The sequence below is a fragment of the Streptococcus mitis B6 genome (genome assembly GCF_000027165.1).
In the GTDB taxonomy this organism is placed as follows: domain Bacteria; phylum Bacillota; class Bacilli; order Lactobacillales; family Streptococcaceae; genus Streptococcus; species Streptococcus mitis_AR.
This window is the reverse complement of sequence record NC_013853.1, coordinates 688,075-803,417: the sequence shown is the minus strand read 5'-3', so window position 1 is coordinate 803,417 and position 115,343 is coordinate 688,075. Positions and strand designations below refer to the sequence as shown.

At 39.3% G+C, this 115,343-nt stretch carries 109 protein-coding genes, 7 pseudogenes and 1 other annotated feature (2 of these 117 only partly in view); of the genes and pseudogenes, 18 read left to right on the top strand and 98 right to left on the bottom strand.

Features of this window, described 5'->3' with window-relative positions; all coding sequences use genetic code 11:
* From SMI_RS04290 to SMI_RS04235, 13 genes and pseudogenes are all read right to left on the bottom strand, one after another.
* Nucleotides 1-1,099 carry the start of a M1 family metallopeptidase gene (locus SMI_RS04290; RefSeq protein WP_001149096.1) on the bottom strand. Its footprint begins 1,448 nt before the window's first position, so 1,099 of the gene's 2,547 nt are visible here — the first part of the coding sequence; the start codon lies at nt 1,097-1,099; its stop codon lies beyond the left edge, outside the window.
* 121 nt (nt 1,100-1,220) lie between these two features.
* Nucleotides 1,221-1,651, bottom strand: a pseudogene (locus tag SMI_RS04285) (ASCH domain-containing protein).
* A pseudogene (locus tag SMI_RS10755) lies at nt 1,593-1,796 on the bottom strand (PEP-utilizing enzyme, TIM barrel domain protein); the annotation flags it as partial. The pseudogenes SMI_RS10755 and SMI_RS04285, both read right to left, overlap by 59 nt.
* Before the next feature lie 12 nt (nt 1,797-1,808).
* Entirely contained in the window at nt 1,809-2,366 is a 558-nt protein-coding gene (locus SMI_RS04280; protein ID WP_001003835.1) for a CYTH domain-containing protein, read from the bottom strand.
* A 90-nt stretch (nt 2,367-2,456) separates the two neighbouring features.
* Nucleotides 2,457-3,185, bottom strand: a complete 729-nt coding sequence (locus SMI_RS04275) for a GNAT family N-acetyltransferase (RefSeq protein WP_012972495.1) — start codon at nt 3,183-3,185, stop codon at nt 2,457-2,459.
* Nucleotides 3,186-3,192: 7 nt separating this feature from the next.
* On the bottom strand, nt 3,193-3,672 hold the full coding sequence (locus SMI_RS04270; RefSeq protein WP_000403604.1) for an NUDIX hydrolase: 480 nt from the start codon (nt 3,670-3,672) through the stop codon (nt 3,193-3,195).
* A 10-nt stretch (nt 3,673-3,682) separates the two neighbouring features.
* Complete coding sequence (locus tag SMI_RS04265; RefSeq protein WP_000198457.1) at nt 3,683-4,381, bottom strand: 3-oxoacyl-ACP reductase; 699 nt, start codon at nt 4,379-4,381, stop codon at nt 3,683-3,685.
* Nucleotides 4,374-4,610 (bottom strand): DUF2829 domain-containing protein, encoded by a 237-nt coding sequence (locus SMI_RS04260; RefSeq protein WP_000141913.1) that lies wholly within the window; start codon nt 4,608-4,610, stop codon nt 4,374-4,376. The genes SMI_RS04265 and SMI_RS04260 overlap by 8 nt, the downstream gene beginning before the upstream one ends.
* Before the next feature lie 99 nt (nt 4,611-4,709).
* Nucleotides 4,710-5,636: an aldo/keto reductase gene (locus SMI_RS04255; RefSeq protein ID WP_001269437.1), complete on the bottom strand. Its 927-nt coding sequence runs from the start codon at nt 5,634-5,636 to the stop codon at nt 4,710-4,712.
* 149 nt (nt 5,637-5,785) lie between these two features.
* A complete protein-coding gene (metG, locus tag SMI_RS04250; RefSeq protein WP_001291361.1) occupies nt 5,786-7,783 on the bottom strand; it encodes a methionine--tRNA ligase in 1,998 nt (665 codons plus the stop codon).
* A gap of 123 nt (nt 7,784-7,906) precedes the next feature.
* Nucleotides 7,907-9,166: an ABC transporter permease gene (locus SMI_RS04245; RefSeq protein WP_001180390.1), complete on the bottom strand. Its 1,260-nt coding sequence runs from the start codon at nt 9,164-9,166 to the stop codon at nt 7,907-7,909.
* A gap of 1 nt (nt 9,167) precedes the next feature.
* Entirely contained in the window at nt 9,168-9,869 is a 702-nt protein-coding gene (locus SMI_RS04240) for an ABC transporter ATP-binding protein (protein ID WP_000811475.1), read from the bottom strand.
* Nucleotides 9,853-11,061, bottom strand: a complete 1,209-nt coding sequence (locus SMI_RS04235; protein WP_164925553.1) for an efflux RND transporter periplasmic adaptor subunit — start codon at nt 11,059-11,061, stop codon at nt 9,853-9,855. Before SMI_RS04235 ends, SMI_RS04240 begins: the two co-directional genes overlap by 17 nt.
* Nucleotides 11,062-11,347: 286 nt before the next feature.
* On the opposite strand from SMI_RS04235, the gene gor reads away from it, so the two are divergent.
* Nucleotides 11,348-12,694, top strand: coding sequence for a glutathione-disulfide reductase (gene gor, locus SMI_RS04230; RefSeq protein WP_001209599.1), 1,347 nt, complete (start codon nt 11,348-11,350; stop codon nt 12,692-12,694).
* Nucleotides 12,695-12,859: 165 nt separating this feature from the next.
* Here the strand turns inward: gor and SMI_RS04225 are convergent, their stop codons facing one another.
* The 4 genes from SMI_RS04225 to SMI_RS10990 form a co-directional block, all read right to left on the bottom strand.
* Nucleotides 12,860-13,360 (bottom strand): hypothetical protein, encoded by a 501-nt coding sequence (locus tag SMI_RS04225; RefSeq protein ID WP_000721120.1) that lies wholly within the window; start codon nt 13,358-13,360, stop codon nt 12,860-12,862.
* Nucleotides 13,357-13,980: an ATP-binding cassette domain-containing protein gene (locus SMI_RS04220; protein WP_000151028.1), complete on the bottom strand. Its 624-nt coding sequence runs from the start codon at nt 13,978-13,980 to the stop codon at nt 13,357-13,359. Before SMI_RS04220 ends, SMI_RS04225 begins: the two co-directional genes overlap by 4 nt.
* Entirely contained in the window at nt 13,977-15,959 is a 1,983-nt protein-coding gene (locus SMI_RS04215) for an ABC transporter permease (RefSeq protein WP_000768914.1), read from the bottom strand. Before SMI_RS04215 ends, SMI_RS04220 begins: the two co-directional genes overlap by 4 nt.
* Nucleotides 15,960-16,025: 66 nt before the next feature.
* Nucleotides 16,026-16,352, bottom strand: a complete 327-nt coding sequence (locus SMI_RS10990) for a hypothetical protein (protein WP_164925552.1) — start codon at nt 16,350-16,352, stop codon at nt 16,026-16,028.
* A 440-nt stretch (nt 16,353-16,792) separates the two neighbouring features.
* Between SMI_RS10990 and SMI_RS04205 the strand changes: the two genes are divergently transcribed.
* Nucleotides 16,793-17,329, top strand: coding sequence for a biotin transporter BioY (locus SMI_RS04205; RefSeq protein WP_000709051.1), 537 nt, complete (start codon nt 16,793-16,795; stop codon nt 17,327-17,329).
* 53 nt (nt 17,330-17,382) lie between these two features.
* Here SMI_RS04205 and SMI_RS04200 read toward each other — a convergent pair.
* A pseudogene (locus SMI_RS04200) lies at nt 17,383-17,597 on the bottom strand (YdbC family protein).
* Between the two features lie 97 nt (nt 17,598-17,694).
* On the opposite strand from SMI_RS04200, the gene SMI_RS04195 reads away from it, so the two are divergent.
* Nucleotides 17,695-18,015, top strand: a complete 321-nt coding sequence (locus SMI_RS04195; RefSeq protein WP_001269557.1) for a hypothetical protein — start codon at nt 17,695-17,697, stop codon at nt 18,013-18,015.
* Between the two features lie 30 nt (nt 18,016-18,045).
* On the opposite strand, the gene SMI_RS04190 is transcribed toward SMI_RS04195, so the two are convergent.
* From SMI_RS04190 to rpsP, 7 genes are all read right to left on the bottom strand, one after another.
* The gene (locus SMI_RS04190; protein WP_001196039.1) at nt 18,046-18,384 is read right to left on the bottom strand and encodes an ATP cone domain-containing protein; all 339 of its coding nucleotides are present in this window, start codon (nt 18,382-18,384) and stop codon (nt 18,046-18,048) included.
* Nucleotides 18,385-18,395: 11 nt separating this feature from the next.
* The gene (trmD, locus tag SMI_RS04185) at nt 18,396-19,115 is read right to left on the bottom strand and encodes a tRNA (guanosine(37)-N1)-methyltransferase TrmD (RefSeq protein ID WP_000686918.1); all 720 of its coding nucleotides are present in this window, start codon (nt 19,113-19,115) and stop codon (nt 18,396-18,398) included.
* Nucleotides 19,105-19,623: a ribosome maturation factor RimM gene (gene rimM / locus SMI_RS04180; protein WP_001105905.1), complete on the bottom strand. Its 519-nt coding sequence runs from the start codon at nt 19,621-19,623 to the stop codon at nt 19,105-19,107. Before rimM ends, trmD begins: the two co-directional genes overlap by 11 nt.
* Before the next feature lie 30 nt (nt 19,624-19,653).
* Complete coding sequence (locus SMI_RS04175) at nt 19,654-20,442, bottom strand: alpha/beta fold hydrolase (RefSeq protein ID WP_000821027.1); 789 nt, start codon at nt 20,440-20,442, stop codon at nt 19,654-19,656.
* Between the two features lie 97 nt (nt 20,443-20,539).
* The gene (locus tag SMI_RS04170) at nt 20,540-20,872 is read right to left on the bottom strand and encodes a MazG nucleotide pyrophosphohydrolase domain-containing protein (protein WP_012972493.1); all 333 of its coding nucleotides are present in this window, start codon (nt 20,870-20,872) and stop codon (nt 20,540-20,542) included.
* Nucleotides 20,873-20,916: 44 nt separating this feature from the next.
* Complete coding sequence (gene kphA / locus SMI_RS04165; RefSeq protein ID WP_000379628.1) at nt 20,917-21,156, bottom strand: RNA-binding protein KphA; 240 nt, start codon at nt 21,154-21,156, stop codon at nt 20,917-20,919.
* Nucleotides 21,157-21,175: 19 nt separating this feature from the next.
* Nucleotides 21,176-21,448 (bottom strand): 30S ribosomal protein S16, encoded by a 273-nt coding sequence (rpsP, locus tag SMI_RS04160; protein WP_000268760.1) that lies wholly within the window; start codon nt 21,446-21,448, stop codon nt 21,176-21,178.
* A 692-nt stretch (nt 21,449-22,140) separates the two neighbouring features.
* Between rpsP and SMI_RS04155 the strand changes: the two genes are divergently transcribed.
* From SMI_RS04155 to SMI_RS04140, 4 genes are all read left to right on the top strand, one after another.
* Nucleotides 22,141-22,737: a hypothetical protein gene (locus SMI_RS04155; RefSeq protein ID WP_000749552.1), complete on the top strand. Its 597-nt coding sequence runs from the start codon at nt 22,141-22,143 to the stop codon at nt 22,735-22,737.
* 2 nt (nt 22,738-22,739) lie between these two features.
* On the top strand, nt 22,740-22,964 hold the full coding sequence (locus tag SMI_RS04150; RefSeq protein ID WP_001041098.1) for a helix-turn-helix transcriptional regulator: 225 nt from the start codon (nt 22,740-22,742) through the stop codon (nt 22,962-22,964).
* A gap of 276 nt (nt 22,965-23,240) precedes the next feature.
* Entirely contained in the window at nt 23,241-23,450 is a 210-nt protein-coding gene (locus SMI_RS10620; protein WP_012972492.1) for a hypothetical protein, read from the top strand.
* Between the two features lie 108 nt (nt 23,451-23,558).
* Nucleotides 23,559-24,383 carry a peptidylprolyl isomerase gene (locus SMI_RS04140; protein WP_000731912.1) on the top strand — a complete coding sequence of 275 codons (825 nt, stop codon included), beginning with the start codon at nt 23,559-23,561 and terminating at the stop codon, nt 24,381-24,383.
* Nucleotides 24,384-24,522: 139 nt separating this feature from the next.
* On the opposite strand, the gene SMI_RS04135 is transcribed toward SMI_RS04140, so the two are convergent.
* From SMI_RS04135 to SMI_RS04100, 8 genes are all read right to left on the bottom strand, one after another.
* Complete coding sequence (locus SMI_RS04135) at nt 24,523-26,064, bottom strand: ABC-F family ATP-binding cassette domain-containing protein (protein WP_000025381.1); 1,542 nt, start codon at nt 26,062-26,064, stop codon at nt 24,523-24,525.
* Nucleotides 26,065-26,180: 116 nt separating this feature from the next.
* Nucleotides 26,181-26,654, bottom strand: coding sequence for a VanZ family protein (locus SMI_RS04130; protein WP_000976722.1), 474 nt, complete (start codon nt 26,652-26,654; stop codon nt 26,181-26,183).
* On the bottom strand, nt 26,654-27,739 hold the full coding sequence (rlmN, locus tag SMI_RS04125) for a 23S rRNA (adenine(2503)-C(2))-methyltransferase RlmN (protein ID WP_000804758.1): 1,086 nt from the start codon (nt 27,737-27,739) through the stop codon (nt 26,654-26,656). The genes SMI_RS04130 and rlmN overlap by 1 nt, the downstream gene beginning before the upstream one ends.
* Nucleotides 27,740-27,759: 20 nt before the next feature.
* On the bottom strand, nt 27,760-28,290 hold the full coding sequence (locus SMI_RS04120; RefSeq protein ID WP_001224356.1) for a YutD family protein: 531 nt from the start codon (nt 28,288-28,290) through the stop codon (nt 27,760-27,762).
* A gap of 172 nt (nt 28,291-28,462) precedes the next feature.
* Nucleotides 28,463-29,068, bottom strand: a complete 606-nt coding sequence (sodA, locus tag SMI_RS04115; protein ID WP_000974750.1) for a superoxide dismutase SodA — start codon at nt 29,066-29,068, stop codon at nt 28,463-28,465.
* Between the two features lie 84 nt (nt 29,069-29,152).
* Nucleotides 29,153-29,362, bottom strand: a complete 210-nt coding sequence (locus tag SMI_RS10750; RefSeq protein WP_231840217.1) for a hypothetical protein — start codon at nt 29,360-29,362, stop codon at nt 29,153-29,155.
* Nucleotides 29,363-29,441: 79 nt separating this feature from the next.
* Nucleotides 29,442-30,479 carry a DNA polymerase III subunit delta gene (holA, locus tag SMI_RS04105; RefSeq protein ID WP_000879636.1) on the bottom strand — a complete coding sequence of 346 codons (1,038 nt, stop codon included), beginning with the start codon at nt 30,477-30,479 and terminating at the stop codon, nt 29,442-29,444.
* 32 nt (nt 30,480-30,511) lie between these two features.
* Nucleotides 30,512-31,447 (bottom strand): dihydroorotate oxidase, encoded by a 936-nt coding sequence (locus SMI_RS04100; protein ID WP_000255183.1) that lies wholly within the window; start codon nt 31,445-31,447, stop codon nt 30,512-30,514.
* A gap of 229 nt (nt 31,448-31,676) precedes the next feature.
* Between SMI_RS04100 and gdhA the strand changes: the two genes are divergently transcribed.
* From gdhA to tnpA (SMI_RS04085), 3 genes and pseudogenes are all read left to right on the top strand, one after another.
* Entirely contained in the window at nt 31,677-33,023 is a 1,347-nt protein-coding gene (gene gdhA, locus SMI_RS04095; RefSeq protein WP_000199548.1) for an NADP-specific glutamate dehydrogenase, read from the top strand.
* A 224-nt stretch (nt 33,024-33,247) separates the two neighbouring features.
* The gene (gene tnpA / locus SMI_RS04090) at nt 33,248-33,712 is read left to right on the top strand and encodes an IS200/IS605 family transposase (protein WP_000057440.1); all 465 of its coding nucleotides are present in this window, start codon (nt 33,248-33,250) and stop codon (nt 33,710-33,712) included.
* Between the two features lie 309 nt (nt 33,713-34,021).
* A pseudogene (gene tnpA, locus SMI_RS04085) lies at nt 34,022-34,536 on the top strand (IS200/IS605 family transposase).
* A 260-nt stretch (nt 34,537-34,796) separates the two neighbouring features.
* On the opposite strand, the gene SMI_RS04080 reads toward tnpA (SMI_RS04085), so the two are convergent.
* From SMI_RS04080 to rplJ, 27 genes and pseudogenes are all read right to left on the bottom strand, one after another.
* A complete protein-coding gene (locus tag SMI_RS04080) occupies nt 34,797-37,736 on the bottom strand; it encodes a YSIRK signal domain/LPXTG anchor domain surface protein (protein ID WP_012972489.1) in 2,940 nt (979 codons plus the stop codon).
* Nucleotides 37,737-38,304: 568 nt separating this feature from the next.
* Nucleotides 38,305-38,819 (bottom strand): annotated as a pseudogene (tnpA, locus tag SMI_RS04075) (IS200/IS605 family transposase).
* Nucleotides 38,820-39,045: 226 nt separating this feature from the next.
* Nucleotides 39,046-39,657 (bottom strand): V-type ATP synthase subunit D, encoded by a 612-nt coding sequence (locus tag SMI_RS04070; protein WP_000251932.1) that lies wholly within the window; start codon nt 39,655-39,657, stop codon nt 39,046-39,048.
* Between the two features lie 22 nt (nt 39,658-39,679).
* Nucleotides 39,680-41,065, bottom strand: coding sequence for a V-type ATP synthase subunit B (locus tag SMI_RS04065; protein ID WP_000111248.1), 1,386 nt, complete (start codon nt 41,063-41,065; stop codon nt 39,680-39,682).
* Complete coding sequence (locus tag SMI_RS04060) at nt 41,066-42,841, bottom strand: V-type ATP synthase subunit A (protein ID WP_000191783.1); 1,776 nt, start codon at nt 42,839-42,841, stop codon at nt 41,066-41,068. It abuts the gene before it with no gap.
* A 62-nt stretch (nt 42,842-42,903) separates the two neighbouring features.
* Nucleotides 42,904-43,224, bottom strand: a complete 321-nt coding sequence (locus SMI_RS04055) for a V-type ATP synthase subunit F (protein ID WP_000387939.1) — start codon at nt 43,222-43,224, stop codon at nt 42,904-42,906.
* Nucleotides 43,214-44,221 carry a V-type ATPase subunit gene (locus SMI_RS04050; protein ID WP_000380540.1) on the bottom strand — a complete coding sequence of 336 codons (1,008 nt, stop codon included), beginning with the start codon at nt 44,219-44,221 and terminating at the stop codon, nt 43,214-43,216. The genes SMI_RS04055 and SMI_RS04050 overlap by 11 nt, the downstream gene beginning before the upstream one ends.
* Nucleotides 44,222-44,285: 64 nt before the next feature.
* Entirely contained in the window at nt 44,286-44,867 is a 582-nt protein-coding gene (locus SMI_RS04045) for a hypothetical protein (protein WP_000067167.1), read from the bottom strand.
* A gap of 33 nt (nt 44,868-44,900) precedes the next feature.
* A complete protein-coding gene (locus SMI_RS04040) occupies nt 44,901-45,377 on the bottom strand; it encodes a V-type ATP synthase subunit K (RefSeq protein WP_000400486.1) in 477 nt (158 codons plus the stop codon).
* Between the two features lie 15 nt (nt 45,378-45,392).
* Nucleotides 45,393-47,384, bottom strand: a complete 1,992-nt coding sequence (locus SMI_RS04035; RefSeq protein ID WP_001018349.1) for a V-type ATP synthase subunit I — start codon at nt 47,382-47,384, stop codon at nt 45,393-45,395.
* Nucleotides 47,374-47,697, bottom strand: a complete 324-nt coding sequence (locus tag SMI_RS04030) for a hypothetical protein (RefSeq protein WP_000185368.1) — start codon at nt 47,695-47,697, stop codon at nt 47,374-47,376. Before SMI_RS04030 ends, SMI_RS04035 begins: the two co-directional genes overlap by 11 nt.
* A 24-nt stretch (nt 47,698-47,721) precedes the next feature.
* Complete coding sequence (locus SMI_RS04025; protein WP_000691258.1) at nt 47,722-48,612, bottom strand: ROK family protein; 891 nt, start codon at nt 48,610-48,612, stop codon at nt 47,722-47,724.
* 156 nt (nt 48,613-48,768) lie between these two features.
* Nucleotides 48,769-49,878: a Gfo/Idh/MocA family protein gene (locus SMI_RS04020; RefSeq protein ID WP_000248712.1), complete on the bottom strand. Its 1,110-nt coding sequence runs from the start codon at nt 49,876-49,878 to the stop codon at nt 48,769-48,771.
* A 188-nt stretch (nt 49,879-50,066) separates the two neighbouring features.
* Nucleotides 50,067-50,525, bottom strand: coding sequence for a YhcH/YjgK/YiaL family protein (locus SMI_RS04015; protein WP_000587141.1), 459 nt, complete (start codon nt 50,523-50,525; stop codon nt 50,067-50,069).
* A 25-nt stretch (nt 50,526-50,550) separates the two neighbouring features.
* Nucleotides 50,551-52,092: a sodium:solute symporter gene (locus SMI_RS04010; RefSeq protein WP_000537364.1), complete on the bottom strand. Its 1,542-nt coding sequence runs from the start codon at nt 52,090-52,092 to the stop codon at nt 50,551-50,553.
* Nucleotides 52,093-52,119: 27 nt separating this feature from the next.
* Nucleotides 52,120-53,037, bottom strand: a complete 918-nt coding sequence (locus SMI_RS04005; protein WP_000654136.1) for an N-acetylneuraminate lyase — start codon at nt 53,035-53,037, stop codon at nt 52,120-52,122.
* A gap of 24 nt (nt 53,038-53,061) precedes the next feature.
* Entirely contained in the window at nt 53,062-53,763 is a 702-nt protein-coding gene (locus SMI_RS04000) for an N-acetylmannosamine-6-phosphate 2-epimerase (RefSeq protein WP_000078474.1), read from the bottom strand.
* A gap of 4 nt (nt 53,764-53,767) precedes the next feature.
* Entirely contained in the window at nt 53,768-54,577 is an 810-nt protein-coding gene (locus tag SMI_RS03995; RefSeq protein WP_012972486.1) for a MurR/RpiR family transcriptional regulator, read from the bottom strand.
* Nucleotides 54,578-54,976: 399 nt separating this feature from the next.
* On the bottom strand, nt 54,977-55,564 hold the full coding sequence (locus tag SMI_RS03990; RefSeq protein WP_000821307.1) for a CPBP family intramembrane glutamic endopeptidase: 588 nt from the start codon (nt 55,562-55,564) through the stop codon (nt 54,977-54,979).
* 2 nt (nt 55,565-55,566) lie between these two features.
* Entirely contained in the window at nt 55,567-55,800 is a 234-nt protein-coding gene (locus SMI_RS03985; protein WP_000840768.1) for a hypothetical protein, read from the bottom strand.
* A gap of 12 nt (nt 55,801-55,812) precedes the next feature.
* Nucleotides 55,813-56,193 (bottom strand): hypothetical protein, encoded by a 381-nt coding sequence (locus tag SMI_RS03980; RefSeq protein WP_000566536.1) that lies wholly within the window; start codon nt 56,191-56,193, stop codon nt 55,813-55,815.
* Nucleotides 56,186-56,635 (bottom strand): hypothetical protein, encoded by a 450-nt coding sequence (locus tag SMI_RS03975; RefSeq protein ID WP_000645877.1) that lies wholly within the window; start codon nt 56,633-56,635, stop codon nt 56,186-56,188. The genes SMI_RS03980 and SMI_RS03975 overlap by 8 nt, the downstream gene beginning before the upstream one ends.
* A complete protein-coding gene (gene dcm, locus SMI_RS03970; RefSeq protein WP_001210977.1) occupies nt 56,619-57,977 on the bottom strand; it encodes a DNA (cytosine-5-)-methyltransferase in 1,359 nt (452 codons plus the stop codon). The genes SMI_RS03975 and dcm overlap by 17 nt, the downstream gene beginning before the upstream one ends.
* A gap of 97 nt (nt 57,978-58,074) precedes the next feature.
* A complete protein-coding gene (locus tag SMI_RS03965; protein ID WP_000822763.1) occupies nt 58,075-58,854 on the bottom strand; it encodes a replication initiator protein A in 780 nt (259 codons plus the stop codon).
* On the bottom strand, nt 58,851-59,024 hold the full coding sequence (locus SMI_RS10555) for a hypothetical protein (RefSeq protein WP_000159599.1): 174 nt from the start codon (nt 59,022-59,024) through the stop codon (nt 58,851-58,853). Before SMI_RS10555 ends, SMI_RS03965 begins: the two co-directional genes overlap by 4 nt.
* A gap of 201 nt (nt 59,025-59,225) precedes the next feature.
* Complete coding sequence (rplL, locus tag SMI_RS03960; RefSeq protein ID WP_001196965.1) at nt 59,226-59,594, bottom strand: 50S ribosomal protein L7/L12; 369 nt, start codon at nt 59,592-59,594, stop codon at nt 59,226-59,228.
* 72 nt (nt 59,595-59,666) lie between these two features.
* Nucleotides 59,667-60,167, bottom strand: a complete 501-nt coding sequence (gene rplJ / locus SMI_RS03955; RefSeq protein ID WP_001287282.1) for a 50S ribosomal protein L10 — start codon at nt 60,165-60,167, stop codon at nt 59,667-59,669.
* A 38-nt stretch (nt 60,168-60,205) separates the two neighbouring features.
* Nucleotides 60,206-60,341, bottom strand: a sequence feature (ribosomal protein L10 leader region).
* Between the two features lie 165 nt (nt 60,342-60,506).
* Here rplJ and SMI_RS03950 point away from each other — a divergent pair.
* The 4 genes from SMI_RS03950 (at nt 60,507) to SMI_RS03935 (ending at nt 66,341) form a co-directional block, all read left to right on the top strand.
* Entirely contained in the window at nt 60,507-61,673 is a 1,167-nt protein-coding gene (locus tag SMI_RS03950; protein WP_000163003.1) for an IS30-like element ISSmi1 family transposase, read from the top strand.
* A gap of 389 nt (nt 61,674-62,062) precedes the next feature.
* Complete coding sequence (locus tag SMI_RS03945; protein ID WP_000163003.1) at nt 62,063-63,229, top strand: IS30-like element ISSmi1 family transposase; 1,167 nt, start codon at nt 62,063-62,065, stop codon at nt 63,227-63,229.
* Nucleotides 63,230-63,618: 389 nt separating this feature from the next.
* Complete coding sequence (locus SMI_RS03940; RefSeq protein ID WP_000163003.1) at nt 63,619-64,785, top strand: IS30-like element ISSmi1 family transposase; 1,167 nt, start codon at nt 63,619-63,621, stop codon at nt 64,783-64,785.
* 389 nt (nt 64,786-65,174) lie between these two features.
* Nucleotides 65,175-66,341, top strand: a complete 1,167-nt coding sequence (locus SMI_RS03935) for an IS30-like element ISSmi1 family transposase (RefSeq protein WP_000163003.1) — start codon at nt 65,175-65,177, stop codon at nt 66,339-66,341.
* A gap of 318 nt (nt 66,342-66,659) precedes the next feature.
* Here SMI_RS03935 and SMI_RS03930 read toward each other — a convergent pair.
* The 25 genes and pseudogenes from SMI_RS03930 to SMI_RS03810 form a co-directional block, all read right to left on the bottom strand.
* Nucleotides 66,660-67,897, bottom strand: a pseudogene (locus tag SMI_RS03930) (TRZ/ATZ family protein).
* A 101-nt stretch (nt 67,898-67,998) separates the two neighbouring features.
* Entirely contained in the window at nt 67,999-69,747 is a 1,749-nt protein-coding gene (locus SMI_RS03925) for an ABC transporter ATP-binding protein (RefSeq protein ID WP_001254278.1), read from the bottom strand.
* A 1-nt stretch (nt 69,748) separates the two neighbouring features.
* Complete coding sequence (locus SMI_RS03920) at nt 69,749-71,473, bottom strand: ABC transporter ATP-binding protein (RefSeq protein WP_000681739.1); 1,725 nt, start codon at nt 71,471-71,473, stop codon at nt 69,749-69,751.
* A gap of 60 nt (nt 71,474-71,533) precedes the next feature.
* The gene (gene msrB / locus SMI_RS03915) at nt 71,534-72,472 is read right to left on the bottom strand and encodes a peptide-methionine (R)-S-oxide reductase MsrB (RefSeq protein ID WP_000818187.1); all 939 of its coding nucleotides are present in this window, start codon (nt 72,470-72,472) and stop codon (nt 71,534-71,536) included.
* A 213-nt stretch (nt 72,473-72,685) separates the two neighbouring features.
* Complete coding sequence (gene thrB, locus SMI_RS03910) at nt 72,686-73,555, bottom strand: homoserine kinase (RefSeq protein ID WP_000692421.1); 870 nt, start codon at nt 73,553-73,555, stop codon at nt 72,686-72,688.
* A 1-nt stretch (nt 73,556) separates the two neighbouring features.
* Nucleotides 73,557-74,843 carry a homoserine dehydrogenase gene (locus tag SMI_RS03905; protein WP_000216350.1) on the bottom strand — a complete coding sequence of 429 codons (1,287 nt, stop codon included), beginning with the start codon at nt 74,841-74,843 and terminating at the stop codon, nt 73,557-73,559.
* A 150-nt stretch (nt 74,844-74,993) separates the two neighbouring features.
* Nucleotides 74,994-75,731: an adaptor protein MecA gene (gene mecA / locus SMI_RS03900; protein WP_000782679.1), complete on the bottom strand. Its 738-nt coding sequence runs from the start codon at nt 75,729-75,731 to the stop codon at nt 74,994-74,996.
* 305 nt (nt 75,732-76,036) lie between these two features.
* Complete coding sequence (locus tag SMI_RS03895) at nt 76,037-77,071, bottom strand: hypothetical protein (protein ID WP_000461488.1); 1,035 nt, start codon at nt 77,069-77,071, stop codon at nt 76,037-76,039.
* Nucleotides 77,064-78,533: an O-antigen polysaccharide polymerase Wzy family protein gene (locus SMI_RS03890; RefSeq protein ID WP_000565077.1), complete on the bottom strand. Its 1,470-nt coding sequence runs from the start codon at nt 78,531-78,533 to the stop codon at nt 77,064-77,066. Before SMI_RS03890 ends, SMI_RS03895 begins: the two co-directional genes overlap by 8 nt.
* Nucleotides 78,534-78,548: 15 nt before the next feature.
* Nucleotides 78,549-79,535: a glycosyltransferase family 2 protein gene (locus tag SMI_RS03885; RefSeq protein WP_000446968.1), complete on the bottom strand. Its 987-nt coding sequence runs from the start codon at nt 79,533-79,535 to the stop codon at nt 78,549-78,551.
* Between the two features lies 1 nt (nt 79,536).
* On the bottom strand, nt 79,537-80,640 hold the full coding sequence (locus SMI_RS03880; protein ID WP_000225909.1) for a glycosyltransferase: 1,104 nt from the start codon (nt 80,638-80,640) through the stop codon (nt 79,537-79,539).
* On the bottom strand, nt 80,630-81,475 hold the full coding sequence (locus tag SMI_RS03875) for a LicD family protein (RefSeq protein ID WP_001062005.1): 846 nt from the start codon (nt 81,473-81,475) through the stop codon (nt 80,630-80,632). The genes SMI_RS03880 and SMI_RS03875 overlap by 11 nt, the downstream gene beginning before the upstream one ends.
* Before the next feature lie 125 nt (nt 81,476-81,600).
* Nucleotides 81,601-82,911: an LCP family protein gene (locus SMI_RS03870; protein ID WP_000032335.1), complete on the bottom strand. Its 1,311-nt coding sequence runs from the start codon at nt 82,909-82,911 to the stop codon at nt 81,601-81,603.
* Nucleotides 82,908-83,756 carry a prephenate dehydratase gene (pheA, locus tag SMI_RS03865; RefSeq protein ID WP_000686443.1) on the bottom strand — a complete coding sequence of 283 codons (849 nt, stop codon included), beginning with the start codon at nt 83,754-83,756 and terminating at the stop codon, nt 82,908-82,910. Before pheA ends, SMI_RS03870 begins: the two co-directional genes overlap by 4 nt.
* Nucleotides 83,753-84,229, bottom strand: a complete 477-nt coding sequence (locus tag SMI_RS03860) for a shikimate kinase (RefSeq protein WP_001151370.1) — start codon at nt 84,227-84,229, stop codon at nt 83,753-83,755. The genes pheA and SMI_RS03860 overlap by 4 nt, the downstream gene beginning before the upstream one ends.
* Nucleotides 84,222-85,505 (bottom strand): 3-phosphoshikimate 1-carboxyvinyltransferase, encoded by a 1,284-nt coding sequence (aroA, locus tag SMI_RS03855; protein ID WP_000769891.1) that lies wholly within the window; start codon nt 85,503-85,505, stop codon nt 84,222-84,224. The genes SMI_RS03860 and aroA overlap by 8 nt, the downstream gene beginning before the upstream one ends.
* A gap of 121 nt (nt 85,506-85,626) precedes the next feature.
* Nucleotides 85,627-86,769 (bottom strand): TPM domain-containing protein, encoded by a 1,143-nt coding sequence (locus SMI_RS03850; RefSeq protein ID WP_000734773.1) that lies wholly within the window; start codon nt 86,767-86,769, stop codon nt 85,627-85,629.
* 18 nt (nt 86,770-86,787) lie between these two features.
* Nucleotides 86,788-87,162, bottom strand: a complete 375-nt coding sequence (locus SMI_RS03845) for a LemA family protein (RefSeq protein ID WP_231840216.1) — start codon at nt 87,160-87,162, stop codon at nt 86,788-86,790.
* 583 nt (nt 87,163-87,745) lie between these two features.
* The gene (locus SMI_RS03840) at nt 87,746-88,084 is read right to left on the bottom strand and encodes a YlbF/YmcA family competence regulator (RefSeq protein WP_000065979.1); all 339 of its coding nucleotides are present in this window, start codon (nt 88,082-88,084) and stop codon (nt 87,746-87,748) included.
* 10 nt (nt 88,085-88,094) lie between these two features.
* Nucleotides 88,095-89,198, bottom strand: coding sequence for a prephenate dehydrogenase (locus tag SMI_RS03835; protein ID WP_001140860.1), 1,104 nt, complete (start codon nt 89,196-89,198; stop codon nt 88,095-88,097).
* 9 nt (nt 89,199-89,207) lie between these two features.
* Entirely contained in the window at nt 89,208-90,374 is a 1,167-nt protein-coding gene (aroC, locus tag SMI_RS03830; RefSeq protein ID WP_001269854.1) for a chorismate synthase, read from the bottom strand.
* 9 nt (nt 90,375-90,383) lie between these two features.
* On the bottom strand, nt 90,384-91,451 hold the full coding sequence (gene aroB / locus SMI_RS03825) for a 3-dehydroquinate synthase (RefSeq protein ID WP_000702179.1): 1,068 nt from the start codon (nt 91,449-91,451) through the stop codon (nt 90,384-90,386).
* A gap of 18 nt (nt 91,452-91,469) precedes the next feature.
* Complete coding sequence (locus SMI_RS03820) at nt 91,470-92,324, bottom strand: shikimate dehydrogenase (RefSeq protein ID WP_000762502.1); 855 nt, start codon at nt 92,322-92,324, stop codon at nt 91,470-91,472.
* A complete protein-coding gene (aroD, locus tag SMI_RS03815; protein ID WP_000767783.1) occupies nt 92,314-92,991 on the bottom strand; it encodes a type I 3-dehydroquinate dehydratase in 678 nt (225 codons plus the stop codon). Before aroD ends, SMI_RS03820 begins: the two co-directional genes overlap by 11 nt.
* The gene (locus SMI_RS03810; RefSeq protein ID WP_164925515.1) at nt 92,988-94,151 is read right to left on the bottom strand and encodes a class I SAM-dependent rRNA methyltransferase; all 1,164 of its coding nucleotides are present in this window, start codon (nt 94,149-94,151) and stop codon (nt 92,988-92,990) included. Before SMI_RS03810 ends, aroD begins: the two co-directional genes overlap by 4 nt.
* Before the next feature lie 149 nt (nt 94,152-94,300).
* Here SMI_RS03810 and SMI_RS03805 point away from each other — a divergent pair, with 149 nt between their 5' ends.
* Nucleotides 94,301-96,418: an LTA synthase family protein gene (locus SMI_RS03805; protein WP_164925551.1), complete on the top strand. Its 2,118-nt coding sequence runs from the start codon at nt 94,301-94,303 to the stop codon at nt 96,416-96,418.
* A gap of 576 nt (nt 96,419-96,994) precedes the next feature.
* Here the strand turns inward: SMI_RS03805 and SMI_RS03800 are convergent.
* Nucleotides 96,995-98,629 carry a hypothetical protein gene (locus SMI_RS03800; RefSeq protein WP_001237547.1) on the bottom strand — a complete coding sequence of 545 codons (1,635 nt, stop codon included), beginning with the start codon at nt 98,627-98,629 and terminating at the stop codon, nt 96,995-96,997.
* Entirely contained in the window at nt 98,610-99,359 is a 750-nt protein-coding gene (locus tag SMI_RS03795; RefSeq protein WP_000569179.1) for an ABC transporter ATP-binding protein, read from the bottom strand. The genes SMI_RS03800 and SMI_RS03795 overlap by 20 nt, the downstream gene beginning before the upstream one ends.
* Before the next feature lie 177 nt (nt 99,360-99,536).
* On the opposite strand from SMI_RS03795, the gene SMI_RS03790 reads away from it, so the two are divergent.
* On the top strand, nt 99,537-100,991 hold the full coding sequence (locus SMI_RS03790; RefSeq protein WP_001181049.1) for an alpha-amylase: 1,455 nt from the start codon (nt 99,537-99,539) through the stop codon (nt 100,989-100,991).
* A gap of 241 nt (nt 100,992-101,232) precedes the next feature.
* Here SMI_RS03790 and alaS read toward each other — a convergent pair whose 3' ends face one another.
* Both alaS and SMI_RS03780 read right to left on the bottom strand, forming a co-directional pair.
* On the bottom strand, nt 101,233-103,851 hold the full coding sequence (alaS, locus tag SMI_RS03785; RefSeq protein ID WP_000811741.1) for an alanine--tRNA ligase: 2,619 nt from the start codon (nt 103,849-103,851) through the stop codon (nt 101,233-101,235).
* A 21-nt stretch (nt 103,852-103,872) separates the two neighbouring features.
* Entirely contained in the window at nt 103,873-104,358 is a 486-nt protein-coding gene (locus SMI_RS03780) for an LURP-one-related/scramblase family protein (protein WP_000847065.1), read from the bottom strand.
* A 371-nt stretch (nt 104,359-104,729) separates the two neighbouring features.
* Here SMI_RS03780 and SMI_RS03775 point away from each other — a divergent pair, with 371 nt between their 5' ends.
* Nucleotides 104,730-105,896, top strand: coding sequence for an IS30-like element ISSmi1 family transposase (locus SMI_RS03775; RefSeq protein WP_000163010.1), 1,167 nt, complete (start codon nt 104,730-104,732; stop codon nt 105,894-105,896).
* A gap of 290 nt (nt 105,897-106,186) precedes the next feature.
* Here SMI_RS03775 and SMI_RS10985 read toward each other — a convergent pair.
* The 8 genes and pseudogenes from SMI_RS10985 to budA all read right to left on the bottom strand — a co-directional run bounded on the left by SMI_RS10985 (nt 106,187) and on the right by budA (nt 113,042).
* Nucleotides 106,187-106,438: pseudogene (locus SMI_RS10985) on the bottom strand (hypothetical protein).
* Nucleotides 106,439-106,590: 152 nt separating this feature from the next.
* Nucleotides 106,591-107,661: an ABC transporter substrate-binding protein gene (locus SMI_RS03770; RefSeq protein ID WP_000737955.1), complete on the bottom strand. Its 1,071-nt coding sequence runs from the start codon at nt 107,659-107,661 to the stop codon at nt 106,591-106,593.
* Complete coding sequence (locus tag SMI_RS03765) at nt 107,658-108,431, bottom strand: ABC transporter permease (protein WP_000712742.1); 774 nt, start codon at nt 108,429-108,431, stop codon at nt 107,658-107,660. The genes SMI_RS03770 and SMI_RS03765 overlap by 4 nt, the downstream gene beginning before the upstream one ends.
* Nucleotides 108,428-109,234: an ABC transporter permease gene (locus SMI_RS03760; RefSeq protein ID WP_000753801.1), complete on the bottom strand. Its 807-nt coding sequence runs from the start codon at nt 109,232-109,234 to the stop codon at nt 108,428-108,430. The genes SMI_RS03765 and SMI_RS03760 overlap by 4 nt, the downstream gene beginning before the upstream one ends.
* On the bottom strand, nt 109,215-110,372 hold the full coding sequence (locus SMI_RS03755; protein ID WP_000742924.1) for an ABC transporter ATP-binding protein: 1,158 nt from the start codon (nt 110,370-110,372) through the stop codon (nt 109,215-109,217). Before SMI_RS03755 ends, SMI_RS03760 begins: the two co-directional genes overlap by 20 nt.
* Before the next feature lie 158 nt (nt 110,373-110,530).
* Nucleotides 110,531-111,436, bottom strand: coding sequence for a UDP-N-acetylmuramate dehydrogenase (murB, locus tag SMI_RS03750; protein ID WP_000111588.1), 906 nt, complete (start codon nt 111,434-111,436; stop codon nt 110,531-110,533).
* A 112-nt stretch (nt 111,437-111,548) separates the two neighbouring features.
* Nucleotides 111,549-112,301 carry a YhfC family intramembrane metalloprotease gene (locus SMI_RS03745; protein WP_000152243.1) on the bottom strand — a complete coding sequence of 251 codons (753 nt, stop codon included), beginning with the start codon at nt 112,299-112,301 and terminating at the stop codon, nt 111,549-111,551.
* A gap of 9 nt (nt 112,302-112,310) precedes the next feature.
* Nucleotides 112,311-113,042: an acetolactate decarboxylase gene (gene budA, locus SMI_RS03740; RefSeq protein WP_000360317.1), complete on the bottom strand. Its 732-nt coding sequence runs from the start codon at nt 113,040-113,042 to the stop codon at nt 112,311-112,313.
* Nucleotides 113,043-113,183: 141 nt separating this feature from the next.
* Here budA and SMI_RS03735 point away from each other — a divergent pair, with 141 nt between their 5' ends.
* The gene (locus tag SMI_RS03735; protein WP_000744842.1) at nt 113,184-114,455 is read left to right on the top strand and encodes a PLP-dependent aminotransferase family protein; all 1,272 of its coding nucleotides are present in this window, start codon (nt 113,184-113,186) and stop codon (nt 114,453-114,455) included.
* A 173-nt stretch (nt 114,456-114,628) separates the two neighbouring features.
* On the opposite strand, the gene SMI_RS03730 is transcribed toward SMI_RS03735, so the two are convergent.
* Nucleotides 114,629-115,343, bottom strand: the 3' portion of a protein-coding gene (locus SMI_RS03730; RefSeq protein ID WP_000837379.1) for an ABC transporter substrate-binding protein. It continues 101 nt past the right edge of the window; only the last 715 of its 816 coding nucleotides appear in the window; the start codon falls outside the window, past its right edge; the stop codon is at nt 114,629-114,631.

The following is a 115,343-nucleotide window of genomic DNA, read 5'->3' as shown; positions in this document are numbered from 1 at the left end:
CTGGGTGTTTGACTTCGACGTGAACAGACTGTACGCCATCAGTCGCGTCACGTTCAAGAGCAAGAGGTACTCCACCTGTTTGGAAATCTTCAAAGATGTTCCAACTTGGTTCAATAGCATCCACACAGACGTACTCCATCATGTTGGCAAAACTTTCATTGAGCCAAAGATCATCCCACCATTTCATAGTCACGAGGTTTCCAAACCATTGGTGAGCCAATTCATGTGCCACAACAAGGGCAACTTGTTGGCGGCTGGCTACTGATGAATTTTCATCTACAATTAAGCAAACTTCACGGTAGGTCACAAGACCCCAGTTTTCCATAGCTCCAGCTGAGAAGTCAGGAAGGGCGATGTGGAGAGATTGAGGAATTGGGTACTTAACTCCATAGTAATCTTCGTAAAACTCGATAGAGCGAACAGCGATATCCAGTGAGAAATCAAGGTTTGATAGTGGATGAGCTTTGGTTGAATAAACACCTACGAGGGTACCGTTTTTAGTTTTAGCCGTCACACCTTGCAAATCACCCGCAACAAAGGCTAACAAGTAAGAAGACATGCGAGGTGTTGTCTCAAACTTCCAGATACCTGTTTCCTTACGGTTTTCAACATCGATTTCTGGCATATTAGACAAGGCCAATTCACCTTCTGCTTGGTCAAAACATAGAGAGAGGTCAAAGGTTGCTTTGGCTTCTGGCTCATCCACACATGGGAAAGCTTCGCGCGCAAAGTGGCTCTCGAACTGAGTAGACAAGACTTCCTTTTTCACTCCATCAACTGTGTAGTATGAAGGATAAATCCCTGTCATGTTATCTGTGATTTTTCCTGAGAAAGAGATAACCACTTCAACTTGACCTGCTTCTGCAAGTTCAAAATGAAGGGCTTCATTATCATGGTCAACTGTAAATGGACGAGCTTTACCTGCAACTTCTACAGAAGCGATTTCCAAGTCTTTTTGGTGGAGGGAAATACGGTCACTCTGTGCTTGACCAGTGATGGTCACCTTCCCAGAAAACGTCTTGGTCTCACGACTCAAGTCTAAAAATAAATCATAATGTTCAGGAACAAATTGCTTAATAAAATGTTCAACTGCTTGCATAATTTTCTCCTATCTAAGTTTAAGAGCTAAGGCTCTTCTTCAAACAAACTTATTATATCATGTTTTGCTTGAGAAAAAAGGATTGAACGGCGATTTCCAAAACTTTCTTCCTTCTAATAGTCTACAGTGGGTAGACCTTGCGAAATTCTTCTAAAACAACCTTGCTTTCAGGTGTAAAAGTCAGTCCTGCTTCTCTCAGCCACTCGGCGAAACAATCCTCATGAACCTGACGCCAATAAGCTAGGGATTTGTCACCTTCCCCTTCCTTAAAGCAGAAACTTGATTGAAGGGCTGGACAGAAACCTTTGTAATTTCGACAATACAGACAGCCTGATTTTGACTATCTAAAATGACATCAAAAGTTCCTTCTTGAGGAAGAGACTCGGCTTCTAGTGCATAGAGGTCGTAGGCTGATGCTGTTGCAGTCTTTTCACCTCTTAAAACCAAATCTGCTAAAAGGTCTGGTTCCACTCCAAAAGCCCAAGCATCGATTTCATCTCCAATCGAAGGATTGATTTTCTTGTAGGCATTCCACATTTCTTGCGGTGTCATAGGTGCTCCTTTGTAATTTTTTACTTTCTTCTTTTATGTGTTTAAGATGATCTGGATGGTCAATTTCTAAATCAAAAATCTCCGGAATAGAGCTGTAATGGAGAATGCATTCGATACTCATCTGATTCATTTTTTGTATGAAAGCTATTTGATAATTTCAATTACGTCCATTTTTTTCTCTCATTAATTGGACATAGCCCTTTGTTTCTATTTTTGAATTTAAAAACGAGAACTCTCCGCACATTTTATCATAAAAATGATTATAATCTTCTTTTGAAAAATCTCCTAAAATCTCTATTTCAAGATAAAATCCAAGACCATCAATCTTATCTAGATTAATCGTTTTATTTTCTAATGCGTCATGATAAGTTTTTCTATATTTACTGATTGTGAAAATATTTGAAAAACCATCTTGCAAGATATTCCTTACAAATTCTAATTTTTCAGATTCCAACTCTATTTCACTTTCTCTCCACATTCCTTGTTTTATCGTATCTTTTCTTGTGAAAATACAGGCTATATCGTCATTTTCCTGACGAATTCTGTAAATAAAGCTGCCTACCTCATCATTTTCAAATTCTTTTCCTTTTGTTTTAAAATATTCATCAACTTGCTTATTTTCACACTTAAATTTATAAGATTTTTCTAAATATGAAATCGCCTTATTATAATCCCTCTCATCGTTGAGTTCGAATCTAACTTCTAATTCATTCATTTATTTTACCTCTCATTTTTTCTCCACTAAGAGCCAGTTGATATTGCATGTCCATTCACCTCGTCTTAAAAGATACAATATCAGATATCATTATATTAAACTTTCCTCTAGTTCAAAAGCTTCATAAGGTTCAACTAACTCATATCCTAAAAATTCTGCTACTTTTTTGGAGGCCTCGTTATGAGCATCCCAAAGTGGAAACATATCTCTATTTAAACTCTCTAGAATCATTGCAGCACCAAGTTTTTTAGCAAATCCATTTCCTTGTTCGTTTGGTCTAGTAGCAACTTCCACTTCAACTGCTCCACGGTAAACTAACCCTGAGGAAATCCCAGCAATCAGTTCATTATTTTTAAGAATCACAAAGCCAAATCCACCTTTTAAAACAAAATCCTGATAGGACTCAAAATCCCCCTGTAAATCTTGTGACCATTCTTCCTCAGAAAAACTGTCATAAATATGATTATCAATAGGCACAATATTGTAATCTTCCTCTAACTGACTAACTAGATTATTTAGAAATTCAACTTGAAAATTTTCCTTATCTTTAAAAGAATAACGAGTAAAAGAAATTAGCTCCACTTTCCGATGCAGAAAATCTTGCCAATTGGTATTTTCTGAAATAATAATCTTATAATCTAAACCATATTTCCTAACAAAATCTTCCCAAAATCTGGAATCCAACTCCCCTGCTAGGTATAGAAAATTCCCAACATCATAAAAGCTTGTTGTCCTATCACTGTTTCGGTAGACAGTTCCGATTTGAGATTTAAGACCATAGAGAACCATATTTTTCTTCCATGTTTTAAATAGTTCCATTATCCCCCTACTTCACCTTCCAATTCATGTAAGAAGTCTTGTCCAGTTCTGGAAATCCTAATAATTCAGACTTAACCTTCAAGACTAGTGGCGATGCATTTTCTTCTGTGATTTCTTGAATATCCATCCAAATATATCCTAGTGAATCATTCGCACCATCAGACACAGCTTCCGAAGTCGTAACTTGAGGTGCACTCTCATTCATTTCAACATCATACAAGGCCATGACATGGTGAACCATAAAATTTTTTAACTCTTCCCTGACGAAAACATCGTAGATTCGAGGATTAGAGTAGCTTCTAACAGTAAATCCCGTCTCTTCCATAACTTCTCTAGTCAGCGTTTCCGTCAGTCCTTCACCAAGTTGCTGACCGCCTCCAGGTAGATCATACCGATGTTGATAAGGGCCTCTCGTTTTTTCAATGCAGAGTAACTTCCCATTTTCAAAGCAAACAGCATAGACTCCAAAATGATTTTTGATTTCCATCCAACTCCTCCTACTTCAAAGACCAGCCACCATCTATTGTCAAGATTTGTCCTTGCATGGCAGAGACCTTTCCGCTGGCCAAAAAGAGACTGACTTCTGCCACTTCCTCTGGTTCAATCCAGCGTTTGATGGGTGTTTCACTAGCAACCCAGTCAGCCAAGCCACCTGGCTCAAAGTCCGCAGCTGTCATAGCTGTCTTGACTGCTCCTGGAGCGATACCAAAGATCTGAATCCCAGCTTCTGCATAGTCTATAGCTAGCTGCTTGGTAAAGCCAGCCAAGGCATGCTTAGAGGAAGTATAGGCGTGACCACCCCCACCTGCTAGGCTCGAAGCAATGGAGCACATATTGATAATGGTCCCTTTTTTATTCTCCAGCATTTGTGTCAAGTAATAGCGAGTCAACTCAACAGGAGTCATATAGTTGATTTCAAAAATCTCTTGAATTTCCTGCGCCGTTTGTTCCAAAAGTGGCTTGTAATCATCCAAAACTCCAGCAGTATTGCACAAAACATCCACCCTAGGACACCAGTCAAAAATAGGCTCTAAGTCCAAGGTCAAATCTCTCTGTAGAAAGTGGAAATCACCCTCTAAGAGTGGATTTTCACCTTGGTCAACTCCATAAACTTGATAGCTCTTCTCTAAAAAAAGTCGAGCCTGAGCTAGTCCAATTCCTGAACTCACTCCTGTAATGAGTACACGTCTAGTCATGCACTTCTACCCAATCCGTCGCCAAAACATCACAAGGTGTCGGACTCCACATGGAAAAACCTTCTCCTTCTCCAGACACGTTAATTAGGAAGTAGGGCGTCACTTCAAGTGCAACCCCGTTTTGTTCAATGGTATCAAAAAGCTGCACATAGTTTTCAGCACCTCCCCATCCAGTACGTACATATTTTTTCTTAGCCTTTAACCCAGGCAGAATTTCTTCAAATGTCATGTTTTTCTCCTTTAATATCAATAATTCTCCCCTTCATTATAACAAAAAAACCGCTTTACAACGGCTTTTTGACTGTGATTTATTTACATCTGCTTCTACTTACGGCAAATTATTCCCTGCAGCAAGATAAATTTCATACCATTCTTTTCTTGTTAAGCTAAAGTTTGTCGCTTGGCTAACTTCTCTCAAATGCTTAGGATTTGTTGTACCTACGACTGCCTGCATTTTTGCTGGATAACGCAATATCCAAGAAATGGCAATGGTCGAAGGGGTTACTCCATATTTAAAAGCTAAACGATCAAGTACTTGATTTAAAGCTTGAAATTTCTCATTTCCAACAAAATTCCCTTTAAAATACCCGAATTGTAAGACAGACCATGCTTGAATGACCACATCGTGTAATTTGCAATATTCAAAAATGCTGCCATCTCGCATAGCTGCTTGACTATCTTCCATATTAACATGAAAACTTGATTCGAATCCTGGTGTAAAAGCTGCACTTAATTGTAGCTGATTAACAGCTAACGGCTGCTTGACATCTTTTTTAAGCAACTCCATCATCATAGGATTTTGATTAGAAACTCCAAAATCTCGAACTTTACCTTGTTTATAAAGAAGATCAAAGGCTTCTGCTACTTGGTCAGATTCCATCAAAGCATCTGGTCGATGAAGGAGCAAGCTATCTAGATGATCAATCTTCAATCTTTGCAAAATTCCGTCAACTGATTTTATAATATAGTCCTTAGAAAAATCAAAATAGGTAAATTCTTCAATGCGAATGCCACATTTTGACTGAATCCACATCTCTTCTCTTAAATCTGGACGATTTTTTAGGACAAGACCTAACAGTTCTTCACAACGACCACGACCATATATATCAGCCAAGTCGAAAGCATTGATTCCAACAGAAAGTGCTGTTTCTACAAGCTCTTCAACTTCTTTTACAGACTTATCTTCTATTCTCATCATTCCGAGAACAATTTCTGATAATTCTTTGTCATCTTGACCAATAGTTATGTATCTCATCAAATTTTTCTCCTTAAATTTCTAACATTCTTCCCTTCATTATAACAAAAAACCGTTTTGCAACGGCTTTTTGACTATATTTCACTCCATTTTATCTTCTTAAACCCACGGAAAAAGAGAAAGATTCAAATATTATAGAGCCTCTATTTTTACCCAATCACACTTCCGTTTGGTACAGCTGGATCAACTGTGAGAAGGGTTAATTGTCCATCATGTTCAGCTGAGAGGATCATCCCTTGGCTGACATATTTTTTCATCATCTTGCGTGGTTTGAGGTTGGCAACGATTTGGACTTTCTTGCCGACCAATTCTTGTTCATTTGGATAGTATTTTGCAATTCCTGAGAGGATTTGACGATCTTCACCATCACCAGCATCTAATCGGAATTGAAGCAACTTATCTGAACCTTCTACTTTAGACACTTCTTTGACTTCTGCGACACGGATTTCGACCTTGTCAAAGTCTTCAAACTTGATTTCTTCCTTGTTTAGTTTGAGTTCAACTTCATCTGGATTCCATTCTTTTTCGACAGCTGGTTTGTTACCTTCCATTTGTTCCTTGATATAGGCGATTTCTTCTTCCATATCCAGACGTGGGAAGATTGGTGTTCCCTTAGCAACTACAGTCACATCTGCAGGGAAATCAGCCAATTTCAAGTTCTCAAGGCTTGCTACTTCTTCCAAGCCAAGTTGAGTCAAGACCGCGCGACTGGTTTCCATCATAAATGGCTCAATCAAGTGAGCAACGACACGCAGACTGGCTGCCAAGTGACTCATGACACTTGCCAATTGATCGCGGAGTGCTTCATCCTTTGCCAAGACCCATGGAGCTGTCTCATCGATGTATTTATTGGTACGAGAGATCAGAGTCCAGACTGCTTCAAGGGCACGTGGGTAGTCAACTGCTTCCATGTGTGTATGGTAGTCAGCAATTGATTCAGCAGCTACTTGAGCAAGAGCATTGTCAAAGTCTGTTACACCTTCTACATAGGCAGGGATTTGACCATCAAAGTACTTGTTAATCATTGAAACCGTACGGTTGAGGAGGTTTCCGAGGTCATTTGCCAATTCATAGTTGATACGTCCTACATAGTCCTCTGGAGTGAAGGTTCCGTCTGAACCAACAGGAAGGCTACGCATGAGGTAGTAACGAAGTGGATCTAGCCCATAACGCTCTACCAACATTTCAGGGTAAACGACATTCCCTTTAGACTTAGACATTTTGCCGTCTTTCATGACAAACCAACCATGAGCAATCAAACGTTCTGGCAACTTGATATCGAGCATCATGAGCAAGATTGGCCAGTAGATGGAGTGGAAACGAAGGATATCTTTCCCAACCATGTGGAAGACGGTTCCGTTCCAGAACTTGTCAAAGTTAGCGTGTTCGTCTTGATCGTAGCCAAGAGCTGTCACATAGTTGAGAAGAGCATCAAACCAAACATAGACAACGTGTTTTGGATTTGATGGGACAGGCACTCCCCATGTAAAGGTTGTACGAGAAACTGCCAAATCCTCTAAACCTGGCTCGATGAAGTTGCGAAGCATTTCATTCAGACGACCATCTGGAGTGATGAATTCAGGATGAGCTTTGAAAAATTCGACCAAACGGTCTTGGTATTTACTGAGACGAAGGAAATATGATTCTTCAGATACCCATTCAACCTCGTGACCTGATGGAGCGATACCACCCGTCACATTTCCAGCTTCATCACGGAATACTTCTGCAAGCTGGCTTTCTGTAAAGAATTCCTCATCTGATACTGAGTACCAACCAGAGTATTCACCCAAATAGATATCATCTTGAGCAAGTAAGCGCTCAAAGACTTGTGCTACAACTTTTTCATGGTAGTCATCAGTTGTACGGATGAATTTATCGTATGAGATATCGAGTAATTGCCAGAGTTCTTTGACTCCAACTGCCATCCCATCAACATAGGCTTGAGGGGTGATTCCAGCTTCTTCTGCTTTTTGTTGAATCTTTTGACCATGCTCATCAAGACCTGTCAAATAAAAGACATCGTAGCCCATCAGGCGTTTGTAACGTGCTAGGACATCACAAGCGATGGTTGTGTAGGCAGATCCGATATGCAGTTTACCAGATGGATAGTAAATCGGCGTTGTAATATAAAAATTCTTTTCAGACATAATTTTTCCTTTCCAGGCAAATGAAACCTGTTTTTCTAACACTTCATTATATCACATTTTTAAGGATTTTCGATAGGGAAATCTATACAAAAACAAGATAGACAAGTGTCCATCTTGTTGATCTTATTCATATCGAAGGGCTTCAATTGGATCAAGTTTCGATGCCTTGTTGGCTGGCAAGACTCCAAAAATCATACCAACACTAGCCGAAACTGCAAGACTAAATAGGGCAACTGGGATTGATACTCCTACTTCTATACCCGCAATCAAACCTTGTAAAAGTAGGCCAGCTATAGCGGTTAAGCCTGTCGCAATGGTTAGACCAATAGCTCCCCCAAGCAAGGTCAAAATCATGGATTCAATCAAAAACTGGATTAAAATATTAGCACGTGTTGCACCCAAGGCCTTACGGAGACCAATCTCACGAGTACGCTCTGTCACCGAAACCAGCATGATGTTCATAACACCAGTCCCTCCAACAAAGAGAGAAATTCCTGCGATGGCACTAATAATCGTAGTTATAAATCCAAAAAGTTGTTGTACTTCTTGGAAGGCTGCAGTCGCATCTGCCACCTGATACTCCCCTTGCTGAAGGCCGGCAATCTCGGTCAATTTTCTAGCTAATTCTGGTCCCACCGTAGGTGTCAAACTAGTATCATTGACACGGAAGACAATATCAGAAATTTCATCCATATTGAAGTTGTTGGCAAGAGAAATATTAGTCGTGATTGGAAGTCCACCAATACCAAAAGTCTTGGCAGTCTTGGCCTCATCGCTGGTATAGACACCAATGACACGATAGCTAAAGCCACCAACATCTATAACCTGGTTAATAGCTTCTTGAGCAGATCCAAACAGGCTATTAGCAAGTTCTTGGTCTAGTAAAATGACACTGGCCACATCTTTATAATCCTGAGCTATGAGACTGCGGCCTGCAACAATTTCATTTTCAACTGCCTTCATGTAGGTAATATTCCCACCTGTCAAGCTAGCGCGCTCCACTTTTTTATCTTTATAAGACAAGGTAGTATTTGTTGAGTTGGTTACATAGTAACTATCCACCCCTTTGAGTTTAGCCGCCTCCCTAACCCAGGATTCTTGTGGTTTTGGTGGTTCAACATGAACTTCCTCTTCTTTCCCAGAAACTGTCAAAGCTGATTGCTTTTGGGTAAAAGAACCATCTTTACTTTTAATAGGTGAGAAAAAGACATGGATATTCTTCTGTGACTTGGTCATATTTTTATTGATCTGACGAGACATGGAATCTCCCAGAGCCATAATCACAACAACTGATGAAACACCAATGATAATCCCAATCATAGTGAGAAAAGAGCGCATCTTGTGAGCCATGATAGATGAAAAGGCAAATTTCAGATTCTGCATCTTAGTTTTCCTCCTTTTCTAACTGCGCACTATCAGATGAAATAACTCCATCTCGAATGACAATCTGGCGTTTGGCATAAGCAGCGATCTCAGGCTCATGCGTTACCATGATAATGGTTTTTCCTTCTTTATTTAGTTCAACCAATAGTTGCATAATTTGGTTACCTGTTTTGGTATCCAAGGCTCCTGTTGGTTCGTCTGCTAAGATAATAGAAGGATTGTTTACCAAGGCACGCGCAATAGCCACACGTTGCTTTTGACCACCAGATAATTCCGAAGGTAAATGGTGACTACGCTCAGTCAATTCAACCTTATCTAGATATTCCTCAGCTAACTTGCGACGTTTTGAAGCCGAAACTCCTGCGTAAATCAAGGGCAATTCTACATTTTGCAGAGCATTAAGTTTGGATAGAAGAAAGAACTGCTGAAAGACAAAACCAATTTGTTGGTTACGGACCTTGGCTAGTTGTTTTTCACCAAGTCCAGCTACTTCTCGGCCTTCAAGATAATACTCACCACTGGTTGGTGTATCCAACATGCCAATCGTATTCATCAGCGTAGACTTACCAGAACCTGATGGTCCCATGATAGCAACGAATTCACCCTCATTCACTTCAAGGTTAATATTTTTGAGTACCTGCAGTTCTTGGTCACCGTTACGGTAACTTCTGCAGATATTTTTTAGACTAATTAGTTGCTTCATCAGCCTTCACCTCTTTTCCTTCCTCTAGAGAAGACGTTGGGTTACTGATGACCTTGACTCCATTTGTCAGACCTGAAGTGATTTCTTGGTTGTCTGCATCAGCATTGCCCAAACCAACTTCCACTTTCTTGGCCTTTTTCTGCTCGTCAAGCACCCAGACATAGTTCTTATCATTTTCAGTCACAACACTTGTTAGAGGAACCAAAATGGCTTTACTCTTATTCTTAACCTCAACACTTACTGAGAATCCTTGTTTCAAGTCACCGATTTCACTTGTAACATCGATGGTATATGGATATTTAGAACCAGAATTACCACCTGCTGCGGCAGTAGCTGCACTTGCTGCTTCACCATTGTTTTTAGGGTAGTCAGAAATGTAGCTAATCTTACCAGTCCAGCTCTTATCTTGGTAAACTTTAGAAGTAAAGGTTACTTCTTGCCCTACAGAGAGGTTGGCAAGGTTATATTCAGATAGTTCACCCTTAACTTGCAAGTTTTCATTGCTAACGACATGAACTACCACCTGGCTAGCTCCAGTTGGAGATTTAGAAACATTACGGTTGACTTCGACCACAGTTCCCTCTAAGGTACTGAGAACCGTCATTGCATCCAACTGACTTTGAGCCTTGCTTAATTGCGCTGCTGCATCTGCACGAGCATCACGAGCATCACCCAGTTGTGCATCAATAGATGAAACTGAATTTCCTGAGACTGGAGCTGGAGCTTGCGCTGCAACACCTTCTCCTACTGCTGACGCTGGTAACTGTGGAGCCGGAGCTGAAGCAGCTTCATTTCGTGCTTGATTGAGTTCGTTGATATGACGATCTGCCTTAGCTACTGCTCGACTCGCTGAATCATAGGCCGCCTGGGCTTCTGAACTACTGTACTTGACTAAAGCCTGCCCTTCGCTGACCTTATCCCCCACAGAAACAAGGATTTCATCTAAATCTCCCTTACTAGCATCAAAATAAACATATTGTTCATTTTTTGCTGTTACTGTCCCTGACAATAAAACAGAGGATGCCACGCTTCCTTCCTTAGCAACAACAAGATGAGTAGCTTCATCTTTTACAGCGGTCTGAGATGGTTGTCTAAAGAGCAAAATCCCCCCAGCACCTAATACAACTACACTGGCAGCACCGATTGCTGCATACAATTGCCACTTTTTAGTTTTACCATTCTTTTTCATAATGAAACTCCTTTTTGATTTAAAGTTCTTAACAATATTATACAAAAATTAGCAAATATAAACAATAACAGTTCAGAACGAAATAATGACATTTCAGGATTTGATTATTGTTCGGATTTTTTGTTTAGTTATTGTACTAGATATATAATACACTTTATTTTTATTTTTTGCAAGCCTTTTCTTTAATTTTTTTGAACGTAGCAGATTTTTGCAATCACATCAAAAAAAAGATAGAATATGACTATCAAAAATGACACTCTACTATTAAAAGAGTACAAAGGAGTTTTCAATGAGAGAATACGATATCATTGCTATCGGTGGAGGTAGTGGAGGAATTGCTACCATGAACCGTGCTGGTGAACACGGAGCCAAAGCGGCCGTTATTGAGGAAAAGAAACTAGGTGGAACTTGCGTCAACGTCGGTTGTGTTCCGAAAAAAATCATGTGGTACGGGGCGCAAATCGCTGAGACTTTCCATCAATTTGGAGAAGACTACGGCTTTAAGACTACTAATCTTAACTTTGACTTTGCGACCCTACGTCGCAATCGTGAAGCCTACATTGATCGCGCTCGTTCTTCTTATGATGGCAGTTTTAAACGTAACGGTGTAGACTTGATTGAAGGTCATGCTGAATTTGTAGATTCTCATACTGTCAGCGTAAATGGTGAACTCATTCGTGCTAAACATATCGTGATTGCTACTGGTGCTCATCCAAGTATTCCAAACATTCCTGGTGCTGAGCTAGGTGGCTCTTCTGATGATGTATTTGCCTGGGAAGAATTGCCAGAGTCAGCTGCTATTCTAGGCGCTGGTTATATCGCCGTTGAATTGGCTGGCGTGCTCCACACTTTTGGTGTCAAGACAGACCTCTTTGTTCGCCGCGATCGTCCTTTACGTAGTTTTGACTCTTACATCGTTGAAGGTTTGGTCAAGGAAATGGAAAGAACCAACTTACCCCTTCATACTCACAAAGTCCCTGTCAAATTAGAGAAAACTGCTGAAGGCATTACTATTCATTTCGAAGATGGTACCAGTCACACAGCTAGCCAAGTTATCTGGGCTACTGGTCGCCGTCCAAACGTTAAGGGATTGCAACTTGAAAAAGCTGGAGTAACCCTGAACGAACGTGGCTTTATCCAAGTGGATGAATACCAAAATACTGTTGTTGAAGGAATCTACGCTCTAGGTGATGTAACAGGTGAAAAAGAACTGACTCCAGTTGCAATCAAGGCTGGGCGTACCCTATCTGAACGTCTCTTTAACGGAAAAACTACTGCAAAAATGGACTACTCAACTATTCCAACTGTTGTCTTTTCACACCCTGCTATCGGAACTGTTGGTTTGACAGAAGAACAAGCTATTAAAGAATACGGTCAAGACCAAATCAAGGTTTACAAATCAAGCTTTACTTCTATGTACTCTGCTTGCACTTACAACCGTCAAGAAACACGTTTCAAATTGATCACAGCTGGTTCAGAAGAAAAAGTTGTCGGACTTCATGGAATTGGATACGGTGTTGATGAAATGATTCAAGGATTTGCCGTTGCTATCAAAATGGGAGCAACCAAGGCTGACTTTGATGCAACTGTGGCGATTCACCCAACTGCATCTGAAGAATTTGTAACCATGCGTTAATCGAAATAAAAGAAGCAGAGCAAGAAACACTTCTAAATATCAAAAAGCGAGTATTTCCGTAGTTGGAGATACTCGTTTTCTTATGTTTTATTTTATAGTATGTTGAAGTAAGATATGCAAAAATCAATTAACAAACCATAGCAAAATACAAGGATTATAATACAATCATTTATTCTTTTCTTTAAAAGATTCATATATTTTTTTATATAACTCTTTTATATCTTTTTTCTGAGAATTCAACTCTTCTTTACCGTAGTCAAAGTTTGCTACCACAAATCCCTCGCCATCATCAGAAAAAGTAAAAAATTCTATTTCAATTAGTTTATTATGCTTAGAGTCCTCTATGGTGTCTCCTAAACCATTATTGAATTTCTTCACTTCTTCTTCACGAACTCCGAACCCCGTAGCAGCTCCATTTGCAATGATGTTTGAAAATACTTCTTCAGAAGACTCTGCTTCTTTCACAGTTATGAAGTATGTAGCTTCTTCCGTTTCTACTTGTTTCACTTTATTCCATTTTTCTGTATCACTAGAAGAAAGCGTATAGACTGTTAACTCCACCGTTGGTTTAATGGTATTTTCTTTTGTAATCATTTGTTTTCCAAAAAAGAAGAAGGCAAGTAACCCAGCTACAAAGATCAAAGCAATATAAATTATCTTTTTCATACATTATACCCTATATCTTTCATGTCAATTATCACATCAACTTCGTTATAGACAGCTGGATCATGCGTCGCTATTATAACATATTTGTCTTCATCTTTTTCATTTAATAACAAACGAATGATTTCTTTTCCAATCTCACCATCTAAAGCTCCTGTGGGCTCATCTGCTAAAATAATTTTACGTGGTTTCATTAACATTCTGGCAATAGCTACACGTTGAGCCTGCCCACCAGACAATTCGTATATTTTTTGATGTAAATAGTCACTTGACAGTCCTACTTTTTCAAGTACGTCAGTTATTGTTTTTTTGTCTTTAGTGATAAGGCTCAGATTATCATATACTGTTTTGTTATCTATTAAAGAATAATTCTGAAATACATATCCAACAGTATTTTTAAAAAAAGTTCTTTCTTTTATCTTCCAAATATCTTGTTTATCAACTAAAACATTCCCACTGTCAATTTTTTCTAATCTTCCTATAATATTAAGAAGGGTACTTTTACCGGAGCCAGAACCTCCAATCAATGCATAGCTTTTTCCAGATTCAAATATTAAATTTAAGTCTGTAAAGATCTTCTTTGAGCCGAAACTCTTTGAAACGTTCAAAAGGTCAATTGTCATGATTCATCTCCTTTTAAAATTTTAGTGTAGCTTTCAGATAATTTCCTAAAACTCATTATGATTGACAACATCAAAACTAGCAGAGAAGCCGCTCCAATATATAACAACTCTATTTGCCCTGTCATAAGAAATGTAAATAGAATAACCATTGTAATAGTCATCATAAAATATTTGAGACTTGAAATTGCTATATATGTTTTTGACAGACCCAAAATGATTTTTTTCACATATTCATTCTGTTTTAGAGTAATAAAAAGTTGGACATATTGATAAATGAGTATAAAGACAATACTGTAAATTATCTTCTGCAAGATTTGTGATAGTAGAATTTGGTGCTCTAAGGATTGGATCTTTAATTTCACAATTTGGTAAACATCTACTGGATTCATTGAGAAATTCAACGGGACAGTCATCTCATTTATTTTTTTTACCGCTTCAGGACTAAAAAGAGATTTATATAGTATGTTACTAGCCAAAGAAAACTTATTATTTTCCATCATTTTGTCCGTATCTAACACAACAACTATATTATCTTTGCTATCTGCTACATTTGCCAGCGGTAAAATATCTTTCATTTTAAGATTATTATCAGCATCCTCATTAAAATAAAAAATTTTTTCCCCATCAGGAATTATTTGTACTGCAAGCTGTTCTTTTGTATAATTTGTTCCAATAAATTGTTCTGCTACAACTGTATTCTCAATAGATTTCTGGTTTTCTTTCCACTTCTCAGGAATATAGATGGTTGCTATCTTATTATCTAAAAGATGATAGTTTGTTCCATTCACTTTATTTTGTAAGTTAGCACCTGTTTGATTGATATAAATCAACTCTTTATTTATTTCTGGATTCGTTATCCCGTCATTTTCTAATTGTTTAGAAAAATTTTCTATAACATGCGAAGTTTTCATGAAATCTGGAACATATGCCAAAGATCGTTCTATATATAAAAAATCTAAGTTTTTTAAGGCAGCAACTATCTGTAGATACTTACCATCTGAATCACTAACTTCTCCATTTTTAGCAGAGTTACTTTCAATTCCAAGGAATTCAATCCTTCTCCAGTCTTTTACTGTGTCCCATGGTACTAAATTCTGTATCTGTATGTTAATACTAGATTGACTACTCTTTGTTTCTTGTAAAAAAATTCCTGAGACAAGGATGATAAGCGAAATAATAGCAAGCCATACGACAAAAATAAGCTTGTTTTTTGCCTTGTTTTTGATAATTTCAATGGGCTTTTCAATCTGAATCGTCAACCAAAATAAAACAAAAGTAATAAGATCAATGATTTGAAATAGTATAAAATTCGTTAAAAGCAGAGAGAAAAATAACTTAGAACTATAGGTGAAGAAACCATTACCCAAAAAAGAACTGTAAGAAATCATCAATAAAGCCATCATAATCAGTTCAAAAATAAGAGAAATGCCATACTCTCTTCTAAGGTCGTATACAGGCAAGCCCAAAGAACGTCGTATCACTCCTTCTTTGATCTGCCTCGTCCTAACAACAAATAAAACAACTAATAAAGTTAAGTAAATGGAACCCATTAACAGTATTCTTAAAGTTCCAGTAAATTGTAATATTCCTCCTATATACCAAGGATAAGCCATATATACTGTTTGTAGTCCAGTCATCGTAAGTGGTTTCAAACTGTCTACATCCATTTTCCCAAGTGTGTAATACATCCCTACTATTGGTGCTGACTTTAATTGTTCATTATTTACATCATCAAAATTTACATACTTCAACTGACCCGAACTCTGAACGATTGGCTTGTAAATGGTAACCTTTTCCGTTTTTGATAAGTCACGAACCATTTCGTATATTTCATTATTAGAAAGATTACTTTTTCCTTGGATAGAAAAAGCACCATCAATTGGTAAAGGTATGGGGATTTCGGTATCACTAATAGTGACCAGACCAATTGTAGCAATCAAACAAAAGAAGAATCCAATGATACATAATTTTAATTTCATAAGCAATTACCATATTACAAAAGACCCTATTTTATAATTGGGTCTCTTGTTTTCATAAATTATTTTTTAAAATCTATAATAATCCCAATATGCATTTAAGCGAACATCGTTCCAAGATTTTGTTGCACTTGAATATGCCCATCCATAATCTTTTTTATCCTGAGCTTTAACTGTTCCCCAAAAATTCGTTACTGAAGATTTTGATCCAATATTATTTGGAGAACTAACAAAGTAATTCGAATAACCATAGTTATCATTTACACCATATTCCCATACATCAATAATGGGACTTGGAGCAGGGTGTGCTGTAGTTGCACTAACAACACTAGCTACAGTAGCAAATCCAAAACTGAAAAAACTTGCAACTAGAAAAACAGATGCTTTCTTACTAATTCTTTTTTTTCATTTTACTTCTCCTTGAATTTAAATATTTGATGAAGATTAAATAATAGTCCCTTTTTAGTCCCTCCATATTACTTTAATATGAATTGATTATATTTAGGTTTTAATCACCGTTATGGTATCTAGAGTCGTTAAAATATCTCATAACTACCCCTCCTTTTAAAATTGAACATATCTAAATGTATCCGTTTACATCTGTTATTATAGCGCTTATTTTTTAGTTTGTCAAGTATTTATAGTATATTTTTTATTGATAAAATGGGATTATCTATAAAGGCGATTTACAAATCGATAAAAAACAATTATCCAACTTCTCTTGTGAATCAAATCGGCCGTTACAGTTTTTTGTTACCTTGTTTTTAAAAATTTGTTGACAATGACTCCTCTATGAGTATAATAGTTACTATACATTATAAAAGAGGTTAACTATTTTGAAAAAAGCTCACGTTTATGCTACCCCTGCTATTGGGGCTGCTCTCATTGCTGTTTTGGCACAAATCAGTCTTCCAATTGGACCCGTCCCCTTCACTCTGCAAAACTTTGCAATCGGCTTGATTGCTACTGTCTTCAGACCGAGAGAGGCTGTACTTTCTGTTGGACTCTATCTTCTTCTAGGTGCTATCGGTCTTCCTGTCTTTGCAGGAGGTGGAGCTGGTTTTCAAGCCTTAGTTGGCCCCACTGCAGGCTATCTTTGGTTTTATCTCGTTTACTCTGGACTGACTTCCTCTCTAACCAACAGCAAGAGTGGTATTGTCAAGATTTTTCTTGCAAACCTCTTGGGTGATGCCCTTGTCTTTGTCGGCGGGATTCTCAGCTTACATTTTCTTGCTGGAATGGCATTTGAAAAAGCTCTTGTTGTGGGGGTCATTCCCTTTATCATTCCAGACCTTGGTAAACTTCTGGCTATTAGTTTTATTAGTCGTCCCCTACTTCAACGACTTAAAAATCAAGCTTACTTTGCTAACTAAAAAAGGATATCGAGTTGTCATAACTCAATATCCTTTTCTTTCATTTTGAAAACTTAGTTACCTTTAAAGGCATCCACCATTGTTTGAAATTCTTCATTGGAAAGAGTAATCCCTTTGCCCATTTTAGTATGATCTGGGCTCCAAGCACGAATATCAAACTTTGCAGGAGCACCATTAAAGCTACACGGTTGATCTCCTTGGTCCAACCTTTTTCGTTTTCAGAAAGAGTCAACAGGTGCTCTTCAATTTCAAATGTAAATTCTGCCATTTTCTTCTCCTTTTTTAGCTTTCATTAGTTTATTCGTAAAATCTTGTAGATTTTAGGAAAATTTTATATAATATGGTATAAAAGAAGGGAGGCCACTATGAGATATAAATTCCAGCAAGTTCTAGATAAAATACATGACTTTTTAAATGGACATGACCAACCTGACCAGACTGAAAGCAACTCCCTTACAGCTACTATTGAAGAGGCTATCCAGAAACAAACTGCTGTTCACCTTATCTTGTCTGAGACAAGTTTTACAGGTGACATCATCAAATACGATCAGCAGCGCCAGCAAATTATCGTGAAAAATTTTGCTAAAAATGTGACCCGTATTATTCGCATAAGCGATATTCAACGTCTACGATTTGTCCCTTCAACCGTCCAAACAGCCCAAAAAAATAGATTTAAGAAAGAGTGAGATGTAGTTGCTTCATCCCACTCTTTTTTCTTAGCGAACTTGTTCAAAATGTAAATGAACCGCGATATGATCTCCATAACCACTTCTTTCCAAGTCACGTTGTAGACGATAGGAAATGTAGTGTTCTGCGATGGTAATGTAACCTGCTCCCAGTAAACGATGTTCAACCAAAGACTGAATCATGCTGATGGTAGCACGTTCCACCTTGGCTTCTTCCAAATCCAAAACCACTTTCTTAGTGACTTGTGCAAGGTTTTGACGCAAATCATCTGTCAATACATAGACAGTCTGGGCTGCCTTTAAGATAGCTTGGTAAATCTTATCTGGATTAAATTCAGCAATTTCTCCATCACGTTTGATTACTTGCATAGGTTTCTCCTTTATTCTTTGTTTTCTTTGATTTCTGCCAGCATTTTTTCTTCTTCTGCTGTCAGTTGATAATGTTCAAGCAAATCCGGTCTGCGTTCATAGGTTTTCTTCAAACTCTCATACAATCGCCACTGACGAATCTTTTCATGGTGCCCGCTCATCAATACATCTGGCACGACCATTCCTCGATAATCATAGGGACGCGTGTACTGAGGATATTCAAGAAGGCCTGAAGAAAAACTATCATCTTGGTGGCTAGACTCCTTGCCAATCACTTCTGGAATCAGGCGTACCGTAGCATCAATCATGGTCATAGCCGCCAATTCTCCACCAGTCAAGACATAGTCGCCCAGGGAGATCTCATCTGTCACCAAGGTCTTAATGCGCTCATCATAGCCCTCGTAGTGACCACAGATAAAGATTAGCTCTTCCTCTTGAGCCAAATCCTCAGCATAAGACTGATCAAACTGCTTGCCAGCTGGGTCTAGGAGAATGACGCGCGGATTTTTCTTTTCAATAGCATCAAAGGCATCGAAAATGGGTTGAGCTCGGAGCAACATCCCCTGACCACCTCCGTAGGGCTCATCATCTACATGGCGGGCCTTTTCAGCATTTTCTCGAAAATTATGATACTGGATATCCAAGAGCCCTTTTTCTCGAGCCTTTCCGACGATTGAGTGCTCCAGTGGAGAGAACATCTCTGGAAAGAGGGTTAAAATATCAATCTTCATCGTCTAACCCTTCTAAGATTTCCACATCGACGCGGTTATTTGGAATATCAACATTGAGAACCACTGGTGGGATATAAGGCAAGAGCAAGTCACGTTTACCTTTTCGCTTGACAACCCAGACATCGTTAGCACCTGGTTGCAAGATTTCCTTGATGGTTCCAATCAAGTTATCACCCTCATAGACTTCCAAACCGATAATCTCGTGATAATAAAATTCACCATCGTCTAGGTCATTCAAATCTTCCTCAGCAACCTTGAGACTGTATCCCTTGTACTTTTCGATAGCATTGATATGGTACATATCTTTGAATTTAATAATGTCAAAGTTCTTCTGTTTACGGTGGCTAGCAATGGTCACTGTTTGAACAAACTGATTTTTTTCATCAAACAAGGCCAGCTCAGCCCCTTTTTTAAACCGTTCTTCTGCAAAATCTGTCACAGACAAGACTCGCATCTCACCTTGCAATCCCTGCGTATTGACGATTTTCCCAACATTAAAGTAGTTCATCTTGTCTCCTATAGTCTCCTTCTTTCCATCTTATTCTGACAATTCTCGAATAATAGTCGCAATTTTTTCGGATTCAGACCACTGTAAATAATGGTGATTCCCTCCTAAAATGAGTTTAGTATTGGAAGTCCAATATTCTGATTCTCTGTACTCTTTTGCTCTATAAGGCTGACAAAAGATAAATACAGGGATATAAGATTCTATAGATACATTCTCAAAATCTTCCTCAGTAATCTCTCCAGATATCTGAAATCCTGAATCTTGATTTTCCAACTCTGAACCTTTTTCTTGCATTATTTCCCAGATTTTTTTATTAGTTTCAGGGCTAAATGTTGCTTGAGCTAAGTTCTTAAAATAAAGTTCAGGACCATACTCGTCAATCAGCCTCATCTGCTCTTCCATTTCTGGATAAGGATTTTCTGAAAAATCAGCAAACATGACTTTTTTAGTTGTCGGTTCCATTGCTACTAAAGCCTGACACTTAATTGGTTTCTTGAGCAATTTACAAGCTAAAATTCCACTCAAACTATGTACACAAAGTATATATTCAGAAATCCCTAATTCTTCAAGTACTTCATAAACCGCATCTACAAGATTATCTAGATTTTTTCCAGCTTGGTCATGAATCGGACTCCTACCTGTGTTCGGAAAATCAATTGTCAAATAACCAATTGTAGGAGGAAGTTTTTCAAGTATAAGTGAAAAATTTTCATAACTTGGTAGCAAACCCGCGCCACTTAAACAAACTAGCATTTTCTTTTGCTTTTGATAAGTAACAGAGAGACTACCAATTTCTGTAGATACTTCAATCCTCTTCATAAAGAAATCCACTCGTTCTATATAATGAATTATTAAAAATCCTTATCCTTTATTTTAACACGTTCCAAGGATTTTCTCAAGTTGGAGGAAGAGGACATCAACTCTCGTCCCCCTTCAAAAATCCTTCCAAATCACGTTCATGTTGGTACTTAATGGCTGCAGTTTTGTCTTTCTCAAAGATAGTCTTGGTAAGGTCAATATGGTTGATGGCTGCGATTGCGACGGTGTAGTGAATGACATCAGCCAGTTCTTTTGCTAGTTCCTCGTTAGAATTATGAACGCCCTCTTTTCTACCAGAACGACCATTCAAAACCTCAGCTACTTCTCCGACTTCCTCCACTAACTTCATAAAGAGACCTTCCTCAGTTCGAGACTGCTGGTAATGTTCGAGTAAGTAGTCTTGTAATTGTCTAAACGTTAAATCCTTCATATCCTGCTCCTTGCAAAAAAAGCGAGACATCCGTCCCGCCCTTCTTATTTTTCGTCAATAACGATTCTTACTTTTTTGTCTTCAGTTGGGACAGAGTAGACAATCGTTCTTATCGCAGAAATAGTGCGACCCTTACGACCGATTACACGACCCACATCGCTTTGATCAAGATCCAAATGATATTCCAAAAATTCTGGTGTATCTTCAATCTTGATAGTTAAGGTATCTGGTTGTGAAATCAAGGGTTTCACAATCGCAATAATGAGATTTTCAATCGTATCCATCTGTCAACCTACTTTAAACTTATTTTGAGAATTTAGAATCGTGGAATTTTTTCAATACGCCTTCTTTTGAAAGGATGTTACGTACTGTATCTGAAGGTTGAGCTCCATCAGCCAACCATGCAAGAACGCGGTCTTCTTTCAAAGTTACTTGGTTTTCAGCAACAAGTGGGTTGTAAGTTCCAACTGTTTCGATGAAACGTCCGTCACGTGGTGAACGTGAATCTGCTACGTTGATACGGTAGAAAGGTTTTTTCTTAGAACCCATACGAGTCAAACGGATTTTAACTGCCATTTTTAAAGTCTCTTTTCTTATTTTTTATTTCGGTGAAATAGCTGAGCTATTTAGCACATGTTCTATTATAGCAGATTTCTGGCAGGTGTCAAGAAAAAAACTTGACAGACTATAAAATTCTTAAATCATTTAGAAATTTGTTAGAATAGGAAATAAAAGTTTGAAAGAGGCTATCCGTGAAGAGTATTAGAAACATTTTATAAAGACCATCAACTCAAACCTTTCATATCGCCTGAACGAGATTTGGATGCTTGGCTCCTAAATCCCAAGCCCATTCCCAAGCGAAACATCAAGGATTTTAAGAACGATATCTACTAATTAAGTTATAAAATATGAATTAATAGATTCTAAATAGGGGAATAATTTAGTTCTGTAAAAATTAATTTCTACACCTACAAAGCTTATTCTTAGACTTTATAACAGTCTAAGAATAAATAGAGATTCATACAGTATCTAGATTTTCCAAAAATTTTTTATAATCAAATATTATTAACGAAACTATCCAAATCAAATCCGATGATTGCTTCAAATAATTCTTTAGTTGTTTGACTAGCGAGGGCTTTTATTAAAAAATTTTTTCAAATAATTACCACATTGACACATAAAATTCTTGCTTTCTAAATTTAAGTGTGATATATTTATAACATAACATTTAAATGTTATATATTTATAACACAAAAAAGGAGTCTATCATGAAAAAAAGTCAAAAAATGCGTGGCCTCATTGCAATGATTGCCGTAGCTCTCTTTATTGATTTTATTGTTTTATTTGGTTCTAATCTTAGTTGGGGACCCAAGTTAGTTATTACTGGTATTTCAGTGTTAGGTCAAATTATAGCTATTTGGGGCTGGCTACATATGAAACCATGGCCTCATAAAAGTCAGAAAGGTAAGGGAAAGATTATTTTCGACTTGTCTGTTAAGCTTTACACGATACTTGTGTTTGCAGCAAGCATTTTTTATACAGTAGGGCTTTGGGTTGCGACCCCTAGCGTAAGTTCTGGTATTAAAGAATGGATTTTGGGAATTGGCCTCGTTATTGAAGTGATTGTATTTGGTTTTTTCTGTTTGAAAAATGTCAAGGAAACTCCGGACGAACGCTTTTATGCTAATTTAGCAAAGGCTGCTAGCTTGATGTTTATTTTTATACTAGGTGCACTGATGATCCTCGCAGTTATCATTGGGTATATGGGGGCTCTCACTCTTTACATGGGCCAGATATTTATTAGCATAGCTGCCTTGATTTGCATCTTTGCGGTTGTTTATTTTATCTTGGAACGTAGAGGATAAGCATGGCCAAAGAAAGCAAGATTATTACTAATCTCAAATCTGTTCGTGAGTCCACAGGCATGACCCAGCAGGAGTTAGCCGACCTCATCGGCATGCGACGCGAGACAATTCTGCACTTGGAAAATAACCGTTACAACCCTTCGCTGGAAATGGCTCTTAAAATTGCTCAAGTTTTTAATCTGAAAGTAGAAGACCTCTTTGAACTCAGACAGAACGAGGAAGCATAATTCTTTTCGAGACCTAGTATTAAGTTCATTGATTCATTAGGAATTGAAGCCAAAAGGAAAAATCCTTTGAAAATGTGCCCTTTTAAAATATAGTAATTCTTTCGAATTAACGTTTACTAATTGTGATGCTTTACGAGCTTTCTTAAGATCTGGTTTCCTAAATACTCTGAGTAGACTTATGATATTGATTCCCCTAAGCATCTAAAAACTCTGGTAGAAAAAGGTTATACTCTTGTCGAAACTGCATTTGACTCACTTAACCATTTCAATGCTACTATGAAAAAGAATATTCTGAAAAGCAAGGGAATTACAGGACTGTCTAAGATGAAGACTGCAGATTTGGATCAAGCCCTTCATGACCATTTTTCAGAAGAGGAATTAGCTAGTTTCTTTTCGATTCGTGGCTACAAATTGACTCCAAAAGGAGAGCGGATACTGGAACAATACCAGGACATTGTCGACCGTCATCCAAAGAAAAATCTCTAATCAAGTGATTTTTTGGTTGACTTTCTCTAAAATTGTCTTGTCACTAACATTTGAAATCCCCTTCCTTTTAGGGTACAATGGTAGAAATGAATTTTTGAGAGGAACAGAATGAAAAAACTAGCAACCCTTCTTTTACTATCAACTGTAGCCCTAGCTGGGTGTAGTAGCATCCAACGCAGTCTACGTGGTGATGACTATGTTGATTCCAGTCTTGCTGCTGAAGAAAGTTCCAAAGCAGCTGCCCAGTCCGCCAAGGAATTAAACGATGCTTTAACAAACGAAAACGCCAATTTCCCACAACTATCTAAAGAAGTTGCTGAAGACGAGGCTGAAGTGATTCTTCACACAAGCCAAGGTGATATTCGCATTAAGCTCTTCCCTAAACTCGCTCCTCTAGCGGTTGAAAACTTCCTCACTCATGCCAAAGAAGGCTACTATAACGGCATTACCTTCCACCGTGTCATCGATGGCTTCATGGTTCAAACTGGAGATCCAAAAGGGGACGGTACAGGTGGTCAGTCCATCTGGCATGACAAGGATAAGACAAAAGACAAGGGAACTGGTTTCAAGAACGAAATTACTCCTTATCTCTATAATATCCGTGGTGCCCTTTCTATGGCTAATACTGGTCAACCAAACACCAATGGCAGCCAGTTCTTCATCAACCAAAACTCTACAGATACCTCTGCTAAACTCCCTACAAGCAAGTATCCAAAGAAAATCATCGAAGCCTACAAAGAAGGTGGAAACCCTAGTCTAGATGGCAAACACCCAGTCTTTGGTCAAGTGATTGACGGTATGGATGTTGTAGATAAGATTGCTAAAGCCGAAAAAAATGAAAAAGACAAGCCAACGACTACTATCACAATCGATAGCATCGAAGTGGTGAAAGACTACGATTTTATACTCAATGAAAATCAAAGAGCAAACTAGGAAACTAGCCGCAGGCTGTACTTGAGTACGGCAAGGCGACGTTGACGAGGTTTGAATTTGATTTTCGAAGAGTATTAAATCTTAAAAACCAAAAAATACAGTACCCACATTCGGTACTGTATTTCTTTTATCCGTATTTTTAAGTTAGCTTGTTAAAATCCCAGATTTGGTCCATCCAGCCTTCATAAAAGTCTGGTTCGTGACAAACCATCAGGATAGATCCCTTGTATTCTTTGAGGGCACGTTTGAGTTCATTCTTGGCATCCACATCCAAATGGTTGGTCGGCTCGTCCAACACTAAAACGTTGTTTTCACGATTCATCAAGAGACAGAAACGAACCTTGGCTTGTTCCCCACCTGACAAGACCTGAATTTGGCTTTCAATATGTTTGGTTGTCAAACCACAACGAGCAAGGGCTGCACGAACTTCCGCTTGGTTGAGAGCTGGAAAGGCATTCCAGACAGCTTCAAGTGGTGTTTGACGATTACCACCTTCTACTTCCTGTTCAAAATAACCGAGTTCTAGGTAGTCACCACGTTCCACTTCCCCAGCAATAGGTGGGATAATTCCCAAGAGACTCTTCAAGAGAGTTGTTTTCCCGATACCATTTGCCCCGATAATAGCAACCTTTTGATTGCGTTCAAAGGTAAGATTTAAAGGCTTAGTCAGAGGACGGTCGTAACCAATCTGCAAATCCTTGGCTTGGAAGATAAAGCGCCCTGGCGTACGAGCTGGTTTGAAATCAAAGGATGGTTTTGGTTTCTCACTTTGCAGTTCGATAATATCCATCTTATCCAATTTCTTCTGACGAGACATGGCCATGTTTCGTGTTGCAACACGCGCTTTGTTTCGTGAGACAAAATCTTTAAGGTCTGCAATTTCTTTCTGCTGACGTTCGTAGGCAGCCTCTAGCTGAGATTTCTTCATAGCATAGACTTCTTGGAACTGATAGTAGTCACCAGAATAACGCGTCAGCTGTTGATTTTCCACATGGTAGACAATATTAATCACATCGTTCAGGAATGGGATATCATGTGAAATAAGGACAAAGGCATTCTCATAGTTTTGGAGATAGCGCTTGAGCCAGTCAATATGCTCAGCATCCAAGTAGTTGGTTGGCTCGTCCAGAAGTAAGATATCAGGCTTTTCAAGGAGGAGTTTGGCCAAAAGTACCTTGGTTCTTTGCCCCCCTGACAAAGAAGTTACATCCGTATCCATGCCAAAGTCCATGACACCAAGGGCACGCGCTACTTCGTCAATCTTAGCATCTAAGGTATAGAAATCACGACTCTCCAGACGGTCTTGAAGTTCACCAACTTCTTCCATAAGAGCATCAACATCCGCTCCATCTTCAGCCATTTCCATATAGAGGTCATTGATACGGGCTTCTGCTTTGAACAGCTCATCAAAGGCTGTACGGAGAACATCACGCACCGACTGCCCTTCAGCAAGAACGGAGTGCTGATCCAAGTAACCAGCAGTCACATATTTGGACCACTCAACCTTCCCTTCATCTGGCAACATCTTACCAGTCACAATGCTCATAAAGGTTGATTTTCCTTCACCATTAGCACCGACAAGACCGATATGTTCTCCCTTTAGGAGACGAAAGGACACATCTTCAAAAATTGCACGGTCACCAAAACCGTGACTCAGATTTTTAACTTCTAAAATACTCATTTTAATTCCTTATCTTGTTTTTATACTCTTCGAAAATCAAATTCAAACCACGTCAGCTTCACCTTGCCGTACTCAAGTACAGCCTGCGGCTAGCTTCCTAGTTTGCTCTTTGATTTTCATTGAGTATTATGTAATTGTTTATAGAGAAGCCAAGCCAGATAGCCACCCAAGGTATTGGTCCACAAATCATCAACCTCAAAGACGCGATTAGAATCAAAGAAAAAGTCCAAGAGCAACTGCGTACACTCGATTCCAAGACTCACTAGAAAACTAATAAGAAGGACCTTTTTTGTCTTCCGCAAGTTTGGAAGGAGATAAAGGAGTTGGAAAATCAGAGGAAAAAGTAAGAAGACATTGAGGATATTTTGTAGAAAAAGCCAACATAATTGTCCAATGTCACTCACTTGGCCCAGTTTCCAGAGAGAATTGAAAGGAATCAAAAGAAAAACCAGGCGTCCAAGATGCTGAATACCTGGAGTTTCCACCCCCACGGGAGAATGTTCTTGAGGAGTAAAGCAAAAGTAAACGATACAAATACTATAGAAAATGACTCCCCAGACCAAAACATGATTATAAGTCTTCTTCATCATTAAGGATTGACTGCTGCGACTGCTTTCTGGCGGTCACGTTTCATTGTATTAGAACGCAATTGTCCACAAGCTGCATCAATATCTGTACCATGCTCTTGACGGACGACACAGTTGACCCCTTTTTTCTTAAGCGTATCATAGAAAGCCAACACGCGCTCTTTGGGACTACGGCTATATTGGTCATGCTCACTAACCGGGTTATAAGGAATCAAGTTTACATAAGACAATTTCTTGATGTTCTTGAGCAATTCAGCCAATTCCAAGGCTTGTTCTACACCGTCATTGACTTCATTGAGCATGATGTATTCAAAGGTTACACGACGATTGGTTGTTTCGATATAGTACTCAATAGCAGCAAAGAGTTTTTCAATCGGAAAGGCACGGTTAATCTTCATGATGCTTGAACGCAATTCATTGTTGGGTGCGTGAAGGGAAACCGCAAGATTGACCTGAACTCCTTCATTAGCAAAATCACGAATTTTATGGGCCAAACCTGAAGTTGAAACCGTAATGTGACGAGCACCGATAGCCATTCCCTTGTCATCGTTGATAGTACGGATGAAATTCAAGACATTGTTATAGTTATCAAAGGGCTCACCGATTCCCATGACAACGATATGGCTGACGCGTTCATCCTGACCACGTTCATCAAAGTATTTCTGAACCAGCATGATTTGCGCTACGATTTCCCCATTATTGAGGTCACGTTGTTTCTTAATCAAACCGGAAGCACAGAAGGTACAACCGATATTACAGCCGACCTGAGTCGTCACACAGACTGACAAACCATAGTGTTGACGCATGAGTACTGTCTCAATCAGCATTCCATCTGGCAATTCAAAAAGATATTTAACTGTCCCATCAGCAGACTCTTGAACGATACGTTGTTTCAAGGGATTGACCACAAACTGGTCATTAAGCTTAGCAATCAAATCCTTGGAAAGGTTAGTCATTTCTTCAAATGACTGGACACGTTTACGGTAGAGCCATTCCCAAATTTGGTCTGCACGGAATTTCTTTTCTCCCTGCTCCAATACCCATTCCTGCATGGTTTGACGTGTTAAACTATAAATTGACGGTTTCATTTCTTCTCCTTATTCTCTACTCACTTCTGACGAATGACAAAATGACGTTGTCCCTTGTCCTCTTTCTGAGAATGCTGGTCTTTCTGACGACGTCTATTTTTCTTATCTGCATTCGGTTTTCGTTTTGTTTGAGCCGGTTTCTTTCCTTTTTTAGAAGGCTGTTCTTCTTCCTTCTTACGCATTTTCTTGTCAAATGATGCTCGCTTAGGGGCTTCATTTTCTAAGACAAAATAGGCACAACCATAACTACAATACTCTAAAAGATAGTCTTGTAAACGACTGATTTTTTCAAGTTTTTCTTCTGTTCGGTCATCCTTGTAAAAGCCTCGTAGGCGAAGCTGTTCGTTGCTCCAATCTCCCACGATATAATCAAACTTGGTTAAGACTTCTGAAAAACGCTGATTAAAAGCCGTCACATCAAAGGCATCCTTGATATTTTCCACCAAGGAAAAAACTATCCCTTCCGTTTCGACCTTGTCCCCATGTAAATGGAACTCAGGACCAGGAAACTTGTTATAGTTGTATAATTCAGGTGCAATTTCTTTTCGCATAGATATCCTTTTTCCACGATTACTTAATACTTTATTCTACCATAATTTCTAGCAGTTAGCACGTTTCTCATAAAAATGAAAAAAGTCTGACGATTTTGTCAGACCAGAATCTTGTCAGACCAGAATCTTATAACCTAAAAAAGAGAAGAACAATTCTTCCCTCCAACTATCATTATTTAGCAGCTACGTACAATTCATCTACTTTGTTCCAGTTGATTACTGAGAAGAAAGCTTTGATGTAGTCAGGACGCACGTTGCGGTATTTCACGTAGTAAGCATGTTCCCAAACGTCCAAGCCCAAGATTGGTTTTTTGCCTTCTGAGATTGGTGTATCTTGGTTTGCTGTTGAAGTCACTTCAAGTTTACCTTCTTTGTTGACAACCAACCATGCCCATCCTGAACCGAAACGAGTTGTTGCTGCTGCAGTGAAGGCTGCTTGGAATTCTTCAAATGAACCAAATGTTGCATCGATATCTGCTGCAAGTTCTGCTGAAGGAGCTGTTTTTTCAGGAGTCATCAATTCCCAGAAAAGAGTGTGGTTCAAGTGTCCACCACCATTGTTGATAAGCGCTTGACGGATATCAGCTGGGATAGATTCTACATCAGCAAGCAAGGCTTCAAGATCTTCACCGATTTCAGGGTGTTTTTCTAAAGCTGCATTAGCATTGTTGACATAAGTTTGATGGTGTTTGTCATGGTGCAAGTGCATTGTTTCCGCATCGATGTATGGTTCCAAAGCGTCGTATGCATATGGAAGTTCTGGTAAGATAATAGCCATCTGTAATACCTCTTTTTCTTTCTATATGAAAATGATAACGCAAACATTCACTTTTTTCAAGTTTTTTGCTTATAGATGAGGAAATCACTGAGATACTTTCGAATAATACTCTTCGAAAGTCTCTTCAAACCGCGTCAACGTCGCCTTGCCGTACGTATGGTTACTGACTTCGTCAGTTCTATCCACAACCTCAAAACAGTGTTTTGAGCTGACTTCGTCAGTCTTATCTACAACCTCAAAGCAGTGCTTTAAGCAACCTGCGGCTAGTTTCCTAGTTTGCTCTTTGATTTTCATTGAGTATAAAATAAGCAAATCAGCAAGAAACCCACGACAAGATAATCCTGACGCGGGTTAAAAAGTTTTTCAAATAGGATTAATTTACCTGACTAGCAATCTGTAAAAGTGCCTTTTCAAAAAGGAAACCTTTTTCATAAAGTCCTGTCTTAATCTGATAGTCTGTCTCAATCAAATAGGAAATAGCTTGCTTCAAAAAGCTCAAGGAAAGTCCTCTTGAATCTCTCAGCGCAAACTTGATTTGATATGGATTGAGATTACGTCCGAGAAAGCTGCCTAAACTACTTGCAATCTGAGATTCCGTTTGGCCAGAGTCCGATAAAATTTTCACCTGAGTAAAAGTCCGAAATTGTCCTAACATGACAGCTATGAGCTTAATTTCATCTTCCCCTTGCAAGGTCAAGTCTCTAACCAAATCGCGCGCCTGATCCATCTTTTTAGTCAGAATAAACTGAGTTAAATCAAAAATATTGTCCTGTAAGGTCTTAGGAATAGCATTGACAATATCCTCTTCCTCGATAACAGAATCCGCCTTATAGGACTGTAAAAAGAGGAGATTTTTCTGGATTTCGCTAAATTGAAAACCAGACTTGATAAGAAGATTTTCAAAAGAATGATTAGCAAACTGCAGACCTCCTTTCTGACTCCACTTTTGGAAATACTGGCGCAATTCTTGTTCTTTTGCTTCTACTGCATCGAAGACCTTGGCATCACGCTTAAGTAATTTGACTAACCGTCTTTTGCTATCCAGCTTTCCTTCTGCAAAGATTAACAACTTGGTTGTTGGTGAAGGATTATCAAGATATTCCTCAAATGACTTGAGCTCATCATCTGTCAAAAAGCGTTTTTTAGCAGTCGTGATATCCATAAAATGATCTAAGATCACGATTTTCTCATCCGCAAAGAAAGGAAGGCTGACCAACTCCAGTTCCACATCCTTGTAAACTACTTCTTTCATATCAAAGTAGGCAAAGTTGAGGTCAGCAGAATCATAACCAATTTGTTTCAACACTTGACCCTTCATCACTTCAAACTGACCCTGATCTATCCCTGTAAATAGGATCAGACTAGGTAAATTTGATAAAGTCAACTTCTGGCTTTCTTCAATGGCTAGCATCTTCTCTCCTTTCTTCTGATTTTTTAATGAATTTAATCGATATAGCGCAATTTCCCACGGAAATCTTCTAGGCTTTCGTACCCTTTTTCCGCCATGATTGCTTTCAGTTCATTGGTAATACGACCAAAAACACCAACTCCTTCTTTGTGAAGGGTGGTTCCCACCTGCACCATACTTGCTCCACAGAGGATATGTTCAAAGGCATCACGACCAGTCAAAACGCCACCTGTTCCGATGATTTGGATTTGAGGATTGAGACGTTGGTAGAAGGCATGAACATTAGCTAAAGCAGTCGGTTTGATATACTCCCCACCAATGCCCCCAAAACCATTTTTAGGACGAATTACGACCGACTCGTCTTCTATATAAAGGCCGTTTCCGATAGAGTTGACGCAGTTGACAAACTTGAGCGGATATTTGTTAAAAATAGCTGCCGCTTGGTCAAAGTGAACAATATCAAAATATGGTGGCAATTTAATTCCCAGAGGTTTAGTAAAGTAGGCAAACACCTCTGCCAAAATCCGGTCAGTTGTCTCAAAATCATAGGCAATCTGAGGTTTACCTGGAACATTTGGACAGGATAGGTTTAGCTCAGTCAGACCACAAAAATCACTCTCTTGGACTTTTTTCAAGATAGTATGGGTTTCCTCTGGAGACATTCCAACTAGGGATAGGAAGAAAGTTCGGTTTGGCTCTTTTTCCTGCAAGTCCAAAAGATAGTCCAAATAATAGTCTAAACCCTTATTTGGCAAGCCCATAGAGTTGATAGAACCAAGGGGAACATCTTGATAGCGTGGCTCAGGATTTCCCTGACGAAAGTCCAGGGTTGATGTCTTGGTCACAAAAGTTCCTGCCGCTGAGTTTTTAACCCCTTCCAGCTCCTCTATCGTCATACAAGCCACACCTGCTGCATTCATCAAGCAATTGTCAAACTCAAAACCAGCAATTTGTGTTTTCGTTGATACCATGATTCTGATCCTCCAGATTCCTTTTATTGCTAATATTATACCATATTTTCACAATTTCTCTTTGAGAAAGATATTTACAAGAAAAAGGTTCGTTTTTTATCTATGTTCAAAAAGTCTCAAAACTAAATTGATAGAATTTTTAGAAAATTTTTGTTTTTTTCTCTTTACAATTAAAAAAAATTCTGCTATAATGACACACATAATTAAATTAGAATTTAAGGAGAACGATATGACATCTGCTAAAGAATATATCCAAAGCGTGTTTGAAACTGTAAAAGCTCGTAACGGGCACGAGGCTGAATTCCTCCAAGCTGTTGAAGAATTTTTCAACACTTTGGAACCTGTATTTGAAAAACACCCTGAGTATATCGAAGAAAATATCTTGGCACGTATTACTGAGCCCGAGCGTGTAATTTCTTTCCGTGTTCCTTGGGTTGACCGTGATGGAAACATTCAAGTAAACCGTGGTTACCGTGTTCAATTCAACTCAGCTGTTGGACCGTACAAAGGCGGACTTCGTTTCCACCCAACTGTAAACCAAGGGATTTTGAAATTCCTCGGATTTGAACAAATCTTTAAAAACGTCTTGACTGGTCTTCCTATCGGTGGAGGTAAAGGTGGATCAGACTTCGATCCTAAAGGTAAAACAGATGCTGAAGTGATGCGTTTCTGCCAAAGCTTCATGACTGAATTGCAAAAACACATCGGCCCATCACTTGACGTACCTGCTGGTGATATCGGTGTTGGTGGACGTGAGATTGGTTACCTTTACGGTCAATACAAACGCCTTAACCAATTTGATGCTGGTGTCTTGACTGGTAAACCTCTTGGATTTGGTGGTAGCTTGATTCGTCCTGAAGCGACTGGTTACGGTTTGGTCTACTATACTCAAGAAATGTTGAAAGCTCACAATGACAGCTTCGCTGATAAGAAAGTCGTTGTATCTGGTTCTGGTAACGTTGCTCAATATGCAGTACAAAAAGCAACTGAACTTGGTGCAACTGTTATCTCAGTATCTGACTCAAATGGTTACGTCATCGATGAAAATGGTATCGACTTCGATCTTTTGGTTGATGTTAAAGAAAAACGTCGTGCTCGTTTGACTGAGTACGCTGCAGAAAAACCAACGGCTACTTACCATGAAGGTTCTGTATGGACTTACGCAGGCAACTACGACATCGCCCTTCCATGTGCGACTCAAAATGAAATCAACGGCGATGCTGCAAAACGTTTGGTAGCTCAAGGTGTGAAAGTTGTCTCTGAAGGAGCAAACATGCCAAGTAACTTGGAAGCTATCCATGTTTACAAAGAAAATGGTGTCCTTTACGGACCTGCAAAAGCTGCCAATGCTGGTGGTGTTGCTGTATCTGCCCTTGAAATGAGCCAAAACAGTCTCCGTCTTTCATGGACTCGCGAAGAAGTGGATACTCGTCTTCAAGGTATCATGACAAATATCTTCAATACTGCTAAAACAACTGCAGAAACTTACGGTCTTGGTACTGATTACCTTGCAGGTGCCAATATTGCAGCCTTTGAAAATGTAGCAAACGCTATGATTGCACAAGGTATTGTTTAATAATTAAAAAACTTGAAAAAGTTACCAAAAAGCAACAACTAAACAGTTGTTGCTTTTTGTATTTTTTCCTTTTATTATGTGACTGTTAGTCCGTCTCGCTCCGTTAGGTGCGAGACAAAAAAACCACCCGCTATGCGGGTGCGCGTCGAAGGTTATACCCAAAAAACTCCAAACGCGATACAATAAAGGTGTTCAAGCCAATTGTAAAGCGAAAGGAGAAAAATATGGCACAAAAGGCACATAGTTTATCACACACAAAGTGGATGTGTAAATATCACATTGTGTTCACCCCTAAGTATAGACGAAAAGTCATTTATAATCAATATCGAAGTAGTTTAGGAGAAATATTTCATCGCTTGTGTAGTTATAAAGGAGTTGAAATTATCGAGGGTCACTTAATGCCAGACCATGTACATATGTTAGTCAGTATTCCACCAAGGATAAGTGTTTCAAGTTTCATGGGGTATTTAAAAGGTAAAAGTGCACTCATGATGTTTGACAAACACGCCAATCTCAAGTATAAGTTTGGGAATCGGCATTTTTGGGCGGAAGGTTATTATGTGAGTACGGTTGGACTCAATGAAGCCACAATTAAGAAATATATTCAAGAACAGGAAAAGCATGATATAGCACTAGATAAATTAAGTGTAAAAGAATATGAGGATCCCTTTAGGGATAGTGGTAAGTAATACTAAAGCCTCTTTGAGAGGCAAGTGACGAGTCAAGAGCAATGAGGCTTGAACAACGTGAAAGCCAGCGTCTTTAGGCGCTGGCTGGTAATTTGGGCTTATAGCCCTGGTTCAAACCACCCGTTAGACGGGTGGTCATGATTTAACGTAAACTATGGAAATGACTTTTTCAGTGAGCTCTGAAAAAGTCATTTCTCGATATTTATGTGACTTTCAGTCCGTCTCGCTCCGTTAGGTGCAAGACAAAAAAACTCCGAACGCGATACAATAAAGGTGTTCAAGCCAATTGTAAAGAGAAAGGAGAAAAATATGGCACAAAAGGCACATAGTTTATCGCACACAAAGTGGCACTGTTCTATCATATTGTGTTCACCCCTAAGTATAGACGAAAAGTCATTTATAATCAATATCGAAGTAGTTTAGGAGAAATATTTCATCGCTTGTGTAGTTATAAAGGAGTTGAAATTATCGAGGGTCACTTAATGCCAGACCATGTACATATGTTAGTAAGTATTCCACCAAGGATAAGTGTTTCAAGTTTCATGGGGTATTTAAAAGGTAAAAGTGCACTCATGATGTTTGACAAACACGCCAATCTCAAGTACAAGTTTGGGAATCGGCATTTCTGGGCGGAAGGTTATTATGTGAGTACGGTGGGACTCAATGAAGCCACAATTAAGAAATATATTCAAGATTAAAGAAATTATCCAGTGGATGATTTCTTCACGAGTCTAAAAATTTGAGAACGAGTAAAGCATGATATAGCATTAGATAAATTAAGTGTAAAAGAATATGAGGATCCCTTTAGGGATAGTGGTAAGTAATACTAAAGTCTCTTTGAGAGGCAAGTGACGAGTCAAGAGCAATAAGGCTTGAACAACGTGAAAGCCAGCGTCCTTAGGCGCTGGCTGGTAATTTGGGCTTATAGCCCTGGTACAAACCACCCGTTTGACGGGTGGTCATGATTAGCTTTTCTTCAACCCACTACAGTTTATAAAGAACCTTTTTACTTAAAGATTCGACAGACTAAAAACTGGTAGAAAAGAGCTATTTATTATTAAATGATTATCAAAAAATCTACAAATTAAGCTTCTTCGTCTTCTTTACGACGACGTCCTGCAACGCTAAGACCAAGCATTGCACTTGCGACAGCAGCTAGCACTGCCACAGTAGAATCTGTTGTACCTGTATTTGGTAATTCAGTGGCGACTTTACGCGAATTAGTTTCATCTACTGCTGCTTTTGCTGCTGCTTTCTCTTCTGCAGTTAAGCCTGCTTGTCCATCAATTGCTGATTTCTTCGCTTCTGCCGCATTTGTGATTTCTTGCTTCGCTGCGTCTTTAGATGTGGCTGTTGTTGGTACATTTTCAATTACTTTCTTACCTGCAACTTTCGCGCTATCAACTCCAGCTTGATCTGTTGCTTTGTCAGTTGCTGCTTTTTTCTTATTCGCTGCATCTGTGATTGCTTTTTTAGCTGCTTCTTTGGCTGTAGTAGCATTTGTACCGTTTGTTGGTACATTTTCGATTGCAGTCAACCCATCATTTTTAGCTTTATCAATTCCGGCTTGATCTGTTGCTTTGTCAATCTCTTGTTTTGCTTTTTCTGCTTCGGCATCTACTGCTTTCTTAGCTGCTTCTTTTTCTTCTTTTGTTAGTGCAGGATTTGCATCAATTTCTGCTTTTTTCTTATTCGCTGCATCTATGATTGCTTTTTTAGCTGCTTCTTTGGCTGTAGTAGCATTTGTACCGTTTGTTGGTACATTTTCAATTGCTTGCTTACCTGCAGCTTTCGCGCTATCAACTCCAGCTTGATCTGTTGCTTTGTCAATTGCTGCTTTTGCTTTTTCTGCTTCAGTATCTACTGCTGCTTTTGCTGCTGCTTTCTCTTCTGAAGTTAAGCCTGCTTGTCCATCAATTGCTGATTTCTTCGCTTCTGCCGCATTTGTGATTTCTTGCTTCGCTGCGTCTTTAGATGTGGCTGTTGTTGGTACATTTTCAATTGCTTGCTTACCTGCAGCTTTCGCGCTATCAACTCCAGCTTGATCTGTTGCTTTGTCAATTGCTGCTTTTGCTTTTTCTGCTTCAGTATCTACTGCTGCTTTTGCTGTTCCATTTGCTGGTACCGCATTGATTGCTTGTTTACCATTGTTCTTCGCAGTATCTACTCCTGCTTGGTTCGTTGCATTATCAATATTTCTATTCGCTTGCGTTGCGGCTGCATCAACTGCATTCTTAGCTGTCTGTTTCTCTTCTGCAGTTAAGCCTGCTTGACCATCAATCGCTGATTTCTTCGCATTGGCTGCTGCTGTAATCTCTTGTTTCGCTGTGTTTTTATATGTTGCAGTTGTTGGTACGTTTTGGATTGCTGATAAACCATTGTTTTTTGCAGTATCAATTCCAGTCTTATCTATTGCATTGTCAATATTTTGATGTGCTTGACTTGCTGCTGCATCAACTGCATTCCTAGCTGTCTGTTTCTCTTCTGCAGTCAACCCTGTATTCGAATCAATCGCTGATTTCTTCATGTTGGCTGCATTTGTAATTGCTTGTTTCGCTGCAGTTCGATCTACTCCTAATCTTTGTCGCTCAGCTTCTTCTCTATTCCAATCACTTTGTTTAATAAACAGATGATCCTTAGGCACATTTATAACAGCTATGTCATTGTTATTCCCATCAATAACTTTTAGTTTTGCACCAGCTGTATTAACATCAAATTGCAGAGTTACACGAGCAGCAGTAGGGTAATCATGGAATATATCAAACGATTGATTATTCCCTTTATACTCGTCTCTATACAGTTGGTCAAGTCTTCTTCCAGTTCCTCTAACTACTCTTCGTACTTTATTTTTTTCATCAATATCATCATAATACTTTTCAAACACACCAGGTTTAGAATTTATATCTAACCAATTATATACCGCATCTCCCCAATATTTAAAAAGTTCCATTGGTTGGTTATAAATGTTATCAGGCACATTTTTGGCGTTTATTTCATAAAGACTATTCCCGTTTGTGACTTGCTTTGGATGTTTTGGGGGTTCAGCACTTCTGTCTTCAGGGATACTTCTTAACCCACTCTTACCTTTTCCAGAAATAACTTGCCCGTTACGATGATCGTATTTTTTGGTGTTCCCTTCTTCTTTTTTATCTCTACCTGTAGGAGCCTTTTTGTCCTCTATTACTCTTGTGTCAACTTTTGTTTTTGGCATGCTCTCAATAACGAAGGCTCTATGATTCAACGTTCTTATTGACAAGTCGACATCTGATTGAGTTGCTTTTTTATCCAAAAGAAGCGCTTGAACTTTTGTTAATTCTTTCTTTGCATCTTCAATTACAGACGATGTTCTTTCTGTTACTTCTGCTTTTGCAATCGCATCTTGTATTCGATTAATCACAACTAACAACTTACTAGTATCGGCTTTTTCGATTTCTTCAGTCTGATTAGTAGGATTCACGGCTTTGTCAGATACTTTAAGTTCTTTTTTATCTTGAGCTTTAGAATCAGTTCTGTCTTCCTTGTTAGAGGTTTTATCTTCAGTCTTAGACTTAAGTTGACGTACTTGCTCTGTAAGCGATTGAACTCGACTTACTTGACTTGCAATCGCTCCCTCAGAAACATTTTCTCCATTAAGTAAACGGTTATTTTCATCGGTTAATTGAGAAAGTTGATTAGATAAACTTAATAAACTTTCCTCATCTGCTTTTGCAATCGCAGCTTGAAGTTCACTAATAGCCTGAACGAGAGGAGACTTATCCACTAGCTTCTGAGTAACTGGTGTTTTGTCACCCTCTACTTTTTCTTTTGGTTTCTCTATAGGATTTTCTTTAGGTGGAACTCCCTCTGTCAAGTTCGTAACACCAGCATTAGCCGTAGCAGGTGATACTAAAGGATCTGCCTTAACCGCACCATTAGCAAAAAACATTAATGCTGCTACAGCAACACTTGCAGCACCAAAATGGTACTTACGAATAGAATAACGGAATACCTTTTCTCCGCTCTCTTCACGATATGATTTTCTCATTTAATCGCCTCTCTTTTTTATTTTTATTTTAGAGGTACTAAAAAATACCCCCCCTTAAATATTTTAGTAATTTAAGGAAAGGATACGCTTTTTAATTTTTGGTACCACACTTGTTTAAAAAACACTGGTACACTCTCCATTTTACACTATTCTTATAAAAAAAAATAGCATAAGCATATATTTTTTCTAATTTTTTACTCTGATAATTTGTTACCAAATTTGCCATCATTTCGTTGAGTTTCTACGACTATACAATCTCTTGTTAAATAAGTTTTCTTTTTACTTTCTTTGTGAATACAACACCTTTCCTACGCATAATATGCATTTAACTTATGCACTATATTTTTCCACTTTTACCCATACTCATTTTATGTCCCTTATGAAGTGTTTCTCTTTTTTCAGAACTAGAAAAAACTATAATCGCAAATCATGACCACCCGTCAAACGGGTGGTTTGTACCAGGGCTATAAGCCCAAATTACCAGCCAGCGCCTAAGGACGCTGGCTTTCACGTTGTTCAAGCCTTATTGCTCTTGACTCGTCACTTGCCTCTCAAAGAGACTTTAGTATTACTTACCACTATCCCTAAAGGGATCCTCATATTCTTTTACACTTAATTTATCTAATGCTATATCATGCTTTACTCGTTCTCAAATTTTTAGACTCGTGAAGAAATCATCCACTGGATAATTTCTTTAATCTTGAATATATTTCTTAATTGTGGCTTCATTGAGTCCCACCGTACTCACATAATAACCTTCCGCCCAGAAATGCCGATTCCCAAACTTGTACTTGAGGTTGGCGTGTTTATCAAACATCATAAGTGCACTTTTTACTTTTAAATAACCCATGAAACTTGAAACACTTATCCTTGGTGGAATACTTACTAACATATGTACATGGTCTGGCATTAAGTGACCCTCGATAATTTCAACTCCTTTATAACTACACAAGCGATGAAATATTTCGCCTAAACTACTTCGATATTGATTATAGATGACTTTTCGTCTATACTTAGGGGTGAACACAATATGATAGAACAGTGCCACTTTGTGTGCGATAAACTATGTGCCTTTTGTGCCATATTTTTCTCCTTTCGCTTTACAATTGGCTTGAACACCTTTATTGTATCGCGTTTGGAGTTTTTTTGGTATAACCTTCGACGCGCACCCACATAGCGGGTGTTTTTTTGTCTCGCACCTAACGGAGCGAGACGGACTGAAAGTCACATAATAAAAAAGCTTAGAAAGGCTTAAAGCCTTATCCAAGCTGATATTTCGTTCATCTAATTAATAATCTAAATAAAGGATCTACTTCACTTTCATAATACGAACTAAATTGGCTCTTTCTGCCTCCTCTAGTTTCAATTCTATATAATGAATAGTTTCCGACAAGTTTGGAATAATCGAGTATTCTAAACCATTTACACGTCTACGTGTTTTTTCTATTTCATCAGCCATTAACTGACACGTTTTTTCAACTTCTGCCAGTCTTAGTAATTTATCAATTAAACTATTCATTGTAGCAAATACATCATCCATTTCACTATTAGAAGATAAATAGCTGTATTCACTGTTCTCATTTTGAGAAGTAATATTCATATGCATTCTAGGAACTGTTACACTCATGATATTTTCTTTCTCAACAAATAATTCAATTTCTTTCGATGGAATTGAAAATAATTCCTCCACCATTTGAGAATTCTTTAATGATTTAGCAACTGCAAAGGATTTTAGATTATCAATTAGATAACTTTCTACCTCTTTCCGAAGTTGATTATTCTCACGAATCAAAGAAATAAATCGCCTCATCAATTCATCTCTTTTATCCTTTAATAACTTATGTCCACGTTCAGCTGTTTTCAAACGTTCCTTTAAGTTATTCAATTCCATACGAGTTGGTTTTACATTCAAACGTACCATAGATAATCACTCCATTTCCGGATTAAACTTCTACCAAAGGTAAGTATTTATCAAGCAAATCATCTTTGATACGTTTTAACTCTGTTCTAGGAAGAATTGATAGTAATTCCCACCCAAGATTCAACGTATCTTCTATATTTCGATTTTTATAAAATCCTTGGTTTATGTACTCTTCTTCAAAACGCTTTGTAAACCTCACATACAATTTATCTACATCAGATAAAGCCGATTCTCCTAATACTACTGCTAACTCTTCAACCTTTTTCCCTTGGGCATAGGCTGCAAACAGTTGATTCATAGTTGGAGCATGATCTCCACGAGTTTTACCTTCTCCAGATCCCTTATCTTTTAATCGAGAGAGAGAAGGTAAAACATTGATTGGTGGACGATAACCTTGGTTATACAACTCATGCGACAAAATAATTTGCCCTTCAGTAATGTATCCAGTTAAATCAGGAATTGGATGTGTTATGTCATCTTCTGGCATTGTTAAAATAGGAATCTGTGTCACCGAACCTTTTTTACCAACTAAGCGACCAGCCCTTTCGTATAGAGTTGATAAATTTGTATATAAATATCCCGGATAGCCTCGTCTACCTGGAACTTCACGGCGAGCTGCCGAGACTTCACGTAACGCTTCACAATAGTTAGTCATATCCGTCATGATAACTAGAACGTGCATATCTTTTTCAAAAGCTAGATACTCTGCCGCAGTTAAAGCAATGCGGGGAGTTGCAATACGCTCAATTGCAGGATCATTTGCCAAGTTCATAAATAAAACCGAACGATCGATCGCTCCTGTTTTTCTGAGTTCTTCCATAAAAAACTCAGCTTCTTCAAAAGTAATACCCATTGCTGCAAATACAACCGCAAAATTTTCATCAGAATTTAAAACAGTCGCTTGTCTTGCTATCTGAGCAGCTAATTCATTATGAGGTAAGCCTGAACCTGAAAATACTGGTAATTTTTGACCACGTACAAGAGTATTCAAATGATCAATAGAGGAGATCCCTGTCTGAATAAATTCATCTGGATAATCTCTAGATACAGGATTAATAGCTTGACCATCAATATCTAAATATTTCTCTGGAATTAAATCTGGTCCACCATCAATTGGTTTTCCCATCCCATTAAAAATACGACCAACCATATCCTCAGATACAGCCAATTCTAATGCATGACCAGCAAAACGAATTTTAGACTTTTCTAAATTTATTCCACTAGATCCTTCAAAAAGCTGAACCATTGCTTTATCTTCGTGGATCTCTAAAACTTGTCCACGACGAATTTCTCCATTATGAAGTTGAATTTCAACTAACTCATTGTAAGACACATTATTTACTTGTTCAACAATCATAAGAGGCCCAACAACTTCACTAGCAGTTCTGTATTCTTTTATAACACTCATTTATAGACCTCCTGTTTCTAATATCAAATGAATTTGATGTGTAATCTCATTTGATATAATTTTGATTTCATCTAATCTATCTTCTGAAACATATTTACTTCTTGCCATACGGTCTCGAACTGCCACGGTACCTTCCATAATCTCTGTAAAGTAAGAACCCAACTCTAAAGCATGATTTGCCTGATCAGCAAAAGTTAGGATATTACTTAGCATTGCTTCTTGTTTTGCAAACGAAGTGAATGTGTCTACCGAATCAAAAGCGTTCTGTTGCAAATAATCTTCTCGAATTTGTTTAGCAATTTCCATCGTTAGTCGTTCATTATCAGACAGAGAATCAATTCCAACAAGACGAACAATTTCCTCTAAACTAGATTCCCGTTGTAAGTAGTTCATCGCACGAGTTATTTTACTATTCCAATCTGTCTTCTCTTTACCATCTATATAAGTGCCCACACTGTCTTTATATAGTGAATAAGATGTAAGCCAGTTAATTGCAGGAAAATGACGTCGCTGTGCCAACGGAGCATCAAGCCCCCAAAAAACTTTCACAATCCGTAAAGTATTTTGAGTAACTGGTTCTGAAATATCTCCACCAGGTGGCGATACAGCTCCAATAGCAGTAATCGTTCCTTCACGTTCTGGAAGCCCTAGAACCTGAGAACGTCCTGCTCTTTCATAATATTCAGCGATACGACTTCCCAGATAAGCAGGATAACCCTCATCACCAGGCATTTCTTCTAGACGTCCTGACATTTCACGTAGCGCTTCTGCCCAACGTGAAGTTGAATCAGCCATAATGGCTACAGAGTAGCCCATATCACGAAAATACTCAGCCATGGTAATTCCTGTATAAATTGAAGCCTCACGAGCAGCAACAGGCATATTTGAAGTATTAGCAATCAGAACTGTCCGTTGCATAATTGATTGTCCGGTATTAGGGTCAATCAACTCAGGAAACTCATTCAGTACATCCGTCATTTCATTTCCACGTTCTCCACAACCGACATAAATAACAATATCAACATTGGCAAATTTAGCTACTTGGTGTTGTACAACTGTCTTTCCTGCTCCAAACGGTCCAGGAACTGCTGCAGCTCCCCCTTTGGTTACTGGAAAGAATGTATCAATAACTCGTTGACCTGTGATTAATGGTTCTTCTGGAATTAAACGTTTAGAAACAGGACGCGCCTTGCGGACAGGCCATTTTTGCATAAGCGTTCCTTTATAGAAACTACCGTCCAATTTTTTTATTTCATATACAACTTCATCAATTGTAAAATCGCCAGATGCAATAGAAACGACTTCTCCAGATACTCCATAAGGAACCATAATTTTATGATTAACTACCTCGGTTTCCTTGACAGTTCCAAGAATATCACCCGTACTCACTTTTTGACCAATTGCTATAGTGGAATCAAAATGCCACTTAATATCTCTATCCAAACTTGGAACTTCTACCCCACGAACTAGAAAATCATTATGAGTAGCCAATTTAAATCGATCTAATGGGCGTTGTATGCCATCAAACATTTGAGAAATCAATCCTGGCCCTAATTCAACCGAGAGAGGTTCTCCAGTTGTAACAACAGGTTCTCCCGGACCAAGACCAGATGTTTCTTCATAGACTTGGATAGATGCCTGATCTCTTCTCATTTCAATAATTTCACCGATTAACCCTAGCTTACCTACACGGCAAATATCTTGAATATTAGCCTCCTGCATACCTGATGCAATAACTAGAGGTCCCGATACTTTTATAATCTTCCCTTGAGTCAAAGTTATTCTCCTTACTAAGTCCAAAAATTATAGAATAATATTACAGACAATTTTGTACATTATTATAAAATATTGTGTCCTACTGCTTTCTCTACATTATCCTCTATACGTTTTAATCCTAAATTTAAACCTTGTTTATGAGTCGGTAATAAAATAATAGCAGGCACAACTTGAGAATCATAATGGCGAATTGTATCTAATATCATTGAAGCAATGTCTTCAGTGATATAAATGACACCATAATCAGATTGAGCTAATTTTCTTAGAGTATTTATAGCTTCTTGTTCTTGATAGGCAGGAAATATATCAAACCCAATCATGCTAAAGGGTAAAATAATATCATGGCTACCAATTATGCCAATTTTATACTTATTAGCTTCCATAATGCGGGCGTATCCTTTCTTTTATTGATTCAAAAGGAATTGTATTTTGAAGAGCTGATATGATCATTCTAAGATTCTTTACTTCAAACTCACATCCCAATAAATATCTAGCAAGAACTAACGGCCCATCTACATTATACCTTCCTTGATCTAAAGTTTTATACAATAGTAAATCACATAAAAATTCTAACTCAGAAGATGAAATTGTTGCGTCCTGCATCTTCAATTCGTAAGTTGAAAAGATTGAATCTAAGCTTAGATTTATTTTATTGAACCACACAAATATTTCTTGATTTTCTACAATGTATATAAATTCTTTAGCAGAAATACTTCCTTCATCTGAAAGTAATTGTAAAATATCCCCATGACTCTTATTTTGCGATAAACCACGTTTTACAGTAATAATATTATAAAAGTCAATCATTGCAACAATAACCTGAGACAGCACCCCACCTAACTCATTAGATAAAAGTTTCAGATGTTTAAAATATGCTAGATCAGCTCCGACATCAAGTACACGAATATTATTAAAAGTTTCATACTCATTCCAAATTGATTCTACTTCATGAACCATAAAATCAGGAAGTGTATCTGAATGTAAGGAAGAAACTAAATGTTTTAAACTTTCTATATCAAAAATCCCTATTGGAATTAATAATTTAGAAAAATCTTTCTTAATTGCCGCCTTAGATTTTAATAAAACTTTGATATTATGATAAACATATCGTAAAGCAAATAAAGTCACAATTTTATCAGACGGACTTTCAGCATAGGCCCATCTATAATCATTGACTAATTTTGTCATTAGCGAAATCTCTGTCTGACTAGGATTTTCTAAATCGTCAATCGATAAATGATAGGGAGTTGCTTCTAAGATAAATGCCAATGTCTCCGTATCTTTGGATTGTATAATTTTTTGAAATTTTTCTTCTGTAATAAAATCGTTTTCTTTTACCGAAATCGTCGTATTTATTTTTGAAAAAAGATTAGTATCCATAAAATACCTTTCTAATTTTATTGGAATACTCCAAATTTCTAAGAAGGATTAACCAATTTCATCCTTAATTGATAAAAATTTGATTTGCGATACTTGAACTTTCTTCCTTAGAAATCGATCCAATTAATGTTTTATACAAATAGTTATCATCAATTTTACCTATTGAAATAAGTAAGCCTGATTCATTTGAGATAGGCTGTTCACTAAATAAATGATTTGGAAAAGAGAATTTCAATTTCTCTAATTGTTCCAAATTGAATTTAGCTAAAGTCCGCTCCCCAAAAGTTACTATGACCTCTTGTTGTGAATATCGTTCCAGAATTCGATAGATGAACTCCATTTCTTTATCTGCACTCCAAGATTCCATTTCTATTAAAGCAGATTGAAAAAGTTCTTTTAATATTTTCTGTTTTGATACTAACGTTGATTGGCGTTCCTTATTTTTTAATTGTTGAAAAATTATTTGATATTTCTGTTGTAATTCTTTTAACTTTCGTTCATGTTCAGCTTCTTTTTTCTTTACAATGACCGACTTTTGCATTTCAAATTCATCATCAATCTTCTTTTTGGAATCCAATAATTTCATATGCCCTTTTTCATGAGCTTGTTCAATAACAGACTCTCGTAAGTTTTCTAAATTGCTCATTTAGACACCTCCTTTGAATAGCAAATTAATTTCTTATACACGAAGGGTCAAAATGAATGATACGACAAAGGCAAGAATTGCATAGGTTTCTACCATGGCAGCCAAAATTGCTCCTTTCATGAATTCTTTTGGTCTTTTAGCCAAGATTTGCATTCCCGCTACTGCTACATTTCCTTGATGCTTAGCCGAAAAGTATCCTACAATAGCAATTGGAAGAGCTACAAAGAAATAAGCAACGCCTTTTTCCAAAGGAAGTTCTGGAGTTAATTGCAACCAAATCAAAATTCCAATAACAAAACCATATAATCCTTGTGTTCCTGGCAGTAGTTGCAATATCAAAGCTGAGGCAAATTTTTCTGTCTGTTCTTTCAGTAAAGCTGCGGCAGATTGCCCAGCCTTACCAACTCCATAAGCAGACCCCATACCGCTTAATCCAACCGCCAATACAATTCCCAATGCAGCGAAGAAAGCTCCTCCATATGTTGAAAAATAAGTTGCTAAATGTTCCATTATATATATCCTCCATTAATTCTTTGTAATAACCTTAATATATTTCTCAGAAGCCTTCAAAGGTTGAAATGGTTTTCCTCCACCCTCATAAAACTTACCAAAAAATTCAACAAATATCAGACGTGCTCCATGAACATATCCTGATAGTAACGATAGAAAAATATTGATCGCATGTAAAAGAATGAATAATACTAATCCAATTGTCAGTTTAGCCAATGTCCCCGGAAACAAACCAACAATTAAATTGAAAGCTGATGCTATACTTGCTCCAGATAATCCTAATGCCATCAATCGAGTGAAACTAACTAAATCACCTATATAAGATGAAATATTATATAGATTAAACAATCCTGATCCAATACCTGACAAGCTTTTGGCTTGAATAATAGAAACAATCAAAATCCCCACAGCATTAAAAATAGATACCCATTTCCCTAATACAAATAACGGTTTAATATCAGGCATCAACATTCCGACAGCAATAAATAACAAGCCAAGCAGAATAACACACCACGCAAATCCTGAATTATATGCTTCTGCATATTTCTTCATTCTTACTTTTTGTAGTCCTGAAGCTAACAAACCTACAAATACTGTAATAAATCCAAACACAACTGATACTACTAATATAGTCATGACATCCGAGGTTGTAGATATCAGATGAAATGGCAACTCATATCCAAAAAATGAGCCATAGATTCCACCCCAAATTGCAACGGCTACCCCTAATATATTAAAGAATTTTAAAAATCTCTTAGTTACTGAAGGTAGATGAAAAATTTTTAATGCTAACATTGTTCCTAAAAACAATAGTAAACCATAGCCTAAATCAGCAACCATCATTCCAAAAAATGTAAAGTAAAATGGTGCTAATACAGGTGTAGGATCTTTCTCATAATATTTGGGCAGAGCATACATTTCTGTCAATAATTCAAATGGTTCAATTAAAGAGTGATTCGTTAATTTGATAGGTATTTCATCTTGATTATCCGACAATGTTTCCGATTCATAAATATAAATAGAATGTCCAAAACGCTCATCCATAACTTTTATAAAATATAAAATACGAGTTTCTTCTATCCATCCTTCTAATGCAACTAGATGCGGAGTGCTCAAAAGGTTATTCTTAGAGATTTGACGAGCATAGATAGATAAAATATAGTCAATTTGCCATTGTAAATCTATCAAATTTTTCTTTGAATCTTGCAACGATGCGATAATATTCTCTTTTTCAGTTATTAACTGCATGTTTTCTTGATTCAAATCTACTACTCGCTGCTTCGGTAATTCCTTTCTAGAATAATCAAATGGTTCAAATAAGTATTCATCAAAATCAATAGAGCAACTGGACTGATAGAAAACAACAACACCGTACTCTCTATCATTAGAAAATATTTCTTGAACTTCAATATTGTTTTCTAAAAAATTATTGTATAAGCGATTATCTACTGTCCTTGGAATTGTTCCTACTTTTCCTCTACAGAAAGAAAATTGTTCTAAATGCGCAGGAATAATTTCTAATTTTTCCCACTTTATTAATCTCTCTATTTCCTCATTATTACTTTGAATGTTTCTTTCTAATTCATGAACTCTGTTTATTTGATCATTCACTTTTTTAAGAACACCCTCAGCAACATTAGCTTTACCAAATTTTTCTAATTCTTCATAAGAGGTTGTTATCGGAGGTTGCTGTAATAACTTAAACGTGTTTTCTTTCGGTAGGTATTCTTGTAATTTCTCTACAGTTGCTTCCAAATGTTGTTGTTTATTCATCAAATAAGTCAAGGCATCATTTCCTTCAATAACCCCGTGATTGGAATTAGAAGTATGAGAAATTTGAATAGTTGGAAATACAACCTCATCTTTTTCTAGAGCTTCTGACCAGTTATCCTGAACCTTTAAATCACGGAACTGCACTGACTCTAGTTCTTGAATAGTTTTTAAAACATCATCAAGACTACTCTTAGTAAATAGTAGAGAAATTCTTTTCATCTGACTAATAGCCATATTTTTCTACCACCCTACCAATAATTTTTTCTACAAATTCTCCTCTCCTACTTGATGAAATATACTGAATCTTTGCATCATTTTCCTTGATTGTTTTATTAACCTCATCAATGAGGTTCTGTTGTTTCATTTCTAAATTGCTTTCTATTGAAATTAATTCTTCGTGACTTTTTTCATCATAACTTTTTTCTAGTTTTTCCAATTCTTTTTGGGAGACAGCTTTATACGTATAAATCTCATTATCATATGATTTTATAATATCGGTTGCAACATTCTCAATATCTTGCATTGTCGAAAATACAGAGTTAGTCATTGTGACACCTCCTTATCTTTCACACTATTTATTAGAAATTCTATCTAAGAAATTTTTTACAGCACCTATACGACCAGCTTCATTTCCTAATGTAGCTGCCACAACATTTTTAGGCAAAAACCTATTATCCATTGCATTTTTAGCTAAAGAACTTTGAATTTCAGGTAACAAAATATCCTTTTTAGCCAGAATCCCACCTCCTAATATGAGAATTTCTGGATTAAGTAGATAAGAAATAGTTAATAAACCTTTTGTTAGATTTTCTACAAAAATTTCAAAAGTTTCTTTAGCGACTTTATCTCCAGAACTTAAATCAGTAAAGAAAGTACGTCCAGTTTGATTAGTTTTCAAGCTCTTCTTTTGATATAAATGAATCAATGCGGTTGTTGAGGCTTTGCTTTGCCAATCCGAATTACCTACAGGAATATAGCCTACTTCACCAGCAGTATAGTTAAATCCGTTAACAATTTGTCCATTGACAATAATACTGCCTCCTATACCTGTTCCAATAGTAACCATTACTACATTTTTCTTATCTTTGGCTTGTCCCTTCCACAATTCACCTAATGCAGCACAATTAACATCATTTTCAACAAAAGTAGACAACCCAAAACGTTTTTCTATTTCGGAAGTAAAGTTTACTCCGATATACCCTGGTATTGTATAGCCTGCATAGATGATTTCTCCTGTATTAGCATTAACAACTCCAGCAGTGGAAATCCCAACACCATCAATTGAATAATTTAAAATATACTCACCAATTAAATCACAGACCTGATTTAATATCTGGTTCGTTCCCAAATCATAGTCAATAATTGTTTCTATCTCTTTGAACTGATTTAAACTCGTTCCAAAATCGTCGTATAAATCTGCCTTAATTGTTGTTCCGCCAATATCGATCCCTATAATCTTCATTTCATCACTCCCACATTTTTGATCTCATTACTTTTTGATAAAAAATGGGACTGGGCATTATCCCAGTCCCATCTCTATTTCTTTATTCAATGAGTTGTATCACAGAACTTTAGAAATTATATAATGACAAGAATTTACTATTCTGTTTTACAATAGTTAAGCATTTGTGATTTCTGAAAGACTTACTTTTCGATCTTCTTTAACTGATAAAGTACATGCATCAGCGGTAGCGATTGATTCTAAAGCAGCTACACCATTGAGAAGTTTTTCATATTCTTCTGTAATTTCTCCACCTTTAATGATGTCATGTAGATATTCCATTTCTTTATCAATACATGTTTGTAACCATAATGGGCAACGTACTCCTGGTTTACCGTACGCAATTGCTCCATCCATACCACGACCGGTATAGATAGCTGTACGGTCATCATCTTCCTCTTGAGTTTCATGCACTAAGAAGTGTGATTCTCCTTCACCTTTAACACGAAGAGTACCTCCAGTATTGAACAAGTCAAGTTTGATAGCTCCTTCAGTTCCTTGAATCAAGACGTAGTGTTCACCCCAACGGAAAGCATTACCATATTCCAAAACAGCATAACGATCATCAGAGTATTCTAGGTTTACAATGAGCATATCATCTTCATCACCAAAGTTTTCACCTTTATGATAGACATTGCCTCCTACCATTGTCGCTTTTTCAGGAAGTCCTCCCATGATGAACTGAATGCAATCTAATTCATGAATATGGTGGTACAAATGTCCTCCAGATTGAGAACGAAGTTTCTTCCATGATACAGTTGGTTGTTGTTCTTCCCAACCTGTACGAGCGGCATGGCAATAAAGAACTTTACCGATTTTACCTTGAGTAATCAATTCTTTAGCATGGTGTACACCATTAAAGAAGTTCATGATGTGACCAGCCATAAAGATAACATTATTTTCTTTACATGCGTCAACCATGGCTTTACAATCTTCATAAGACAATGCAATTGGCTTTTCACAAAATACGTGTTTTCCATGTTGAGCAGCTTTCACAACAGGTTCACGGTGAAGGTAGCTAGGTGAAGCTACGATCACACAATCAATATCTTCACGTGCTACAAGTTCATCTAAACTTGCACAAACATCTGATCCCAACTCTTGAGCAACTTCTTCTCCATGATTTGGGTCAAATACCGCAACCACTTTTGCATCTTCAATTTTGTTCATTGAGCGAGCCAAATCAGCTCCAAAATATCCAGCTCCAACAATACCGTAATTTACCATAATTTTTATCCTCTTTCTATATATTTTTAAATTTCAGCTTTAATTCTTTTTCAAATCTTCAATCTTAAATGTTATATATGGTACAACATTTTTCATATGAAGTTCATTACGAGACCATGAATCAAATTTTTCAAACATCAATCTAATTTCATGATATGGTTACATATTGTTTAATATTTTTTTCCATTTTATTTTTCCTCGTTTAAAACTTTGATAACAAGTTTTTTAACAGTTTCATCATTGCAATAAATCTTTGGTTGGTGAAGATCTTCTTCAAAAGTCACCAACATATTCCCTGGAAGCAATTCAACAATTTGATAGTCTTTGCTATCGTAAAAAGCAATATCCTTCTCTTCGCTAAAAGGTACACGTGACTGAGCACGAACTGGGGAAGTTACTGCCATTTTTTCTGTATTTTCAACAACAATATGAATATCTAAATATTTCTTATGAGTTTCAAAAATATCTCCTGGAACTCCATCAGCTAGATAAGTCATACAATTTGCAAAAACATTTTCCCCATCAATATCAATTTTTCCATCAACTAAATCTGTCAAATTTGTATTTTCTAAAAAATCACAGACTTTTGAAAAATGTTTATTGACAGAAGCATATCGTCTAAAATCAGATTGTTCAGAAATAATCATATTATTTTCTCTTTTCTATTAGTGACTAGTGACGAACTTCCCAACTTGAATCCGCTTTAATTTCTCTAATATCATGAATCGTTGTATATTTAGGTGCAGATACTTTATTTTCAGTAAGAACAGATACAATATAACCTGAAACTACTGATACAGAAATTGAAATCAATGAATATGCCCAGTAGCTAACAGCTGTTGGAGGAAGGAAGTATTTAATATATACCATAACGATGGTTGATACAATCAGCGCTGCATAAGCACCTTGTTTATTTGCTTTTTTAGAAACAAAACCAAGAATGAATACACCACCAAGTAGACCAAGTACAAGCCCCATGAAACTATTGAACCATTCGTATGCAGATTTAATATCTGAATGAGCCATGATAATGGAAACAACAATTGAGAATAAACCTACTGCTAGAGATACGAATTGTGCAATTTTCGTACGACGATCGTCTGACATATTTTTAGAAATGACATCTTGAACATCCAATGTCCATGAAGTTGCAACAGAGTTCAAACCTGTTGAAATAGTTGATTGAGCTGCTGCATAAATCGCTGCCAAGATCAAACCTGTGACACCTACTGGTAACTGGTATGCAATAAAGTACATAAAGATTTGGTCTTGAGGGATATTGCTAGCTGCACTACCTGCATTTTGTACTTGATAGAATACGTACAAGCCTGTACCGATCAAGTAAAAGACTGTTGCAGTTGCAAGTGACAAGACACCATTTGTGAACAACATTTTATTAAGTTTCTTAATATTTTGTGTTGTAGTAAAACGTTGAACCAAATCTTGAGATGAAGCATAGGAAGACAAGATTGTAAAACCTGAGCCCATCACAATTAAGAAGATGGAGTTTGAAAGCAAGTTAGGATCGAAAAGTTTTTCATTTGCAGCAAGGAATTTCCCGTTTGCTAATGTTTCTGCTACTGCACCAAAGCCACCTTTAATATTAGCCATCAGTACAAATAAAGCTACAACGACACCACTAATCAGAACCACACCTTGAATAAAGTCTGTCCATAATACGGATTTTAGACCACCAGTATAAGAATAAACAATTGCAATTGCACCCATCAAAATAATCAAAATATTGATGTCAATTCCTGTCAATACTGATAAACCAGCTGATGGGAGGTACATAATGATAGACATACGTCCCAATTGATAAATAATAAACAAGAGTGCTGAAATAATACGAAGTGCTTTAGAATTAAAACGTTTATCCAAGTAATCATATGCCGTATCGATGTCTATCCGTGCAAAGATAGGTAAGATAAAACGAATTGTCAGTGGAATAGCTACAACCATCCCTAATTGAGCAAACCATAAAATCCAGCTACCTGCATAAGAGTTACCAGCGAGCCCCAAGAAGGAAATCGGACTGAGCATTGTGGCAAAAATGGATACCGAAGTAACATACCAAGGAACCGAACCATCTCCTTTAAAGAACTCTTTTCCTTTCATCTCTTTTTTAGAGAAATAGATACCTGCAACCAACACCGCAAGTAAATAAACAATCAAGATAATTAAGTCAATTATTGTAAATCCTGTTGTGCCCATAACATATCTCCATATTGATTTTATTTATTATAAAAATTCTTTTCGTGCTTGTTGAATAAGTTCTGCTGCTTGTTTTGCAACTTCCAAGTCACCTTCTGCCAATGCTTCTAAGGGTTGACGAACAGAACCTAAATCAAGTTTTTCATTTAGACGCAAAACCTCTTTTGCTACAGCATACATATTTGCCTTACCTGATACCATCTTATAGATAACTTCATTGATAGCATATTGAAGTTTTTTAGCAGTATCTAAATCTCGTTCTTGAATCAAACTTTCCAATTTCAAGAACAAATCTGGCATAACGCCATAAGTACCACCAATACCAGCTTCTGCTCCCATCAAGCGACCACCAAGATATTGTTCATCTGGACCATTGAATACAATGTAATCTTCTCCACCTGCAGCTACAAACATTTGAATATCTTGTACAGGCATAGAAGAATTTTTAACTCCAATCACACGAGGATTTTGACGCATTGTTGCATACAAACTACCAGTCAACGCAACCCCTGCCAATTGTGGAATATTATAAATGATAAAATCTGTATTTGGCGCAGCTTCACTCATTGCATTCCAATATGCTGCAATTGAATATTCTGGCAATTTGAAGTAAATAGGTGGGATAGCAGCAATAGCATCGACTCCAACACTTTCTGAATGTTTTGCCAATTCAATACTATCTTTCGTGTTGTTACATGCAACATGGTTGATAACTGTTAATTTACCTTTAGCAACTTCCATAACAGCTTCAATAATTTTTTTACGATCTTCTACACTTTGGTAAATACATTCACCTGAAGAACCATTTACATAGATACCTTTTACACCTTTGTTAATGAAATATTGCACCAGAGATTTTACACGTTCTTGGCTAATTTCACCATTTTCATCATAGCAAGCATAAAATGCAGGAATAACGCCTTTGTATTTAGTTAAATCTTTCATCAGATTTCTCCTTTATATTGTTTTTTATTTGATGACATTAATAAATCGCTGAGCAATTTCTTTTGGACGTGTAATCGCTCCACCAATGACAACACTGGTAACACCTAAACTATAAGCTTTTTTTAATTGTTCTGGATAATGAATTTTTCCTTCGGCAATTACCGGAATATTAAAATCAGCTAATTTTTTCATTAGTTCAAAATCAGGCTCATCTGATTGTACACTTGTACTTGTGTACCCTGATAATGTTGTACCAACAAAATCAACGCCTGATTTAAATGCATATAGACCTTCATCAAAATTACTTACATCCGCCATCAACAATTGATTAGGATATTTTTCTTTTATTTTTTTGATAAATTCACTGACAACTAAGCCATCATATCTTGGTCTTAAAGTTGCATCAAATGCAATGACTGTTGTTCCGCATCCTACAAGTTCATCTACTTCTTTCATCGTAGCAGTAATATATGGTTCTTGAGGTGGATAATCTCTTTTGATAATTCCGATTATTGGTAAATCTACTACTTTCTGAATTGCTTTAATATCACGCACAGAATTTGCGCGAATGCCCACTGCTCCTGCCTCTAAAGCTGCTTTAGCCATAAAAGGCATCAAGCTAAATTCTTCATTATAAAGGGGTTCACCGGGTAAAGCTTGACAAGAAACAATGACTCCACCATGGACTTGACTTATAAATTTTTCTTTAGTCCAAATTTGGCTCATTTTATTATTCCTCCTTATGGATAATAGTTTGATTGTAATAATATTGTCTCTCTGGACTTTCCAGATAATGAGAGAATAAGCAGTCTGTAATTAAAAGTATCGGAAACTGAGGTGATATGCGATTGCCATACGAGAGATGATTGGTCGAAGCTAATAACAATAGTTCATCAAAGAAACAATCTTCTTCGTCAAATTTTCTTGTAGTCATTAAAACTGTTTTAGCGCCTTTATCCGCAGCTTTTTGAAGACCTTCTAGTACAATATCAGTTTGACCTGAAACGGATGCTCCAATGACAAGGCAATTTTCATTAAGTAATAAGTTATTCCACAAAATCATATCCTCGTCTGATAATACTTCACCAATGACTCCGAGACGCATAAATCTCATCTTCATTTCTTGTAAAGCAAGAACAGAACTTCCTTTACCATAAAGATATACACGCTCAGCAGTTTCTATCATCTCAGCAATACGCTCAAGTTGAACTTCATCAAGAACCGTGTAAGTTTTTCTCAACATTTCTTCATAGTCGGATAAAACTTTTTCTGTAGCCTCTGTATACAATGCTAACTTTTCTTTCTCACGAATCATCTCTTGGTATTTGAAAATGAATTGTCTAAAACCTTTAAAACCACATTTTTTCGCAAATCGAGTCAATGTTGCTTTGGATACATTAAGGCATTCGCACAATGCCTCAGATGAATAATTAGTCAGAGGTTGCTGTTTTAAGAAGAATTTAGCAATGTCTTTTTCAGCATATGCCATATTTGGTAAGTTAGCTTCTATCATTGGAATTAGTTCTTTTTGCAGTAACATATGAGCTCCTTTGTTAAAGTAAACGTTTACATTCTTTATTTTAACACTTATTTTTTTTTTTTCAATATTTTTCATGATTTAGAAACTAGTTTCCAATTTCTTTCATTTTATAACAGAACAACAAATATAAAAATATAACAATTTTTTATTCTTTTTATTTGTATTTTATGTCTTGCAAGAACATTTGTCGATGTCAATATGTTCATAGATACCTATTTTATTAATTTTTATTTTGATTTTATTATTTCTTTCGGAATTTCTATACGACATTTTATTTCTAAAAAAATAGAAAAAATGTTCCTAGTTTCTTTATTTTATGCTGTTAATACATTTTTGTTTCCGAATTAAAAATAATCCTATAAAAACTACTGATTTATGAGATAAATCAGGTCACCTATTTTAAAAAAGCAGTAAAGTATAAACTAGTAGGTTCCACACCAAATGTAGACCCATACTTCCCCATAAGTCCGATTTATAGCGCACCATCCCTAAAAACATCCCAAGTGAAACATATAAACACCAAGCTAGAATGGTTCCTGGATGATGAGCTAAGGAAAATAAAATACTTGTCAAAGCAACTCGAATATCTAATTTTCTGACCAAGTTCCATATAATTTCTCGATACAGAAATTCTTCAACCATACTCGCATTGATTAAGAACAATAAAAATGAAAACCAAGGAACTTGATGTTGAAGGCCAATTAAGTTTTCTTGATTCGTAGTTCCTTGAGCATGAATCAGGCTAAAACATAGACTTATAATCAGTAGGCTAACAAATCCAACACCAAGCCATTTCATCCTAGTTTTCATATTGACCTTATGAGCTTGTTTGCGTTGATCATACATCCATAAAAAAGAAATGAGCGACCCACCATAGAGAATCTGTAGTATAGTTAACTCACCGATACAAAGCAATTTCAGTAAGTATAGGGATACCAATAGGACATTAACTTGTTGGAAGATATAAACTGGAATTATTCTTTTCATAGTTACCTCCGAAATAAATCTTCATAATCTAAATCTAATACCTGCACAATCCTTTCTACCCATGGACTTTGAGGCATTCGTTGTTCCATCTTATAGTGGCGTATCTTTTGATACAAACGATTCAATTCACTTGGATAGTGAAACTCTCCCGCAAACATTTTTCTGGTTAAGTCAATCCAGCTGATATTTCTTTCAGCCAAAATAATGGACAAGTTCTCCCAAAATCGTTCAGCCATATTGCTTCTCCTTTAGTTAGATAAATAATGTGTTTGTGCCATGTAAATCAATTGTTTCGTATCTCTTGGCAATAAAGCTCTAGCCTCTTCCAAATTCAGATTTGGATAAACTCTCTTATTTGAAACTGCAAGAGGAAGTCTAATAGTTAGTTCAGGGTTTTTTAATATCATTTCAATGAAATCCGTTAATCTTAGATTGTCACGGTTCTTAAATCGTAATAAATTGGGAGATAAAAACTCAAAACAATCTGAAGAATAGCTCATCATCTCAATTAATTTATCCTTTGTCATTTCAGAAATAGAATGAGGAGTGACCTCTATGCCATACTTTTGAAAGAAATCCAAAAGAAGTTGATTTCTTTGGCTATTTTTACTTAGATAGAGATCAATCATGGGAGACCTCCCAAAGATTCGGTTCCATTTGATATTCTGAGACAATTAAGGAATCTAATAAATTGGAGAAGTTAATTGATTTCTTGTCTTCATCATAAGCTTTTACAGTTACTTGGGTTGTAAGTATTCCCTCTTTTCCCTCAGCTCGATAGCCTTGTCCATATAAAACAAAAACAAGATTTTGATGATCATCTACGAAGGCATCAGCTCCGTTCTTTATATCCTGACTTTCAAGGAATTCCATAATGTTTTGAAGATAGGATTCATAAAATAGTGGGTAATTATGTTTTTTATGGTAATCATCTAAAAATGTCACCTCAAACTCACATGGATAATTGGGCATCAAAAATATTTGTTCATCCAGCCGTTTGATTTCTCCGTCATGTAATTCTATTTCTAATTCATCACAATCTAGTATTGATTCTTTATTTAATGCTTTCATCTTTTTCCTCTATTTCTTTTAATTTCTTTGCGATTGCGGCAATCACAGGAACGGTTACACTATTACCAGCTTGTTTATAGAGCTGACTATTACTAGAAACTTTTCTAGCAGCTTCAAAAGCCCAATCAGGAAATCCCTGTAGGCGAAAACACTCTTTAGGAGTGATTCGTCGTATTCTCAAACGGTAAAATTGTCCATCTATTAAGACACCGGCTACATGATAAACTTGTTTATCTTCTCCTTCATAGCTAGCCACTACTACTCCCATTTGCCCACTAGTTGTTAACGTATTCGCTATACCTTTTCCAACTCTACCACGACGATACTGAGAACTTGGTCTTTCTAAATTGATTGAATCCCCAATCTCTGCTTGAGCATATCCTTTTTTCGTTGCCTCTCGGACTTTTAGAAATTGGATTGGTTCTGGAATCAGTATTTTGGGGATTTTATCTCCACCTTGCATTGTAGTTAGTGTTGGAGATAAGCCCTCGCTTCCATAGACGCGACCAGTTTCCTTAAAGCTAGTTGGTAAATCTCCAACAACGACAATACCATGACGATCCTGAGTATTTAAAGTAAACATTGGCTCTTGATTATCCTTAAAACGTCTACCATTTTGTCTTTTTTCTAATCTGTCTGGTGTCATACAAGGAATCGCAACCTTAAATCCTTCTCCTTTTCCACGAACTAAGGTTGGCGCAAGACCTTCTGAATAATAGACTTTGCCACTCATTCCACTTTTTGATGGATTCAAATTCCCTAATATTTTTAAAGTCTCAGAGTTAGTTGCTTGACCTTCTCGTCTGAAAGGAAATAAGAGTCTGGTACCTCTCTTTCTAGAATGTCCGATAATAAACACCCTCTCTCTGTTTTGGGGAACGCCAAAATCCTTACTGTTAAGCACCTGCCACTCAACATCAAACCCCAATTCATCAAGCGTGGTAAGGATTGTGGTGAACGTCCGTCCCTTATCGTGATTGAGTAGGCCTTTAACATTTTCAAGAAAAAGAAAACGTGGTTGGATTTGTTTGGCCGCTCGAGCAATTTCAAAGAATAAAGTTCCTCTAGTATCTTCAAATCCCAATCGTCTTCCTGCGATTGAAAATGCTTGACAAGGGAATCCCCCACAGATGACATCGACTTTCCCTCTAAGTTTTTTAAATTCGTCATCTGAAACATCTCGTATGTCATGAAATTCTATTTCTCCTTCCGTTTGAAAAATGGACTTATAAGATTTCCTAGCAAATTTATCAATCTCACAAAATCCAATACACTCGTGTCCAACACTTTCCATTCCAAGTCTAAATCCACCTATACCTGAAAATAAATCAATAAATCTCATTTCTTTATCCCCCTTTCTGATCGACTATCAATGTCCAAAAAGTCACACCACTTGAAATGACAATGAGCATAACTAATATCCACTCGATTGGCGACATTTAACCACCTCCTTTTCTAACACGGTTATTCCAAACAGAATACAAGCCGTTAAACACAAATTCAGCCAAAACTTCCGCTCGTCTAACAAAGCGAACATTGTCAAGAGCATACTGATAGATTCTCTCAAAATCAGTCATAGCAATCTCACTAGCTGTTTCAGAAAAACCTTCTCGTCTAAATTGATCCTGTACCAATCCCCAAATATAATCTCGATCATATTTTGTGACCTTTTCTACTTTTCTTTTCAAGATAGGTTGAGTATTCCTATCCTCCTCATCCTCAATAAATAAAGAATCAGTCTCACTATATTTAGTCTCACTAACTTCAGTCTCACTAGGGGCTGAATATGAGACGGGGGGCGTTTCATTTTCAACCTGCCCTAGTCTTTTTTTAACACTAGGCCTGTTTGAATTACCTACTGGGGTAGAAGACAATTCCCCTAAATAAATCTTATTAGCAAGTCTCCCTTTCTCACTTGAAGACTGTTGAACTTCATCAATTAAGTCATATTCTTTAAGAGTTTTTTTTATGGACAATAATTTTGACTTCGAACAACCTAACAGCCTCATCAGTTTAGAATTAGAAAATACTAAATAGACCGCCCCTTCTTCATCTATCCAACCACGATTGAGAGATAATTCTAAACGATCTTTTAAAATAGAATAAGCCACCTTTACTTCTAGTTTCATATCCATATATTTCTCATCCTCAAAAAGAATTTTAGGTAATTTATAATACCGTTCTGAAGTTTGGTATTGGTTTGCGGTAATTCTTTTCATAGCGCGCCTCCAAGTTCTTTGAGTGTTAAATCTCCACTTGATTCCAAGTGAACCAAGCCACTTTTTTCTAATTCAGCCATAAGAGAGATGGCTTCAACAATGTCAATTCCCATTTCACGTACTAAAAATGAAATGACAATATAGCATGATGATTGTAATTCTTTTGTCATTTTCCCTCCTGAAAATAAAAAAAGGAGAACAATATTCAATTGTTCTCCACGATAAATTTGTTAAAAAGAAAAACCCTGCCAAATTAATTTTTGGTAGGGTTTTTGGTAGGAAACTAAATTAATTTATCAGTTTCTAAAATGTGTTCACGATTCTAAAAGGCTGATACTATAGTATTCCGAATTCTAATTGGTATATGCCTCTTATTTAAGAGTAACTGAAGCTCCAGCTTCTTCCAATTTAGCTTTGATTTCTTCAGCTTCTGCAGTTGCAACGCCTTCTTTAACAAGTGCTGGTGCACCGTCAACAAGTTCTTTAGCTTCTTTAAGACCAAGACCTGTGATTTCACGTACAACTTTGATAACGCCAACTTTTTTGTCGCCTGCAGATGTCAATTCAACGTCGAATGAATCTTTAGCAGCACCAGCGTCAGCAGCACCAGCTGCAGCAACAGCTACAGGAGCAGCTGCAGTTACACCAAATTCTTCTTCGATAGCTTTTACAAGGTCGTTCAATTCAAGGATTGAAGCTTCTTTAATTTCAGCAATAATGTTTTCAATGTTCAATGCCATTGTTATTTCCTCCAAATATGTTTTAAATTTATAATAGATTTTCGTAGCTAGGCTACGCTGCGTAGCTTAAGATTAAGCTGCGTCTTCTTTGTTGTCTGCAACCGCTTTGACTGCAAGAGCAACGTTGCGCACTGGCGCTTGAAGTACAGAAAGGAGCATAGAAAGAAGTCCTTCGCGGTTTGGAAGAGTTGCAAGTGCAAGAATCTCTTCTTTAGATGCGACAGCTCCTTCGATTGCACCACCTTTAATTTCAAGTGCTTCAGCGTCTTTAGCAAAATCGTTCAAGATTTTCGCTGGTGCGATAACATCTTCGTTAGAAAATGCTACTGCAGATGGTCCAACAAATACAGATGCAAGTCCTTCAAGACCAGCTTTTTCAGCTGCACGACGCAAGATTGAGTTTTTAATCACTTTATACTCAACTTCGCTTCCACGAAGCTCACGACGAAGAACTGTATCTTGCTCAACTGTCAAACCACGAGCGTCTACAACGACGATAGATGCAGCAGCTTTCATTTTTTCAGCTACTACGTCAACTAGTTCCGCTTTTTTAGCAATAATTGCTTCACTCATTAGTGTGTTCACCTCCGTTATTATTTTGCTTGAGGAATTTTTCCAAAAGAAAAACGCGCCCAAACCTAGACACGAAAGTACAATACGCTTCTTTTTACATGATACGTTTTGTCCTCGGTAGGATACTTATGAGTCGAGCTCCCCTACTGTCTTAGGCAGTTTTTTCAAACCGTATATAAGTATAGCATAGTTAAAAAAAGAATGCAAGATTTTTGCAAACTTTTTTAAAATTCGTAACTTCTCAAAGTAACTTCCATCTCTCTCCCAAAACTGGAAGTTAGTCTCAGACGATGAATTATGCTAGAATTAAGTCTGAGACTTTTCGTGAGGAGGTACCTCATGACGAAAAAACAAAAACATCTCACTCTAGAAGACCGTATTGACATCCAAACTGGAATCAGCCAACAGGAGACTTTCCGTTCCATCGCTGAGAAGATGGGGAAAGACCCGTCAACGATTTCAAAGGAAATCAAGCGCAATCGCATCATGCATCCAACATCCGTCAAATCTGATTGCACGGATTGCCCTCTTCTCAAAAAAGCTCCTTATGTCTGTAACAACTGTCCAAAAAAGAGGACGGATTGTGGGTTTAACCGCTATCTTTACTACGCGAAAAAGGCACAGGAGCAGTACGAGACTATGTTGAGGGAATCCAGACAGGGCATTCCCCTAAACAAGGAAAGTTTTTATCAGATGGACAAGATCTTAACCCTAGGCATCCAGAAGAAACAAAGCATCTACCATATCATTCAGACACATAACCTACCTGTGTCGAAAGCTACGGTGTATCGGCATGCCAAGCTGGGCTATCTGACAGCCAAGCCCATTGATTTCCCTCGGATGGTCACGTTCAAGGAACGCAGAAAATCCAGAAAAGTAGCTATTCCCAAAGAGCTGAAAATTGGGCGGACCTATCAAGATTTCCAAGAGTTACGAGAAACTGATGATTTCTTCAAATGGTTGGAAATGGACACGGTCATCGGCAGACCTGGTGGAAAGCTACTGCTCACCTTCAACGTTTCCTTCTGTAATTTCCTCTTCGCCTTGCTTTTGGACAACAAGACTGCTCTGGAAGTCGCCACTAAATTCGCAGCTTTGAAAGAAAGAGTCATGGACGGAGGGTATGCGTTCCATCAGCTGTTCCCTGTCATTCTCACAGACAACGGATCTGAGTTCGCCTATGTGGAGGAGCTTGAGCGAGACATTGATGGGAAGTCTCACCTCTACTTCTGCGACCCTAGCCGTCCTGACCAGAAGGGGCGGATTGAGAAGAACCATACGGTTTTGCGAGCCATTCTTCCCAAGGGCACTTCCTTTGACCAGCTGACTCAGAAAGACGTCAATCTAGTCATTTCCCATGTCAATTCCTTGAAACGAGAAGAGTTTCAAGGAAAATCTGCTTACGACGTCTTCACCTTCACCTTTGGCGAGGACATCGCTGCTCTTCTGGGTTGCCAATTTGTCAAACCAGAAGACACACACTTATCACCTGATTTATTGAAATAAAGGGAATTTTCCCCTCTAACTACACATCTTATCACCATCGAAAAGTCTCACACTAAACGCTAGCAACTGGAATTTACTCTAAGACGACTCTGTTTTAGGGCTATTTGTCGTGCACTTTTTTCTGAGTCTTTTCGCTTTTGAACCCTTATATATCAAGAAAAAGAAAACCAGTGGAAGTTAGTCTAAGACGGATTTCCACTGATTTCACGCATTTTTCTCATACTAAAAGCTAGGTTGTGGGAAACTGGAAGTTAGTTTTAGAAGTTACCCTTTTTTAAAATTCGTAACTTCTCAAAGTAACTTCCATCTCTCTCCCAAAACTGGAAGTTAGTCTCAGACGATGAATTATGCTAGAATTAAGTCTGAGACTTTTCGTGAGGAGGTACCTCATGACGAAAAAACAAAAACATCTCACTCTAGAAGACCGTATTGACATCCAAACTGGAATCAGCCAACAGGAGACTTTCCGTTCCATCGCTGAGAAGATGGGGAAAGACCCGTCAACGATTTCAAAGGAAATCAAGCGCAATCGCATCATGCATCCAACATCCGTCAAATCTGATTGCACGGATTGCCCTCTTCTCAAAAAAGCTCCTTATGTCTGTAACAACTGTCCAAAAAAGAGGACGGATTGTGGGTTTAACCGCTATCTTTACTACGCGAAAAAGGCACAGGAGCAGTACGAGACTATGTTGAGGGAATCCAGACAGGGCATTCCCCTAAACAAGGAAAGTTTTTATCAGATGGACAAGATCTTAACCCTAGGCATCCAGAAGAAACAAAGCATCTACCATATCATTCAGACACATAACCTACCTGTGTCGAAAGCTACGGTGTATCGGCATGCCAAGCTGGGCTATCTGACAGCCAAGCCCATTGATTTCCCTCGGATGGTCACGTTCAAGGAACGCAGAAAATCCAGAAAAGTAGCTATTCCCAAAGAGCTGAAAATTGGGCGGACCTATCAAGATTTCCAAGAGTTACGAGAAACTGATGATTTCTTCAAATGGTTGGAAATGGACACGGTCATCGGCAGACCTGGTGGAAAGCTACTGCTCACCTTCAACGTTTCCTTCTGTAATTTCCTCTTCGCCTTGCTTTTGGACAACAAGACTGCTCTGGAAGTCGCCACTAAATTCGCAGCTTTGAAAGAAAGAGTCATGGACGGAGGGTATGCGTTCCATCAGCTGTTCCCTGTCATTCTCACAGACAACGGATCTGAGTTCGCCTATGTGGAGGAGCTTGAGCGAGACATTGATGGGAAGTCTCACCTCTACTTCTGCGACCCTAGCCGTCCTGACCAGAAGGGGCGGATTGAGAAGAACCATACGGTTTTGCGAGCCATTCTTCCCAAGGGCACTTCCTTTGACCAGCTGACTCAGAAAGACGTCAATCTAGTCATTTCCCATGTCAATTCCTTGAAACGAGAAGAGTTTCAAGGAAAATCTGCTTACGACGTCTTCACCTTCACCTTTGGCGAGGACATCGCTGCTCTTCTGGGTTGCCAATTTGTCAAACCAGAAGACACACACTTATCACCTGATTTATTGAAATAAAGGGAATTTTCCCCTCTAACTACACATCTTATCACCATCGAAAAGTCTCACACTAAACGCTAGCAACTGGAATTTACTCTAAGACGACTCTGTTTTAGGGCTATTTGTCGTGCACTTTTTTCTGAGTCTTTTCGCTTTTGAACCCTTATATATCAAGAAAAAGAAAACCAGTGGAAGTTAGTCTAAGACGGATTTCCACTGATTTCACGCATTTTTCTCATACTAAAAGCTAGGTTGTGGGAAACTGGAAGTTAGTTTTAGAAGTTACCCTTTTTTAAAATTCGTAACTTCTCAAAGTAACTTCCATCTCTCTCCCAAAACTGGAAGTTAGTCTCAGACGATGAATTATGCTAGAATTAAGTCTGAGACTTTTCGTGAGGAGGTACCTCATGACGAAAAAACAAAAACATCTCACTCTAGAAGACCGTATTGACATCCAAACTGGAATCAGCCAACAGGAGACTTTCCGTTCCATCGCTGAGAAGATGGGGAAAGACCCGTCAACGATTTCAAAGGAAATCAAGCGCAATCGCATCATGCATCCAACATCCGTCAAATCTGATTGCACGGATTGCCCTCTTCTCAAAAAAGCTCCTTATGTCTGTAACAACTGTCCAAAAAAGAGGACGGATTGTGGGTTTAACCGCTATCTTTACTACGCGAAAAAGGCACAGGAGCAGTACGAGACTATGTTGAGGGAATCCAGACAGGGCATTCCCCTAAACAAGGAAAGTTTTTATCAGATGGACAAGATCTTAACCCTAGGCATCCAGAAGAAACAAAGCATCTACCATATCATTCAGACACATAACCTACCTGTGTCGAAAGCTACGGTGTATCGGCATGCCAAGCTGGGCTATCTGACAGCCAAGCCCATTGATTTCCCTCGGATGGTCACGTTCAAGGAACGCAGAAAATCCAGAAAAGTAGCTATTCCCAAAGAGCTGAAAATTGGGCGGACCTATCAAGATTTCCAAGAGTTACGAGAAACTGATGATTTCTTCAAATGGTTGGAAATGGACACGGTCATCGGCAGACCTGGTGGAAAGCTACTGCTCACCTTCAACGTTTCCTTCTGTAATTTCCTCTTCGCCTTGCTTTTGGACAACAAGACTGCTCTGGAAGTCGCCACTAAATTCGCAGCTTTGAAAGAAAGAGTCATGGACGGAGGGTATGCGTTCCATCAGCTGTTCCCTGTCATTCTCACAGACAACGGATCTGAGTTCGCCTATGTGGAGGAGCTTGAGCGAGACATTGATGGGAAGTCTCACCTCTACTTCTGCGACCCTAGCCGTCCTGACCAGAAGGGGCGGATTGAGAAGAACCATACGGTTTTGCGAGCCATTCTTCCCAAGGGCACTTCCTTTGACCAGCTGACTCAGAAAGACGTCAATCTAGTCATTTCCCATGTCAATTCCTTGAAACGAGAAGAGTTTCAAGGAAAATCTGCTTACGACGTCTTCACCTTCACCTTTGGCGAGGACATCGCTGCTCTTCTGGGTTGCCAATTTGTCAAACCAGAAGACACACACTTATCACCTGATTTATTGAAATAAAGGGAATTTTCCCCTCTAACTACACATCTTATCACCATCGAAAAGTCTCACACTAAACGCTAGCAACTGGAATTTACTCTAAGACGACTCTGTTTTAGGGCTATTTGTCGTGCACTTTTTTCTGAGTCTTTTCGCTTTTGAACCCTTATATATCAAGAAAAAGAAAACCAGTGGAAGTTAGTCTAAGACGGATTTCCACTGATTTCACGCATTTTTCTCATACTAAAAGCTAGGTTGTGGGAAACTGGAAGTTAGTTTTAGAAGTTACCCTTTTTTAAAATTCGTAACTTCTCAAAGTAACTTCCATCTCTCTCCCAAAACTGGAAGTTAGTCTCAGACGATGAATTATGCTAGAATTAAGTCTGAGACTTTTCGTGAGGAGGCACCTCATGACGAAAAAACAAAAACATCTCACTCTAGAAGACCGTATTGACATCCAAACTGGAATCAGCCAACAGGAGACTTTCCGTTCCATCGCTGAGAAGATGGGGAAAGACCCGTCAACGATTTCAAAGGAAATCAAGCGCAATCGCATCATGCATCCAACATCCGTCAAATCTGATTGCACGGATTGCCCTCTTCTCAAAAAAGCTCCTTATGTCTGTAACAACTGTCCAAAAAAGAGGACGGATTGTGGGTTTAACCGCTATCTTTACTACGCGAAAAAGGCACAGGAGCAGTACGAGACTATGTTGAGGGAATCCAGACAGGGCATTCCCCTAAACAAGGAAAGTTTTTATCAGATGGACAAGATCTTAACCCTAGGCATCCAGAAGAAACAAAGCATCTACCATATCATTCAGACACATAACCTACCTGTGTCGAAAGCTACGGTGTATCGGCATGCCAAGCTGGGCTATCTGACAGCCAAGCCCATTGATTTCCCTCGGATGGTCACGTTCAAGGAACGCAGAAAATCCAGAAAAGTAGCTATTCCCAAAGAGCTGAAAATTGGGCGGACCTATCAAGATTTCCAAGAGTTACGAGAAACTGATGATTTCTTCAAATGGTTGGAAATGGACACGGTCATCGGCAGACCTGGTGGAAAGCTACTGCTCACCTTCAACGTTTCCTTCTGTAATTTCCTCTTCGCCTTGCTTTTGGACAACAAGACTGCTCTGGAAGTCGCCACTAAATTCGCAGCTTTGAAAGAAAGAGTCATGGACGGAGGGTATGCGTTCCATCAGCTGTTCCCTGTCATTCTCACAGACAACGGATCTGAGTTCGCCTATGTGGAGGAGCTTGAGCGAGACATTGATGGGAAGTCTCACCTCTACTTCTGCGACCCTAGCCGTCCTGACCAGAAGGGGCGGATTGAGAAGAACCATACGGTTTTGCGAGCCATTCTTCCCAAGGGCACTTCCTTTGACCAGCTGACTCAGAAAGACGTCAATCTAGTCATTTCCCATGTCAATTCCTTGAAACGAGAAGAGTTTCAAGGAAAATCTGCTTACGACGTCTTCACCTTCACCTTTGGCGAGGACATCGCTGCTCTTCTGGGTTGCCAATTTGTCAAACCAGAAGACACACACTTATCACCTGATTTATTGAAATAAAGGGAATTTTCCCCTCTAACTACACATCTTATCACCATCGAAAAGTCTCACACTAAACGCTAGCAACTGGAATTTACTCTAAGACGACTCTGTTTTAGGGCTATTTGTCGTGCACTTTTTTCTGAGTCTTTTCGCTTTTGAACCCTTATATATCAAGAAAAAGAAAACCAGTGGAAGTTAGTCTAAGACGGATTTCCACTGATTTCACGCATTTTTCTCATACTAAAAGCTAGGTTGTGGGAAACTGGAAGTTAGTTTTAGAAGTTACCATTTTTTAAAATTTTTGTGATTTTTATTTTAAAGTTCTACTGTCAGGACTTAACCTTGCTTAACAACCTGTTGTCCAGCGATATAAACATCATCTACATCACTGGATTTGACAGCATAAACCAGGTGAGAGAGCATATTTTCTTTAGGTTGGAGATGAATTTTCCCTTGTGGTTGAATAACGAGAAAATCTGCTTGCTTGCCGACTTCCAGACTTCCTATCTGTTCGTCCATTCCAAGAACCTTAGCCCCTTCGATTGTCAGAGCCTTGAGAGCTGTTTCAATAGGAAATTGGCTGGCATCTCCACTTTTCATCTTCTGAAGAAGGGCTGCAGTCCGTCCTTCCTCAAACATATCAAGGTTGTTGTTGGAAGCAACTGAATCTGTCGCAATTCCTACTGCCACTCCTGCTTTTGGGAGCTGGATAATTGGAGCAATTCCTGAGGCTAATTTAAGATTACTGATAGGATTATGCGCGATAGATACTTGAGACATTGCCAAGCTTTCAATTTCTCTCTCGTTTAATTCAACCCCGTGAGCAAAGACGGACGGATGATCTAAGTAACCCAGTTCTTCGAGAAAAGCAAGAGGACGTTTACCGTATCGTTTCAGTATAATTCCTGATTCCTCCTTGGTCTCCGCCACATGGATATGGATAGGAATATTCAGTTCTTTTGCCATGTCTAAACTCGCTTGTAGCAAGTCTTGATTACAGCTGTATGGAGAATGAGGGGCTACCATAACCTTGAAATTTGGATTTTTATAGCCAATAATTTCTTCAATGATTGCTCGAGTTCTGCTTATAGTTTCATTAGTTGTCTCCGCCTCAGAAGAAAAGAGGGTAGGTGAGAAATAACAACGCATCTTGGAATCTTTCACTGCCTGATAAATCCGTTCAATATCCACACCATTGGGATTATACATATCGTTAAAGGTTGTTGTTCCCGACTGGAGCATCTCTATCATAGCTTCTTTAACCGCCTTGGTAGTCATGTCAGGAGTAAATCCTGCTTCTGCTGGCCGATATAGTCATTGAGCCATTCATGGAGATTGCTATCATCTCGAATTCCTCTCAATCCTGTCATAGCAGAATGGGTGTGACAATTGACCAAACCAGGCATAATACAGGCTCCCTGATAGTCTATAATCTGCTCAGCTTGCTCTAAAATCTCTGACTTCTCTTAACCAACATAGACGATTGGAGAATCCTTAACGGCTAAGATTCCATCTAGATAAACATGGAAATCTTGATCACAAGTCACGATATTTACATGCTGATAGACTTTCATTGTTTTTCTCCTTCTAAGGCCTTGATTTTTTCTAGCTATTGTAACAAAAAAGTCACCCGAAGGCAACTTTTTTCGTCCATAAACTTTCAAAAGAGAATGGCTTATTCAAAGCTAAAATCTGCTGCTTGCTGCATTTGATAATACTTGCCCTTTCGAGCCATGAGTTTCTGATGGCTCCCATACTCAACAATGTCGCCCTCCACCAAGACAAGAATCAAATCCGCATCCTGAATGGTTGACAAACGGTGGGCAATGATAAAGCTTGTTCTTCCCTTCATGAGTTTAGCAAAGGCATCCTGTACCAGCACTTCTGTTCGTGTATCGATGGAGGAAGTCGCCTCGTCTAAGATAAGAATCTTTGGAATAGCCAGAAAGACTCGGGCAATAGTCAAAAGCTGGGACTGACCAACAGAGAGAGATTCTCCAGCATTTTCCAACTTGGTATCGTAACCCTGTGGCAACTGTTGGATGAAAAAGTCTGCATTGGCTGCTTTGGCAGCAGCAATCACTTGCTCCCGACTAGCATCAGGATTGCCGAAGGCAATATTGTCATGAATGGTCCCTTGCTTGAGCCAGGTTTCTTGGAGCACCATGCCAAACTGCTGTCTCAATGATGCTCGGGTATAATCATAAATGGATTTCCCATCCAGCAAGATATCTCCAGAGTTAATGGGATAAAAACGCATGAGAAGATTGATAAGGGTTGATTTTCCGGCACCTGTCGGACCAACAATAGCAACCTTGCTACCAGCTGGAATATCAATAGATAAATCCTTAATCAAAATCTTTTCAGGATGGTAGCCAAAAGAAACCTGTTTAAAGGAAATAGCTCCCCTAACTTGGTCACTGGTCAAGACTTCCTTACCTGTTTCAGCCACCTCAGAGCTTTCTAAGACAGCATAGACGCGCTCTGCGCAAGCGAGAGCACTTTGCAACTCAGCTAGCACTGAAGAAATATCGTTAAAAGGCTTGGTGTACTGTTGAACATAGTTCAAAAAAGTCACTAAGCGTCCAATGGTCAAGGTAGAGCCTATCATGATACGATAAGCTCCCACTCCAGCTAAAAGTGCATAAATGAGCGCGTTGACAAAGCGAGTCGAAGGATTAACCGTTGATGAATAAAAGATGGCTGACTGAGAATAACCTGCGTAGTTTTCATTAGCCTTATGCAATCTTTGAATAAACTCTTCCTGAGCATTAAAGGACTGGATAATGGTCTGCTGGCTAAGCGATTCTTCGATCAACTGAGTCTGAATTCCTCTTGTCTCTGTTTGCTTCTGAAAGAGATGATAGGAGCGTTTGGCAATAAAGCGTGAAATCACCATGGATAGTGGCGTCAACAATAAGACTAAGAGAGTCATGAGGAGATGGATTTGGAGCATGGCTAGAATACTAACCAAAATCATCAAGACTCCAATGAAAAATTGGTTAAAAATCATGGTCAAACCAGCTACTAACTGTTCAATGTCCGTGGTTACACGACTGACCATTTCTCCACTTCCTTGTCGATCCACAAAGGCAATCGGTAACCGATGGAGCTTATAGATGATTCGCTCTCGCAAGTCTCTGGTATAAGAGAAAATTAGGCGATTATAAAGGAGAGGATTGACCCATTGAACTAAGGTATTTCCTATGACTACCAAGACCATTTGAATGAAAATCTGCCAAAAAACTGGTGAAGAAGCAGCTACTAGAACTTGGTCTATGACCTGCCCAATCAAGATAGGTAGGTAAATCGATAAAACAACCTGGGTAACAGTTCCTAGAAAGGCTAGGAAAAGGAGGAAGGGATGGCTGGCTAAATCTATGGCTAAACGTTTGAGCGTCTGGTTTGCAGTTTGTCGTCTCATGCTAGTCCTCCTTTCCATGTTGGGATGCATTGATTTCACGATAGACTTGACTAGTCTTCATCAAATCCTCATGCTTGCCAACAGCTAGTAACTCACCTTTTTCCAAGAGGAGAATCTGGTCAGCCATACGAAGCGTCGAGGTTCGTTGAGAAATCAAGATTAATCCTGTATTTGGTAAGTTTTCTCGGATAGCTTTCAAGAGCTTGGACTCGGTAATAGTGTCGAGGGCCGAGGTCGCATCATCTAGGATGAGAAATGGAGCTTGGCGCAAGACTGCTCGAGCGATAGACAGCCTTTGTTTTTGTCCACCTGAGAAATTTCTCCCTCCTGCCTCAACTAGGGCATCCAAAAGCCCTTCCTTTTCACTGACAAAATCCTTTGCTTGCGCAATTTCCAAGGCGTGCCAAAGTTCTTGGTCAGTTACTTCTTGATCTAAACCTAGAGTCAGGTTGGAACGAATAGTTCCCTTAAAAAGTTCGACTTTTTGGGGCACATAGGCAATCCAAGACCGCCACTGCTCCAAATTAAGAGGACTAGATCCATCTCGATAAAGTGAAATGCTACCCTTGTCTGCTGGATAAAGTCCAAGAATGAGTTGCACCAAACTTGATTTACCAGAACCCGTTCCTCCAATGATACCAAGGATTTGCCCTTGCTTCATATCAAAGGAAATGTCTCTCAGAGAAGGCTGGGCCGCATCAGGATAAGTAAAGGTCAATTCTTGAACTTGTAAAACCTGATTGCTGGTAACTTGCTTTTTCTCTAATTCTAAATGAATATCTTCTGGAGCCTCAGCAAAAACTTCCTCGATTCGCTTGGCTGAGATATAGGTCTGGTTGAGAGAATTTATTAGCATAGCTAGCTTGACCAATTCCACCAAGATCTGTAGGAGATAATTAATAAGGGCAATGAGAGCACCTTGACTGAGTAATCCTCCTTGAATAGAAATATAGCCCTGCCAGATGATGACGAGGAGAGTTCCATTCACAATCAGATAGGTCAAAGGGGTTAATAAACTGGACCAGAAACCTGTCTTTTCTTGTAATCTAGCATAGACTTGGTTAAGAGTTTGAAAAATCTGTAACTCTCGTTTTTCTTGTCCAAAAGCACGAATAACTCTCATCCCTTGTAATTGCTGGCGTGTTTCCTGAACTAGTTGGTCCGTTTTCTTTCTGAGACTGCTGTAGAGAGGATTGACTAACCGAGAAAGGCCTACAATGACTATGGTCAAAATGACAACCATGACCAAGAACCAGAAAGTCAGCTCAGCTGAGATTCGATAGGCCATAAAGATAGCCCCAAAAACGATAATGGGCGCTCGCAAAAAGAGACGCAGGAATTGATTGATCCCAGTCTGAATCTGGTAGGTATCCGAAGTCAAGCGAGTGACCAAGCTAGAAGTTGTCAAACGGTCTCTACTATCCTTAGGTAAAGACAAAATATGATGATAAAGATCGTTTGTCAGTCCTTTGGCAAAACCTACCGCAGCCTTAGCTGAGTAAAACTGGGCTATCAAGGCCACTAAAACGCCAATCACTGCAAATATAAGGAGCAGACCAATCTGCATCCAGAGATGACCTTGATTTTTCTGGGGCAAGGATTGGTCAACAATTCCTGCAATCACCATGGGAACTAAGAGCTCAAACACAGCTTCTAGTAGCTTGAACAAGGGTGCTAAAATGGATTCCTTGATGTAGGGGTTGAAGTAAGATAATAGGTGTTTCATAAATCCCTTCTATTCGTATTCTATAAATGAAGAAAGTGGGAAGTACCCACCCTCTCTGTTTTATTTATTTAAGTATGGCAATAGAAAGCCATATCCTGCCTCTTCCATCTCATCCTTGGATACAAAACGCAAGGATGCCGAATTGATACAGTAACGAAGGCCACCTAACTCCCGAGGGCCATCTGTGAAAACATGACCCAAGTGAGCATTTCCTGACCGAGAACGAACCTCGATTCGCTCCATTCCATGACTCAGGTCCTTGTAATAGTGAATCAACTCTTTGGAAATAGGACGGCTAAAACTTGGCCAACCACAACCTGAAGCAAACTTATCCTTGGCAAAAAAGAGTGGCTCACCTGTTGTAATATCTACATAAATTCCTTCTTCAAAGGTTTGGTCATAAGCATTACTAAATGGAGCCTCTGTAGCAGCTTCTTGGGTAACACGATAGGACTCTTCGGTTAATCTTTTCTTTAACACCTCTTGACTAGGCTTTTCATAATTTGCTGCGTCAATCAATGGCTTCTCAGCATCGGTCACATCGATATGACAGTAACCTAAAGGATTCTTCTTAAGATAGTCTTGGTGGTAATCTTCAGCCAGAATGTAGTGGCGAAGTTGCTCCACTTCCACTGCAATCTTTCGACCCAGCATGCGCTCCTGCTCCTGCACCACTGTGTAGATAGCTGGCAAATCAGCTTCATCTTGGTAATAAATTCCGGTCCGATACTGACGTCCACAGTCATTCCCTTGTTGATTGACTGATAATGGATCAATAACACGGAAATAATAAAGTAAAATCTCTCTAAGTGAAACTGCCTTCTCATCATAAATCACTTGAACCGTTTCTGCATGGTCTGTTTCTTTGAGTAGCTGATAATTTGTCGTTTCGACTTGTCCATTAGCGTAGCCAACACTGGTTGCTAGCACTCCAGAAATTCGTGAAAAATATTCCTCTAAGCCCCAAAAACAACCGCCTGCTAGATAAATTTCTGCCATCTTTATTTCTCCTTTATCAAGTTTTTAACTAATACTCTTCGAAAATCTCTTCAAACCACGTCAGCTTACATCTGCAACCTCAAAGCAGTGCTTTGAGCAACCTGTGGCTAGCTTCCTAGTTTGCTCTTTGATTTTCATTAAGTATAAACTTCTTTTCAAAAAAAGGATAGGAAGCCCTCTGGTCGCGAGTTTCCCCATCCTATCTTCTATTCTTTATTTTGCTTCAACACGGACACCTTGGGTATCAACTTTCAAGTCATGAAGTTTTCCTTTGAAGGGTTGATTTCCCAATTCAGCCTTAATCGTTGGCATCTTGTCATGAGAAGCCAAGACCATAACTGTCGGCCCAGCACCAGAGAGGTAGGTTGCATAAGCACCATTTTCTTTGGCCACTTGCTTAATCGTCGCAAATTCTCTCACCAAGTCCTGACGATAGCGTTCGTGGAAGAGATCTCCCTCGATTGCTTGCCCAGCGGTCACCATGTCTCCTGCCAACAAGGCTGCAACCGCCACATTGGCGATAGAACTAGCAGCAACAGCTTCCTTGTAGGACAATTTTTTAGGCAAGACACCACGGCTGTCTCGAGTACGCAATTCATAGTTTGGAATGTAGGCTAGGAAATCACACTCTGGAAAGTCAGCCACGATAGCAGAAACTTGCCCATCAACGGAGCTTGCAATAACGAGATTACCATAAATGGCTGGAGCTACATTGTCAGGATGTCCTTCAATCTTGGTCGCCAACTGCAATTTTTCATGGTCTGACAAGTTGAGATGACCCAGTTGGTTGGCTAGTTCAATTCCAGCAACAATAACCGAGCTGGAAGAACCCAAACCACGCGCCAGGGGAACATTACTGGTCATTTTCAAACGTCTTGGCTGCAAGTCTGGTGCAATTTGCAAAGCGATTTTGAGCAAGAGATTACGCTCGTCATGTGGAATCCATTTACCAATCTGGTGTTCAATCAGCCACTCATCTCGTTCTTCGCAGACCTCAATTTGAAGATACTTGGTTACAGCTACACCGACCGAGTCAAAACCTGGCCCGATATTGGCACTGGTTGCAGGTACTATAATCTTCATCTTATTCTCCTAGCACCTTGAAGGTATTCAAGAGGTCGAATTCTGAAACCTTCTTCAATTCAGCTGAGACATTTTCAAGCTGGGTTTTATTAATCTTGTGTGTAATGATAACGACACGCGCCTTATCCCCTTCTTTTCCATCTTGGAGGATTTGCTTAAAGGAAATATCTTGGGCATTGAAGATTTCAGCCAACTTCAAGACCTGACCTTTTGAGTCTGGAGCCAAGATTGAGAAGTAGTAGTTTGCTTTAACATCCTCAGGATTTGCCAAGACCAAGTCACGGCTGTATTCGTTGAAGTCTTTGCCAATGGTACCATCATTCAAACGACGAACGATACGGACAATATCTGCTACAACACTTGTTGCAGTTGGTTTTTGACCAGCACCTGGTCCGTAGTACATAGACTCACCAATACCGATAGATTCTACAAAGACAGCGTTCATTACGCCATTCACACTGGCAAGTGGATGCGCTTTAGGAAGGAAGGTTGGAGTCACTTCTGCAGCAATACCTGAAGGAGTTTCCTCGATTGAACCAACCAATTTCACTACATAGCCAAGTTCTTGAGCTACAGCTACGTCTTCTGGTGTGATGTTGCGGATTCCTTTGTGGGCTACATCGTCAAATGCAACCTTCATGCCAAAGGCAAATTGGCTCAAAATAACCATCTTGTAGGCTGCATCAATTCCATCTACGTCATTTGTCGGGTCGCTTTCTGCAAATCCAAGTCTTTGTGCTTCCGCAAGAGCATCATCGTAAGACCAGCCTTCTTCCACCATTTTGGTCATCATGAAGTTAGAAGTTCCGTTGACTACTCCAAGCACGCGCGTGATTTTATCAGAAGCCAAGGAATTTGCCAAGGTACGAAGAATTGGAATCCCACCAGCTACTGCTGCTTCGTAGTATAGTGCTACCTTGTTAGCTTGAGCGATTTCTAACAATTCTGCACCATGGACAGCCAAAAGGTCCTTGTTAGCAGTAACAACGTGTTTGCCAGCTTCCAAGGCACGAGTGATAAAAGTCTTAGCAGGTTCGATACGCCCCATCAATTCCACTACGATCGTAATGTCTTGATCTGATAAAATATCATCTACATTGGTTACAAAGTTAAAGTCATTCCCTGCTGCAAGCAAGCGATTCTTTTCATCTTCATCCTTGACCAATACCTTGGCAACTTCAATCTCTGAATGTGCTGATTGATTGATTTTTTCTCCATTTTCCTTTAGGAGGAAAGGCACTCCACTTGCAACGGTACCAAATCCTAGTAAAGCAATTTTAACTGTCATGTTTGTCTCCTCGAAATTTTCTAATATAGCCATTATAACAGAATTTTGTGAAAATTCCTATCACAGTAAATCACTATTTTAGTATAAAAAGAAAAAACGAATCAGACGATTCGCTCTCCTTAAAATCTAGAAATAGCTTTCTAGAAATGATTATCCAATCTTTTTCAGATTAAGCACTGCATCGTGATTCATCAAGACTTGACCATACTCTTGCAAAACTGAACGACTGATATCACTATCGTCCGCAAACTCGCGCATACGAGCCAACAGCCAAGCTGGATATGGACTTGGATGATTTTCAATATCCACTAAAATGGTCAAATAATAGCGCTCATTCATCTTGTAGAGTTCAGAAGTTTCCATCTCAAAAGTCACTGTCTTGGCAAAAGACACCAAGTCAGCCAACTTAGCAAAAGAAAGGATGTAGTAGATGTAAGGCTCTTTCTTGCTCTCAGCTTCTTGTTCAGCCTGCTCTTGCTCTTCTTCCTTGGCTTCAACCTGCTCTAGAGATTGAATGGCTTCGATATCATCCTTAGTTTTGTCTGCGATACTTTTTTCCAAGGTTTTGATAAATTCATCTGGAGACATTTGAGCCAATTCTTCCATATCTGGTAAATCCGATAAGTCTTCAAAATCTAGATTTTGATCAATCTTTGATTTGGTTACAAAGACATCGACCTTATCAGGTTTTGGAGTCACACGGAAGCTCAACATACCTGTATCTAGAAAGCTATCAGGCATCTCTAACTCATCCAAGATAGCATAAAAGAACTCTTCTGTTTTTTCTTGAGGAACGAGAAAGTCAGCAATCTCCATTCCACGATCCATCAAATCCTCTAAAGACATCGTGATTTTCAAAGTTGTATCACTGATTTGTTTCATTTTCATTGCTAGTAACCTCATACTTTCAGTTCTATCTATTATACTAGATTTTTACGATTTTATCAAAAGAAGGCTCCTCTGTCGGGATAGATTTTCAATAGGGTAACTTCTGTAGAAGACTCTAATACTTCTCTTCAAACCACGTCAGCTTTATCTACAACCTCAAAGCAGTGCTTTGAGCAACCTGCGGCTAGCTTCCTAGTTTGCTTTTTGATTTTCATTGAGTATAAAAGAAAATTTCTGCAGACAAATAGAAAAAGCCTTCAAAATCGACTCTTAGCCAACTTTGAAGACCTAATACATCAGAAAGCTTATAGTTTAAAGGTTGCTACACCGAGGATAGAACGATTTAAGTTTCGAAGAATTTGAAGACTTTGTTCAAATTTCTTATAACGAGTCACTCCGTATTCTTCAACAAGAAGGACTGTATCTCTTTCCAAAAGAGATGGTACATCTTGTAAATCTACAAAATGCATTCCTTTCAAAGTCTCTTGATTTTGTTTTAATTTATCTAGAATAGCTTTATTTGAGCTAACGATAGTCAATTCTTGTCCAGCATTTTTGTATGATAGAATATCTGCTAGATTAGCAATTGTTGTAATCTCTGTTACAAAATCAATTTGATACTGAGAAAAATCACCTGCTCTATTGATTGTTGGATTAAAGAGATAAACCAATACATTTCCCATCACAACCAAAATCACACAGATAACTCCAATAACAGATAAACGAAGAATCAGATTCTTCACATTCAATCCAAGCGCTGTCTCACCGTTTGCATTCAATTCTTTAGAGTTGATGGTTTCCAGTTTTTCAATTTTTACATTTGCATAAGTGTGTTTAAATTTCTCAATCAATCCATCAATTTTTCGCTCCAACAAGTCATTAGCATCTTTACTTGGTGTCAAAATTTTCACACCAACCCCTGCATCGTCAATCATATAGTAGACGGTCAATTTTTTCCACCAATAGTCATTCGTTGAATTTTTCAAGGTTGTCTCTGTCGTATCCAATTCACTGGCAATTTTTTTCAACTCACTAGGCTCTACATCATTGAAAAGATAAGCTCCATTCAAATTACCATCAATCAATTTCCCATAGAAATCACTATAACCACCAATTTGATGATTCAAAATCGTTTTAGCTGAATCTTCTGGAGGGGTGATTTTATAGCTGATATAAGTTGAATAACTTGTTGTGTCTTTGACAGTATTTTTATTCTTAACTGCTTTAATTGTAAATGGTACAGCAATGAGAGCAAATAAAGCGATGAGAGCTAAAATATTTGCTTTTCGTTTTTTGTAAAGATTTGCAAATAAATCAGCTACTGAATAATGTTCAAACATGATTTTTTTCTCCTTTGTTTAGTAGATACTGGTTCTCTTTTGTAAGCATTTTCGCTACGAATATAATCACAAGAACAATTCCCCAGAATTGCATTGTAAATAGATTGAAGAAACTTTCTGAAAAGCTACTTCTTGGCATAAAGAATAGATTATTCAAGATGAGTAGGGACAAGGCAAATAGGATTGTTCTTGATCGGTAGGCTACTTGCAGCATGGCTATAAATAGCATACCGAGTAAGAGACTAAGTAGAAAGACTCCTATCATGCCATAGTCTGTATACAACTCCATGATATAACTACTTCCAATACCATGTCCTTTCAGGTATTCCTTGTTCAAAACAAGATAGGATAGATTGTGGGCATAACTATTACTATCAACAGCTAGTTCCACACTATTGGTTGTATGCTCAAAGGCTTTTCCTCCGAAAATTGCCCCCAAACTTCCCCTTGCAAAATAATCAATAACAGGACCAAAAGTAAAATTACGGAAATCTCGATAAGGTAGGCTACTGTTAAATAGAAAACCTCTAGCCAAAACACCAAAACTAGTCCCTTGTTTATAGATAAAGTCAAGTAAGATATCCCAGAAACCTGTATGGGAAACTTGGACATTATCCCGTACATAATTGAGCACTCCCATCGCTAACATGAGAATAGGAGAACCTACAAAAATCGCTAACTTTTCTTTAAACCCAATCCATTTTCCTTTTTCTGTTTGCTCCCGCATAAAGTAATAAACGAATGCAAATAAAATACTTAAAATAAAGGGATTTCGTGTCCCGATTGCCAAATGAATAGTATTAGCTGCAATAAAGGAGACAAGCACTGCTGTGGCCTGCCATTTCTTTGGCTTAGTTGCCAAATACATACACATTGCATAGACCGTAAATGTTGATAAGATATAGGTAAAATAAGGCAGTTTACTTTCAAAGTTTGCATAGTAGGTATAGTAGGAAGTCTGCAAGCGATACAGGAGTCGTTCAAATAAGCGAATGAAATAGAAAGGATAGGTTAGAAGAAAAACTCCTAGCGATACAAAGCGCAACCGCTTGATGTAAACCTCTTTTAGAGAACTTCCTATCTTGGATACTTGTATTTTCTTTCTAGCTATAAAATAGCGAGCTAGGAGCCCTCCTGTAGTCAATCCCAATATCGAAACCATGACGACTATAAAGGCAAAGCGATAGGCTATGGGATGATAGGTATCCAAAGCACCATCCCTAAAGTAATCAATAGTCGGCCTTGATACCAGAAATACAAAAATAGTTAAAAAGAAAATAAAATGGATTAAGTAATACTTGATATCATTCCAACAAGCAATTAAGCTACTAACCAGTAAGAACAATAAAGTAGAAAGCAAGCTAACATTGTTATTATTAAACAGATACACAATTCCACTTACTAGCGTCAAGGCATAACTGACTATGGTCAAACTAAATAATAATCGTTTTCCATCAATCACTTGCTCACCCCCGTTCTAATGTAATTTTTTAGATTTTTCAATATTTTTTAGTAATAAGAATCGGTATAAGGAAATATTTATGAATAGAGCCAAAGCACTAATTCTTCTCCCCTTACGGAAAATTGGATTCCTAGCAATAGCAAAGGCATGGCTTTTTAAAAAACGATGAATCTGAGAATAGGCTTCAAACTGTTTATACTGATCATCTAGCAACATCTTATCCAGAATAAAGAAGTGGGCATAGGCCAATCTGAAAAAAGCAACCTCTTTCAAGTCAGGATAGTTTTTCACAACTTCATTATAAAACTTTTGATAGATATCAATATAGGCTAAATCCTTCTCTGCATAGGGTTTAGTCGTAATACTATCCCCTCTATGGAAATAGTAATAATAGGGTTTGGTATTAACAACGTACTTCTTAGCCAACTTGATTAAATCAAAATGATAATAGGCATCTTCGTATATCAATCCCTTTGGAAAGGATAGGGCAGTTGCAATCTCTCTCTTGATTAGCTTATTACAGATCGTTCCAGGTATTTTTTCACCTATGAGGTATTCCCTCAGAAATGTTTGGGAATCACAGACAAAATACTCATCCTGATTGGCTGACTGTGGGCTTTCATCATTAGCATAGACATTCATGACACCACAGCTCGAAACATCCGTATCTTCTTGAAGTAATTGCTCATATAAGCTCTGAATCATTTCTGGATGGATATAATCATCTGAGTCAATAAAAATCAGATAATCTCCGTTAGCCTGCTTCATTCCATCGTTTCGTGCTTGCGACAAACCTTCATTCTTTTTATGAAGCACTGACACCCTATCATCTTGTTCAGCGATTGAATCACACAAGCGACCACTTTCATCCGTTGCTCCATCATCAATAAGAATGATTTCCAGATTCTGATAGGTCTGCTTCTGAATGGAAGCTATCGATTTTTCTAGGTACTGTGCCACATTATAGACTGGCACAATCACACTGATTAATGCAGTTTCCATGCTACTCCTCTAATAGTTTTTCTACTTGTTCGATTTGTTTGGCAATTGTGAATTGTTGAATGAATTGGCTAGCCTCATCAACATCAAAGTTTGAGGCAGAGGTCATGTAGTTCGTAATTGCCTGAGCTGCCTCTTGATTGTTCTCAATGATTTGTCCAAATCGTCCTTCTTGGGATAATTCCTCAGCCCCTCCGACATCCGTAGAGACAAAAGGAAGTCCCAGACTCAAGGCCTCCACATACACTCCAGGAAAACCTTCTTGTTTAGACATAGACAAGAGAACTTTCGTCTGAGATAAATACTGATATGGATTTTTTTGATAACCAAGGAAATGTACATAGTCTTCAAGCTCATATTCTTTGACGCGTTTTTTCAGTTCCTCTTCCATATCCCCAGCCCCGATAAAATAGAGATGATAGTTTTTTCCCTCTTGGTGTAATAATCGTATCACTTCCACCACACGATCAGAACCCTTATTTTCCTCAATCCGTCCGATCGTACAGATACTTTGAGGCGCAATCTCGATATCGATCTTCTCTTGAGATTTTTCTAAAATAGTCTTAAAATCATATCCATTGTAGACCGTCTGTAATTTCGAAGCATAATCTGGATAGACTTCCTTGATAGAATGACTGGTCTTTTTTGAAATTCCTACAATGGTATCCGCGGCATCCAACTGGCGTCTATGTGATTCTCTTTTGGAGCTATCCTTAAGAAATTCTTCGATACTTCCATGAATCCAAGAGATTTTCTTGACTTCTTTTCTTTTAGAGAACAATAGTGGTGGATTCATAATGGTAAAGGAAACTTCAACATCATAATCATCTTTTACCAGCAAACGCCGAGTCAGTCTTGGAAAATAAATTCTCATTCTCCACAAAAAAGCTCGGAGCCATCTGGCTTGGCGGTAATCCTGAAGGGATTTTAGTATTCGTACATTCTTGGGAACAGATTCATATCCCTTGTCAAAGTGCTCCATTTCAAGAATATCAATATCATACTTTTCTGGATCCAGATTTGAAACAATGGTAGACAGAATCTTCTCTGCGCCACCTCCGAGAGAAAAAGACCACATAAAAAATAAGATTTTTTTCTTAGCCACCATATTCTCCCTTGTATTCTGTATAAGACTTATCCATATCAGCGATGACAGCATCATGATGCGGTAGCTGCTTGTCTGCTGGCGGAGGAGTCATATAATCTCCAAAAGCAGTACTAAGATAGGCATCGTAGCCAACTGGAATAGGCATCTCTGTCTCTTCAAATGGCAAGAAAAGATTATCCTCAAAAGATGCGATTGGATACTTGTTTCTCATGTAGCCAGGACCTGAGCATAGTTCCGTGATTCCATCGCTCTCAGATAGATCATACTTGGTCATTTCTTTTTCAGCTTTTTTCCAAATGCGATAACGGAGAGATTTTGGAGTCAACCCCAGTAAAATACGACTTCCCCATTTCATAAGTGCGCCATGCTTTTCTGGAATAGTTTGCGCACAAAAGAGTGAATAAATCAGGGCCCAACGAACCTGTTTTTTTCGCTCAGCTGGATTTTTCGGATAATAATCCAAAGGCAAAACGTCCAAAGCCAAACCATGTGGTAAATCCAAATCTTGCTGGTAAGGTTTAATGCAGGTCGTTTCCTTATCACGAATGGTAATAAAAAGATTACGGTCGACAAAATCCTTGTTACTCTTTGATAAGAAATAACGCTCATCTGCATAACGAGGCCATAATTCTGCCAATTTTTCATAGTCCTTACGGGGCATAAAAAAGTCTAGGTCGTCGTCCCAAGGAATAAAGCCCTTGTTTCGAAGAGCACCAATAGCACCTCCCCCACAAAGATAACAAAGCAAACCATGTTCTTTACAAAAGGCCACAAAATATTCAGCCATCTCCAGACTACGAGCCTGGATTGCTTTTAAATCAGTCATATTGTTCATTATTCTTTCTATCGTATCGTTTCATTATACCACAAATAGGGGGTGAAAATCTATTGCAGACTGTAAAAAATCAAAGCCTGACTGCTAGATAAATAGCCTTCAAACTTTGATTCCTCTGTCTTATCTTATCTCAAACCCATCTGAGACAATTTATTCTGATATTTGTTTTGATCGACAAGCAAGCCCAAGCCTCCATAAACATCATAGGCATCTACCCAGTCACCCAGTTCTGGAATCGTCAATTTTTCAATACCATTTTGAGCTCCGTCTAGGAAAGACAAGCCATTTGTTAACAGGAAGGTATAAGGAACATTCGTTGAGGTCATTGCGAATACCTTGCCAAGTGCCTCTGAGCCTGTAAAGAGCTTGGTTGGATCTTTGATTTGCTGAAGAACTGCTGTCAGTACTTGTTGCTGTCTTTTGGTACGGCCGTAATCCGCCTCATCATCATCACGGAAACGAGCATAATTAAGCAAGGTCGAACCATTCATCTGCTGTTTTCCGACTTTGATGGTTTGGGTTGGAGACTCAGTCTCAGTCGCATGTAAATCATCGCCGACTGTAGCTTCTGTTAGTGGACGTCCATTCAATGTTGAAAATTGAGCATCAATCGTCACCCCATCAGGGAAAAGCGTGTCAATCGCTGTGGCAAAGGCCTGAAAATCGACCAAGGCATAGTACTTAATGTCCAAGTCAAAATTATCTTTCAAAACTTGACGAACCATTTCTGCCCCTTTTTGCCCCTCTTGTTCTCCTAACTCATAGGCTACGTTTAACTTGTTATCCGTCTGTTTTCTACCGTTAATGACTTGGCTGTAACCGTCTATATAAACCAAATTGTCACGCATGAAGCTGACCAGCTTCATTTTCTTATCTGAGCCGCCAACATTTAATACCATAATAGAGTCCGTCCGCGTCTCAGCACTATTTTGACCGATTCGCCCATCTGTACCCATGATCAAAATATTAACTCCATCTCTGGTATCTTGACCATGAAAGACTTCTACTTGAGCTGCCTTAGCATTGGCAGGTTTGGTTGGGTCCGCATTTGAATAACCTTTTAGGAACATAAAAATCATGCCAAAACCAACACAGGCTAGAAGAGCAAGCAAGCCTGCAAAAATGCGCCCCCAACGAATCTTACGTTTTTTGGACTTAACCTTTGGAAGAGAATGGCTTTTCTGGTATTTTTTTGAACGACTACGGTTTCCATAGGATGGAAGAGAATACTGATTGACTGGCTCCATGAAAGACTCTTCCATATCATGATTTTCATTATGAATTTCTGGATAAGCTTCACTACCGCCAGCCATATTTAACTTACCTTGCAGGTAAGCAAACTCTTTTTTCTCTCGCTCATTGAGGTAATGAATATTCTTAAAAAGATAGTCATAACGTAACTGCTCGTGGTGGCTTAAGGGATTTTCTTTACTCATCTTCTCTCCTTTCCATGGTCTGATATTGGATAAATAGGATAGGCGCCCAGTACTTTATACTGGATTCCGATGGCTTCTAATTCTTTTTGGGCAAAGTGAACCAAATCCTTATCGGCATAATCAACATCGATAATGAAAAAGTATTCACCCAGTGCTGTCTTGAGTGGACGACTTTCAATTTTTGTCAGGTCAATTCCCCGCCAAGCAAAGGTCGATAGGGCCTTATAAAGTGCACCTGGAAGATTGTCTGGTAAAGTCAAGGCCAAACTCATTTTCTCAGTTTGTGCTTTCAAGGGAATAGAAGGCTTTTCAGCTCCCAAAACCCAGAAACGTGTGAAATTGGCTTCCATTTCTTGAATATCTTCAGCAATCAGTTCTAAACCATATTCTTCAGCAGAACTTCTAGGTGCAATCGCTGCATAAGGTTGGTCTGGATGTTCGGAAATAAAGCGGGCCGCATAAGCTGTACTAGCTGTCACCTCAATTTGAGCATCTGGATACTGTTCATCGATGAATTTCTTTCCTTGAGCCAAAGCCTGAGGATGAGAAAAAATCTTTTCAATCTTAGTGTGACCTGGAACCACCATCAACTGCTGATGAATAGGCTGAACGATTTCTGCTACTGCTTGGATGCGAGCCTGATGAAAAAGATAGTCCAAGGTTTCATGAACACTACCCTCTATAGAATTTTCAACTGGCACCACAGAATAGTCCACTAATCCTTGCTCATAAGCCTTGATGACATCTGTAATATTGGCAAAGGCCTGCAATTCCTCCTGAGGAAAAGCTGTCTGCACAACGTGGTGTGAAAAGGATCCCTTGGGACCTAGATAAGCAATTTTCATCTCAGTTCCTCTATAATTTCCTCTGGGCTTAACTCGGTCACATCCAAAACCCGACTAGCTACTTCCTCATACCAAGCCTGTCTTTCTTGAAAAATAGCTGCAAGTTCTTCCTTGCTATGATTTAGAAAAAGCGGTCGCTGATTGTCCTTATCAGATGCTATGCGTTGGTAGAGGGTGTCAAAATCTGCTTTCAGGTATATGTTATCAGAATTTGTCTTGAGTAAGTCACGATTTCGCTGAGAAACGACCACTCCTCCACCAGTTGACACAACTTGGTCTCTTTGTAGTAAATCAGCTAGGACTTCAGACTCTATCTGACGAAAAGATTCTTCTCCCTTTTCCGAGAAAAATTCCGCAATGGACATACCTAAACGCTTCTCTATCAGAGCATCCATATCAAGGTAATTAGGGTCCAAGCCTCTTGCAATAGTCGATTTGCCAGCTCCCATAAATCCTAGTAATACCTTAGCCATGAATCAAGTTCTCCAAATCATCAAAGAAGCTAGGATAGCTGGTATTGATAGCTTCAGCACGATCAAGATCCACCTCTCCATTTGAAACCAAGAGGGCCGCGATAACCGTCATCATGCCGATACGATGGTCTCCAAAAGTATTGACTCTAGCACCGTGAAGGGCTGATTTTCCTTTGATAATCATTCCATCTGCTGTAGGTGTGATATCCGCACCCATGCTATTTAAAGCATCTGCTACCACCTGAATGCGGTCTGTTTCCTTGACCTTGAGTTCTTCAGCATCCTTAATAACTGTTACACCTTGGGCTTGGGTCGCAAGTAGAGCGATAATTGGCAATTCATCAATCAAGCGTGGGATCAAAGCACCACCAATCTCTGTTCCTTTCAAATCAGAAGACTCAACAGTTAGGGTTGCAGATTTAGCGACTGGGTCAATTTCAGTTATTTCTAGTTTTCCACCCATGGCACGAATAACATCAATAATACCAGTACGCGTTTCGTTTATGCCCACATTTTTAAGCACCACACGAGAATTTGGAACAATCAAACCTGCGACTAGCCAAAAGGCTGCACTGGAAATATCTCCTGGAACAACCACCTTTTGTCCTGTCAATTTTTGTGGCCCTTGGACTGTGATTTTCTTGCCATCCACACTTAAATGGCCACCAAACTGTTGCAACATATCTTCAGTATGATTACGGGTGCACTCTTTTTCGATAATAACAGACTTCCCCTGAGCCTGCAAGGCCGCAAACATCAAGGCTGACTTAACCTGGGCAGATGCAATTGGCAACTCATAATGAATAGGTTTTAGTTTTTTCGTCCCTTTTACATGAAGGGGAGGAAGGTCTCGCTCAGTTTGTCCCGAAATGCTGACGCCCATTTTTTTCAATGGAATCGTCACACGATCCATAGGACGTTTGGAAAGACTGTCGTCGCCAAACATCTCTACTTCAAAATCTGCACCTGCAAGGACACCTGAAATCAGGCGAATCGAGGTGCCAGAATTTCCCATATCAAGGGCATTTTGTGGAGCTTTTAGGCCGTCCATACCGACACCTTGAATGGTAATAACCCCATCTTTATCCTCAATCTCTACACCAAGATCACGAAAGACCTGCATGGTCGAAAGGACGTCTTCACCTCGCAGAATATCATAAACTTTGGTCTCACCCTCAGCCAAACTTCCAAAGATAATGGAACGGTGACTGATAGACTTGTCACCTGGAACGCGGATACTGCCATGTAAGTGGCGAATGTTTGTTTTTAGTTTCATACTGGACCTCATACTTGCAATACTTTTACCTATTTTATCATAAAAAGCCAGAAATTCCTTAAAAATTCCTGACTTTATGATAGTTATTTTCTTATTTTAGCAATTCTTTTTCATTTTCAATTTACCAACTATCTGAAGAACCACCACCATCAAATCCACCGCCACCCCAATCATCTGAAGACCAAGATGAACTAGAACTACCAGAATCATATGAATCTGTTCTATCATAAGAACTTGACTGTACTCTTTGTGAAGCATAGTAGCTTTTTTTGAGATCGGAAGTCCAAGAAGCATTCTTCACAAAATCTTTATCATTTGGATAGAGTTTCCCCTTCCCATTATAAAAGTATTGAGAGCGATTGAGCCTATCAAGGTGCTTTCTTTCAACTTCTGCGTAGTATGCTTCTAGAAGTAATGCAGTCCAAGTATCATTAGGCAGAAAACCTTTTGAGTCTGGATAAAGTTTATTATATCCTTCGTACTGATATTGAGACCTAATTAAACGCTTATTTTTTTTATAGTCAGATTTACGTTCTTCAGTCCACGTATCGTTAGGTACAAAGTCAGGAAAATCTGGATACAGCTTACCTTTTCCCTCGTACTCATACTTAGAAAAGCGGCATCTTTTTAAGTACTTGATCCATGTTGCTAAACTTAGTAAAAGAAAGAACAACAGATAGAACAATATCGGAAACGGAATGTAATCGAAGTACTTACTAAAGCCTTCATTATTTTTTAATGATTTTTCATAGCTTTTTGGAAGTCGATTATTTTCCTTCTTGTTTATGATTTCAGCTTTTCTAGACTCCGCTTTAGAAATACCTACTAGAATTTTGTTAAGGGCATCAGTATATTTCCCTTCTTTCATGTACGGTTTAGAATCATTTAGCAAGGAACTGGCCATAGAGTCAGTAAGCCAAATTGCTGCTTCGTTGGATGTTTCAATACGAAACTTCCTATCCTTTATAGCAATAGCAATTAAAATTCCACTGTTGGAATCTTGTTTCCCAACTTTCCATTTGCGTGCAACCTCATTGGCTACCTCTTCGATACTGGAACCGTCCAGAGTATCTACAATGTAAATACCTACTTGGGTTTCACTTCCAGCATTCATACTCTCTAACGTTTCTGCAACACTAGTGGTTAAATAACCGTTAGGATCGTAAATACCATTTAAAGGACGATCTGGAACAGCTATATTAGCCGCAACAAGAGGCAGAAAAAAGAATAAAGGGGTAATTAAGAGTATAAGTAACTTTTTCATAGAAGATACCCCACAAGACTAATCAGTTAAATTGACTTTAGGGACAACCTTTGCATCTTTCTCTGCTTCAATTAACTCAGCTCTTTGGAAACCAAACAAACTAGCTATCACACTAGTAGGAAAACGTCTAATGGTCTTATTATATTCTGTTGCAGTATCGTTATAATCTTTACGAGCGACAAACAAACGATTTTCAGATCCCTCAAGCTCTGAAATTAGAGAAGACACTTGTGTATCAGCTTTTAACTCCGGATAATTTTCTTGAACAACTAGCAATCGAGAAATGGCAGAAGTTAATTCGCTCTCCCCTTCATTTTTTGTTTCTGTATTTCCTGAGCCAATCTTAGAACGAGCATCCGCAATCTTTGTAAAGATGTCTTCTTCGTGCTTCATATATCCTTTTACAGAATTTACAACATTTGGAATTAAGTCAGCCCCTACGTTGAAGTGCAACTTCAATCTTCGAGTTAGCTTGTTTCACAGATTCATCTTTGCTAACAAGACTATTGTACGAACCTGTCAACACTATAATACTGATGAAGATAATTCCTACAGGAACTCCGATTAGAGCAATTAATTTTTTTGACATATTTTTTCCTATTTTCTATTGTTCATCATTTATCTACTATTTATCGATAATAAAAATTCCATTCTCTTTCATAATTGTTTCTATATTTATTATCTCATCAACAATTTCTAACTTACCAATTGAAGTTGAAAATAACAGTTATAAGCTTTCAAATTCGTTTTGTATTATAGTTATGATTTTCAATAGCCTATTTAATTTGTTTTGTATTATAGTTATGATTTTCAATAGCCTATTTAATTTGTTTTGTATTTTGTTTATTAGTAAAGGCATTCATTCCCAGAGTCATTCTTAAACGAACCACGCTAATAACTCTAACTAATACAGTAGTTACCAATAATAATCATACGCTTAAGAAAATACCTATAAGTAATGAACAAAATAATGTTCTTATTTTAGCAATTCTGAAACTGGTTCGAAAACAATTTTTTCAATGTCAGAAAGGTAAATTGCCAATTGTTGTTGCTGGGTAAAGAATTCTGACAAGAGGATATTTCCTTGAATCTGTTTACCAAAGCCTTCCATTTTCGCTTGAAAGGAAGCATCTGGCATTTGACCTGTCTGCGCTAGTCTTTGAATTTCCTCTTGGAAGGCAACATATTCTGTAAAAATTTTGCTCGCCTCAGCATCTGCTGAAATCGCATCTTTAGCTGCTTTAACAGCCTTGTATTCTGGTAATTCGCGTAGGCCGCGACTGAGTTCGTTTGCACTATCGTAAATATTTGACATGATTTTCTCCTTACTTGATGACGACTGTGTAGTCGGTATTTTCTGTTATGAGATGCTCAGCTCTTTCCAAGTCTTGAGCATTTTTAAATGAAATTTGTAGGATCCCGTGAATATCCTCACGGTTTTCCTCATTGATGTGAATATTGACCAAGGAAGTTCCTCGTAGCAATTCCAAAATCCTCAGGATGACATCTTCTTCATCGGGAACGTCAACATAGAGGTCGTAAGAGCTATCCACACCACCACGCTTATGGATTTCCATGGCCTGACGTTGCGCACGCGCTTGGTTAAAAAAGTTCCAGATTTGCTCTTCATCTCCCTTGCTGATGGCCTTGCCAACCTCATCCAATCGTTCCTTGAAATCCTCAATTCGATCTAGAATAGTCTCACGATTGGACAAGAGAATGGAAGTCCACATACCTGGCTCGCTTTCCGCAATCCGAGTCATATCTCGAAAACCACCGGCCGCAAAGCGCCTTGCCATCTCATGTTCTTGAGCATAAACCGCGGTCTGCTCCATGAGACTAGAAGCCAGAATATGAGGAAAATGGCTAATCTGAGAAGTGACACGATCATGCTCCTTGGCATCAATCTCGATAAAACGAGCGTGAAGACCTGAAAGCAAATCCTTCATTTCCTCAAGCGTGTCAGGACTTGTCAGGCTCGAAGGTGTAAAGATATAATAGGCATTTTCAAAAAGATTGACATCCGCAGAAGCAGCCCCTGTCTTGTGACTACCAGCCATGGGATGGGCCCCGACAAAGCGAACAGATTTGCCAGCCAAATACTGCTCCGCTGCATCCACAATGGCTGACTTGGTCGAACCAGCATCTGAGATAATCACTCCTTCTTTCAAGTCCAAGTTGGCCAATTCCTTAATAAAAGCAATGGTTTGTTTGATTGGCAAACTGAGAATAATGATATCTGCCAAAGGAGCAAAACTCGCAAAATCATCCGTTGCACGGTCAATCATGCCTTCTTTCAAGGCGATATCTCTCGAAGCTTGACTGCGATTATAACCTAAAATTTTATAATCTGGATGATCGCGTTTGATACCGAGTGCCATAGAGGCACCGATCAATCCAAGGCCTGCGATATAGACTGTTTTTGCCATAGGAACTCCTTAATAGTTCTTTGTATATTCTCTGTGTTTGGATACCGCTTCTTTTAATTCCTCTAGATTGTCTGATGAGAATTTTTCAAGAATTTCTTGTGCCAGAACCGTTGCCACAACGGCTTCCATAACTACACCTGCTGCTGGAAGAGCGGTCGGATCACTTCTTTCAACTGTTGCCTTGTAGGGTTCATGGGTTTCGATATCCACACTCATAAGAGGTTTATAAAGAGTAGGAATAGGTTTCATGACGCCACGAACAACAATAGGTTGCCCATTGGTCATACCACCTTCAAAGCCGCCCAGATTGTTGGTACGGCGGGTATAACCGTCTTCTTCAGACCAGAGAATTTCATCCATGACTTGGCTGCCTTTACGATAACCAGCTTCAAAGCCAAGACCAAATTCCACCCCTTTAAAGGCATTGATAGAGACAACAGCTTGGGCCAATCTCGCATCCAATTTTCTATCCCATTGGACATAGGAACCAAGACCAACTGGAACACCTCCAACGACTGTCTCCACAACCCCACCGATGGTATCACCATCACGCTTGATTTGGTCAATATAATCCTTGATTTCTTGTTCTCTTTCTTGGTTGACAATAGAAACTTCAGACTGGGCAGCTCTTTCCTTAATCTCAGCAACTGTGAGATTCTCAGGAACATCGATTTCCTTGCCACCAAAGACCACAACGTGGTTGGCAATCTCCATATCTAGCTCAGCTAAGAGACGTTTGGCTACTGCCCCAACTGCCACCCGCATGGTGGTTTCACGGGCAGATGAACGCTCCAAGGAATTACGCAAATCATCAAAACGGTACTTAATCCCCCCTACCAAGTCGGCATGACCTGGCCGAGGATGGGTGATTTTTCGTTTGCTTTTAAGGCGCTCTTCAATGTCTTCCGCAGACATGATATCCAGCCATTTTTGGTGGTCTTTGTTGATGACATCCATAGTAATAGGAGCCCCTGTCGTCTTCCCATGGCGAACACCCGAAGTAAAGACAACTTGGTCGCTTTCAATCTTCATACGACCACCGCGGCCGTAGCCACCCTGACGACGTTTCAAATCCTCATTGATGTCCTCTGCTGTCAAAGGAAGTCCAGCTGGAATTCCCTCAATGATAGCCGTCAGACGGGGGCCGTGTGATTCTCCTGCAGTTAAATATCTCATACACTCTCCTTATTTTACCAAGTAGTCTTTCATCTCTTCCAGAGAAACTGAGTGAATAGTCGCTGAACCGAGCTCTGGCACCAAGACCAATTTCAAGGTATTACCACGCGCCTTCTTATCATGAGTCAAAGCCTGATAAAGCTTGTCAACATCCCAGTTTTCATAATCAACAGGCAAGCCAAACTTCTGACACATTTCTGTGATGGACTGGGTAATGCCAGCTGGCATGAGGCCTTTTTCCTCAGCCACCTTGGAAATCTGCACCATGCCCATGGCCACAGCTTCTCCATGCATGACCTTGCCATAACCAGCCGTCGCTTCAATGGCATGGCCAATAGTATGACCAAAGTTGAGGTAAAGACGTACACCATTGTCCAGCTCATCCTCAACCACCATCTTGCGCTTAACCTGGCAAGAATGTTCAATCAAGGTCTCTGCATATTCCAGTATGCTCTCTACAGAACCATCCAGTTCCGTCAATAGAGTCCATAGTTCTGGATCCTCAATCAAGCCATATTTGATAACTTCACCCATCCCTTCAATCAACTCTCTTTTTCCAAGCGTTCCAAGGACAAGTGGATCAATCAGAACCCCATCTGGTTGGGCAAAAGTTCCTACCATATTCTTGGCAAATGGAGTGTTAACGCCTGTCTTTCCACCGATAGAAGAATCCACCTGGGCTGTCAAGCTAGTCGGTATCTGAACAAAATGAATGCCCCGCATATAGGTAGAGGCTACGAAACCAGCCAGGTCTCCAACGACACCACCTCCGAGAGCCACGATTCCATCGCTACGAGTCAGACCTTTCTTAACTAAAAATTCATAGACTTTCTGAACAGTGGTCAGATTTTTCCGTTCTTCACCTTCTAAGAAATCAAAAACAGCTACCTGAAAACCAGCATCTTCTAGGCTGAGTTGGACCTTCTCAGCATAGAGAGAAGCCACATGGTTGTCTGTTACAATGACTACCTTTTGTGGTTGCCAGAGTTCTCGCAACCATTGACCAGCCTGAGCCAGACAACCTTTTTCAATCCGAATATCATAAGGATGATGAGGAATATCGATTCTGATTTTCATAGGAGAATCTCCCTTTCTTTATTGGTATTTTTCTTTTAAGGACTGCCAAATCTCTTCTGTAGGCATTTCCTTGCCTGTCCACAGTTGAAAAGCTTCTGCAGCTTGATAGAGCAACATTCCCAGACCATTGACAGCTGGATTACCCTGACTTCTAGCCCATTTCAAAAATGGTGTTTCAAAGGGTTGGTAAATGATATCTGCTACTAGAAGAGTTTCTGGTAAGACTATATTTTCAGAAACTGGAGAGGATTGACCATCCATGCCCACACTGGTGGCATTGACCAGCAAATCCGACTCAGCAATCCTTTCCTGCAAGACAGAAACATCTTCTAAAGCATACAAGTCCACCTTAAAGCCTGTCTGCTCCTGTAACTTGTTTAGGTAAGGTCTTGTTTTTTCCATCGAAACCGAACGAACAAAGACCGAAATCTGACTGACGCCATCCAAAATAGCTTGAGCCAGAATGGACTTGGCCGCACCACCTGCACCCAGCAGGGTCATCTTTTTACCTGAAATTGTAAAAGAAGGCAAGCTCTTAAAAAATCCCTTGCCATCTGTATTATATCCAATTAAATTTCCATTCTCATTGACAACCGTATTAACCGCACCAATCAAGCGTGCTTCATCGCTCAGCCCATCCAAATAAGGAATTACTTGCTCCTTATAGGGCATGGACAGGTTGATGCCAAACATCTGGTAGCGACGAATATTGGCTACTGTTTCTGCCAAGTCAGCCGCTTCAATCTCCCAAGCCACGTAAGCACCATTGGTAGCTGTCGCCTCAAAGGCACTATTGTGAATAAAGGGAGAAATAGAATGCTTAATAGGATTGGCAACAACGGCAGCTAAACGTGTATAGCCATCAAGCTTCATCCAAAATCTCCCGAATTTTTTTCATGTTAGCTAGGGAAATCTGACCTGGGGCACTTGCCTCATCTAGACTAGCAAAGGACCAGCTAGAACCTGTCACATCCGCAGTGATACGAGAGACCTTACCCACCTTGCCCATAGAAATGGTCACATATTCCTGCTCAGGATTGAGGGTTTTAAAGCCTCGTGTATAGTTCATCAGGTCTAGCACATCCTGCTCCGTGTGAGCCATCACCGCAACCTTAACAAGTTTTGGATTTAGGCTCGTCAACTCTGACAAGATTTCCATCATATTTTCAGGTGTTTCTTGGAAATTGTGGTAACTCAAAACGAGATTTGGGAAGTCCAGCATTTCCTCAAAAACATCCTTGTAGCTGTAGTACTCAAAATCAATATAGTCTGGTTGATAGAGTTGCGCCACTTCCTTGATTAGATGGATATATTCTTCTGGAGAAAGGTCGATTTCTCCCCCTTCAGAGCGAGTTCGCAATGTGAAAACCAACTCACGGCCTGCGAATTTTTCAAAAATAGCTGGAGCCACCTGCAAAATCGCTTCTTTAGGCAGATAGTCGGCACGCCATTCAATGATGTCGGCATCCAGGTACCTTGTGGCATCCAGAGTCTGGGCCTCCTCTAAACTTCTTGGCATTACTGAAACGATTAATTTCATTTACTAACCTTCATACTAATCACCTTGAGGTAATTACTACTTTCATCTTTTTTATTATAGGCGAAATCCGCTGGAAGACCGTATTTATTTAAAATCTGGTAACTTCTTCCTGCAAAGCATTTATCAATTTGTTCTGTAAATTTCTGGCGGGATACATTGGCAGCATTGGTACTGGCAATAATAATACCGCCCGGATTTAAAATCTCAAGACTCTGGGAAATCAACTTGTGATAATCCTTGGCTACAGAAAATGTTTGTTTTTTGTTCCGAGCAAAGCTAGGCGGATCTAGGACAATCACATCGTAAGTCAAGCCTTTTCGCTTAGCATACTTGAAATACTCAAAGACATCCATGACTATGAAACGATGGTCGTCTGTGCTGATTCCATTTGCCTGAAAATGCGCTTGAGACAATTCTCGTGAACGTTTAGCTAGGTCCACAGAAGTTGTCTGGCTAGCTCCTCCCATGGCCGCAGCTACTGAAAAGGCTGCTGTGTAGGAAAACATATTGAGCAAGGATTTACCCATAGCCAATCCATCCACTAAACTACCGCGAACTTCATGCTGGTCTAGGAAAATCCCTGTCATCAAGCCATCATTCATAAAGACTTGATAGAGGACACCATTTTCCAAAACAGTGAAAAAGTCAGGTGCTTCTTGACCATAAATATGGGCAGATTCATAGTCCAAACCCTTAAAGCGGATCTTCTCATAAGCCCCTAAAACCTCAGGGAAAACCTGTCTAAAGGCTTCTGAGATAATCTTGCGAATCTGATAAACATAAGAGTTATACCAAGAAAAGACAGCATAGTCGCCATAAAGATCCACTGTCAGACCCCCAAAGCTATCTCCCTCTTGGTTGAAGAGACGAAAGGCAGTTGTCAATTCGTCTTGATAGTAGGCACTTCTCTTTTCTTTAGCTTGTCTAAACAGTGCTTCAAAGAACGCTTGATTGAAGGTCACCTTGTCTGTGCTAACAAACCAGCCCAAGCCCTTGTTTTGCTGAGAAAGGTAGACAGTCCCAAGAAATTTTCCATCTTGACTATGAACTTCTACTTCCTGATCCTTGAGATGAACATCTGCAAGGTCACTGGATTCTAGTAAAACTAACCCCTTAGCGAGCTTCTTTTCAACCCATTTACTGACTCTTATTTTATTCATAGCTACCATTATATCAAACTTTTAGCCAATTCTCAAAAAAGAAACAACCCTTGCTTTTTTACTCTTCTTTTAAAAAATGGTATACTAATACTAATTAAAAAATAGGAAGTAAATGTGTGAAAAGCAATTTTAACAAAATCCAACAAGCCATGGGTACCAGACTGGGTTTTGTCCTAACTCTTTTAATCCTATATTGGTTCAAAACCTTATTAGCCTATACCGTTGACTTTAATTTAGATATTCAAGTAGGCAAGTTACAGGGAAATTACCTTGCCTTTATCGCCTTTTTCAACCCCCTTCCTTTGGGACTCCTCCTGCTGGCTCTAGCTCTCTATGCTCGCTCAACCAAGGCCTTTTACAGTCTTAGCATAGCTATTTATAGCCTTTTATTCATTTGGCTCTATTCTAATGTCTTTTACTATCGAGAATTTAGCGACTTTATCACGGCTAATACCATGAAGGTGGTCAGCAAGGTGTCTGTCGGCACTGCAGAACTAGAGTTACTGCGTCCTTGGGATTTCATCTATTTTATGGATTTCCCACTGCTGGCTTTCCTTTTCTTTAAAAAATTCATCCAGCTGGATAGGAGACCCTTCAAATTCCGCTCAAGTTTTGCTATCACTGCTCTCTCTGCCCTGCTCTTTTCGGCTAACCTTTTCTTGGCTGAAATTGAGCGTCCCGATCTACTGTCGCGAGGATTTTCTAATTATTATGTTGTTCGTGCCCTTAGTTTGCCAGCCTTTTTAGGTTATAGTGCCAATCAATCCTACAGTGCCAACAAGGAACGAGCTAAGGCCTCGGAGACTGACCTTCAACCTATTACAGATTATATTCAAGAACATTCGGCTAAGCCCAATCCAGACTATTTTGGCTTGGTCAAAGGAAAAAATGTGATTTATCTCCACTTGGAGAGCTTCCAGCAATTTCTTCTTGACTATAAACTCAACCTAGATGGAACTGAGCATGAAGTCACTCCCTTCCTTAATTCCCTCTACCATTCGCAGGCAACCCTAGCCTTTTCGAATATCTTTAACCAAGTCAAAGCTGGTAAAACCTCAGATGCGGAAACCATGCTAGAAACCGGTTTGTTTGGGCTTGACCAAGGTTCTTTCATGGTCAATTACGGTGGTACCAATACCCAGCAGGCTGCGCCTTTTATCCTATCAAAAAACGGCTATCAATCGAGTGCCGTCTTTCACGGTAATATCGGGACCTTCTGGAATCGAAATACAACCTACAAACAATGGGGCTACCAATACTTCTTTGATGCTTCCTATTTTACCAAGCAAGACAGTAGCAATTCTTTCCAATATGGTTTAAATGATAAAATCATGATGAAAGATTCTATTCAGTATCTGGAGCATTTACAGCAACCTTTTTATGCTAAGTATATCACAGTGTCCAATCACTATCCCTATGCTAGCAATCTGACAGGCAATGAGCTTGGTTTCCCCTTGGCTAAAACCAAAGATGAAACCATCAATGGCTACTTCCAAACCGCCAACTATCTAGATAGTGCTATCAAGGCCTTCTTTGACTATCTCAAAGAAAGTGGCCTCTATGAAAAATCCATCATCGTCATCTACGGAGACCATTATGGAATTTCTAACTCCCGCAATCCTGACCTGGCTCCTTTAATTGGCAAGACTTCTGAGAACTGGTCGAATTACGACAATGCCATGTTGCAACGAGTGCCTTTTATGGTGGTCATGCCTGGTTATGAAAAGGGGCAAATCATCAATACCTACGGTGGACAAATCGATATCTTACCGACTCTCGAACACCTCCTGGGTATTGAGTCCAATTCCTTCCTTCAAGTCGGCCAAGACCTTCTGTCTCCAGATCACCAAGAAATCGTTGCCTTTCGAACTGCCAATTCCTTCGTCACACCTAAATACACCAGTTATGACGGACGAACCTACTATACTGAAAGTGGTCTTGAAATCAGTAATCTTGATGAACAAACTCAGACTGAACTAGAAATCGTTCGGCAGACAGCCAGCCAACAGCTAAAAATCAGCGACCAAATTCAAACTGGTGATTTGATACGTTTCTACCAAGCAGATCATCTTGGAAAAGTTGATACTGAAAGTATTTCTTACCTCAATTCTTTACCAATTCTGCAAAAGATTGAGCAGGAAAAAGGTAGTCAATCAACCAGTCTCTTTAGCCAACGACAAGGTAAAACCAGTACTGACCTTTTCAAGGCACCAAGTTACCAAGAACTCCATCCAGAGTCTGCAGAAACCGAATCAAAATCACAATAAAAGATGCTCTTCCACCGTGGAGGAGCATTTCTTTTTAAAAATAAAATTCAACGAAAATCAAAGAACAAACTAGGAAACTAGCCGCAGGTTAAGTGTTAGATTGTAGGTAAAGAGGTTGTACCTGCAATATATGTCTGTCAAATTTAGTGACGTAGTATAGTAGAATAAAGGTGAGAAGTCATAGTGAGAAGATAAATCAGCTTCAGCAGGTATCTGGAAAATTTGATTTTATAGAGAAGCCTTCTGTTACAAACTCAATATACTATCAATAAACAATATTATAGAAGCAACAATAATTAAAATTTCACCTATCTGCATCATTCTATTTCGAACTCTAAATATATGTTCTATCAAAAATACTTGGATCACACACATTATAGGAATTAACGTTTTTGAAATTGAAAAATATCCAAATAAATAAATTATAAACAACAAAAATAGAACTATGTTGTATTTCTTATTCAAAACATTCCTCCCTATATTTTTGATTATCAATCTTAATATTTTATAACCACATTCTAACAAACTATAAAAGCATTTGTCGAATTGAATTTATCAAGCAAGCGACCAACTAGCTCATCTTTTTTCTATTTCTGCCAATATGCGTGACAGGTAGTAATGATAGCTAAATATAGCAAGACCAAGCAGGAGGATAAGAGCTCCTACTCCCAAGCTGATGGCAAGGACAGGAGAAAGAGACTGAAGCAAGAATATGCTCACCATAGCTGAAATCAACAAGATAGCACTATAAATAAAAATCAGAACCATTGTGACTATGCCATTTGAACGATTCACCAGGTCCGTAATGCTACTCCAATTGGTTGACAGATTTTTCACATCCTTAAAATAATGGTGGCAAGAAAGGATGACACTGGCAAGGAGCCATGCCACAAGAAGGTAAATCATCGAAAGGATGGGCAATCCTAAATAAAGAGAAAGACCAAGTAAAGTCACGATAGGTAAAAAGGACTGGACAGCAAAGATAATCCAAAATTTCACTTTAACATAACGAGCAAAGTCAAAGGGTAAACTCTTCAGAAAATCAATATTTTCCCTCTCCAAGGATAAGGCAATTGAAGGAAGGCTGGTGATATTGTTATTGACAACTGCTATAAACATTCCTATAAAAAACAAGGGTAACCAGTATGGAGGATGAACGTCTGGAACTAACTGAGAATCTCGGATTTTGGAAATCACACCGAACATCATGAGATAGGGAAGAAAGGTACTTGTAAAAAGCACTGTAATCACGCCAGTCCCCTGTCCTAATAGAGAAAGGTTATAGCGTAACACCATGCGGAAAAATCCCTTTTTAGTCCTTGAAATCCCCTCTTTACTGCGACGTTCTTTTTTGACCTTCTCCTCACTGTTAAGCAGGATAACGTCATAAAAATGAGGAAGAACCTTCTTTTTTGTCAGATAAAGCAGGAAGAGAGTTAATCCCATCCAAGCGAGTAGCCCCAGTATGGCCTCTGTCGAAAAAGGCTCCACTGCTATTTTGTAAAAGAGATGAAGAGGATAAAGGAGAAATGGAATCTCTCTAACTCTGTCAACTATATCTCTAGAAGTCGACTGTAGAAAGAAAACAAATAATAAAGGCGTGAGAACCCCAATCCCAATCATCACATTGGCAAAAATAGACTGGTACTTTCTAAAAACGGTAGTTTGAGCCAAGAAATGCACTAGCACTACCATCACTAGAGTCACAGAGACAAATAATAAGGCCAAGGACAGCAACATCAAAGGCAAGCCCAGCCAAATAGAAGGAGCTAGCCTAATGTAGAGGACTAGAAAATAAGCTAGGATTGGTACAATTCCAGTTAGAGCTGGCAAGAGTACAGACAGGCCTTTAGCAATTATAATCTCTGATTCTTTAAAGGCATAGGGTCTATACGATGCCAAGTCCTTACTCTCATAAAAGACATTGTAAAAGGCAGTGAAAGCCGTTGAAAAGGCAAGCACCAATAAAATAGCAACCATGCTACTAAAAAGACTTGGCATTTCCTCAAAAGGAAAATGAAAGGCTATATTTATAAACAAGAGTAGCATCAAAATACTGGAAAAAATGTAAGAACTTAGGACTCTAGCGGAAACATTTACTTTTTTCCCGGGATTCTTAGCCTGCTTCTTTCGTAGGTTAGCCAGATTCGCTTCTTTAGATGAATAGAGGATATTGATATCAACTAATTTTTTAATGACCTTGAGACGCATCTGTAACCTCCTCTTTTCTACCGGCAAGGCTAAGGTAGATACTTTCCAAAGACTGGTCTGGGTGGTCTTTTCTCAAGTCCTCAACGCTGCCACAATAAATCAAATGCCCCTTTTTCAAGATGGCAATCCGATCACAGACTTGCTCAGCAACTTCGAGTACATGGGTTGAAAATAGGACAGTCTTGCCTTTTTGCGCATGTTCCTTCATCATCTGCTTCAAATCAAATGCAGCCTGAGGATCCAAACCAGTCAAGGGTTCGTCCAAGACCCAAATATCAGGATCAGACAAAAGCGCCCCGATGACAAAGACTTTCTGACGCATTCCGTGAGAAAGGGTTTCAATAACCTGATAACGGTTTTCAGCAAAATCAAAAACCTTCAATAGCCTAGCTAGACTAGCCTCCAAGTCAGAGTTACTCAAATCATAGGATGAAGCAATCAATTCCCAAAATTCATTGGCCGTTAAACGTAAAAATAAGTCAGGCGAGTCTGCAACGTAGCCAATTTTTCGTTTGATAGCCAAGCGATTTTCCGATAAATCTAAACCGTCTACCAAAATACGACCACTGCTGGGTGAAATGATACTGACTAGAGATTTTATAGTGGTCGATTTCCCAGCACCATTATGGCCAATTAAGCCCATAATCTCTCCATTTTCAATCTGCAGATTGAGATTGCTCAAGGCCTCTTTATCACAATACAACTTACTAACATTTTGAAATTCAATCATGAGCTGACTCCTATCTTTATCTATGTAATTTACTATTATTATAGCGCTTTCATTTTAAAAATCAACATTTTATATAAAATAGTCAAAAACTTATTATTCAGCATTACGCAAACGTTTGAGTAAGCTAGAACTTTATGATAGAATAAAGAACAAGATTGACAAGTAAGAGGAAAAATCATGCAAAATCAAACACTTATGCAATACTTTGAATGGTATCTGCCCCACGACGGCCAGCACTGGACGCGTCTAGCTGAAGATGCTCAACACCTAGCTGATCTCGGCATTAGTCATGTCTGGATGCCCCCAGCTTTTAAGGCAACCAATGAAAAAGATGTAGGCTATGGTGTCTATGACTTATTTGACTTAGGAGAATTTAATCAAAAAGGAACTGTCCGCACCAAGTATGGTTTTAAAGAAGACTATCTTCAAGCCATTCAAGCCCTAAAAGCGCAGGGAATCCAGCCCATGGCCGATGTGGTACTCAACCACAAGGCTGCAGCCGATCACATGGAAGCCTTTCAGGTTATCGAAGTGGATCCTGAAGATCGTACAGTTGAACTTGGAGAACCCTTCACCATCAATGGCTGGACTAGTTTTACCTTCGATGGCCGCCAAGATACCTACAATGACTTCCACTGGCATTGGTACCACTTCACAGGTACAGACTATGATGCCAAACGTCGTAAGTCTGGGATTTATCTGATCCAAGGGGACAACAAAGGCTGGGCCAACGAGGAATTAGTCGATAACGAGAACGGAAACTACGACTACCTCATGTATGCTGACCTAGACTTTAAACATCCTGAAGTCATCCAAAATATCTATGACTGGGCTGACTGGTTCATGGAAACGACTGGTGTAGCTGGTTTCCGCTTGGATGCAGTCAAACACATCGATTCTTTCTTTATGCGCAATTTCATCCGCGATATGAAGGAAAAATACGGTGACGATTTCTACGTTTTTGGTGAATTTTGGAACCCAGACAAGGAAGCCAATCTAGATTATCTTGAAAAAACAGAAGAACGCTTTGACCTTGTCGATGTTCGTCTCCACCAGAATCTCTTTGATGCTAGTCGAGCAGGTTCCAACTATGACCTTCGTGGCATTTTCAAAGATAGCCTGGTTGAACTCAAACCTGACAAGGCTGTGACATTTGTCGACAACCACGATACACAACGAGGTCAGGCTCTTGAGTCTACCGTTGAAGAATGGTTCAAACCAGCAGCCTACGCCCTCATTCTGTTACGCCAAAATGGCCTTCCATGTGTCTTTTACGGCGACTACTATGGGATTTCAGGGCAATATGCTCAACAAGATTTCAAAGAAGTCCTTGACCGCCTCCTAGCCATCCGAAAAGATTTGGCCTATGGAGAGCAAACAGACTACTTTGATGACGCAAACTGTATCGGTTGGGTACGTTCAGGTGCTGAAAATCAATCCCCAATCGCAGTCCTTATCTCAAATGACCAAGAAAACAGCAAGTCAATGTTTATCGGCCAAGAATGGGCTAACCAAACTTTTGTAGATTTACTTGGAAATCACCAAGGTCAAGTTACAATCGATGAGGAAGGTTATGGACAATTCCCAGTCTCAGCAAGATCTGTAAGTGTCTGGGCAGCCAATACTATTTAATAGTTCATAATATTCAAGCCAGATCCAATCGGATTTGGCTTTTTTTGTATTCACAAAAAGACCTACCCAAATGGATAGATCTTTATTCTCAATGAAAATCAAAGAGCAAACTAGGAAGCTAGCCGCAGGTTGCTCAAAGCACTGCTTTGAGGTTGTAGATAAGACTGACGAAGTCAGTCACATATAAAATCCAAGGCGAAGCTGACGTTGTTTGAAGAGATTTTCGAAGAGTATTACTTGATTACAATTTACCTGCTACAGCATCCAACAATTCTTGGATTTTAGCTTGGTTGCTTCCTCCTGCCATGGCCATGTCTGGTTTACCACCACCACGTCCATCGACGATTGGTGCTAATTCTTTGACAAGATTTCCTGCATGAAGGTCTTTTGTCTTACTTGCTACAAGGACATTGACTTTGTCACCGATAGCGGCAACTAGGACAAGAAGATCAGAGTAGTCTTTTTGTTTCCAGTTGTCCGCAAAGGTACGAAGGGCACCAGCATCTGATACAGACACTTGACTAGCAATGTAACGGTGAGCATTGACTTCCTTCACATCCTTGAAGATATCGCCTGCAGCAGCCGATGCAGCTTTTTCTTTCAATTCAGTATTTTCTTTTTGCAATTGACGAAGTTGTTCTTGAAGTCCTTCTACCTTGTGAGGTACTTCTTTAAGTTGAGGAGTTTTCAAGGTTGCTGCGACAGCTTTAAGAGCATCCTCTTGTTCACGGTAAGCCTCAAAGGCTTCCTTACCAGTCACTGCCAAGATACGGCGAGTTCCAGAACCAATCCCTTCTTCTTTGACAATCTTGAAGAGTCCAATCTCAGAAGTGTTGCCAACGTGGGTACCACCACAAAGCTCGATAGAGTAGTCACCGATAGTAACAACACGAACTTCCTTGCCGTATTTCTCACCAAAAAGGGCCATAGCTCCCATTTCTTTAGCAGTGTCAATATCCGTTTCAACTGTCTTCACTTCAAGAGCTTCCCAGATTTTTTCATTGACTTGCTGCTCAATGGCACGCAATTCATCAGCAGTCACTGCTTGGAAGTGGGTAAAGTCAAAGCGAAGGAATTCAACTTCGTTAAGAGATCCTGCTTGTGTTGCGTGGTTTCCAAGGATATTGTGAAGGGCAGCGTGAAGCAAGTGAGTCGCAGTGTGGTTTTTCATAACACGGTGACGACGATTTGTATCAATTGCCAATGTGTATTCTTGGTTCAAAGCAAGTGGTGCAAGGACTTCAACTGTATGAAGAGCTTGTCCGTTTGGTGCTTTTTGAACATTGGTCACAGTAGCCACAACCTTACCTGACTCATCCAAGATTTGTCCGTGGTCAGCGACCTGTCCACCCATTTCAGCATAGAATGGCGTTTCAGCAAAGATGAGGGAAGCAGTTCCTTCGGATACAGCTTCTACTTCTGTATTGTCCGCTACGATTGCTACCAATTTAGAAGACAATTGGCTGGCATTATAGTTAAAGTGGCTTTCAACTGTGATATTTTGAAGAGTTTCATTTTGCATGCCCATAGATCCGCCTTTGACAGCTGATGCACGCGCACGTTCTTGTTGTTCCTTCATAGCTGCTTCAAAACCTTCACGGTCTACAGTCATGCCAGCTTCTTCAGCGATTTCTTCAGTCAATTCAACTGGGAATCCATAAGTGTCATAAAGTTTGAATACATCTTGACCAGCAATGACAGATTGACCTTTTTCTTTCAAGTCAGCTACAATGCCTTGGGCAAAGTGTTGACCTGAGTGAAGGGTACGAGCAAATGATTCTTCTTCGCTCTTAACGATTTTTTCGATAAAGTCACGTTTTTCAAGCACTTCTGGGTAGTAGCTTTCCATGATTTTTCCAACAGTTGGAACGAGTTTGTAAAGGAAAGGCTCGTTGATTCCCAATTTTTGACCATGCATAGAAGCACGACGGAGAAGACGACGAAGGACGTAACCACGACCTTCATTTCCAGGAAGGGCACCATCACCGATGGCAAATGAAAGGGAACGGATGTGGTCAGCGATGACCTTGAAGCTCATGTTGTCGCCATCTTGGTCATAGACCTTACCAGACAATTTCTCCACTTCACGAATGATTGGCATGAAGAGGTCCGTTTCAAAGTTGGTCTTAGCCCCTTGGATAACTGCCACCAAACGTTCCAAACCAGCGCCCGTATCAATGTTCTTGTGCGGCAATTCCTTGTACTCGCTACGAGGAACAGCAGGATCTGCATTAAATTGTGACAAAACGATGTTCCAGATTTCAATATAACGGTCGTTTTCGATATCTTCTGCAAGGAGACGAAGACCGATATTTTCTGGGTCAAAAGCTTCTCCACGGTCAAAGAAAATCTCTGTATCTGGTCCAGAAGGTCCCGCACCGATTTCCCAGAAGTTATCTTCGATTGGAATCAAGTGACTTGGATCCACTCCTACTTCAATCCAGCGGTTGTAAGAATCTTTATCGTCTGGATAGTAGGTCATGTAAAGTTTTTCAGCTGGGAAATCAAACCATTCTGGGCTTGTCAAAAGCTCATAAGCCCAAGTGATAGCTTCGTCACGGAAGTAATCTCCGATAGAGAAGTTCCCCAACATTTCAAACATGGTATGGTGACGTGCAGTCTTCCCTACGTTTTCGATATCGTTAGTACGGATAGCTTTTTGGGCATTGGTAATACGTGGATTTTCTGGGATAATAGTCCCGTCAAAGTATTTCTTAAGGGTTGCTACCCCAGAGTTGATCCACAAAAGTGTTGGGTCATTTACAGGAACCAAACTCACTGATGGTTCTACTGAGTGACCTTTGGTCGCCCAGAAATCAAGCCACATTTGGCGTACTTGTGCACTAGATAGTTGTTTCATATTGTCTCCTTATTTACTTCTTTAATTTGATTGGCTTTCCAGCATTTCCACATAGTCAATCGCGACACAGAGGGAAATGACTAGGTCTGCATAAGCGTCCTCAAGAACCGTTACGGTATAGGTAGAGGTCAAATGGAAGAGTTCTTTCTTGATTTCCGCAATCAGCTGATCGCGATCATCCAGCAATTTGAAATCCAAATCCCAGATATTGCCCTCGATACGAAGACCTAGATTATCAAACTCATACTTATCTCGCCAGAAGGTCAACTTCTTGCGAATGACAAAACTCGAGCCATCCCGAAGCTGAATCTCAAAACGAGGAAGCAAGGTCAAGATTTCTTTACTGACCTGACTTACCTGTTCACCATTAGCATCATAGATGGTAAAGGTTTTGGGAATCTTAAAAAATGATCCCTCCACCTGATAGGCGATTTCTCCTCTGTCATCCTTGATAGCGAAACGTTCGCCTCCAAGACGAAACTTTTGTTTGACAAGAAATGTTTTCATCAACACCTCCAAAAATCAAAAGACAAGCTCATATCACGAAGGGCGAAAAACCGCGGTACCACCTTCATTCAATGAACTTGTCATTCTCTTATTCTTATGCAATTGTTAAATTGAGTAGCATGACTTCCTAGCTTAGATGGCTCGCAGCACCGCCATTTCTCTGGACTAAGACAAGTGAAAATCAATTCTCAACTTTCTTATTATAACGTTTTTTTAAGTCTGCGTCAACTGGAAATGATACCCATTTAATAACCCATTTCCTACCGTAACTTCTCAAAGTAACTTCCATCTCTCTCCCAAAACTGGAAGTTAGTCTCAGACGATGAATTATGCTAGAATTAAGTCTGAGACTTTTCGTGAGGAGGCACCTCATGACGAAAAAACAAAAACATCTCACTCTAGAAGACCGTATTGACATCCAAACTGGAATCAGCCAACAGGAGACTTTCCGTTCCATCGCTGAGAAGATGGGGAAAGACCCGTCAACGATTTCAAAGGAAATCAAGCGCAATCGCATCATGCATCCAACATCCGTCAAATCTGATTGCACGGATTGCCCTCTTCTCAAAAAAGCTCCTTATGTCTGTAACAACTGTCCAAAAAAGAGGACGGATTGTGGGTTTAACCGCTATCTTTACTACGCGAAAAAGGCACAGGAGCAGTACGAGACTATGTTGAGGGAATCCAGACAGGGAATTCCCCTAAACAAGGAAAGTTTTTATCAGATGGACAAGGTCTTAACCCAAGGCATCCAGAAGAAACAAAGCATCTACCATATCATTCAGACACATAACCTACCTGTGTCGAAAGCTACGGTGTATCGGCATGCCAAGCTGGGCTATCTGACAGCCAAGCCCATTGATTTCCCTCGGATGGTCACGTTCAAGGAACGCAGAAAATCCAGAAAAGTAGCTATTCCTAAAGAGCTGAAAATTGGGCGGACCTATCAAGATTTCCAAGAGTTACGAGAAACAGATGATTTCTTCAAATGGTTGGAAATGGACACGGTCATCGGCAGACCTGGTGGAAAGCTACTGCTCACCTTCAACGTTTCCTTCTGCAACTTCCTCTTCGCCCTGCTTTTGAACAACAAGACCGCTCTGGAGGTCGCCACTAAATTCGCAGCTTTGAAAGAAAGAGTCATGGACGGAGGGTGTGCGTTCCATCAGCTGTTCCCTGTCATTCTCACAGACAACGGATCTGAGTTCGCCTATGTGGAGGAGCTTGAGCGAGACATTGATGGGAAGTCTCACCTCTACTTCTGCGACCCTAGCCGTCCTGACCAGAAGGGGCGGATTGAGAAGAACCATACGGTTTTGCGAGCCATTCTTCCCAAGGGCACTTCCTTTGACCAGCTGACTCAGAAAGACGTCAATCTAGTCATTTCCCATGTCAATTCCTTGAAACGAGAAGAGTTTCAAGGAAAATCTGCTTACGACGTCTTCACCTTCACCTTTGGCGAGGACATCGCTGCTCTTCTGGGTTGCCAATTTGTCAAACCAGAAGACACACACTTATCACCTGATTTATTGAAATAAAGGGAATTTTCCCCTCTAACTACACATCTTATCACCATCGAAAAGTCTCACACTAAACGCTAGCAACTGGAATTTACTCTAAGACGACTCTGTTTTAGGGCTATTTGTCGTGCACTTTTTTCTGAGTCTTTTCGCTTTTGAACCCTTATATATCAAGAAAAAGAAAACCAGTGGAAGTTAGTCTAAGACGGATTTCCACTGATTTCACGCATTTTTCTCATACTAAAAGCTAGGTTGTGGGAAACTGGAAGTTAGTTTTAGAAGTTACCACCCATTTCCTACATCTCAGATTACTTTTTCAGAATATATTTTTTCTTACTACTATCACTCTTTTTATCCCAACTTTTATTCCAAAGTTTTGAATTGTTAAAGATAGCTTCGAAAATATTTACAAATATAAAGAACCCTATCACCAAATGTATGGAATCAGTTGTTAGTTATTGTCGATCCAAACCATCCTTTAGAGAGAATAGTATAACAGTTTGCTGAACAGTCAAAAAGGCTGGCCAAAAAAATTTTTTGAAAAAAGTAGATATTTTCATTATTTGTTACCGCTTTCTGTAAGGTTAAACTTAGTATACTACTGAGAAAGAAAATAAGCAACTATCATAGAAAAAGATACCGTTACGAAAATTGCCTTTTATTTTTTAAAAAACGAACCAGCTTGACTGATCCGTTTTCATACGTTCTACTCCTACTTCCGATACATTTTAAACTGTAGGAAGAGGTCGCTATATTTTCCTGTCCATTTATGGTCAAATTTCTCATAAACTTCTAGGTGTTTCATGGTTTCAGCATCAGGATAGAAGGCTTTGTCTTCTTTTTTCTCCTCTGGGAGTAATTCCTTAGCTGGTAGGTTTGGTGTTGAATAGCCGACATACTCTGCATTTTTGAGAGCATTTTCAGGTTTCAACATAAAGTTAATAAAGGCATAGGCTGCATCTTGGTTTTTGACTGTTTTTGGTATAACCATATTGTCAAACCAAAGGTTGCTGGCCTCAGTTGGTACCACATAGCGTAGATTTTCATTTTTTTCTAGCATTTGGCTGGCTTCACCAGAGAAGGTCACTCCGATAGCAGCGTTGTTCTGAATCATGTAGCCCTTCATCTCATCCGCCACAATAGCCTTGATATTTGGAGTCAACTTGTAGAGCTTGTCCACTGTCTCTTCCAACTGCTGGCTATCCTTGGAGTTGAGGCTGTAACCTAGCGAATTGAGTCCTAGTCCCAGTACCTCACGCGCCCCATCAAAAAGCATGATAGAGTTCTTATACTCTGGCTTCCAGAGGTCATCCCAATGCTCAGGCGCTTCCTCTACCATGGTTTCATTGTAGACAATTCCCAAGGTTCCCCAGAAGTAAGGGATGGAGAATTTATTTCCTGGGTCAAAGGACTGGTTGAGGAACTCTGGTCCGATATTTTCAAGACCTTCAATTTTTGAATAGTCAAGCGGAACCAAGAGGTCTTCATCCTTCATCTTGTTGATCATGTATTCACTAGGAATGGCAATGTCGTAGGTCGTTCCACCCTGCTTAATCTTAGTATACATGGCTTCGTTGGAATCAAAGGTCTCATACTGGACTTGGATGCCTGTTTCTTCTGTGAATTGCTCCAAGAGTTCTGGATCGATATAGTCACCCCAGTTGTAGATAACCAGTTTTTGACTATCTCGGCTATTGATTTTACTATCTAGATGAGTCGCAATTCCCCACAAGACCAGGATAATCGCTACAATTCCTGCTAAAAATGAATAGAGTTTTTTCATGCTTGCTCCTCCTTCTCACGTGAGATAAAGTAATATCCAACTACTAGGATAATACTAAAGAGAAAGACAAGGGCAGACAGGGCATTGATTTCTAGCGAAATTCCCTTGCGAGCACGAGAGTAAATCTCGACCGACAGGGTTGAAAAGCCATTTCCCGTTACAAAGAAGGTCACGGCAAAGTCATCCAGCGAATAGGTAAAGGCCATGAAATAACCTGCAATGATAGACGGTGTCAGGTAAGGAAGCATGATTTCCTTGAACATCTGAAATTGACTGGCTCCCAAATCATAGGCCGCATGAATCATATCCCCATTCATTTCCTTTAGACGTGGCAAGACCATCAAGACCACGATAGGAATGGAGAAGGCCACGTGACTAGAAAGAACAGTCAAAAAGCCAAGTGAAAACTTGAGTTGGGTAAAGAGAATCAAGAAGCTGGCACCAATCATAACATCAGGCGCAACCATGAGGATATTATTGAGTGATAGAAAGGCTTCTTGGTATTTCTTACGAGACTGGTAGATGTAAATAGCACCAAAAGTCCCGATAATGGTCGCAATCAAGGCTGACAGAAAGGCCAAGAAAAAGGTCTGGGTCACAATCAACATGAGACGACCATCGCTAAACATGGTTTTAAAATGGCTCAAGCTAAAGCCTGTAAAGCTATTCATGTCGTTGCCTGCATTAAAGGCATAGCCAATCAAGTAAAAAATAGGCAGGTAGAGGACAAGAAAGACCAGTCCCAGATAAAGGTTGGCAAATTTTTTCATCGCTCTCTCCTTTCCTTGGTCACCCACATGGTGATGAACATGGTCAGGATAAGAATCACACCGATGGTAGAACCCATACCGTAGTTGTCATTGGTCAGGAAGTTCTGCTCAATGGCTGTACCTAGTGTGATAACTCGGTTTCCACCAATCAAACGGGTCAGCATGAAGAGACTCAAACTTGGGATAAAGACAGATTGGACCCCACTTCTCACTCCGTTCATAGACAGAGGGAAGATGACATGACGGAAGGTCTCCCACTTGGTCGCACCTAGGTCATAGCTGGCATTGATGAGATTGTTATCCATATCGTCCAAGACATTGAAAATCGGCAAAATCATAAAGGGAAGCTCGATGTAGCTTGCGACAAAGATAAAGGAGAAATCGGTAAAGAGTAACTGTTGTGAACCAATTCCGATGAATTCCAAAAATTGGTTAATAGAGCCATTTTGACCAAAAATCCCGATAAAGGCATAAGCCTTAAGAAGAAGGTTGATCCAGGTTGGCAGAATAATCAGCATGAGCCAGAGTTGACGGTGCTTAAGACGGGTTAAGAAGAGGGCCGTCGGATAGCTGATTAGCAGGGTCACAAAGGTCACAATCCCTGCATAGAGTACAGAGTTGAAGCTCATTTTAAGATAGGTCAAGTTTTGTGACGCAAAGTAGGATTTATAGTTTTCTAAACTGAACTGGCCTTCGATGTTGAAAAAGGATTGACCGAAAATCAAGACCAAGGGGGCGAGGACAAAGAGGGCAATCCAGAGCATATAAGGCACTACAAAGAGTTTAGAGCTTGTTTTCTTCATCTCTTTCCTCCTCGATTGCATTGATTAGACCTGCTTCTTGCTCTTCAATTTCCACATATTCTTCGATACGAGCATCGAACTCTTCTTCGGTTTCGTTGAGACGCATGATGTGGATGTCTTCTGGTTCAAAGTCCAGACCGATTTCCTCACCCACGATGGCCTTACGAGTTGAGTGGATCATCCATTCATTTCCAAGTTCGTCATAGGCGATAATTTCATAGTGCACCCCACGGAAGAGCTGGGTATCGACCTTAACTTGGAGCTTGCCTTCTTCAGGAAGGGTAATCCGCAAGTCCTCTGGACGAATCACGACCTCAACAGGTTCATTCGGCTTCATCCCACCATCGACCGCTTCAAAGCGTTTGCCGTTAAACTCAACCAAGTAGTCCTCAATCATGGTACCTGGCAAGATATTTGACTCACCGATAAAGGTGGCAACAAAATGGTTAATCGGCTCATCGTAGATGTCCACAGGTGTTCCAGACTGGACAATCTCGCCATCATTCATGACAAAAATCCAGTCACTCATAGCCAAGGCTTCTTCCTGATCGTGAGTAACAAAAACAAAGGTAATGCCCAATCGTTGTTGCAGTTCACGCAGTTCGTACTGCATATCTGTTCGTAATTTTAAGTCAAGCGCTGACAGAGGCTCGTCCAACAAAACCACACGAGGTTGGTTGATGATGGCACGGGCAATAGCCACACGCTGACGTTGTCCTCCAGATAGTTTACGAATGGAACGTTTTTCGTAACCTTCCAACTGAACCATCTTGAGAACTTCCGCTACGCGTTGCTCGATTTCTTTCTTGTCAATTTTACGCAAGCGAAGTGGAAAAGCAACATTTTCAAACACATTCATATGTGGAAACAAGGCATAAGATTGGAAAACGGTATGGACGTCTCGCTTGTTGGTTGGGATGTCGTTGATACGAACACCGTCCAGCAAAATATCTCCAGTCGTCGCATCTAGCAAACCTGCAATGATGTTTAGGATAGTTGATTTCCCTGAACCAGATACGCCTAGAAGGGTATAGAATTTCCCTTCTTCCAACTCAAAGTTGATGTCTTTGAGAACCTTGGTGTTGCTGTCTTCAAAAACTTTAGAGACGTTTTTGAATTCAATAATTGGTTTTTTCAATTGTCATTTATTCCTTCTTTTTCATAGATTAACAGATCAGGGCTCTGTCAGGCCGCCACTACCTCGTGTAGGAGATTAAACTGCCTACATTCTTCTGCACTAACGATAGGCTTTCACCCCCTTTCCATGACATAGCAGCAGCTTTCAAATACAGCTTCCTACTTGCTTTCACCTAAAATACGGACTTCTCTCTCAAGAGTAACGCCAGAGTGTTCCTTGACTTTTTCGATCACAGACTCAATCAAGTCTTCGTAGTCTTTGGCCGTTCCGTCAGCAACATTGATCATAAATCCTGCGTGCTTTTCTGACACTTCTACGCCACCGATACGATAGCCTTTCAAGCCAGCTTCTGAAATTAATTGACCTGCAAAATGACCTACTGGACGCTTAAAGACCGAACCACAAGATGGATATTCTAAAGGTTGCTTGAGTTCACGTAGGTGCGTCAAGCGGTCCATTTCCTGCTTGATAACCTGATGGGTTCCTGGGGCTAGGGCAAATTTAGCTGACAAGACAACTGCACCAGACTCTTGAATGGCTGAATGGCGGTAACCAAAAGCCAAATCTTTGGCAGACAGGGTCTCGATTTCTCCATCCTTGGTCAAGACCTTACAAGACTGCAAGATGTGGGCGATCTCACCACCATAGGCACCTGCATTCATGAAAACAGCTCCACCGACGCTCCCTGGAATGCCACAAGCAAACTCAAAGCCAGTCAAACTATGACGAAGGGCAATGCGTGTCGTTTCAATCAAGTTAGCACCAGCTTCTGCTTCAATGGTATAGCCATCAACGGAAACATTATTGAGCTTGTCACACAAGATGACAAATCCACGAATCCCACCATCACGGACAATGATGTTGCTAGCATTCCCAAGGACCATCCAAGGAATATTTTCTTGATTGGCAAATTTAACAACGCGAGCCAACTCAAAACGATTTCGTGGAAAGACCAAATAATCGGCCTCTCCACCTACTTTTGTATAACTATAGCTATGCAAGGGTTCCTTAAAACGGATATCAATCCCTTCTAAGATTTCAAGCATTTTTTCTTTTACTGACATGACACTCTTCCTTTTACAAAATTCATTCCATTATACCATTTTTAAGACCATTTGACGACCCTAAAAAAATCTTGAGCTTATTTTAAACAAAAAAAGAGGTTGCCCCCTTTTCTTATGATTTTTTGCAAAAGATAGCCTTGGTTCCATAGGCAAGCAGAACAAGTTCCAGTGCTAGGACAACTTCAACCAAGACTGGACTTGTAATCCATCCTACTTGAGCTAGAGATGGTACCAGGTCAAAGAAGGCATGTAGGCCATAGGCTGCTAGGAGATAAATCCATTTCTTCTGGCGAACAGCTTGGTAAACCCAAACAGTCAAGAGTAATTGGAAACCTAGGGCCAAGATTCTCTCAAAACCAAGCAAATAAATCTGCCAGACTGATAGCGACTGAATAGTTTTCAACATATTTTCAGACAGCAATTGCATAACCTGTGGATTTTGCGTTTGAACTGCTGAGAGAACGATGTAGAGATTAATCAAACTAGTAAGACCTAGGAAAATCAACTCCAAGCCACCATGCCCCAATCCATAGGCCAATGCATCTGCCTTTTCCAAACTTCTCTTTTTCTCCAACCATTTGAAGAAAATAAGACGAGCAGTTTCCTCAAAAAATGCTGCCATGGCTAGGCCATAGATGATATAGACAAGCGGATGGTCTTGCATGAGGGCAATACTACCGTCTTTTTGAGGATGTAAAACCAAGATATGCACCAGTTTTTCTAAAATCTGTGAAGAGACAAAGAAAGCAACAGCCCCCAAGCCCAAGACAGCTAGATTAATCTGGTGTTTCTTTTTGGCATACCAAATGCTTCCTATCAAGAAAGTCAGCAACAGCACCATGGTAATAATGATATGAATAGTCATTTTCTTCTCCTATTCTGCCTTTTCAATATCTTTTTTCATCTCGTCAACATTGAACTTAGCAAACAAGTATTGACGGTCTTGGACTGGGAAACGTTGGTCCAACTGGTCAACAGCTCCCACCTCAATAATGCCTTCCTTGATGACAAAGTCCATGACATGACCACCGAAAGTCAAATCATCTGATATGAAGTGCAGATGGTAGCCTGCCACACTGACTCCATGGAAAATCTCAGGCGTCCAGAAACCAACGATGCTTCCTGATACATTGTCTCGACGATATTCCGGTTGATGGGTTGCGACATCAGCAAACTTGGTCTCTGGTGTCGACTTAGGAATCATGCGCACATGCATATGAGAAAATTCCCCACGAATCTTGATCGAGCGGAAAAGATTTTCCCCATCATAATAAGACTCAATCCGTTCTTCCAATTCCTTGTCTGTCATCTCAAAGCGCTGGCGGAAAATGACTTCTGCCTGATGAGGTACTACTGCTGCGTAAGGAATAAGGGCATCTGGCGACACCTCCACAATCTCTGGCTGATTTCCTGACCCTTTGGCCTGATAAGCCTTACCATCCAAAACAATCAATTCTCCATCAATGGAATCCAAGGTTCCCAAACCAAGGTCACCATGCTTAAGTAATTCTCCCACAGTCATGGTCCCACCATAAAGGCCAGCCATCAAGGCTCCAAGGGTATTGTATTGAAATAATTTCACTGGTTCCTGCACGTTCTTATCCATTCACTTTCTTGTCTGTTATTCTATAAATGTTACTCCTAAGTATACCACATTTGCCCCTAGATGTGAACGAGAGAAACACTCTAGACATTGCCAAGAAGGAAAAAAAAGGGTACAATGTAACAAAATCAAGGGAGGTCTAGAATGAAAAAACAAAGTAAGTACCAAGAGGTCGTAGCTTATCTGAAAAATAGTATCGAGTCTGGACGCTTTCCAACGGGTAGCCGCCTGCCTTCTATCCGTCAACTGAGCCTTGACTTTCACTGTAGCAAGGACACCATTCAGAGAGCCCTTCTGGAATTACGGCACGAACAATACCTCTATGCCAAGCCCCAGAGTGGTTACTATGTCCTAGAACAAGGGCAACACCAGGACCTAGAAATCGAGGTTACCGATGAACACGCCAGTGCCTATGACGATTTCCGACTCTGTATCAATGAAACCTTGATTGGCCGGGAAAACTACCTCTTCAACTACTATGATAACCAAGAAGGATTAGAAGACCTAAGACAATCCATTCATAAACTGCTCTTTGACCAAGCTCTCTACTGCAAGACTGACCAACTGGTACTGACTTCTGGAACCCAACAAGCCCTTTTTATCCTCTCTCAAATTTCCTTTCCTAGCCAAGCTAAGGAAATCTTGGTGGAACAACCGACCTACCATCGGATGAATCGTCTCTTGATTGCTCAAGGTCTGGACTATCAAACGATTGAACGAGGCATTGATGGGATTGACTTGGAGGAACTGGAAGGCCACTTCAAAACAGGAAAAATTAAGTTTTTCTATACCATTCCTCGATTTCACTATCCCCTTGGCCATTCCTATTCTGAGCAGGACAAACAGACTATTCTTGACTTAGCTGCCAAGTATGGTGTCTATATCGTAGAGGACGACTATCTGGGTGATTTGGACTCCAAGAGGGGCCAGACCTTCCACTATCTGGATACAGAGGAACGGGTCATTTACATCAAGTCCTTCTCAACCAGCCTCTTTCCAGCCCTGCGAATAACAGCACTCATCCTTCCAAATGCTATCAAAGAAGCCTTTGTGGCCTACAAAAATATCCTAGACTACGACAGCAACCTCATCATGCAAAAGGCCCTGTCACTCTATATTGACAGTCAATTATTTGAGAAAAATCGGCTTGCTCGCTTATCCAATCAGGAAGCTTACCAAAAACAAATCGAGGAAAGACTAGCTAACACTCCTTGTCCCCTTCCTCATTTTCCCCTACACGATGGTATATTGCTTGATCTCAGACGATACCCTAAAATTGCCAGTCTCAAACACAGCCAACTGGGCTTGGATTTCTTTGAAGAGGCTTACTTGTGTGCCTGTCCTTATCAATTTGCCAAGGTGTCCTTAGACAATCTGGAAAAGGTTTTAAACTATTTAAAAGCAGAATTGGATTGACTTCCAACTCTGCTTTTTTCTTATACTCTTCGAAAATCTCTTCAAACCACGTCAGCGTCGCCTTACCGTAGATATATGTAACTGACTTCGTCAGTCTTATCTACAACCTCAAAGCAGTGCTTTGAGCAGCTTGCGGCTAGCTTCCTAGTTTGCTCTTTGATTTTCATTGAGTATTATTCTTCAACTTCTGTTAAGGTTGCTGCCTTTTCAAGATATTTTTGGTAGGTACCGTCATCCTTGAGTTTTTGGATAACCTTGTCCACCACTTCTTTCAAATCAGCACTATTTTTTCTAAGGGCAACGGCATTGGCTTCGCCATCCTTCATCTTCAAGCTGACAGTTGCGACAGCTAGATCTGCATTTTTAGCAGCATAGCTAAGAGCAACAGGCTCATCCATATGAACAGCATCTACTTTTCCAGCCTGTAATTCATTAACAGCTTCACCCATATTGGTTAGGGAAGTCAACTGAGCTTTTGGCAATTGTTCCTTGACCATTGATTCTGGAACAGTCCCTTTTTGGGCTGCAATATTAGCACTTTCAAGGCTAGTTAAATCCTTGTATTTTTCTACATCAGCCTTACGAACCAAGAAACTAATCTTGTTTTCATAATAAGGGATTGAAAAATCAAAGACTTCTTTTCTCTCGTCAGTAGCGCTAATTCCCGCAACCGCTAGGTCAGCCTTACCAGTTTGAAGACTGGTCAAGACATTGTCAAAACTCATGCTTGAGATTTCCAATTTCACCCCAAGTTCATCAGCGATAGCCTGAGCCATATCAATATCCGCACCGACTACCTGGTTTTTTCCGTCAACTAAGGATTGGAATTCAAAAGGTGCATAGTCAGGACTAGTAGCCACAACTAATTTCCCCTTTTGCTTAATGGCT

Bases quoted from the DNA above. Each gene is read 5' to 3' on its own strand.
- SMI_RS03745 (WP_000152243.1), bottom strand. From the start codon at position 112,301: ATGACTATTCATATCATTATTACCATGGTGCTGTTGCTGACTTTCTTG.
- SMI_RS03850 (WP_000734773.1), bottom strand. From the start codon at position 86,769: ATGAAAAAGTTACTTATACTCTTAATTACCCCTTTATTCTTTTTTCTG.
- alaS (WP_000811741.1), bottom strand. From the start codon at position 103,851: ATGAAACAACTATCTAGTGCACAAGTACGCCAAATGTGGCTTGATTTC.
- SMI_RS04225 (WP_000721120.1), bottom strand. From the start codon at position 13,360: ATGAAAAAGATAATTTATATTGCTTTGATCTTTGTAGCTGGGTTACTT.
- SMI_RS04255 (WP_001269437.1), bottom strand. From the start codon at position 5,636: ATGAGATACATAACTATTGGTCAAGATGACAAAGAATTATCAGAAATT.
- murB (WP_000111588.1), bottom strand. From the start codon at position 111,436: ATGTCAGTAAAAGAAAAAATGCTTGAAATCTTAGAAGGGATTGATATC.
- budA (WP_000360317.1), bottom strand. From the start codon at position 113,042: ATGGATAAGAACGTGCAGGAACCAGTGAAATTATTTCAATACAATACC.
- SMI_RS03980 (WP_000566536.1), bottom strand. From the start codon at position 56,193: ATGATTGATCTCTATCTAAGTAAAAATAGCCAAAGAAATCAACTTCTT.
- SMI_RS03770 (WP_000737955.1), bottom strand. From the start codon at position 107,661: ATGAAAAAACTCTATTCATTTTTAGCAGGAATTGTAGCGATTATCCTG.
- SMI_RS03985 (WP_000840768.1), bottom strand. From the start codon at position 55,800: ATGGCTGAACGATTTTGGGAGAACTTGTCCATTATTTTGGCTGAAAGA.
- SMI_RS04120 (WP_001224356.1), bottom strand. From the start codon at position 28,290: ATGCGAAAAGAAATTGCACCTGAATTATACAACTATAACAAGTTTCCT.
- SMI_RS03840 (WP_000065979.1), bottom strand. From the start codon at position 88,084: ATGTCAAATATTTACGATAGTGCAAACGAACTCAGTCGCGGCCTACGC.
- SMI_RS10750 (WP_231840217.1), bottom strand. From the start codon at position 29,362: ATGAAAATCAAAGAGCAAACTAGGAAACTAGCCGCAGGTTGCTTAAAG.
- SMI_RS04220 (WP_000151028.1), bottom strand. From the start codon at position 13,980: ATGACAATTGACCTTTTGAACGTTTCAAAGAGTTTCGGCTCAAAGAAG.
- aroC (WP_001269854.1), bottom strand. From the start codon at position 90,374: ATGAGATATTTAACTGCAGGAGAATCACACGGCCCCCGTCTGACGGCT.
- msrB (WP_000818187.1), bottom strand. From the start codon at position 72,472: ATGGCAGAAATTTATCTAGCAGGCGGTTGTTTTTGGGGCTTAGAGGAA.
- SMI_RS04195 (WP_001269557.1), top strand. From the start codon at position 17,695: ATGAGATATAAATTCCAGCAAGTTCTAGATAAAATACATGACTTTTTA.
- SMI_RS03895 (WP_000461488.1), bottom strand. From the start codon at position 77,071: ATGTTTGAACATTATTCAGTAGCTGATTTATTTGCAAATCTTTACAAA.
- SMI_RS04245 (WP_001180390.1), bottom strand. From the start codon at position 9,166: ATGCAGAATCTGAAATTTGCCTTTTCATCTATCATGGCTCACAAGATG.
- holA (WP_000879636.1), bottom strand. From the start codon at position 30,479: ATGCTAGCCATTGAAGAAAGCCAGAAGTTGACTTTATCAAATTTACCT.
- SMI_RS04045 (WP_000067167.1), bottom strand. From the start codon at position 44,867: ATGAGCAATTTAGAAAACTTACGAGAGTCTGTTATTGAACAAGCTCAT.
- SMI_RS03880 (WP_000225909.1), bottom strand. From the start codon at position 80,640: ATGGTGGCTAAGAAAAAAATCTTATTTTTTATGTGGTCTTTTTCTCTC.
- SMI_RS04280 (WP_001003835.1), bottom strand. From the start codon at position 2,366: ATGAATGAATTAGAAGTTAGATTCGAACTCAACGATGAGAGGGATTAT.
- SMI_RS04130 (WP_000976722.1), bottom strand. From the start codon at position 26,654: ATGATGAAGAAGACTTATAATCATGTTTTGGTCTGGGGAGTCATTTTC.
- SMI_RS04035 (WP_001018349.1), bottom strand. From the start codon at position 47,384: ATGGCTATTAGTCAGATGAAAAGAATTTCTCTACTATTTACTAAGAGT.
- SMI_RS04155 (WP_000749552.1), top strand. From the start codon at position 22,141: ATGAAAAAAAGTCAAAAAATGCGTGGCCTCATTGCAATGATTGCCGTA.
- SMI_RS03990 (WP_000821307.1), bottom strand. From the start codon at position 55,564: ATGAAAAGAATAATTCCAGTTTATATCTTCCAACAAGTTAATGTCCTA.
- SMI_RS04020 (WP_000248712.1), bottom strand. From the start codon at position 49,878: ATGGTAAATTACGGTATTGTTGGAGCTGGATATTTTGGAGCTGATTTG.
- aroD (WP_000767783.1), bottom strand. From the start codon at position 92,991: ATGAAATTAATCGTTTCAGTAATGCCAAGAAGTTTAGAGGAGGCCCAG.
- sodA (WP_000974750.1), bottom strand. From the start codon at position 29,068: ATGGCTATTATCTTACCAGAACTTCCATATGCATACGACGCTTTGGAA.
- SMI_RS04170 (WP_012972493.1), bottom strand. From the start codon at position 20,872: ATGAAGGATTTAACGTTTAGACAATTACAAGACTACTTACTCGAACAT.
- SMI_RS04025 (WP_000691258.1), bottom strand. From the start codon at position 48,612: ATGAAGATTATAGGGATCGATATTGGCGGAACAACAATTAAGGCAGAT.
- SMI_RS10620 (WP_012972492.1), top strand. From the start codon at position 23,241: ATGAAAAAGAATATTCTGAAAAGCAAGGGAATTACAGGACTGTCTAAG.
- SMI_RS03805 (WP_164925551.1), top strand. From the start codon at position 94,301: ATGGGTACCAGACTGGGTTTTGTCCTAACTCTTTTAATCCTATATTGG.
- SMI_RS04000 (WP_000078474.1), bottom strand. From the start codon at position 53,763: ATGAGCCAAATTTGGACTAAAGAAAAATTTATAAGTCAAGTCCATGGT.
- SMI_RS03925 (WP_001254278.1), bottom strand. From the start codon at position 69,747: ATGAGACGACAAACTGCAAACCAGACGCTCAAACGTTTAGCCATAGAT.
- pheA (WP_000686443.1), bottom strand. From the start codon at position 83,756: ATGAAAATTGCTTATCTAGGTCCCAAGGGATCCTTTTCACACCACGTT.
- SMI_RS03835 (WP_001140860.1), bottom strand. From the start codon at position 89,198: ATGGCAAAAACAGTCTATATCGCAGGCCTTGGATTGATCGGTGCCTCT.
- aroA (WP_000769891.1), bottom strand. From the start codon at position 85,505: ATGAAACTAAAAACAAACATTCGCCACTTACATGGCAGTATCCGCGTT.
- SMI_RS04040 (WP_000400486.1), bottom strand. From the start codon at position 45,377: ATGGAACATTTAGCAACTTATTTTTCAACATATGGAGGAGCTTTCTTC.
- SMI_RS04265 (WP_000198457.1), bottom strand. From the start codon at position 4,381: ATGACTAGACGTGTACTCATTACAGGAGTGAGTTCAGGAATTGGACTA.
- SMI_RS04275 (WP_012972495.1), bottom strand. From the start codon at position 3,185: ATGGAACTATTTAAAACATGGAAGAAAAATATGGTTCTCTATGGTCTT.
- SMI_RS03935 (WP_000163003.1), top strand. From the start codon at position 65,175: ATGACGAAAAAACAAAAACATCTCACTCTAGAAGACCGTATTGACATC.
- rplJ (WP_001287282.1), bottom strand. From the start codon at position 60,167: ATGAGTGAAGCAATTATTGCTAAAAAAGCGGAACTAGTTGACGTAGTA.
- SMI_RS04080 (WP_012972489.1), bottom strand. From the start codon at position 37,736: ATGAGAAAATCATATCGTGAAGAGAGCGGAGAAAAGGTATTCCGTTAT.
- SMI_RS03875 (WP_001062005.1), bottom strand. From the start codon at position 81,475: ATGAACAATATGACTGATTTAAAAGCAATCCAGGCTCGTAGTCTGGAG.
- SMI_RS04065 (WP_000111248.1), bottom strand. From the start codon at position 41,065: ATGAGTGTTATAAAAGAATACAGAACTGCTAGTGAAGTTGTTGGGCCT.
- SMI_RS03820 (WP_000762502.1), bottom strand. From the start codon at position 92,324: ATGAAGCTTGATGGCTATACACGTTTAGCTGCCGTTGTTGCCAATCCT.
- rpsP (WP_000268760.1), bottom strand. From the start codon at position 21,448: ATGGCAGTTAAAATCCGTTTGACTCGTATGGGTTCTAAGAAAAAACCT.
- SMI_RS04175 (WP_000821027.1), bottom strand. From the start codon at position 20,442: ATGAAGAGGATTGAAGTATCTACAGAAATTGGTAGTCTCTCTGTTACT.
- SMI_RS04005 (WP_000654136.1), bottom strand. From the start codon at position 53,037: ATGAAAGATTTAACTAAATACAAAGGCGTTATTCCTGCATTTTATGCT.
- SMI_RS03860 (WP_001151370.1), bottom strand. From the start codon at position 84,229: ATGGCTAAGGTATTACTAGGATTTATGGGAGCTGGCAAATCGACTATT.
- SMI_RS04050 (WP_000380540.1), bottom strand. From the start codon at position 44,221: ATGGATACTAATCTTTTTTCAAAAATAAATACGACGATTTCGGTAAAA.
- SMI_RS04215 (WP_000768914.1), bottom strand. From the start codon at position 15,959: ATGAAATTAAAATTATGTATCATTGGATTCTTCTTTTGTTTGATTGCT.
- SMI_RS04140 (WP_000731912.1), top strand. From the start codon at position 23,559: ATGAAAAAACTAGCAACCCTTCTTTTACTATCAACTGTAGCCCTAGCT.
- SMI_RS03845 (WP_231840216.1), bottom strand. From the start codon at position 87,162: ATGAAGCACGAAGAAGACATCTTTACAAAGATTGCGGATGCTCGTTCT.
- aroB (WP_000702179.1), bottom strand. From the start codon at position 91,451: ATGAAAATCAGAATCGATATTCCTCATCATCCTTATGATATTCGGATT.
- SMI_RS03965 (WP_000822763.1), bottom strand. From the start codon at position 58,854: ATGAAAAGAATTACCGCAAACCAATACCAAACTTCAGAACGGTATTAT.
- SMI_RS03810 (WP_164925515.1), bottom strand. From the start codon at position 94,151: ATGAATAAAATAAGAGTCAGTAAATGGGTTGAAAAGAAGCTCGCTAAG.
- metG (WP_001291361.1), bottom strand. From the start codon at position 7,783: ATGTCTGAAAAGAATTTTTATATTACAACGCCGATTTACTATCCATCT.
- SMI_RS04270 (WP_000403604.1), bottom strand. From the start codon at position 3,672: ATGGAAATCAAAAATCATTTTGGAGTCTATGCTGTTTGCTTTGAAAAT.
- thrB (WP_000692421.1), bottom strand. From the start codon at position 73,555: ATGAAGATTATAGTACCTGCAACCAGTGCCAATATCGGGCCAGGTTTT.
- SMI_RS03885 (WP_000446968.1), bottom strand. From the start codon at position 79,535: ATGGAAACTGCATTAATCAGTGTGATTGTGCCAGTCTATAATGTGGCA.
- SMI_RS03735 (WP_000744842.1), top strand. From the start codon at position 113,184: ATGAAAAAACAAAGTAAGTACCAAGAGGTCGTAGCTTATCTGAAAAAT.
- mecA (WP_000782679.1), bottom strand. From the start codon at position 75,731: ATGAAAATGAAACAAATCAGTGATACAACTTTGAAAATCACGATGTCT.
- SMI_RS04015 (WP_000587141.1), bottom strand. From the start codon at position 50,525: ATGATTATTTCTGAACAATCTGATTTTAGACGATATGCTTCTGTCAAT.
- SMI_RS04135 (WP_000025381.1), bottom strand. From the start codon at position 26,064: ATGAGTATTTTAGAAGTTAAAAATCTGAGTCACGGTTTTGGTGACCGT.
- rlmN (WP_000804758.1), bottom strand. From the start codon at position 27,739: ATGAAACCGTCAATTTATAGTTTAACACGTCAAACCATGCAGGAATGG.
- dcm (WP_001210977.1), bottom strand. From the start codon at position 57,977: ATGAGATTTATTGATTTATTTTCAGGTATAGGTGGATTTAGACTTGGA.
- SMI_RS04010 (WP_000537364.1), bottom strand. From the start codon at position 52,092: ATGGGCACAACAGGATTTACAATAATTGACTTAATTATCTTGATTGTT.
- SMI_RS04030 (WP_000185368.1), bottom strand. From the start codon at position 47,697: ATGACTAACTCTGTATTTTCGACAATGCAAGATATTGAGAATGTTGCA.
- SMI_RS03945 (WP_000163003.1), top strand. From the start codon at position 62,063: ATGACGAAAAAACAAAAACATCTCACTCTAGAAGACCGTATTGACATC.
- SMI_RS03950 (WP_000163003.1), top strand. From the start codon at position 60,507: ATGACGAAAAAACAAAAACATCTCACTCTAGAAGACCGTATTGACATC.
- SMI_RS03905 (WP_000216350.1), bottom strand. From the start codon at position 74,843: ATGACAGTTAAAATTGCTTTACTAGGATTTGGTACCGTTGCAAGTGGA.
- SMI_RS03780 (WP_000847065.1), bottom strand. From the start codon at position 104,358: ATGAAAACATTTCTTGTCAAACAAAAGTTTCGTCTTGGAGGCGAACGT.
- rimM (WP_001105905.1), bottom strand. From the start codon at position 19,623: ATGAACTACTTTAATGTTGGGAAAATCGTCAATACGCAGGGATTGCAA.
- SMI_RS03975 (WP_000645877.1), bottom strand. From the start codon at position 56,635: ATGAAAGCATTAAATAAAGAATCAATACTAGATTGTGATGAATTAGAA.
- SMI_RS03760 (WP_000753801.1), bottom strand. From the start codon at position 109,234: ATGAAGAAAACAAGCTCTAAACTCTTTGTAGTGCCTTATATGCTCTGG.
- gor (WP_001209599.1), top strand. From the start codon at position 11,348: ATGAGAGAATACGATATCATTGCTATCGGTGGAGGTAGTGGAGGAATT.
- SMI_RS04260 (WP_000141913.1), bottom strand. From the start codon at position 4,610: ATGACATTTGAAGAAATTCTGCCTGGGTTAAAGGCTAAGAAAAAATAT.
- tnpA (WP_000057440.1), top strand. From the start codon at position 33,248: ATGGCACAAAAGGCACATAGTTTATCACACACAAAGTGGATGTGTAAA.
- SMI_RS04100 (WP_000255183.1), bottom strand. From the start codon at position 31,447: ATGGTATCAACGAAAACACAAATTGCTGGTTTTGAGTTTGACAATTGC.
- SMI_RS03995 (WP_012972486.1), bottom strand. From the start codon at position 54,577: ATGTTACTGCAAAAAGAACTAATTCCAATGATAGAAGCTAACTTACCA.
- SMI_RS03765 (WP_000712742.1), bottom strand. From the start codon at position 108,431: ATGAAAAAATTTGCCAACCTTTATCTGGGACTGGTCTTTCTTGTCCTC.
- SMI_RS04240 (WP_000811475.1), bottom strand. From the start codon at position 9,869: ATGAAGCAACTAATTAGTCTAAAAAATATCTGCAGAAGTTACCGTAAC.
- trmD (WP_000686918.1), bottom strand. From the start codon at position 19,115: ATGAAGATTGATATTTTAACCCTCTTTCCAGAGATGTTCTCTCCACTG.
- SMI_RS10555 (WP_000159599.1), bottom strand. From the start codon at position 59,024: ATGACAAAAGAATTACAATCATCATGCTATATTGTCATTTCATTTTTA.
- rplL (WP_001196965.1), bottom strand. From the start codon at position 59,594: ATGGCATTGAACATTGAAAACATTATTGCTGAAATTAAAGAAGCTTCA.
- SMI_RS04150 (WP_001041098.1), top strand. From the start codon at position 22,740: ATGGCCAAAGAAAGCAAGATTATTACTAATCTCAAATCTGTTCGTGAG.
- SMI_RS03920 (WP_000681739.1), bottom strand. From the start codon at position 71,473: ATGAAACACCTATTATCTTACTTCAACCCCTACATCAAGGAATCCATT.
- SMI_RS04055 (WP_000387939.1), bottom strand. From the start codon at position 43,224: ATGGAAGCTAATAAGTATAAAATTGGCATAATTGGTAGCCATGATATT.
- SMI_RS03775 (WP_000163010.1), top strand. From the start codon at position 104,730: ATGACGAAAAAACAAAAACATCTCACTCTAGAAGACCGTATTGACATC.
- SMI_RS03790 (WP_001181049.1), top strand. From the start codon at position 99,537: ATGCAAAATCAAACACTTATGCAATACTTTGAATGGTATCTGCCCCAC.
- SMI_RS03800 (WP_001237547.1), bottom strand. From the start codon at position 98,629: ATGCGTCTCAAGGTCATTAAAAAATTAGTTGATATCAATATCCTCTAT.
- SMI_RS04070 (WP_000251932.1), bottom strand. From the start codon at position 39,657: ATGGTACGTTTGAATGTAAAACCAACTCGTATGGAATTGAATAACTTA.
- kphA (WP_000379628.1), bottom strand. From the start codon at position 21,156: ATGGATACGATTGAAAATCTCATTATTGCGATTGTGAAACCCTTGATT.
- gdhA (WP_000199548.1), top strand. From the start codon at position 31,677: ATGACATCTGCTAAAGAATATATCCAAAGCGTGTTTGAAACTGTAAAA.
- SMI_RS03940 (WP_000163003.1), top strand. From the start codon at position 63,619: ATGACGAAAAAACAAAAACATCTCACTCTAGAAGACCGTATTGACATC.
- SMI_RS03795 (WP_000569179.1), bottom strand. From the start codon at position 99,359: ATGATTGAATTTCAAAATGTTAGTAAGTTGTATTGTGATAAAGAGGCC.
- SMI_RS03870 (WP_000032335.1), bottom strand. From the start codon at position 82,911: ATGAGTAAAGAAAATCCCTTAAGCCACCACGAGCAGTTACGTTATGAC.
- SMI_RS04190 (WP_001196039.1), bottom strand. From the start codon at position 18,384: ATGCAAGTAATCAAACGTGATGGAGAAATTGCTGAATTTAATCCAGAT.